Annotated in this window: 91 protein-coding genes (1 of these 91 only partly in view); 29 read left to right on the top strand and 62 right to left on the bottom strand. The window is 70.9% G+C overall.

Features of this window, described 5'->3' with window-relative positions; translation table 11 throughout:
• Positions 1-72: 72 nt before the first annotated feature.
• Positions 73-1,320, bottom strand: coding sequence for an IS256 family transposase (locus AWQ70_RS05760; RefSeq protein WP_067171406.1), 1,248 nt, complete (start codon positions 1,318-1,320; stop codon positions 73-75).
• A 324-nt stretch (positions 1,321-1,644) separates the two neighbouring features.
• Between AWQ70_RS05760 and AWQ70_RS05755 the strand changes: the two genes are divergently transcribed.
• Positions 1,645-2,352, top strand: coding sequence for a DUF8094 domain-containing protein (locus AWQ70_RS05755; RefSeq protein WP_067171404.1), 708 nt, complete (start codon positions 1,645-1,647; stop codon positions 2,350-2,352).
• 64 nt (positions 2,353-2,416) lie between these two features.
• Here AWQ70_RS05755 and AWQ70_RS38625 read toward each other — a convergent pair whose 3' ends face one another.
• Positions 2,417-2,710: a hypothetical protein gene (locus AWQ70_RS38625; RefSeq protein ID WP_157529908.1), complete on the bottom strand. Its 294-nt coding sequence runs from the start codon at positions 2,708-2,710 to the stop codon at positions 2,417-2,419.
• A gap of 71 nt (positions 2,711-2,781) precedes the next feature.
• Between AWQ70_RS38625 and AWQ70_RS05750 the strand changes: the two genes are divergently transcribed.
• Positions 2,782-5,112 carry a hypothetical protein gene (locus AWQ70_RS05750; protein ID WP_067171402.1) on the top strand — a complete coding sequence of 777 codons (2,331 nt, stop codon included), beginning with the start codon at positions 2,782-2,784 and terminating at the stop codon, positions 5,110-5,112.
• A 354-nt stretch (positions 5,113-5,466) separates the two neighbouring features.
• Here the strand turns inward: AWQ70_RS05750 and AWQ70_RS05745 are convergent, their stop codons facing one another.
• Complete coding sequence (locus AWQ70_RS05745) at positions 5,467-7,002, bottom strand: S8 family peptidase (protein WP_067171400.1); 1,536 nt, start codon at positions 7,000-7,002, stop codon at positions 5,467-5,469.
• A gap of 626 nt (positions 7,003-7,628) precedes the next feature.
• Here AWQ70_RS05745 and AWQ70_RS05740 point away from each other — a divergent pair.
• A complete protein-coding gene (locus AWQ70_RS05740; protein WP_157529907.1) occupies positions 7,629-13,883 on the top strand; it encodes a metallophosphoesterase in 6,255 nt (2,084 codons plus the stop codon).
• A 153-nt stretch (positions 13,884-14,036) separates the two neighbouring features.
• Here AWQ70_RS05740 and AWQ70_RS05735 read toward each other — a convergent pair whose 3' ends face one another.
• Positions 14,037-14,873 carry a hypothetical protein gene (locus AWQ70_RS05735; RefSeq protein WP_157529906.1) on the bottom strand — a complete coding sequence of 279 codons (837 nt, stop codon included), beginning with the start codon at positions 14,871-14,873 and terminating at the stop codon, positions 14,037-14,039.
• 362 nt (positions 14,874-15,235) lie between these two features.
• Here AWQ70_RS05735 and AWQ70_RS05730 point away from each other — a divergent pair, with 362 nt between their 5' ends.
• Both AWQ70_RS05730 and AWQ70_RS05725 read left to right on the top strand, forming a co-directional pair.
• Entirely contained in the window at positions 15,236-16,330 is a 1,095-nt protein-coding gene (locus AWQ70_RS05730; RefSeq protein ID WP_067171394.1) for a sensor histidine kinase, read from the top strand.
• 2 nt (positions 16,331-16,332) lie between these two features.
• A complete protein-coding gene (locus tag AWQ70_RS05725; protein WP_067171470.1) occupies positions 16,333-17,001 on the top strand; it encodes a response regulator in 669 nt (222 codons plus the stop codon).
• Positions 17,002-17,104: 103 nt separating this feature from the next.
• Here AWQ70_RS05725 and AWQ70_RS05720 read toward each other — a convergent pair whose 3' ends face one another.
• From AWQ70_RS05720 to AWQ70_RS39765, 8 genes are all read right to left on the bottom strand, one after another.
• Entirely contained in the window at positions 17,105-18,049 is a 945-nt protein-coding gene (locus AWQ70_RS05720; RefSeq protein WP_067171392.1) for an acyl-ACP desaturase, read from the bottom strand.
• 351 nt (positions 18,050-18,400) lie between these two features.
• The gene (locus AWQ70_RS05715) at positions 18,401-18,604 is read right to left on the bottom strand and encodes a cold-shock protein (protein WP_066939726.1); all 204 of its coding nucleotides are present in this window, start codon (positions 18,602-18,604) and stop codon (positions 18,401-18,403) included.
• A gap of 316 nt (positions 18,605-18,920) precedes the next feature.
• Positions 18,921-19,853 (bottom strand): alpha/beta fold hydrolase, encoded by a 933-nt coding sequence (locus AWQ70_RS05710; protein WP_067171391.1) that lies wholly within the window; start codon positions 19,851-19,853, stop codon positions 18,921-18,923.
• Positions 19,850-20,842, bottom strand: coding sequence for an NAD-dependent epimerase/dehydratase family protein (locus AWQ70_RS05705; protein WP_067171468.1), 993 nt, complete (start codon positions 20,840-20,842; stop codon positions 19,850-19,852). The genes AWQ70_RS05710 and AWQ70_RS05705 overlap by 4 nt, the downstream gene beginning before the upstream one ends.
• Positions 20,839-22,539, bottom strand: coding sequence for a fatty acid CoA ligase family protein (locus AWQ70_RS05700; RefSeq protein ID WP_218004428.1), 1,701 nt, complete (start codon positions 22,537-22,539; stop codon positions 20,839-20,841). The genes AWQ70_RS05705 and AWQ70_RS05700 overlap by 4 nt, the downstream gene beginning before the upstream one ends.
• 4 nt (positions 22,540-22,543) lie before the next feature.
• Positions 22,544-23,563, bottom strand: a complete 1,020-nt coding sequence (locus AWQ70_RS05695; RefSeq protein WP_084516549.1) for a 3-oxoacyl-ACP synthase III family protein — start codon at positions 23,561-23,563, stop codon at positions 22,544-22,546.
• 228 nt (positions 23,564-23,791) lie between these two features.
• Positions 23,792-31,423 carry a type I polyketide synthase gene (locus AWQ70_RS05690; protein ID WP_084516548.1) on the bottom strand — a complete coding sequence of 2,544 codons (7,632 nt, stop codon included), beginning with the start codon at positions 31,421-31,423 and terminating at the stop codon, positions 23,792-23,794.
• A 201-nt stretch (positions 31,424-31,624) separates the two neighbouring features.
• Positions 31,625-31,864, bottom strand: coding sequence for a GNAT family N-acetyltransferase (locus AWQ70_RS39765; protein ID WP_067171386.1), 240 nt, complete (start codon positions 31,862-31,864; stop codon positions 31,625-31,627).
• Positions 31,865-31,994: 130 nt separating this feature from the next.
• Here AWQ70_RS39765 and AWQ70_RS05680 point away from each other — a divergent pair, with 130 nt between their 5' ends.
• On the top strand, positions 31,995-32,201 hold the full coding sequence (locus tag AWQ70_RS05680) for a hypothetical protein (protein WP_084516546.1): 207 nt from the start codon (positions 31,995-31,997) through the stop codon (positions 32,199-32,201).
• A 67-nt stretch (positions 32,202-32,268) separates the two neighbouring features.
• Here the strand turns inward: AWQ70_RS05680 and AWQ70_RS05675 are convergent, their stop codons facing one another.
• On the bottom strand, positions 32,269-33,072 hold the full coding sequence (locus AWQ70_RS05675; protein WP_067171382.1) for a helix-turn-helix domain-containing protein: 804 nt from the start codon (positions 33,070-33,072) through the stop codon (positions 32,269-32,271).
• A gap of 119 nt (positions 33,073-33,191) precedes the next feature.
• Between AWQ70_RS05675 and AWQ70_RS05670 the strand changes: the two genes are divergently transcribed.
• Positions 33,192-33,557, top strand: coding sequence for a nuclear transport factor 2 family protein (locus AWQ70_RS05670; protein WP_067171380.1), 366 nt, complete (start codon positions 33,192-33,194; stop codon positions 33,555-33,557).
• Positions 33,558-33,583: 26 nt separating this feature from the next.
• Here the strand turns inward: AWQ70_RS05670 and AWQ70_RS05665 are convergent, their stop codons facing one another.
• Positions 33,584-34,735 (bottom strand): methyltransferase, encoded by a 1,152-nt coding sequence (locus tag AWQ70_RS05665; protein WP_067171378.1) that lies wholly within the window; start codon positions 34,733-34,735, stop codon positions 33,584-33,586.
• Positions 34,736-34,996: 261 nt separating this feature from the next.
• On the opposite strand from AWQ70_RS05665, the gene AWQ70_RS05660 reads away from it, so the two are divergent.
• Together AWQ70_RS05660 and AWQ70_RS05655 are read left to right on the top strand one after the other, a co-directional pair.
• Complete coding sequence (locus AWQ70_RS05660; protein WP_067171376.1) at positions 34,997-35,863, top strand: hypothetical protein; 867 nt, start codon at positions 34,997-34,999, stop codon at positions 35,861-35,863.
• Positions 35,863-37,194, top strand: a complete 1,332-nt coding sequence (locus AWQ70_RS05655; protein WP_067171373.1) for a TolB-like translocation protein — start codon at positions 35,863-35,865, stop codon at positions 37,192-37,194. The genes AWQ70_RS05660 and AWQ70_RS05655 overlap by 1 nt, the downstream gene beginning before the upstream one ends.
• A 166-nt stretch (positions 37,195-37,360) precedes the next feature.
• Here AWQ70_RS05655 and AWQ70_RS05650 read toward each other — a convergent pair whose 3' ends face one another.
• Entirely contained in the window at positions 37,361-38,602 is a 1,242-nt protein-coding gene (locus AWQ70_RS05650) for an acyltransferase family protein (protein WP_067171372.1), read from the bottom strand.
• A gap of 354 nt (positions 38,603-38,956) precedes the next feature.
• Positions 38,957-39,901, bottom strand: coding sequence for an alpha/beta fold hydrolase (locus tag AWQ70_RS05645; RefSeq protein ID WP_067171462.1), 945 nt, complete (start codon positions 39,899-39,901; stop codon positions 38,957-38,959).
• Between the two features lie 92 nt (positions 39,902-39,993).
• On the opposite strand from AWQ70_RS05645, the gene AWQ70_RS38620 reads away from it, so the two are divergent.
• Positions 39,994-40,605 (top strand): TetR/AcrR family transcriptional regulator, encoded by a 612-nt coding sequence (locus AWQ70_RS38620; protein WP_067171370.1) that lies wholly within the window; start codon positions 39,994-39,996, stop codon positions 40,603-40,605.
• Between the two features lie 98 nt (positions 40,606-40,703).
• On the opposite strand, the gene AWQ70_RS05635 is transcribed toward AWQ70_RS38620, so the two are convergent.
• The 3 genes from AWQ70_RS05635 to AWQ70_RS05625 all read right to left on the bottom strand — a co-directional run bounded on the left by AWQ70_RS05635 (position 40,704) and on the right by AWQ70_RS05625 (position 43,403).
• A complete protein-coding gene (locus tag AWQ70_RS05635) occupies positions 40,704-41,621 on the bottom strand; it encodes a GNAT family N-acetyltransferase (RefSeq protein WP_157529904.1) in 918 nt (305 codons plus the stop codon).
• 80 nt (positions 41,622-41,701) lie between these two features.
• Positions 41,702-42,529, bottom strand: a complete 828-nt coding sequence (locus AWQ70_RS05630) for an alpha/beta hydrolase (RefSeq protein WP_218004426.1) — start codon at positions 42,527-42,529, stop codon at positions 41,702-41,704.
• 70 nt (positions 42,530-42,599) lie between these two features.
• A complete protein-coding gene (locus tag AWQ70_RS05625) occupies positions 42,600-43,403 on the bottom strand; it encodes an inositol monophosphatase family protein (protein WP_067171458.1) in 804 nt (267 codons plus the stop codon).
• A gap of 174 nt (positions 43,404-43,577) precedes the next feature.
• On the opposite strand from AWQ70_RS05625, the gene AWQ70_RS05620 reads away from it, so the two are divergent.
• From AWQ70_RS05620 to AWQ70_RS05605, 4 genes are all read left to right on the top strand, one after another.
• The gene (locus tag AWQ70_RS05620; protein WP_067171366.1) at positions 43,578-44,210 is read left to right on the top strand and encodes a hypothetical protein; all 633 of its coding nucleotides are present in this window, start codon (positions 43,578-43,580) and stop codon (positions 44,208-44,210) included.
• 108 nt (positions 44,211-44,318) lie between these two features.
• Entirely contained in the window at positions 44,319-46,061 is a 1,743-nt protein-coding gene (locus AWQ70_RS05615) for a pyruvate dehydrogenase (protein WP_067171364.1), read from the top strand.
• Positions 46,062-46,208: 147 nt separating this feature from the next.
• Positions 46,209-46,823 (top strand): ArsR/SmtB family transcription factor, encoded by a 615-nt coding sequence (locus AWQ70_RS05610; protein ID WP_084516545.1) that lies wholly within the window; start codon positions 46,209-46,211, stop codon positions 46,821-46,823.
• Position 46,824: 1 nt separating this feature from the next.
• Complete coding sequence (locus tag AWQ70_RS05605; protein WP_067171361.1) at positions 46,825-47,577, top strand: SRPBCC family protein; 753 nt, start codon at positions 46,825-46,827, stop codon at positions 47,575-47,577.
• A gap of 56 nt (positions 47,578-47,633) precedes the next feature.
• Here the strand turns inward: AWQ70_RS05605 and AWQ70_RS05600 are convergent, their stop codons facing one another.
• A complete protein-coding gene (locus tag AWQ70_RS05600; RefSeq protein ID WP_067171360.1) occupies positions 47,634-47,963 on the bottom strand; it encodes a DUF427 domain-containing protein in 330 nt (109 codons plus the stop codon).
• A 321-nt stretch (positions 47,964-48,284) separates the two neighbouring features.
• Here AWQ70_RS05600 and AWQ70_RS05595 point away from each other — a divergent pair, with 321 nt between their 5' ends.
• From AWQ70_RS05595 to AWQ70_RS38615, 5 genes are all read left to right on the top strand, one after another.
• Positions 48,285-48,599 carry a hypothetical protein gene (locus tag AWQ70_RS05595; protein WP_067171357.1) on the top strand — a complete coding sequence of 105 codons (315 nt, stop codon included), beginning with the start codon at positions 48,285-48,287 and terminating at the stop codon, positions 48,597-48,599.
• 2 nt (positions 48,600-48,601) lie between these two features.
• Positions 48,602-49,765 carry a bifunctional WXG100 family type VII secretion target/C40 family peptidase gene (locus AWQ70_RS05590; RefSeq protein WP_067171354.1) on the top strand — a complete coding sequence of 388 codons (1,164 nt, stop codon included), beginning with the start codon at positions 48,602-48,604 and terminating at the stop codon, positions 49,763-49,765.
• Positions 49,766-50,096: 331 nt separating this feature from the next.
• On the top strand, positions 50,097-50,339 hold the full coding sequence (locus tag AWQ70_RS05585) for a hypothetical protein (RefSeq protein WP_067171351.1): 243 nt from the start codon (positions 50,097-50,099) through the stop codon (positions 50,337-50,339).
• Positions 50,336-52,534, top strand: a complete 2,199-nt coding sequence (locus tag AWQ70_RS05580; protein WP_067171348.1) for a hypothetical protein — start codon at positions 50,336-50,338, stop codon at positions 52,532-52,534. Before AWQ70_RS05585 ends, AWQ70_RS05580 begins: the two co-directional genes overlap by 4 nt.
• Positions 52,531-53,124, top strand: a complete 594-nt coding sequence (locus tag AWQ70_RS38615; protein ID WP_157529903.1) for a hypothetical protein — start codon at positions 52,531-52,533, stop codon at positions 53,122-53,124. The genes AWQ70_RS05580 and AWQ70_RS38615 overlap by 4 nt, the downstream gene beginning before the upstream one ends.
• Positions 53,125-53,168: 44 nt before the next feature.
• Here the strand turns inward: AWQ70_RS38615 and murJ are convergent, their stop codons facing one another.
• From murJ to AWQ70_RS05565, 3 genes are all read right to left on the bottom strand, one after another.
• Positions 53,169-54,947, bottom strand: coding sequence for a murein biosynthesis integral membrane protein MurJ (gene murJ / locus AWQ70_RS05570; protein WP_245646757.1), 1,779 nt, complete (start codon positions 54,945-54,947; stop codon positions 53,169-53,171).
• 378 nt (positions 54,948-55,325) lie between these two features.
• Positions 55,326-55,511 (bottom strand): hypothetical protein, encoded by a 186-nt coding sequence (locus AWQ70_RS38610; protein ID WP_157529902.1) that lies wholly within the window; start codon positions 55,509-55,511, stop codon positions 55,326-55,328.
• 719 nt (positions 55,512-56,230) lie between these two features.
• Complete coding sequence (locus AWQ70_RS05565; RefSeq protein ID WP_067171342.1) at positions 56,231-57,061, bottom strand: bestrophin-like domain; 831 nt, start codon at positions 57,059-57,061, stop codon at positions 56,231-56,233.
• 487 nt (positions 57,062-57,548) lie between these two features.
• Here AWQ70_RS05565 and AWQ70_RS05560 point away from each other — a divergent pair, with 487 nt between their 5' ends.
• Positions 57,549-59,513, top strand: a complete 1,965-nt coding sequence (locus AWQ70_RS05560) for an ABC1 kinase family protein (protein ID WP_067171339.1) — start codon at positions 57,549-57,551, stop codon at positions 59,511-59,513.
• A gap of 28 nt (positions 59,514-59,541) precedes the next feature.
• On the opposite strand, the gene AWQ70_RS38605 is transcribed toward AWQ70_RS05560, so the two are convergent.
• From AWQ70_RS38605 to AWQ70_RS05510, 11 genes are all read right to left on the bottom strand, one after another.
• Positions 59,542-59,706 (bottom strand): hypothetical protein, encoded by a 165-nt coding sequence (locus AWQ70_RS38605; RefSeq protein WP_157529901.1) that lies wholly within the window; start codon positions 59,704-59,706, stop codon positions 59,542-59,544.
• A gap of 186 nt (positions 59,707-59,892) precedes the next feature.
• The gene (locus AWQ70_RS05555; RefSeq protein WP_067171336.1) at positions 59,893-61,122 is read right to left on the bottom strand and encodes an MFS transporter; all 1,230 of its coding nucleotides are present in this window, start codon (positions 61,120-61,122) and stop codon (positions 59,893-59,895) included.
• Complete coding sequence (locus AWQ70_RS05550; protein ID WP_067171333.1) at positions 61,119-62,387, bottom strand: ATP-grasp domain-containing protein; 1,269 nt, start codon at positions 62,385-62,387, stop codon at positions 61,119-61,121. The genes AWQ70_RS05555 and AWQ70_RS05550 overlap by 4 nt, the downstream gene beginning before the upstream one ends.
• A gap of 13 nt (positions 62,388-62,400) precedes the next feature.
• A complete protein-coding gene (locus AWQ70_RS05545; protein WP_067171330.1) occupies positions 62,401-63,885 on the bottom strand; it encodes an amino acid adenylation domain-containing protein in 1,485 nt (494 codons plus the stop codon).
• A complete protein-coding gene (locus tag AWQ70_RS05540) occupies positions 63,882-64,070 on the bottom strand; it encodes an MbtH family protein (protein ID WP_067171328.1) in 189 nt (62 codons plus the stop codon). Before AWQ70_RS05540 ends, AWQ70_RS05545 begins: the two co-directional genes overlap by 4 nt.
• Complete coding sequence (locus tag AWQ70_RS05535) at positions 64,060-67,899, bottom strand: non-ribosomal peptide synthetase (protein WP_067171326.1); 3,840 nt, start codon at positions 67,897-67,899, stop codon at positions 64,060-64,062. Before AWQ70_RS05535 ends, AWQ70_RS05540 begins: the two co-directional genes overlap by 11 nt.
• 6 nt (positions 67,900-67,905) lie before the next feature.
• Positions 67,906-68,181 (bottom strand): phosphopantetheine-binding protein, encoded by a 276-nt coding sequence (locus tag AWQ70_RS05530; protein ID WP_067171323.1) that lies wholly within the window; start codon positions 68,179-68,181, stop codon positions 67,906-67,908.
• On the bottom strand, positions 68,178-69,689 hold the full coding sequence (locus AWQ70_RS05525) for an NAD(P)/FAD-dependent oxidoreductase (protein ID WP_067171320.1): 1,512 nt from the start codon (positions 69,687-69,689) through the stop codon (positions 68,178-68,180). Before AWQ70_RS05525 ends, AWQ70_RS05530 begins: the two co-directional genes overlap by 4 nt.
• A 554-nt stretch (positions 69,690-70,243) precedes the next feature.
• Positions 70,244-71,902 (bottom strand): DUF885 domain-containing protein, encoded by a 1,659-nt coding sequence (locus AWQ70_RS05520; protein WP_067171318.1) that lies wholly within the window; start codon positions 71,900-71,902, stop codon positions 70,244-70,246.
• 208 nt (positions 71,903-72,110) lie between these two features.
• The gene (locus AWQ70_RS05515) at positions 72,111-72,437 is read right to left on the bottom strand and encodes a sulfurtransferase TusA family protein (protein ID WP_245646756.1); all 327 of its coding nucleotides are present in this window, start codon (positions 72,435-72,437) and stop codon (positions 72,111-72,113) included.
• 149 nt (positions 72,438-72,586) lie between these two features.
• Positions 72,587-73,135, bottom strand: coding sequence for a DoxX family protein (locus AWQ70_RS05510; protein WP_067171312.1), 549 nt, complete (start codon positions 73,133-73,135; stop codon positions 72,587-72,589).
• 273 nt (positions 73,136-73,408) lie between these two features.
• Here AWQ70_RS05510 and AWQ70_RS05505 point away from each other — a divergent pair, with 273 nt between their 5' ends.
• Together AWQ70_RS05505 and AWQ70_RS05500 are read left to right on the top strand one after the other, a co-directional pair.
• A complete protein-coding gene (locus AWQ70_RS05505; RefSeq protein ID WP_067171308.1) occupies positions 73,409-73,852 on the top strand; it encodes an SgcJ/EcaC family oxidoreductase in 444 nt (147 codons plus the stop codon).
• A gap of 164 nt (positions 73,853-74,016) precedes the next feature.
• Positions 74,017-75,102 carry an epoxide hydrolase family protein gene (locus tag AWQ70_RS05500; protein WP_067171452.1) on the top strand — a complete coding sequence of 362 codons (1,086 nt, stop codon included), beginning with the start codon at positions 74,017-74,019 and terminating at the stop codon, positions 75,100-75,102.
• An 11-nt stretch (positions 75,103-75,113) separates the two neighbouring features.
• On the opposite strand, the gene AWQ70_RS05495 is transcribed toward AWQ70_RS05500, so the two are convergent.
• Positions 75,114-76,925 carry a sensor histidine kinase gene (locus AWQ70_RS05495; protein WP_067171305.1) on the bottom strand — a complete coding sequence of 604 codons (1,812 nt, stop codon included), beginning with the start codon at positions 76,923-76,925 and terminating at the stop codon, positions 75,114-75,116.
• A 31-nt stretch (positions 76,926-76,956) separates the two neighbouring features.
• On the opposite strand from AWQ70_RS05495, the gene AWQ70_RS05490 reads away from it, so the two are divergent.
• Complete coding sequence (locus tag AWQ70_RS05490; RefSeq protein WP_067171302.1) at positions 76,957-77,562, top strand: response regulator transcription factor; 606 nt, start codon at positions 76,957-76,959, stop codon at positions 77,560-77,562.
• A 70-nt stretch (positions 77,563-77,632) separates the two neighbouring features.
• Here AWQ70_RS05490 and AWQ70_RS05485 read toward each other — a convergent pair whose 3' ends face one another.
• The 4 genes from AWQ70_RS05485 to AWQ70_RS05470 all read right to left on the bottom strand — a co-directional run bounded on the left by AWQ70_RS05485 (position 77,633) and on the right by AWQ70_RS05470 (position 83,522).
• Positions 77,633-79,750 (bottom strand): ABC transporter ATP-binding protein, encoded by a 2,118-nt coding sequence (locus tag AWQ70_RS05485; protein WP_067171300.1) that lies wholly within the window; start codon positions 79,748-79,750, stop codon positions 77,633-77,635.
• A 14-nt stretch (positions 79,751-79,764) separates the two neighbouring features.
• The gene (locus tag AWQ70_RS05480; protein ID WP_218004425.1) at positions 79,765-80,691 is read right to left on the bottom strand and encodes an ABC transporter permease; all 927 of its coding nucleotides are present in this window, start codon (positions 80,689-80,691) and stop codon (positions 79,765-79,767) included.
• Complete coding sequence (locus AWQ70_RS05475; RefSeq protein ID WP_067171297.1) at positions 80,688-81,647, bottom strand: ABC transporter permease; 960 nt, start codon at positions 81,645-81,647, stop codon at positions 80,688-80,690. The genes AWQ70_RS05480 and AWQ70_RS05475 overlap by 4 nt, the downstream gene beginning before the upstream one ends.
• Before the next feature lie 69 nt (positions 81,648-81,716).
• Entirely contained in the window at positions 81,717-83,522 is a 1,806-nt protein-coding gene (locus AWQ70_RS05470) for a peptide ABC transporter substrate-binding protein (protein ID WP_067171294.1), read from the bottom strand.
• Positions 83,523-83,826: 304 nt separating this feature from the next.
• On the opposite strand from AWQ70_RS05470, the gene AWQ70_RS05465 reads away from it, so the two are divergent.
• The 4 genes from AWQ70_RS05465 to AWQ70_RS37365 are packed head-to-tail and all read left to right on the top strand — an operon-like array spanning position 83,827 to position 87,680.
• Positions 83,827-84,975: an ROK family transcriptional regulator gene (locus AWQ70_RS05465; RefSeq protein ID WP_067171291.1), complete on the top strand. Its 1,149-nt coding sequence runs from the start codon at positions 83,827-83,829 to the stop codon at positions 84,973-84,975.
• Positions 84,976-84,988: 13 nt separating this feature from the next.
• A complete protein-coding gene (locus AWQ70_RS05460) occupies positions 84,989-86,458 on the top strand; it encodes a M81 family metallopeptidase (protein WP_067171289.1) in 1,470 nt (489 codons plus the stop codon).
• A complete protein-coding gene (locus AWQ70_RS41055) occupies positions 86,458-87,432 on the top strand; it encodes an ROK family protein (RefSeq protein WP_067171286.1) in 975 nt (324 codons plus the stop codon). The genes AWQ70_RS05460 and AWQ70_RS41055 overlap by 1 nt, the downstream gene beginning before the upstream one ends.
• Positions 87,390-87,680: an aldo/keto reductase gene (locus tag AWQ70_RS37365; protein WP_084516555.1), complete on the top strand. Its 291-nt coding sequence runs from the start codon at positions 87,390-87,392 to the stop codon at positions 87,678-87,680. Before AWQ70_RS41055 ends, AWQ70_RS37365 begins: the two co-directional genes overlap by 43 nt.
• A gap of 62 nt (positions 87,681-87,742) precedes the next feature.
• Here the strand turns inward: AWQ70_RS37365 and AWQ70_RS05450 are convergent, their stop codons facing one another.
• Both AWQ70_RS05450 and AWQ70_RS05445 read right to left on the bottom strand, forming a co-directional pair.
• Complete coding sequence (locus AWQ70_RS05450) at positions 87,743-88,774, bottom strand: medium chain dehydrogenase/reductase family protein (protein ID WP_067171283.1); 1,032 nt, start codon at positions 88,772-88,774, stop codon at positions 87,743-87,745.
• Between the two features lie 56 nt (positions 88,775-88,830).
• On the bottom strand, positions 88,831-89,178 hold the full coding sequence (locus AWQ70_RS05445; protein ID WP_067171280.1) for a hypothetical protein: 348 nt from the start codon (positions 89,176-89,178) through the stop codon (positions 88,831-88,833).
• 177 nt (positions 89,179-89,355) lie between these two features.
• Here AWQ70_RS05445 and AWQ70_RS05440 point away from each other — a divergent pair, with 177 nt between their 5' ends.
• Positions 89,356-90,012 (top strand): TetR/AcrR family transcriptional regulator, encoded by a 657-nt coding sequence (locus AWQ70_RS05440; RefSeq protein WP_067171448.1) that lies wholly within the window; start codon positions 89,356-89,358, stop codon positions 90,010-90,012.
• A gap of 12 nt (positions 90,013-90,024) precedes the next feature.
• Here AWQ70_RS05440 and AWQ70_RS05435 read toward each other — a convergent pair whose 3' ends face one another.
• From AWQ70_RS05435 to AWQ70_RS05360, 19 genes are all read right to left on the bottom strand, one after another.
• A complete protein-coding gene (locus tag AWQ70_RS05435) occupies positions 90,025-91,269 on the bottom strand; it encodes an ABC transporter permease (protein WP_067171276.1) in 1,245 nt (414 codons plus the stop codon).
• Positions 91,266-91,955, bottom strand: a complete 690-nt coding sequence (locus AWQ70_RS05430) for an ABC transporter ATP-binding protein (RefSeq protein WP_067171273.1) — start codon at positions 91,953-91,955, stop codon at positions 91,266-91,268. The genes AWQ70_RS05435 and AWQ70_RS05430 overlap by 4 nt, the downstream gene beginning before the upstream one ends.
• Positions 91,952-92,983 (bottom strand): peptidoglycan-binding domain-containing protein, encoded by a 1,032-nt coding sequence (locus tag AWQ70_RS05425; RefSeq protein ID WP_067171270.1) that lies wholly within the window; start codon positions 92,981-92,983, stop codon positions 91,952-91,954. Before AWQ70_RS05425 ends, AWQ70_RS05430 begins: the two co-directional genes overlap by 4 nt.
• Positions 92,980-93,468, bottom strand: coding sequence for a hypothetical protein (locus AWQ70_RS05420; RefSeq protein ID WP_067171267.1), 489 nt, complete (start codon positions 93,466-93,468; stop codon positions 92,980-92,982). Before AWQ70_RS05420 ends, AWQ70_RS05425 begins: the two co-directional genes overlap by 4 nt.
• A 10-nt stretch (positions 93,469-93,478) precedes the next feature.
• The gene (locus AWQ70_RS05415; RefSeq protein WP_067171264.1) at positions 93,479-93,988 is read right to left on the bottom strand and encodes a MauE/DoxX family redox-associated membrane protein; all 510 of its coding nucleotides are present in this window, start codon (positions 93,986-93,988) and stop codon (positions 93,479-93,481) included.
• A gap of 28 nt (positions 93,989-94,016) precedes the next feature.
• Positions 94,017-94,496: a S26 family signal peptidase gene (locus tag AWQ70_RS05410; protein ID WP_157529900.1), complete on the bottom strand. Its 480-nt coding sequence runs from the start codon at positions 94,494-94,496 to the stop codon at positions 94,017-94,019.
• A complete protein-coding gene (locus AWQ70_RS05405) occupies positions 94,493-96,271 on the bottom strand; it encodes an ABC transporter ATP-binding protein (RefSeq protein ID WP_067171262.1) in 1,779 nt (592 codons plus the stop codon). The genes AWQ70_RS05410 and AWQ70_RS05405 overlap by 4 nt, the downstream gene beginning before the upstream one ends.
• Positions 96,271-96,822 carry a TlpA disulfide reductase family protein gene (locus AWQ70_RS05400; protein ID WP_067171259.1) on the bottom strand — a complete coding sequence of 184 codons (552 nt, stop codon included), beginning with the start codon at positions 96,820-96,822 and terminating at the stop codon, positions 96,271-96,273. The genes AWQ70_RS05405 and AWQ70_RS05400 overlap by 1 nt, the downstream gene beginning before the upstream one ends.
• Positions 96,823-96,899: 77 nt before the next feature.
• Positions 96,900-97,103: a hypothetical protein gene (locus AWQ70_RS39760; RefSeq protein ID WP_169808619.1), complete on the bottom strand. Its 204-nt coding sequence runs from the start codon at positions 97,101-97,103 to the stop codon at positions 96,900-96,902.
• A gap of 12 nt (positions 97,104-97,115) precedes the next feature.
• The gene (locus tag AWQ70_RS38600) at positions 97,116-97,322 is read right to left on the bottom strand and encodes a hypothetical protein (protein WP_157529899.1); all 207 of its coding nucleotides are present in this window, start codon (positions 97,320-97,322) and stop codon (positions 97,116-97,118) included.
• Positions 97,323-97,361: 39 nt separating this feature from the next.
• Positions 97,362-97,676, bottom strand: coding sequence for a response regulator transcription factor (locus AWQ70_RS37360; protein ID WP_084516541.1), 315 nt, complete (start codon positions 97,674-97,676; stop codon positions 97,362-97,364).
• 1,132 nt (positions 97,677-98,808) lie between these two features.
• A complete protein-coding gene (gene tgmC, locus AWQ70_RS05395; RefSeq protein WP_067171255.1) occupies positions 98,809-99,981 on the bottom strand; it encodes an ATP-grasp peptide maturase system methyltransferase in 1,173 nt (390 codons plus the stop codon).
• The gene (tgmB, locus tag AWQ70_RS05390; protein WP_245646754.1) at positions 99,968-100,912 is read right to left on the bottom strand and encodes an ATP-grasp ribosomal peptide maturase; all 945 of its coding nucleotides are present in this window, start codon (positions 100,910-100,912) and stop codon (positions 99,968-99,970) included. The genes tgmC and tgmB overlap by 14 nt, the downstream gene beginning before the upstream one ends.
• Positions 100,913-100,914: 2 nt before the next feature.
• Positions 100,915-101,166: a putative ATP-grasp-modified RiPP gene (gene tgmA / locus AWQ70_RS05385; RefSeq protein ID WP_067171252.1), complete on the bottom strand. Its 252-nt coding sequence runs from the start codon at positions 101,164-101,166 to the stop codon at positions 100,915-100,917.
• A gap of 409 nt (positions 101,167-101,575) precedes the next feature.
• Positions 101,576-102,010: a hypothetical protein gene (locus AWQ70_RS05380; RefSeq protein WP_067171250.1), complete on the bottom strand. Its 435-nt coding sequence runs from the start codon at positions 102,008-102,010 to the stop codon at positions 101,576-101,578.
• Positions 102,011-102,078: 68 nt separating this feature from the next.
• The gene (locus tag AWQ70_RS05375; RefSeq protein ID WP_084516539.1) at positions 102,079-102,936 is read right to left on the bottom strand and encodes a helix-turn-helix domain-containing protein; all 858 of its coding nucleotides are present in this window, start codon (positions 102,934-102,936) and stop codon (positions 102,079-102,081) included.
• A 12-nt stretch (positions 102,937-102,948) separates the two neighbouring features.
• On the bottom strand, positions 102,949-103,485 hold the full coding sequence (locus tag AWQ70_RS05370) for a DUF6879 family protein (RefSeq protein WP_067171244.1): 537 nt from the start codon (positions 103,483-103,485) through the stop codon (positions 102,949-102,951).
• Complete coding sequence (locus AWQ70_RS05365) at positions 103,482-103,688, bottom strand: hypothetical protein (RefSeq protein ID WP_067171241.1); 207 nt, start codon at positions 103,686-103,688, stop codon at positions 103,482-103,484. The genes AWQ70_RS05370 and AWQ70_RS05365 overlap by 4 nt, the downstream gene beginning before the upstream one ends.
• 115 nt (positions 103,689-103,803) lie before the next feature.
• Positions 103,804-104,067: a hypothetical protein gene (locus AWQ70_RS05360; protein ID WP_067171238.1), complete on the bottom strand. Its 264-nt coding sequence runs from the start codon at positions 104,065-104,067 to the stop codon at positions 103,804-103,806.
• Positions 104,068-104,459: 392 nt separating this feature from the next.
• On the opposite strand from AWQ70_RS05360, the gene AWQ70_RS05355 reads away from it, so the two are divergent.
• Entirely contained in the window at positions 104,460-105,047 is a 588-nt protein-coding gene (locus AWQ70_RS05355) for a hypothetical protein (RefSeq protein ID WP_157529898.1), read from the top strand.
• A 309-nt stretch (positions 105,048-105,356) separates the two neighbouring features.
• On the opposite strand, the gene AWQ70_RS05350 is transcribed toward AWQ70_RS05355, so the two are convergent.
• Both AWQ70_RS05350 and AWQ70_RS05345 read right to left on the bottom strand, forming a co-directional pair.
• Complete coding sequence (locus AWQ70_RS05350) at positions 105,357-105,623, bottom strand: hypothetical protein (protein WP_067171232.1); 267 nt, start codon at positions 105,621-105,623, stop codon at positions 105,357-105,359.
• 10 nt (positions 105,624-105,633) lie between these two features.
• On the bottom strand, positions 105,634-105,935 hold the 3' end of the coding sequence (locus AWQ70_RS05345; protein ID WP_067171228.1) for a peptidoglycan recognition protein family protein. The gene runs 499 nt beyond the window's last position; 302 of the gene's 801 nt are visible here — the last part of the coding sequence; its start codon lies beyond the right edge, outside the window; its stop codon occupies positions 105,634-105,636.

Here is a 105,935-nt window from a genome sequence, read left to right as displayed (position 1 = left end):
GGTCACGTCCCGCTGAATGGTGTAACTCCAGCCGATCATGTGAGGTCGGCGAGTTGTATCGGAACGTTGTGACTATGACGCGGCCAGCGCGGTCGGCGCCAGCGGTTCGCTCATATCTCCGCTCGGCTCGCTGGTCGGTGCGGCGAGTTGGGCCATCGATCCCTCCGAGAGGTAGCGGCGGTCGCTGACCTGCCATTCATCGTGATGTTCGGCCAGCACCGCGCCTGCTAGGCGGGCGAGGGCTGCGGGGTTGGGGAAGACCCCGACGACGTCGGATCGGCGTTTGATCTCCCGGTTGAGCCGTTCCAGGGGATTGGTCGACCAGATCTTCTTCCAGTGCTGGGAGGGGAAGTCGGCGAAGGCGGTGATGTCGTCGGCGGCCTCGAGCAGCATCTGCTCCACGGGCGGGAACTGGCGGCCGAGCATGGTGGCGATGGTGGCCAGCTGGGCGCGCACGGTTTGGGCGGTGGGCTGGGCGAAGATGGTGCGGATCGCGGCGGCGACCATCTCGGCCGACCCCTTCTGGACACGGGCCAAAACGTTGCGCACGAAATGAACGCGACACCTCTGCCAGGCAGCGCCGAGGAAGACGGCCCGCAGCGCGGCGACCAGGCCGGCGTGCGCGTCGGAGATCACCAGCTGGACACCGCCCAGGCCGCGGGCCCTCAGCGAGCGCAGGAACGCGGTCCAGAACGCGCCGTCTTCGCTGTCGCCGACACAGAAGCCGAGGATCTCCCGGCGGCCGTCGGCGGAGACGCCGGTGGCGATGACGACGGCCTGGGAGACGACCCGGTGGTTCACCCTGGCCTTGCAGTAGGTGGCGTCCAGGAACACGTACGGGAAGGCCGTGTGAGCGAGCGGCCGGTCCCGGAAGGCGGCGACCTCGTTGTCGAGGTCGGCGCAGATGCGGGAGACCTGGCTTTTGGAGATCCCGCTGTCGGCGCCGAGGGCTTTGACCAGGTCGTCGACGCTTCGGGTGGACACGCCTTGGAGGTAGGCCTCCATCACCACCGCGAAGAGGGCTTGGTCGATGCGGCGGCGGCGTTCCAGCAGGGAGGGGAAGAACGACCCGGACCGCAGTTTGGGGATCTTCAGTTCCAGGTCTCCGGCTGCGGTAGTGAGTAGCCGGTCGCGGTAGCCGTTGCGGTGGGTGGTGCGCTGCTCGGTGCGCTGGTGGGGTGCGGCGCCGATCACCGCGGTCGCCTCTGCTTCGATGAGTGCCTGAAGCATGGCTTGGAGCGCTTGGCGGATGACGTCGTCGGCGTCGGCGGCTTTCAAAGACTCCAGCAGGTCGAGCAGGGCAGACTGGTCCAGAGCCATCGTGTGGTGTCCTCCGCGAGAACCTTTGGTCGGGAACTCGCTGACGGTCACACGATGGCTCGTCCCATGTCCGGGGCTTGCTTTGTCAGCTTGGAGTTACACCACCCGAGGGGACGTCACCCAGGTTGATGACCAGCAACAGCGTGTCGGTGGCCACCATGTAGCGGAAGAGCTGAGCCGCTACTGGATCCGGCCCGACATCGCCTACCTGCCTGTCCGGGATATCGATCCCTTGAAGTTCGCGCTGGTGTGGTAGGCCGAGGCGGAGAACGACATGATCCGCGCCTTCGCCCAGACCGTCCGCGACCTCGGTCCCGGAAGTGGGTGGGCAAGTACAACGCGGTGCTCAAGAAGCGCAAGTGGTGGCGATCGAACGCCCGGCTTGACGCGTTGTTCGTCGAGGGGGCACTGCACGAGGGCGTGCTCGAACGTAACCATGAGAACTTCGGATGGAAGCCGGAGCACAAGCCGATCAACCTGACCGGCGCCCCGACGGTCTACCTGCCCAGGCCGGAGCGCCAGCCACCGACCGGTGACTGGTTCATCGCGCAGGCGACCTACGAGGACACCAAGGGCCATGAGCGCCCGCACGTGCTCGCGTTCTTCCGCTCCCCTGGGCAGTCCTTCAGGCTGGCCGTCGCGACCCCGATTCACTGGGGCCAGCGGATGCCCAAGCCGCTGCTCGACGCCGACGGCTACGTCACTGACATGGACAACGATGTGGCGCGGGCCGTGACCGAGGAGTACCGGAACTTCTGGAACGGAGAGAGGAAGAAGGAGGGCGACTCCGGCTATCGCCTGGCCAAGAACAGTTACAGCCGCAAGGCGTTCCCCGCGGTCAACAAGGGGTTGTATGTCGGGTTCGCCGGCCACGGTTCCGTCTTCGGCTTCCGTACGGCGGGTGGTGGCTCGTTCTTCCTGTTCGCCCTGCTCAACGACTCCAAGAGCGTCAACAATGTGCTGAGCGAGGCGCTGCTCGTGCCCAAGAGCAGCAAGACCATCCAGGAACTCGGCGCGAACTGGTTCTCCTGAAGTCGTCAGCGCAGTCCGCCTCGGGCGTTGCGCTTGTCGTCGAGGGAGACGTGAGCGTAGATCATCATCGTGGCCTCGATGTCTGCGCGTGCGTGGTGAAGCGATGCCGGTCGAGCAACCCGGTCTCCAAGGTCGCGAAGAAGCTCTCGGTCACCGCGTCGTCGAAGCAGCCGGCGACAGTCCCCGTGGACGTCCGGACGCCTGCTGGGCCTGCACCGCCGGCTGAACGGCAGCGACGTATGCTGCGCCCCTTGATCGCCTGCAAGTCACGGCGGGTCAGCTCACGCCTGCGGCGCCGACGCACTTCTTCGAGCGGGCGGCGCATCAGCCGGGCCACTCGCTTGCGCCCGATGCGCACGGTTTGATCATCTTCCCGGTGACTCGCTACGGTTAGACGCTTTGACCGCTTCACCCCCCAATGAGATGGCCATGCGTCGCTACCGTTTCGGCAGGATCGCCACCCTGATCGCGCTCGGCTACCTCACCGTGGTCGCAGTGCTGGGCGCCTTGGCACTGACCACCGCCCAAGGTGACCTCCTCTGGAAGATCGTCACCCACGACTCCGGCATGGACTGGTTTCTCGGCCCCCGCGAAGAAGCCCTCACCGTCCCGTGGGGGCTGACGGTCGTCCTGATCCTCATCGGAGCGCTTCAGGCGTGGGCCCTGTGGCAGGTGCTGCGCGGGCGCGTCAAGGGCGAGCTGGCACACCGGGGCAGGAAGGTCGGCCTGCTGCGGCTCGCCCTGTATCTCGGCATCGGCTATGGCCTGATCAGCATCGCCGGCGCGCCGCTGGTCCACGCATGGAAGATCTACTGGGTCTGGTCGGTGTGGATCGCCTCCGGCTGCGTGCAACTGGCCATCGTCTGGCTGTTCTTCCTGGTGCTCCGGGACACCGTCTCCCGCAGGCTACGGTTGTTCTCCCTCATCGTCGGAACCATCGCCGTCGTGAGCAACCTCGGCCGGGAAATCACCGACCTCTTCGACCTGTACTCCGCCGGGCAGATCTTGACCCTGGCCGGAGGGTACGGCTACGCCTGGCAGGCGTGGTCGGTGTCGATCCTCATCGCCCAGGCCAAGGATCCCCGCTGGAGCACGGCGACCGTCCGGATAGGCGTCATCGCGCAGGTGGTATCGGCCCTCCAGCCCTCCGGGATGGTCTCGTTCGGCGACAGCGGGTTCCCCAGCATCCTCACGGTCTACACCCTCCTCGGTGCTGTCAGTGTCTTCGGGCTGGTGTGGAATGCCAGGACCGCCCACGAGCTGACGGCCCCCCTTCCCCAACCGGGCGCGGGACACGTGCCGGTACGGCCGGCGGCCAGGTGGTGGCCGTTGGCCACCGTGCCCATCGCGCTGCCGCTGATCCCCGCCGCCGTCAACTTCGCACACGGCAAGTATCACTGGATCGGCCCCAGAGGCGTGATCGAGCAGTTCGTCCGCGTGGACGGAGGCAGCGGGAACGCTCTGACCTGGCTCATCCTGGACGTCTTCGTCGGCGTAGGCGGCCCCACGCTGCTCATCCTGGCCGCTGTCCTGCGCCGGACCCGCCGCACCCTGCGGTTCACAGCGCTGACGCTGATCATCGCCGCGGCCCTGGGCTTCGCCAGCGCGCTCACGGCAACGCCCCTGCCGGAGAACTTCGACGGCTTCTACGAAGGCGCACAGATCTACCCGGAGAGCCTGTTCACCGAGAAGCACGCCGGTGAGATCTTCCTCGGCATCTCGCCGGCGTGGTACAGCGCCGCCCTGCTCGCCTCCGCCCTGCTCCTGACGTTCCTGTACCCGACCCCGCTGGCCCAGCGCGCACACCGCCGTATGCTCCTCCTGGCCCAAGTCGTCACGCTGGTCGCGCTCGCGTTCGCGCCCGTGGCGGACCTGGCCCGCGGCCCGGTCACCGCGGCCGAAGACTGCACCTCACGCGAGGCATGGACGGGTGAGCCCGAGGAGCCCAAGCTCACCCGGGACCAGCGACTCGTGTGCTCCCTCCGGCGGGGAAACGTGATCAAACTCGCTGCCGCCACGCCTGACGCCATGGTCCTCGCCCACGCCCGCTGGCTGTGCGGCATCTACACCCGCAACGATCCCCAGGAGGTCGCCCGCCTCCAGACGACGCAGGGACTGACGCGCGACGCTCTGACCTACCCGCTCGCAGAGATCTGCCCCAGCGCGGACGCCGTGGTCAAGGCCGCGGCCGCCGAACAGGACCGGGAGATGCAGGAGTGGGAGGCCGACGCGCAACGCATGTGCGACTCGAGCCCGCCCCACCGCCCGCTCATCAGACCGGCCAAGGCGATCCGCATGAAGGAACCCCAGTGGACGGACTATGGGGTCGTGGAGGCGTACGAGCCGACCGAGGACGACGGGGACCCGTACGAGGACGGCCTGCTCGACAAAGCTCAGGACGACGGCCTGGTAGCCGCCCTCCCCGGCCACCTGATGATCCTGACCCACTCCGACTACGACCTCTGCGTCACCTTGGAGACCTACACCCGCCGCCCGCCGGTGGAGACCAAGGGCTGGGACCACGTCGCCGAGGTCGGCTACGAAAGCCCCACTGGCGAGATCGTGCTCAGCGACGATCTGAGCGGAACCGGATTTCCCGACCTGTCACTCAACGGCCGGGCGGGTCACTACCGGATCCGCGTGCACTACGACTGGTTCAAGTGGAAGGGACCGCAAGGGGGCGGCCAACGTCTGCTGATCATGGCGTTCCCCGGGAAGGGCGACAAAACGGTCACGTACCGCAAGCCGCCTCGGCGGTGACACGCCTCAGTCCTGTCCTGGCGTGACCACCCGCTTGCCGATCAGCATCTTCAGGGGCGGGCCGAGCCACACGCCTGGTGGCCGCGTCATGGTCACAACGTTCCGCTACAACTCGCCGACGCCACATGATCGGCCGGAGTCGCACCACTCGACGGGACGTGACCCGCACCCAGCTCATGGGGCCCATTCCGATCACCGGGACGGGCCTTTCTGATCTCCATACAGCAGTCCTGTACACCCTCATGGGCGTGGGGAGGACACCGGTCTCCTGGTCGCCGTATGGCACTGGGCCCGCACCCTCATGACGGTGCAGGCCCAGCGCGGTGGTGTCACTTAGGTGACACCGGGGTCAGTTCACTTGATGACTGCGAGGGCGTCGACGACACCAGCGCCGAAGAAGCTGTTGTCGCCGTCGGAGCCGGTGCAGGCCGCGGTGTTCTGCGGGCACGGCTTGGATACGGCCCGAGCCTTGAGCTCGCTGATCATCTCGGCCGGCGTCCAGGACGGGTGCGCCGACTTCATCTGCGCCATGACGCCGGCGACGTGCGGGCTCGCCATCGACGTACCGCTCTTGGTGCCGTAGCCGTCGGCCCCCGTCCGGGTGTTCCACGTCGTCGAGTAAATCGACGAGCCGGGAGCCGCGACGTCGATCTTGCCGAGGCCGTAGTTGGAGAAGGACGACCGGACGCTGTCCAGCGTGGTGCCCACCCGCTGCAGGGATGCGACCGTCACGACACCGTCGAACTCGGCCGGGATGTCGCTGCAGCCGCTGTTGATCGTGCGCACGGTCGGCGTCGGCGCGTCGTTGGGGCTGCCCTTGTCCACGGTCTTGTTGGCCATGTCGTAGTTGGAGTTGCCCGCCGCGGCGACGTGGACGACGCCCTGCTTGGTGGCCCACTCCACGGCGCGCCGGACGGCCTCCTTGCTGGCGGCCTGGTCGGGCTGGTCGTCACACCAGAACTCGAACGGGTCGACGTAGTAGGAGTTGTTCGTGACGTCCATGTGCTTCAGGCCCGACCACATGAAGCCGCAGATCGCGTACTCCGGGTAGATGAACCCGTCGTTGTTGACGACCTTGACGGCCGCCATGCGCACGTTCGGCGCGACACCCACGATGCCGATGTTGTTGCGGGCGGCGGCGATGGTGCCGGCGACGTGCGTACCGTGGTCGCTCGTCGTCGGGCGCCAGGCCAGCGGCGTCTGATCCGGACGGCCGACGTTAGTGCAGTTGACCGAGTTCGCGACGTCGATGTTGTCCTTGAGGTCCGGGTGCGTCGGCGAGATGCCGCTGTCGAGCACCCCGACGAGGACGTTGGGGTTGCCGTCGGAGATCGCCTGCGCCAGCGGGGCCTTGATCATTTGCATGTCCCACTGGACGCCCTCGTTGGGGTCGAGGCCCTCACCAGGCTGCGGGTCGGACGGGATGTCGCCGTTGTCCGGCTTCTTGGCACCCTTCTTGTACCCGTTGGCACCGGGGCCCCACGGCGGGGCCAGGTCGGTCGGCGTCCCCTCGGAGACCCCGGCCGTGCGGGTGGCGCCGACGGAGGCGACCGCGTTGCCCCCCTTGGCGGTGACGTTCGCGCGGAAGGCCGCGCGGTCGGAGTGGGCGATGACCACGCCGATCTGGGGCCAGGACTGGACGACGACGCCTCCGGCGGCCTCGACCGCGCGTTCAACGAGACGAGTTTGGCCGGGGTTGGCGATCCGGGCGTTGACGACGTAGCTCATGAGCATCCCGTCGGGGATGTCCACGTTGACCGGTGTCGACGTCGGCTCGTCGGTGGTGGCCGCGCTGGCCGAGTCGGTCACGCCTCCAAGGAAGGCGGCACCTACCATGGCGAACGCCGCAGCGGTGGCCGCGAGGCGTCGCTTGGGCAGGGCAAGTTGCATGCGTTGCTCCTTGAACGGTGGGGCCGCGGCACCCGTCGCCGCGGTCTGGCTGGCCCCGATTCCGAAGGCCCGAAATCGCCCTGAATCCAGCCTTTAGGGTTGGTTGGTGACCGTAACAGCTTGTTCATGAATTGTTCAAGAGTTCACCAAGTGGAAGGGCCGGCCGGATCGACCCGCCGGCCGACGATCAAGCGCACGAGATGGTCATCTTCCGAGCGGCGCTTCGGGCTTCGTGTGCGCCGGTGGGAGTGATCGGGCGCCAGGGGCGCAGGATCGGGGTATGCGGGCACCCTCGACCCCGAGTTGTGCTTGGCATCCGAAATGTGAGACTTGTCAGGTTTCTTTCCTGGTTCACCTTCGCTCCACGCGAGCGAAGCAGACCGTTTCACCTGCTGTGGTTTCTGGGATGCGGCAATCGCCACTCTAGAACCACCTGAAACGGCAGAAACATGACGCGCATCAGCGCACCACGAACACCTACCTGGCCCGGTGCGATCACGGCGATCGCACTCGCCGCCGGCGCACTGATCTGTGCGCCGGCTTCGCCTGCCTCTGCGGCCGGCGAGGATCGGCCGACGTACCTCAGCAGGTCCCTGTACACCGGCGAGTTCCACGCGCACACCTCCGTGAGTGACGGCGCGGAACTGCCGCCGGACGCCTACAAGCACGTCCGGCACGAGACCGACGCCGACTTCTTCACGGTGTCCGAGCACGACGTCATGTGGGACATCCGCAACGGCGACGACTTCGTCGAGAACTGGCGGGACGCCGACTCCGCCGAGTGGCGCTACCTGCACGAGAGCGCCGCGAAGTTCAATGCCGACCAGGACGACCTGGTCGCGGTCCCGGCGATCGAGAACACCTGGTACGACGGCACCGGCCACATCAACGTGTTCAACAGCGACTGGCACGTGACGGCGCGGGCGACCGAGAAGGGCAGCGTCGACGGGTACGGCAACGCGTTCGGCACCGGGGACATGAAGTACGACTACTTCACGTTCCTGGCCCGCCTCAAGCAGGACCCGGACGCGATCGGCCAGTTCAACCATCCGTCCACCACGAGCAAGGGCGACTTCTTCGGCTTCAAGGGCCTTGACCCGGCCGCCGACGACCGGATGGAGCTCATCGAGGTCAAGTCCACCGATGCGGTGAACGAGTTCCAGAAGGCGCTGGACGCCGGCTGGCACCTGGCCCCGGTGTGGAACGGCGACGAGCACTCCGCGAACTGGGTGTCCGGGAACCCGTCGATCACCGGCGTGTGGGCCGAGGGCCACTCCCTGGACGCTCTGTACACGGCGATGCGGGACCGCAGCCTCTACTCGACGGCCGACGTCAACGCGGTCCTCGCGTTCGGCGGCAACGGCGAGATCATGGGCACGGTCCTGCCGGGCGACACCACCGGCCTGGACGTCGAGCTCCGTCTCGCCGACCCGGACGCCAAGGACTCCTTCACCTCCGCGCGCCTCATCACCAACGGCGGCGCCGTCGCCCACGACTTCGGCAAGATCAGCGGCAACGGCCTGACGCTGAAGACCACGCTGGACGTCCGGGACGGCGACTTCTACTACGTCCGCGCCGACCAGGCCGACGGCAACTTCCTGGTCTCCGCCCCGATCTGGATCGGGAAGACCACTCGCGGCGCGAACTACGCCCCGCGGATCACCGTGTCAGGCGACTTCCCCGCCACCGCGCGGTACGGCGACACGGTCACCCTGCCGCAGGTGACGGCCACCGACGACTCCGGCACCCAGCCCACGATCACGGTCGAGGTGTTCGACTCCGCGGGCGAGGTCCCGGTCTCCGGCGGCGCCTTCCGGATCCGCTCGTACGACGACGCGTTCGTGGTCGTGAAGGCGACCGACAACCTCGGCAACACCAACGCCGAGCTGCTCCGGATCCAGGTCTCCCAGAAGGCGCCGGACCCGGCGGGCGTGTTCCGCTTCGGCAGCAACACCTCTGTGGGCGAGGTGCCCGGTGCCGCCGGCATCGCGGTCACCACGGATCGCGACGTCGAGCAGGTCTACGCGCAGGTCATGCCCGAGGGCTCGGACGACTGGTCCAAGGCCGAGGTGCTGACCTCGACGAACGACCGCCCGTACGAGGTCGACACGGTCGGCAACGACGAGCCCGTCCACCAGCACTCCATCACGGGCCAGACGCTGCGCTCCCACGAGTTCCGGCTGACCGGGCTGAAGGTCGGCACGACGTACCGGTTCCGGTTCGGCGTGGCGCGCGACGGCCGCGCCCCCGCCCCCGCCGACGAGTCGGCCTGGACCGGCGTGCGGGGCAGGTTCCTCGCCGGCGGCGCCAAGGGGGAGCCGGTCTACATCCTGGGCGACATCCAGGTGCCCGACGGGAACGCCGACGACCTCTCCCTGCCGGGACGGGTGCTCGACCGGCTGAAGAGCCGGACGCCGGGCGGCGGTACCGTGATCCAGATCGGCGACCTCGTCGACCGCGGCGGCCGGGGCGAGAAGTGGGCCGAGATCCACGACTCCCTCCTGTCCGAACTCGACCTGCAGTACGCGGGCCTGGTCGGCAACCACGAGACCTACGAGGACCTCGACTACGACGCGGTCGGCAAGCAGCCGAGTGCGATCTTCACCAACATGTTCGCGCTGCCGGACAACGGTGTGATCGGCGAGAGCAACTACTCCTTCGACCGCGGTGACATCCACTTCTCCGTGCTGAACTCCAACGTGCGCCTCGACGAGCAGCTCAAGTGGCTGGCCGACGACGTGCGCGCCTCGCACGCGACGTGGAACGTCGTCGTCGGGCACTTCTCCTACTACGGCGGCCAGCACGCCGACGACGGCGGCATGGACATCGGCCGGGAGAAGGTCACGCGCGTGCTCGACCAGCTCGGCGTCGACCTGTACGTCGGCGGGCACGACCACGTCTACAAGCGGTCCACGATCTACGACGGGCGCTTGGCCGCGACCCCCGAGGAGGAGGCCGCGGGCACCGCGTTCGTGACCATGGGGTCGTCCGGCCCGAAGTTCTACGACAACCAGCGGTTCTGGTGGGACGACAAGGTCTTCGACGAGAACGTCCAGATGGGCGGTGTCCTGAAGGTGACCGACGTCGGCCTGCGGCTGTCGACGTACACCGTCGACGGGCGCCTGGTCGACGAGGTGACCGTCGCCAAACCGCACGGTTCCTGGAAGGTCTCCTCCGCCGAGATCGAGAACCGTGAGCTGAAGGGTGTGGGTCTCCTGTCCTCCCCGGGCAGCCTGGACAAGGTCACCGTCATGGCCGCGACGTACGACAACTCGCGGCAGCGGATGATCGACGTGCGCACCCTCGACGTCACGCTCGACCACCGCGGTCGCGAGCAGTACGTCCGCTTCGACACGCCGTTGCCGGTGGCGCCGAGCTCGACGGTCAAGCTGTTCACGTGGGACTCGCTGGCGACCGGAAAGCCGCTGCGGCCGGCCGTGACGCTGCGCGAGGGCCTGACCGGTGAGGGCAGCGAGAAGTCCCCGTACCTGATCGACTCGCCCGACGACCTGGCCAAGGTCGACAACGACCCGGCCGGTCACTACAAGCTGACCGCCGACCTGAACCTGACCGGGCTCGACCGTGCTCAGATCGGCCGTACGACCACCTTCACCGGCGTCTTCGACGGCGACGGGCACACCGTCTCCGGGTTGGCCGCCCTGGCCGACCAGGGGCCGGGCCTGTTCGCCGACAACCACGGCACGATCGAGGACCTGGTGGTCCAGGGCGACGTCACCACCGACCGTTCCACCGCCGGCCTGGTCGCCGACCAGAACCACGGCACGATCCAGCGGGTCCGCGTCGGCGGGTCGCTGACCGCGAACAGCTACGTCGGCGGCATCACCGGCCACCACTTCGGCACCGTCCGCGACAGCGTCTCCACCGTGAACGTACGCGCCACGACCCAGTACGCCGGCGGTGTCGTCGGCGTCTCCGTCGGCGGGTCGGTCACCGAGAACGTGCTGGCCACCGGTGCGGTCCTCGCGAGCGGCTCGTCCGCGGGCGGTGTGGCCGCCTACGGCTACACCGACACCCAGGTGCGCCACACGGTCGCGTTGAACGCGAACGTCTCGGCGTCGAGCTACGCGCACGCCATCGTCGGTCGCGTCTACACCGGACAGACCGCCACGCTCGAGGACAATCACGTCAGCCGGTCCGTGCCGATCAGCGGGCAGTCGCTGACCGACCCGCCCGCGGCCGACAACCAGAAGGGCAACGTGGTCGCTCCCTCGGAGATCCAGCGGCAGGCCTTCTACGAGGAGCGCGGCTGGGACTTCGCGACCGTCTGGCAGTGGGACGACGTCGCCAGGCGCCCGACCCTGCGGACGGCGCCGGAGACGCTCGAGCCGGTCGCGGCGCCCGAGCTGCCGAGGGACGAGCGCGGCTTCTACGTCATCGACAGCGTCGAGGACCTGACCCTGATGGGTGAGCACCCGTCCTACGACTACGTGCTCGCCGCCGACCTCGACCTGGCCGGCACGCCGTTCACCAGTCTGCCGCGGCCGTTCATCGGCGAACTGGACGGCGCCGGCCACACCATCACGGGCCTGACCTCCACCACCGGTGGCCTGTTCGCCCAGATCTCCGGGCACGTCCACGACCTCGCGGTCCTCGACGCCAAGGTGGACACCACCACCGCTCGCGCCGGCATTCTCGCCGACAGCAGCAGCGGCACCATCGAGCGCGTGCGGGTCTCCGGGTCCGTGACCGCGGGCTCGCGTGCGGGCGGCCTCGTCGGCGACTCGCAGGGCATCGTGCGTGACGCCTACTCCACGGCGACCGTGCGTGCGCTGGCCACCGAGGCGGGCGGCGTGATCGGCGTGGCCCTGGCCGGCTCCACCACGGAGCGGGTCTTCTCCACGGGCGCCGTCACCGCGGACGCCCGCAACGACGGCGGTGTGGTCGGCTACGCCTACACCGGCACCACCATCCGCGACTCGATCGCGCTCAACCCGACCGTCACCGCACCGTCCTGGGCGCACCGCTTCCTGGGCCGTGTGCTGGCGAACAACATCGCCACGCTCGGCAACAACTGGGCGGCCGAGACCGTCGAGGCGAACTCACAGGCCGAGACCGCGATCGGCCCGGCCACGCTCAACGGCGCCACCGCGACCCGAGACCAGGCCGCCGACCAGGCCTTCTGGGCCGGCAAGCTCGGCTTCGACTTCGAGTCGGCCTGGCAGTGGGACGCCGACGGCCGGCGGCCCGTTCTGCGCGCGGTTCCCGAGGACGTCCCGGCCGTCGAGGAGCCGGCCCCCGCGGGCCCGGCCCTGAAACGCGACACCGACGGCTTCCACCTCGTGCAGAAGCCGGGTGACCTCAAGGAGCTGGCCGCGTACCCGTCGGAGCGGTTCCGCCTCACCGCGGACCTCGACCTGACCGGCATCGCCCGCATCACCCCTGCCTTCACGGGTGAACTCGACGGCGCCGGACACAACCTGACCGGGTACGCCTCCGCCGATGGCGGTCTGTTCGCCTCCGTCACCGGCCACGTCCGCGACCTGACCCTCGCTGACGCCTCCGTGCGGACGACCGCGGGAAACGTGGGCCTGCTCGCCGACCGCCTCGACGGCACCCTCGAACGCGTCGCCACCACCGGCGCGATCGTCGGCAACACCACCGTCGGCGGCATCGTCGGGTACAGCTGCGGCATCCTGCGCGACGCGTGGTCCGCGGCCGGAGTCTCGACGAGCGGCGGCCGGTACGCCGGCGGCCTCATCGGCATCGCCGGCGGCGCCGCTCAGTGCGCCGCGACCACCGGCGGCAGCCTCACCGAGCGCACGTACGCGGCCGGCCCGGTCACAGCCGCCGGCAACCAGAGTGCCGGCGGCATCAGCGGCTACGCCTACACCGGCACCACCATCCGGGACGACGTCGCCCTCAACCCGACGGTGACCGCGACCGGATGGGCGCACCGAATCGTCGGCCGCACCCTCAGCGGCGGCGCCCCGACCGTCGAGAACAACCTCGCCTCCGAGACCGTGGCCGCGTCGGTGCAGAACATCGGCGACACCGCGCCGGAGAGCTTCAACGGCACCACCGTCACCGCCGCGCAGGCCGCCGACCCGGCCACGTACACGTCGCTCGGGTGGGACCTGGAGAAGGTCTGGCAGTGGGACACCGGCCTCGCCCGACCGGTTCTGCGCGGCCCGGCGACACCCGCCGCCAAGGCGGCAGCGGCCGAACCCGCGGCCGCGGGGGAGACCGTCGCCGAGGCCGGGCGGGTACGGACCGTCGCGTTCACCACCGCGGTCCCGCCGGCGGCCGGGGCCGCCGAGACGGGCGGCATCCACCATGAGGCGGTCGTGAACGACAACGGCACCGTCACCGTGACGGTGTCCGCCGGGACCGCCGTGGCGGCGAAGCAGTTGTCGTTCCTCCTGCTGAAGGCCGGCGCCTCGACGTCGGCTCCGGCTGAGGGCGACGTCGCCCACCTCGGGGAGGTCCGTCTCGACGAGCAGGGCAACGCCACGCTGACCGTGCTCCTGAACCAGCCGGACGGGACGACCCTCGCGCTCAACACCTCCGGTGACACGGGGCGTTACGTCGCCTCGCTCCTGCCGCAGAAGCCCGGGACCCCGCGGATGAGGGTGCTCCACGACACGGTCACCGCCACGGTCAAGGCGAAGGGGAACGCTCCTGCTCAGGCGACGATCACCCTGGTCTGCGCCGGTGCGGAGAAGTGCGATGAGCAGGTCGCCGTCCGCCACGACGGCCACCCTCTCGATACCAAGAAGGTCACGCTCCAGCCCGGCAAGACCCGGGACCTGAAGCTCAACCTCCGCGACGAGGCCCGCGCCGCCCTCCTCGCCGGCGAGTCGATCACTCTGGACGTCCAGATCGGCACGGCCCCGGCGGTCCAGGTGACCGTCACCCCGTGACGTATCCACCGGAGAGGCCCCCGGCCTCTGCGGTGACTCCAGAACCTGTGGCGCCCGCAGCCTCGGCGGCGGGCGCCACAGGTCACTCCCCGAGTCGGCTCGACGGCGATGCGCGCCCGGGGCCTGGGTGCGCGAATGCCGCGCACATCCCTGTCACGGGTTGGAGAGTCGGTTGCGAGTGGCCATCGTTCGGGCCGCGGGGATGCAGCCGATCACGAGCAGGGTCAGCGCGACGTCACCCAGGACAAGGGGGCGACCCGGCAACACGAAGACGGCGACCGTGAGGGGGCTGCTGGCCGCCATCGACCAGGCCGCCCATCCCGGGATGACTCCGGCTCGGCGCAGCGCGACAGCGAGCAACACGTAGGCCACCAGATGCCCGACGATGTAGACGAGCAGGTAGCCGCCCATCACCGCATCGTTCGCGAACCGGTCCAACAGTGTGGCGTACGACCCGCTGTCGGGCAGAGCGGCCATGGCCATGGTGAGGTCGTCCAGGGCGGTCAGGGCCGAGAACGGCAGCCAGCCCACCACCGCGAGCAACCCGCCGATCGTGGCCAGCCACGGTGCCCGGGCATAGGCGAGATACGCGAGGCCGGCCGCTCCGAGAGGGAGCAGGAACGAGGCGAGGACGTACGCGACCAGGTGCACGGTGTTGGTGATCGGGTTCGCGGCGGCGTTCGCCGCGATGCTCGTCGCTCCGTCCTCATGGACGGCCGGGATGAGGATGCTGCCGACGTCGTAGCCGAGCGGTCCGCCGACGATCGCCACTGCCAGGACAAGCCGCCATAGCCGCTCATATCCCGGCATTTTCTCGGACGAATTCTCGTCGGGGGTGGACGAATCCGATGTGTGCTCATTCAGGGTCACCGGGCGGGATGAGCGCCCGGACGCGGAAGGAATCATTTCCGGTACCTCCTGGGAAACCGCCGACGTCACGATGGGAGAGCTCGCCGCCGCGCTGCTGCCGACAGCTTCCTGCTCGACCATGGGTCGCGTCGTCGGCCGCCCGGCGGCACTTCGGCTACGTGCGCCCGGGTATCCAGGGATCCCGCCGTACGTTGCCGAACGTATCCGGGGGCGAAACGCGCAGGTCAACTGGTGCTGCCGGGGTGGACCAGACCGGATTCGTCGGCGTAGGCGACCGGTCGCGCGCGATCACGGGCGGCGAGTCCGGCGATTCACCGGAAGCCGCGGATACGGGGAGCCGCGGATACGGGGAGCCGCGGATACGGGAGGTCGCGGGCTGACAGCCCAGGTCGGGTCCTACTGGGCGGGCGCGGCGTTCGCCCGAGCCGCGCGGACGGCGGCGAGGGCGTCTCCCGGCGGAACGGACGATCTATTCTTCTGCTATGCGTGCTGCGCCCGCCTGGGATGTGGCTGCGGCGGTGATGCTGTCCGCATTCATGGTCGCGGTGTCGGCCGTGGCTCGTGTGGTCCAGCCCGAGGCCCGGCCGGTAACCGTCCTCGGGGTGGCGCTGCTCGTGCTCTCCGGGGCCGCGCTCGCCGTACGGCGGGTGGCGCCGTTGTGGTCCTTCACGCTCGCGGTGGGCGCCGCGGCGGCCTACCTGGGGATGCGGTTCGCCGGCTGGCCGGTGTACCTGGGCGCGTTCGCCGGCCTGCTGGTACTGGTCTCGGAGGTCAGCAGGCCGAGGTTGTGGGTTCCGCTCGCCGCGGCCGGCGGTGTGGCGACAGCGGTCGCCACGGGGCCGCCGGAGGGCTGGGACCCGGTCAGGATGCTCACTGTGGCGGTGGTGTGGGCGGTTGTGGCGGTGGTCGCCGCACGGTTCGCACACACCCGCCGACGGCTCATGGAGCGGGAGGCCGCAGCCCGGGTTGTGCAGGAACGGCTGCGGATCGCCCGGGAGCTGCATGACGTGCTCTCCCACAGCCTGGCCACGATCAGCCTGCAGGCCGGCGTCGGGCTGCACCTGGTGGACCGGCGGCCGGAGCAGGCGCGGGAAGCGTTGCGAGGGATCCGGCAGATCAGCACCGACGCCCTGGCACAGGCCCGGGCCGCGCTGGCCGTGGTCCGGACGCCCGGCGAGGAGGCGGCACCGGGTCCGGCCGACATGGAGGAGCTGATCGCGACCGCGCGAGGGAGCGGCTTGAGCGTTGAGGCGGACATCGATCTCGACGACCGGGCCATTCCCGAGGTGATCGGCTCCACCGCCTACCGGGTGGTGCAGGAGGCGCTGACCAATGTGATGCGCCATGCGGGGGACGGTGCTCACGCTCGGGCCCGTCTCAGGTGTGTCGACGGCTGGCTGGAGATCGAGGTGACGGACGACGGCGTGAGCGCGGCGGGGCCGGTCGGCCCTCCTGGTCACGGGTTGCGGGGAATGGCCGAGCGCGTCAGCGCGGTGGGCGGTGAGATGCGTGCGGGAGCGGCGCCTGGCATCGGGTTCACCCTCCACGCCCGTCTGCCGCTGAGGGGGACGGGGTGAGCGTGCTGCGGGTCGTGCTCGCCGACGACCAGGTCATGATCCGTGCCGGGCTGCGCGCGCTGCTGACGGCCGAGCCGGATCTGGAGGTGGTCGCCGAGGCCGGGGACGGGTGGCAGGCGGTCGCCGCCGCTCGTGCCCAGCGTCCCGACGTGATCGTGATGGACATCCAGATGCCGGTGATGGACGGACTGGAGGCCACTCGAGCGATCGCGGCGGACCCGAACATGTCGGGCGTGCGGGTGCTCGTGCTCACCACGTACGACGAGGACGAGCTGGTCTTCGAGGCGATCAAGGCGGGCGCGGCCGGATTCCTGCTCAAGGACGCGGAACCCGCCGAGTTGCTGCGCGGGATCCGGGTGGCCGCGGCCGGTGACAGCCTTCTCGCCCCGCAAGCCGCGCGTAGGTTGGTCGCCGCGTTCGCGTCCGGCCCGTCGCCGAAGGGGCCTGCCGCGCGCGCCTTGGGCCTGCTCACCGGCAGAGAGCGGGAGATCGTCGCGTTGGTCGGCCGAGGACTGTCCAACGATGAGATCGCCGAGCGGCTGGTGATCAGTCCGGCGACCGCCCGCACGCACGTCTCCCGGGCCATGGTGAAGCTCACCGCGCGCGACCGCGCGCAGTTGGTCGTCTTCGCCTACGAGTCCGGTTTGGTTCGCCCCGGGCGCGCCGGCTGACGCCCCGCTCGGCGCCTTCACGATCATCATCTGTGCGCTGGTGATCGCAGACGCGGCGGGGCGAAATTCCCGGTGCGGTCGTGCCGACAGGCGCGCCCGTTCGCTACGACACGTGTTCGGCCCTCGCCCGCCGGGCGTCCCGTCGCTCCTCGAAGCGGGTCGCGGCCACGTCGAGCTTGGCGAGGAAGGCCGCCAACTCCTCGCGGGCCTGCTCCCCCTCCGCGTCGAGACCTTCGATGTCGAAGGTCTTCCACTGTCGCAGCACCGGCGTCAGAACCTCGTCACAATGCTGGCGCAGGTCGTAGATGCCCGCCATGGCGATCGTCACCGAATTGCGGGCGAAGCCCTCCATGCCCTGGCCCGGCATCTGGAACGAGGTCACGACATCGGTGACGGCTCGCATGGTCTGCGACGGGGCCAGCTCGAACGCGGCGGCGAGGAGGTTCCGGTAGAAGAGCATATGGAGGTTCTCGTCAGCGGCGACCCTCGAGAGCAACCTCTCGCAGACAGGGTCTCCCGACACCTTCCCGGTGTTCCGGTGGGCGACGCGGGTGGCCAGCTCCTGGAACGAGACGTATGCCAACTGCCGGAGCATGCCGTCGTACTCCGTGGCGAAGCCGTTCTGCATGTGGGTCATCCTGGCCCGCTCCAGAGCGACCGGGTCGACGGCCCGGGAGACGGTGAGGTAGTCGCGGATGGCGATCCCGTGCCGGCCCTCCTCCGCTGTCCACCGGTGCACCCAGGTGCCCCAGGCGCCGTCCCTGCCGAATGTCGTGGCGATCTCGTGGTGGTAGCTCGGCAGGTTGTCCTCGGTCAGGAGGTTGACGATGAGCGAAACACGGGCGGGTTCGGGAATCGAGGAGTCCTCCGGCGACCAGGCCTCGCCCCCCAGGAGCCCGTCGAATGTACGGCCCTCGCTCCACGGGACGAACTCGTGAGGGAACCACTCCTTGGCCACTGCGAGGTGGCGGTCCAGCTCTCGCCCGACCACGGGTTCGAGCTCCACGAGAAGCTCCGTCTGGGTGAGCGGGCGAGAGGTGATCGGCATGTGGGGCCTCCGGGTCTGCAACCTGCTGCAACGCAACCTACGCTAGCGTAGGTAAGCGGGCCGACACGCCATCGTGATCGTCCGGAAGGCGAACGGCTGTCCCGCGGGAGTTCGCCGATCCCCGATGAGGTCGAGGTGGGTATGCCCGCGACGTCCGCGCATCGCGGGATCTCGGCGCTGCAAAAGATCGGAGCGGCGACCTTGAACCTGCGGGCCGCTGAAGGACCTCGGCCGATGAAGACCGTGCGTCCGCATGACGAGGCCCCGGACTCCATGAGAAGCCCGGGGCCGGATGCCGTCGGATGCCGGCCCACTCTCGGTGGGCCCGGCATCAGCCGTGCTGAGCGCTGCTTAGAGCGGCCGGACGTGCTCGGCCTGCGGGCCCTTGGCGCCCTGGCCCGCGGTGTACTCGACCCGCTGGTTCTCCTCCAGCGAACGGTAGCCGCCGGCGTCGATGGCCGAGTAGTGGACGAAGACGTCCGGAGTGCCGTCGTCGGGGGCGATGAAGCCGAAGCCCTTCTCGGCGTTGAACCACTTGACGGTTCCCTGAGCCATGATGCTTTCTCCTTGTGAAACGATCTTGAGAGCCACGAATGTGATCCTCGGGCTGCTGCGACCGACCGCCTTGGGAAAGCCTCGGCTTCGTACGGTAACGCCCGCTGTCATAGCTCCGCAGGCGCTTTACGCATACCGGGACTTCGACACAACCTGTGCTTGTGACACTACACGCCACACGCCGTTCCCGCGCCACTCTCGCGAAACCTCGTACGCGCCCGGGAGGCTCGTGCCCCGTCCACCGGCCGGAGGCCCGCTCCTCGCTCAGGAGGGGCGGGGCCTTGTCGCGTGGGGTGACGTCGCGAGACGGAACGTGTCAGCCATCGGTGCGAGGCGGGGTGCGCAGGAACGAGCGGATGGCGGGGACGAGGTCGGCGTGGGCGTCTTCCAGCAGGTAGTGGCCTGCGCCGTGATACAGGCGAGTCCGGGCGGCGGGAAAACGCCGTCGCCATTCGCCCAGAACGGCACGGTCGAAGACCGGGTCGCCCAGTCCCCAGGCGATCAGCGTGGGCCGGTCGGCGAACTGCGCCAGCGACGTGCCGGTGCCCTCCAGAACAGGCCAGGAAGGGTCGCCGGGACGCAACGGAATGTCCTGGACGAAGCGTTGGATGGCCACGCGGTGTTCGGGCCGGTCGTACGGGGCCAGGAACGCCGAGCGCACCGGAGCGGACATCCGGCGCCGGACTCCCAGCGGACGCCAGGTGGCGCCGCGGGCGAAGATGTTGTGGCGCAGGAACAGGCGGGTCCCCAGCCGGGTGTCGCGCAGCACCCGGAACGGCAGCCGCAGCAGAGGACGTACGCGTTCGCCGTGCGGGTTGGGAAAGGCCGCGGTGTTCAGCAGGACCAGGCGGGCGACCCGGCCGGGGTGACGGCAGGCCCAGGCCATGCCGATCGGCCCGCCCCAGTCGTGCAGGACGAGTGTCCACCCGTGTTCGGGGGCACCGCCGCCGGTGATGAGGTGTTCGACCAAGGCGTCCAGGTCGTCCACGCGGGCGGCCAGGTCGTAGGGGTAACGGCCGGATCCCGGCTTGTCCGACAGGCCCATGCCGATGTGGTCGGGGGCGATGCAACGGAACTCCTCGCGCAGCGCGAGGATCGGCCGCCGCCACAGGTAACTCCAGGAAGGGTTCCCGTGCAGGAACAGCACCGGCTGTCCCGCCCCTTCGTCCAGGTAGTGCTGGCGCAGGCCGTCACGGCGCGGGTGGGCGAACCACCGGGAGGTGAACGGGTAGTCCGGGAATGCGGTCACCGGGTGTTCTCCGCGGACAGGTGGGCGGTGAGCCGGGCCAGTCCTTCCGCCATGCTCACCCGGGGCCGGTAGCCGAGATCGCGGCGGGCCGCGGAGATGTCGAACCAGTGCGCCGTCGAGGCCTGCTCCACCAGGAACATCAGCGGTGGCAGGCGCCGCGCCAACGGTAGCCGGCGACCCTGCTCCAGCAGCCGGGCCGCCCGCAGGACCGGTCCGACCGGCGCCCGGCGTGTCACCGGAGGCAGCCCGGCGGCGCGCAGCAGCAGGTTGAGCCATTCCCCGAAACCGCAGGGCTGGCCCTGGGTGATGAAGTAGGCCCGCCCGGCCGGCGGTGAGCCGGGACGTAACCGGTCGAGAGCGAGCAGGTGGGCGTCGGCAGCGTTGTCGATGTAGACGGTGTCGACGGTCTTGTCGGTCTCGCCCAGCAGCCACAGCAGGCGGCGGTGGGCCACCAGCCTGGGCAGGAAGTGCGGATCTCCCGGCCCCCAGATGAGATGCGGACGCAACGCGACCGCCGTCACCCGCCCGGCCGCGGCGCCGGCGAGTACGAGCCGTTCCGCTTCGGCCTTGGTCCGCGGATAGGCGGCGGGAAAACGGCGGCCGTAGGGCACGGACTCGTCCACTCCCTCCAGGTCCCGTCCGTCGTGGACGACGCTCGGCGAGGACGTGTGGACCAGGCGTGCCCCGTGGTACGCGCAGGCGTCCAGCACGTTCCGCGTTCCTGACACGTTGATCTCCTCGTAGTCCCGGTCCCGTCCGTGTACGCCGGCCTTCGCGGCGCAGTGCACGACCGCCCCGCATCCGGCGACGGCGGCCAGCACCGCCGCGCGGTCGCGGACGTCGGCGAGGTGCTGGGTGACCCCGAGAGCCGCCAGCGCGGGGCTGTGGCGGCGCTGAAGAGCGTGCACGGTGTCACCGCGGGCGGCCAGCCGCCGGCAGACGGCCTCTCCCAGGAAGCCGCCGCCCCCGGTCACCAGGACCCTCGTCATCGGCCCGCCCGGACGCGCCGCGAGGCCCACAGGGCGAGCTCGTGCCGGCGGATCTTGCTGTTGTGCCGGGCGTCGACCGGGAACCCGGGGTGGAACAGCACCTCCCGAAGCTCGGCGGTGTGTGGATGGCGGGCCGCCACGTCCAGGATGTCGGCCTTCACGCGAGCGTTGTCCCGGGATCCCGATTCGCACTCCACGACCAGGACCGCACGCTGCGCGCCGGCGGGACCGACACCGACCAGTGCGGTGCGGCGGACCCCCGGCACGGTGGCGAAGACGGGTTCGACCTGGTCGGTGTACAGGTCACCGCCGACGGTGCGGACCCGTTCTGATTTGCGTCCGGCGAACCAGAGCCTTCCCTGCTCGTCGAACCGGCCGACGTCACCCATCCGGTGCCAGACGCGGTCCCCGTCGCCGATCCGGGCCAGCGCGGTGGCCTCCGGATCGTCCAGGTAGGGGTCGCTGACGGTGGGGGCGGCCACGGTGATCTCCCCGATGGTGCCGGCCGGCACGACCAGGTCCTCGCTCCACCGCTCGATGGGGTCGTCGCTGAGGGCGATGACGCGCACCTCGGCGCCCGGGAGCGGAGGACCCAGGCAGGTGCCCGCCCCGGCGGCGGTGGCCGCGGCGTGCTCGGCGAGCAGGCGGCTCTCGATCGCGGCCACCGGCATGCATTCGGTGGCTCCGTACACCGACAGCACCCGCGCGTCGTCGCGCAGGCAGCCGCGCAGGCGGTCCATCACCGGCATCGGCAGCGGCGCCCCGGCGGACACCACGTCGCCCAGCGTGTCCAGTACCAGGTCATGGGCGGCGCAGTGACGCGCGAGCCGGTCCAGCAGCGCGGGAGCGGCGAACATCCCGGCCACGCGATACCGCTGGATGTCGGCGACCAGGGCGGCCGGGTCGGTCCGCACCGGATGCCGCGGGTCCATGTCCGGGATCACCACGGTCGCCCCGAACGCCGCCGCTCCCAGGGCGAACGGCGCGAACGTCGACAACACCGGCGTTCCCGGTTCCACCGTGCCCAGCGCGCCCAGCAGGTTGAGCTGCGCGGCCAGGTGCCGGTGACGCAGCGGCACGCCCTTGGGCGGGCCGGTGGATCCCGAGGTGTAGGCGATCAGCGCCACGTCGTCGGGGCCGGCGGAGGGCCACCGTCCCGGCTCGCCGGGATCGAAGCCGCGGCCCGGCTCGCCGGGCGGAAGGCCGCGTCCGGGTCCGCCTGACGGCCATGTCGGGCCGAGGGGTCGCCGCGAGGGGACGGTGATGGACACACGGACGTCAGGGGTCCAGCCCAGCAGCCTCCTGGCCACCTGCACGGCGGGAATCGCGATGAAGGCCTCGGGCGCCGCCTGGCGCAGACAGCGCTTGATCGCGCCGAGCGGCAGCCCGGGATCGACCAGCACCGGCACCGCGCGGAGCCGTACCAGGGCGACGGCCAGCGCGCCCAGTTCCGGACCCGGCGGTACCAGCAGGCCGGTACGCATGCCCGGGCGGATCCCGGCCCTGGCGAGGGCCGCGACGGTACGGTCCACCGCCCGCGACATCTGCCCGTAGGTGGTGGCCGACGGGGTGCGGCCACCGACCTGGCAGGCGATCACGTCGGGCTGCTCGCGAAACCAGCGCTCGGCGCGGAGGATCAGCTCGGCGGCCGGCTCGGCCGGGCCGGAGTCGCTCGGAGGGGTCTCCTGTGTGGTCACCGGATCACCACCGCACGACGACGATTCCGGCACTGGCCCCGCTGGCCAGGCCGACCAGGGCGATCAGGTCGCCGCGCCGCACCCGTCCCGAGCCGACCACCCGCGCCAGTTGCACGAGCAGCGTCGCCGCGACGAGGTTGCCGTGCTGGGCGATGGTGACGACGACCTTGCCCTGCGGTATGCGCACCTGGTCGCAGAACCACCACAACGTCGCCAGCGATGCCTGGTGTACGCAGACGGCCGCGAAGTCGTCCCAGGTCAGCCCGAGATCGGCGAGGGGTTTGTGGAAGACGGCGTAGTCGATGTTCTCGATGCCGCGCACCAACTGTGCGGAGTCGACGATGAGCGGCCCGATGGTGGGCCGGCCCGCCCACGGGTCGGTGGTGAGGTTGTCCACCGCGGAGACCGCCGCCGGCCATCCCGCGGAGTACGCGGAGAACCGGTGGGCGAGCACCCCCGGTTCGGTGCCGGCCTCCAGCAGCAACGCGGCGCCGGCGTCGGAGACCGTGTAGGACGCGGCGACGGTGATGTACTCCTCCGCGCTGGCCACGGTCCACGGTGTGCCCGCGGTCGGCAACTCTCCGCAGCAGATGAGGACCCGCCGATGACGGCCGCCGGAGATCAGCGCGTCGGCCACCTGGATGGCGTTCAGCACGCTGTTGCAGGCGTTGCGTACGTCGAACACCGGACAGCAGGCCCCGATCTTGGCGGCGACGACGTGTCCGGTGGCCGGCTCCACGGTGTCGGACGACACTCCCGCGTAGATGAGCAGATCGAGGTCGGCGGCCTGTAGGCCGTTGTCCTCCAGGACCCGGCGGGCGGCGTGCGCCGCCAGGTCGGACGGTTTCTCGTGGGGGAGGGCGATGTGCCGTCGCCGGACTCCGCTGTGGTCGTGGATCAGCCCTCGGGGCAGGTCCAGGGCGGGGTTGCGGTCGGCGAGCCGGTCTTCCAGCTCAGCCGTACTCAGCGTGGTCTCCGGCAGGTGGGCGGCCACCCCGGTCATCCGCGCGTGCAGCTGGGTCAACGCAGACCTCTCTTCTGTGCCGGTCTTCTGGGCCGGTCTTCTGGGCCGGTCTTCTGGGCCGGTCTTCTGGGCCGGTCTTCTGGGCCGGTCTTCTGGGCCGGTCTTCTGGGCCGGTCTTCTGGGCCGGTCTTCTGCGCCGGGCCTGGACGGCCGGCGGTCGGGAGGGCGGACGGAAGGGGCCCGTGACCGCGGACGGTGCCGCGGACGCGGGCCGCGTCCGTCGCTGGTTCAGGCCGGCTCTCCGGTACGGGGGCTCGCACCGGCGGGTTGCGGTTCGCGCAGCCCGAGGCGGATGAGCACGCTGTGCGCGATGTCGGCGACGGTGCCGCCGCCGCGCATCAGCTCCATGGGCGGGATGTCGATGCCGAACTGGCTGCGGATGGAGGTCAGCAGTTCGGTGGCCATCAGGGAGTCCAGTCCGTACTCGTCCAGCCGCCGGTCGTCGGCGATCTGGTCGGCCGGGATGAGCAGGACGGTGGACAACAACCGGGTGATCTGCTCGGTGATGTACGCGTACTTCTGCTCCTGGTTCATCTCCGCCAGCAGCGACAGCTGGTCGAGCCCCTGCTGCTCCGTGCCGGGCGGCAGCACCAGGGACAACCACGGACGCTGCAGGCTGGGCAGGACCTGCCGCAACCGGCCCCAGTCGCAGCGGCCCACCATGGCGACGTCGGCGTGCTCGCCGAGCATGGCCTCCACGGCGTCCAGCGCCCGGGCGGGAGACATCGGCGGGATCCCGGCCTTGGCCAGCGCCTCTCCCTGCCTGCCTCGGGTCAGTACCCCGGTCTCCGCGAGCGCGCCCAGGCAGGCCGTCAGTCCGGGCAGGCCCTGCCGGCTCCGCCGCCGGGCCAGCGCCTCCAGGAACAGGTTCGCGGCGACGTACGACGTCTGACCGATGTTGCCGACGGTGGTGAGGGAGGAGTACATGACGAACAGGTCGAGGGGGCGATCCCGGGTCAGTTCGTCCAGCACCATCGCGCCGGCGACCTTGGGGTGCAGGACGGCTCGGATCCGGTCGTCGCCGAGGTCGGCGAGCGGGCCGTCGTCGAGGTGCATGGCCGCGTGTACGACGCCGCGCAGCGGGTGGCCGCAGGCGTCCAGGTCGTGCAGGATCCCCCGCATGGCGTCGGGGTCGGCCACGTCGGCCGCGTACGCGCGGACCTCCACCCCCGATCTCTCCAGTTCCTCCAGCAGAGCGGGAGCTTCGGGCGCCTCGGCGCCCCGGCGGCCGACCAGGGCCAGGTGGCGGGCACCCCGACGGGCGAGGCGGCGAGCCGTCGCCGCACCGAACCCGCCCAGGCCGCCCGTGACCAGGTAGGTCCCCTCCGGGTCCAGACGCGGCGCCATCTGCTGGGGCCGGACGGTGACCGGTTCGTCGCGCGGGTCGAAGGACACCACGAGTTTTCCGATGTGCCGGGAATGGCGCATCGTGGCGAAGGCGTCGGCGACGCGGGCGGCCGGATACACCGTGTGCGGCAGCGGCCGGAACCGCCCGGAGCGGTAGAGGGGCGCGGCCTGCGACGTGCTGTCGGCCATCAGCTCGGGCGCCTTCCACATGAGAGTGCCCACGTCCACGCCGTAGAACGCGATGTTGTCGGAGAACGGGCGCAGCAGCAGGGACCTGTTCTGGTAGATGTCCCGTTTGCCGAGCTCGACGAACCGGCCGCCGTGCCGCAGACATTCCACACCGCGGTTGACGGCCTCACCGGCCAGCGAGTTGAGCACGACGTCCACTCCCTGGCCGCCGGTCAGTTCCTTGACCTGCTCGGCGAAGTGCAGGCTGCGCGAGTCCAGGACGTGGTCGGCTCCCATCGCGAGCAGCAGGTCGCGTTTGGCGGCGGTGCCGGCGGTCGCGATCACGCGGGCTCCGTGGAGCCGTGCGTACTGCAGCGCGGCCAGGCCGACCCCGCCGGCGCCGCCGTGGACCAGGATCGTCTCACCCGCCTTGACACGCGCGCAGTACCCCAGCGAATGGTGCGCGGTGGAGAACGCCATCGGCATGGTGGCGGCTTCGGTGAAGGTCATCCCCTCGGGGAGGGGGACGGCCGCCCACGCCTTGATCCTCGCGTGACTGGCGAATCCGACGGGTCCCGCGGCCATGATCCGGTCACCGGGCCGCGTCCCGGTGACGGCGGCGCCGACGGCGGTGACGATCCCGGCGCATTCCAGGCCCAGTTCGTGCCCGCCGAAGACCGCTTCGACGGCCTCGGTGGGCAGCAGGTTCAGCGCGCGCATCACGTCGCGGTAGTTCAGCCCGATCGCCCGTACCTCGACCACGACCTCGTCGGGCTCTGGCCGCGGCATCGGGAACTCCTCCCAGGCCAGCGTGTACGACAGCCCGGGGTCGCACACCTTGAGCCGGTAGGCGCCGCCCGAGCCGACGGGCAGGCCCAGGGCGTGCTCGCCTGACTCCAGCAGCCGCGGCACGAAACGTCCTCGGCGGGTGAGCAGGATCTCGTCCTCCTCTCCCGGGGCGAGCAGTTCCGCCGCCAGGCGGCCGGCGTCCTGTGCGGCGTCGCCGGTGGGGTGCAGGCAGAGCCGGCGTATCGCCAGCCCCGGCTGCTCGTTGCTCAGCGAGCGCGTCGTCCCCCAGGTCGCCGCGTCCTCGGGGTGGAGCCGTACGTCGGTGAGGCGGGGTTCGGGCAGCGCGGCGCAGGGGCGGGCCACCAGCCACACCGCGGTCGCGACGTGCTCGGGCAGTTGCTCGCAGGCCAGCGCGATGGCCCGCAGCGCCGCGGCCCGCCGGGTGATCCGCTCGACGGTCGCCTTCGGGTCCGTGTCCTCCGCTCCGCCCAGGATGACCGCGATGGTGACCGTCTGGGCGGTGGGCGGGACGTGCGCGGTCCAGTGGTCGGGATCGTCGCTGAGCGGCGAGTGGATCACGTCGCCGCCACGGGTCCGGAGCAGCGCCCGCAGCTCGGCGGTCAGCGCGTCGGTGCCGTCCTCACCGGCGAGGATCCACGTGCCGGTGGCGTCCGGTACGGGCTCCGGTACGGGGTGCGCGGTGGCCGGAGCGCCCCCGGCGGTGGCCAGCATCACCGAGAAGTCGCCGGCCGTGAGCTCGTCGTCGTCGCCGGTCTGGACGACCTCGGTGTACCCGGCCTCCGCCAGCACCTCCGGCCATCTTTCCCGGGGCAGCAGCGGCGAGCGCGGGCGCAGGTGCCGGTCGGTGAAGTCCCAGAACTCCTCCTGCATGCCGAGGATCGGCAGCAGGGTCCCCACCCGGTGCGGTTCGGTGATGAGCAACTGGCCGCCGGGAACGAGGAGGGTGGACAGGTGGCGCAGCGCGGCGGGCAGGTCACGGGCCAGGTGCAGGCTGTTCGCCGCGACCACGAGATCGAATCCGCCCGCGGCGAGTCCCTGCTCGACCGGGTCGGCGTCCATGTCGAGGACGGCGTAATCGAGGAAGTCGAATCCGCCCGCGTTCGGTCCCCGCTCGGCCGGACCGGCGTCCATGTCGAGGACGGCGTAATCGACGAAGTCGAAGCCGGCGAAGCGATGCCGCAGCCGGGTCAGCGCCGCCTCGGCGCCGTCGGTGACCAGGTAGCGGGTGCGGTCGGCGGGAAGGACGGGCAGCAGCATGGCGGTGGTGCCGCCCGCCCCCGCACCGACTTCCAGGACGCGCAGCGGCCGGTCGGACGGCCATCGCCGGACGATCTGCTCGACGAGCGCCCGGGCGATCCGGTTGGTGAACAGGTTGACCGGCCCTATGTCGTGGAACTGCCGCAACAGCTCATGACCGCCACCGGAGCCAAGGACGTCGGAGCCGGCACGCCGGCCCGCGAGCAGTTCGGGCAGCCACCGGCCGACCCGTACGGTCAGGGCGCTCTGGGCGGTGAAGGCGGCTCCCCGGATGAGGAGCTCACGGTGCAGCTCGCGCGGGTCCGCATCCATCGGCGTCAGGCGGGGGCCGCCCCCGACCGGCCGCTCCAGCAGTCCGTGCCGTTCCAGCAGCGGCAGGGCCGCATGGATCATCCGCCGGTGGTGCGCCCCCGGGCACGCCTCGATCAGTTCCTCGACGCCGATCGACCGCTCGGCGGCCAGCTCGCCGAGCGCGCCGGCCAGCGTGTGGGCGAAGACCTCTTCGAGCCGTGCCGCGTACCGCGGATAGTCCAGCTCGTGCCAGGCCGAGCGCAGCCGGTCGATCTGCTCGACCGCGCCGGACAGGATCTGCCCGGGGCGGGGGGCCGGCCACGGCTCGGCGGGCGTGCCGGCCCGGGGCGCGGCCCGCAGCGCCATCTCGTAACGGGTGACCGGGGTGATGTGGACGCCGGGCATCCGGCGCAGCCGGCAGCCCTCCACTTCGGCGGCGATCCGGCCGTCGTCGTCGGCGACCACGATGTCCCAGCAGACCTCCTCGGCACTGCTGGAACGTTCCCGTACGTGCACCAGTCCCTGTGCCGCGGGCGTTCCCCACAGGCGGACGGAGCCGATCGCGGCGGGCATGTAGCCGCGGCCCGATCGCAGCGACTCCACCAGCCACAGCACGCCGGCCTGCAGCGCGCTGTCCAGCACCACCGGATGCATCTGGTAGCGCCCCTGCGCCTGCTCCGGACACGAGTAGGCGCCGAGCACCTCCCGATCGCCCGTCCACAGCTCGGTCAGGACCTGGAACTCCGGCCCCCACACCATGTGTCCTTCGGCGGCCCGTGCGTAGTAGCCGGGCACGTCCACGCGCGTGCCGATGCGAGCGCGCAGCGCGACCACGTCCAGCGGCGGCGGGGTCCGGCGCAGCAGCGGCCGTACCCGGGCCCGGAAGTGCTCGCGGGGCTGCTCCGCCTGCCGGCCGGCACTGGCCACGGTGACCACCCCGGTCTCGGCGCAGAGCGACGTCTGCACGTACACCGGATCGGCGGCGGTCTGTGACGGCACCACCATGGCCCGGCTGATGTCGACCCTGTCCACCTCCACCGCCTCGACGGCGTCCGGTACGGTCAGCCGGGCGGCGGCGATGGCCATCTCCACGTATCCGGTGGCCGGCATGACGGCGGCGCCGCCGGCCCGGTGGTCGGCCACCCAGGGCACCCGTACGCGGTCGATCTCGCCCTGCCAGGTGGGGTCCAGCACCGGCATCCGCTGTCCCAGCAGCGGATGCCGGATCGTCGTGTCGATGTCGGTCTGCACCCAGGTGTGCGGGCCCCCGATCCAGTGCCGTTCGCGCTGCCAGGGGTAGGCCGGCAGCGATCGCACCGCGCCGGGGCGGGGGAAGTACCGATCCCAGTCGAGCCGCGCACCGGCGGCGACGAGCTCGGCGACCGCGGAGCGGACGCGCGCCGGGCCCGGCTCGTCCCGGCGCAAGGTGGTCACGACGGCCGCGCGTACCCTCGCGGTGCCGCTCACGCGGCGCAGGTACGAGCGCAGCACCGGATGCGGGCCGATCTCCAGCAGCACGTCGAAGCCGTCGCCGAGCACCCGCTCGACCGCCGCGGCGAACCGCACCGGCTCTCGGACGTTCCGCCACCAGTACGACGCGTCCAGCTCCGGTCCCCGGACCAGGTCGCCCGTCACCGTGGACAGCAGGGGGATGTGCGCCGGGCGGGGCCGCAGCCCGGCGAGTCCCTCGGCCAGGGGTTGCCGCACCGGATCCATGGCGCCGCTGTGGAAGGCGTAGTCCAGGTCCAGCTCGCGGAAGAAGATCTCGCGCGAGGAGAGGTCCTCACCCAGTGACTTCAACGATTCGGCCGGTCCGGCGATCGTGACGTCGCGGTCGGAATTGACCGCCGCGACCTCCAGCCCCGGGTAGTCGGCCAGGATCTGCCTGGCCGCGGTCTCGGCCAGCCCGAGCGCGGCCATCCGGCCCCGCCCCCGGGTGACCGACTGCGCCGTGCCGCGCTCGGAGATCACCTGCGCCGCCTGGGCCAGTGACAGAGCGCCGGCGGTGTACGCGGCGGCGACCTCGCCCACGCTGTGGCCGAGCACCGCTCCCGGCCGTACGCCCGCCGCCTTCAACATCTCCACCAGGCCGACCTGGACGGCGAACAACAACGGCTGCGCCACTTCGGTCGCCGAGAGCCGCGACTGGTCGGCGGGCAGGGACAGTTCCTTGAGGACCGACCAGCCGAGCCGGTCGGACAGTTCGGCGTCGACCGCTTCCACGGCCGAGCGGAAGGTCTCGTCGGACAGCAGATCGGCGCCCATCCCGGCCCACTGCGAACCGTTTCCGGAGAACACGAACGCCACCCGCCCGTGCTCCACCGTCTCCGACTCCGCCACCGCCGCGTCCCCGGCTCCGAGCCGTCCGCCCGCATCGGACTCGCCGGCGGGGCCGGTCGGCTCCGGCGTGTCCGCGAGACTCGCCAGCGCCCGCGCCGCCGCGGCGGCGGTATCGGCCAGCACCACGGCTCGATGCCGGTGGCCGCCGCGCCGCCGGGTCGCGGTGTAGGCCACGTCGTAGAAATCCCGTTCGTCGAGTGACGCCAGGTGCGCGGCGGTCCGTTCCACGGCTTCCCGCAGCGCGGACCTGTTGCGCGCGGACACGACGACGGGCAGCGCTCCTGCGGGGGGTGCCGCCGCCTCGTTCCCGGCCGCCCTGGGGGCGGGCGGTGGGGTCAGCGCCACATGGGCGTTGGCACCCCCGAACCCGAAGGAGTTGACTCCGGCCACGGGCCGCTCTCCCGCGTCGTCGAGCGGTCGCGGCTCGCTGGTGACGCTCAGCCCCAGGGCGTCGAAGTCGATCCGGGGGTTGAGCGTGGCGGCGTGCAACGAGGGCGGGATCATCCGGTGCCGGAGTACCAGCAGGGCCTTGAACAGTCCCGGCATGCCGGAGGCCGGCTCCAGGTGCCCCACGTTGGACTTCACCGAGCCGATGGGCAGGACTCCGCGCGTGCGCCGGCTGCCCAGCGCCCGCCCCAGCGCCTGGCATTCGGCCGGATCCCCGGCCTGGGTGCCGGTGCCGTGCGCCTCCACGTACACGATCTCGTCGGGGCTGATGCCCGCCGTGGTGTACACCTGCCGTAACAGGGCTTCCTGCGCTTCGGCGTTCGGCAACGCCAGCCCCATGGTGTGGCCGTCGTTGTTGGCGGCGGCGCCGACGATGACGCCGTGGATGCGGTCCCCGTCGGCGATCGCGTCGGCCAGGCGCTTGAGCACCACCACACCGCCGCCCTCCGCGCGTACGAACCCGTCGGCGTCGGCGGAGAACGCCCGGCACCGGCCGGTCGGCGACAACATCGACGCCTGGCTGAAACCGATGAAGGGGCCCGGGCTGATCAGCAGGTTGACCCCGCCGGCCAGCACCACCCGGCTGGATCCCTCCGCGAGGGACCGCCAGGCCCGCTCCACGGCCGTCAACGACGAGGAGCACGCGGTGTCGATGCTCATGCTCGGCCCGCGCAGGTCGAAGAAGTGCGACAGCCGGTTGGCCGCGATGGACAGGGTCCCCCCCGACATCGAGTACGGGCCCATGCCGCCCGGCTCCAACGCCTGCATCGTGCCGTACGCGGGATCCGAGATGCCGACGAACACTCCGGTGTCCGTGCCTGCCAGCGCCGCCGGATCGATGCCCGCGTCGTCCAGGGCCTCGACCGCCATCTCCAGGAGCAACCGCTGCTGCGGGTCCATCGAGGCGGCCTCTTTGGGGGAGATGCCGAAGTAGGCGGCGTCGAAGGCGGTGATGTCCTCGTCGAGGAAGCCTCCGGCCCGGGTGTAACTCCTGTTCAGCCTCGGCATGGTGTCGTCCACGAACCGATCGGCCTCGAACCTGGTCGGCGGGATCTCGCCGACGAGATCGGCGCCCTGCCGCAACGCCTGCCAGAGCCCGTCCAGGTTCACGATCCCACCGGGCAGGCGGCATCCCACGCCCACCACCGCCGCCGCGTGCTCCGGCCATGCCTGCTCTGCTGTCGGGTCGTCCGCGCTCAATGTCGCCCTTCCTGCTCAGGTCCACCACGACTCGGCACTTCGCCGGTCGGCTTGCTGTCTCGGCCAGGGTCCACCTAGCGCGCCTGGCGCAGGGCTAGGCGGAGCGACCACCATGTCATCACAACTCTTGGTATATGCCTAGATACTGTCTGTATTTGCCCAAGAGAAGGATGTTATGTGAAGTAATGGGGAAAAGCGCGACTATGTACGGTCGAGGAAATACATGGCGGATATCACGCTCTCTGCGAAGGAGTTCCTCAAAAACAGGGCATGCGCCGCTTTGTTCTCGTAGCCGGTGCTGATGTAGACCCAGCGGCGGCCGTGACGGCGCGCGTCAGTGAGGGCGTGCTGGACGAGTGCGCTCCCCACGGCTCGTCGCCGGAAGGGCTCGGCGACGGAGATGTACTCCAACCTGGTGCCTTGATCTACCGGGTCGTCCACGCCGAGCCGGACCTGTCCGGGGTGCCCGCGCCGCTGGTGGACCTGGTGGGACGTTGCCTGGCCAAGGATCGACCGTCTGCGTCGCGTCGGAGTGATCGCCGAGCCGTCCGGCAAGTCCCACCTCGTCGTTGTGAGGTTCAACGACGGTGCGGAACCCGAGAAGGACTGGGCCGCGAAGCACGCGGTCGCCGGCGAGAAGTACGGCTACGTCCTGGCGAAGATCTCGGTGCGCGACGCCGAGCGCACCGCGATGATCCAGCGGCTACGGACGGCGCTGGCGCACTTCGGCGGCGACAGCTACAGCGCGGAGATGACCCTCGACGACCGCGACGGGTAGCCGGAGCAAGCCCGAACGAGCGCAGGGCCGGCAGAGGCGGCCGCCTCCTGCGCCTCCAGCCGGGAGTTCAGCTCAGGGCGGGCTTCTCACTGTCGCGCAGGAAGGCGGCGGTCGCGGGGTCGGCGGGGTAGAACGATTCGATGGCCAGCTCCGAGACCGTGATGTCGAGCGGGGTGCCGAAGGTCGCCACGATGCTGAAGAACGACAACTCCCGCCCCGCCCGCAGGACCCGCAGCGGGACGAAGATGTCGCCGGGGCCGGGCATGTCCACCTCGGGCTCCGGCTGGTCACAGGGGTAGTCGCGCAGCTCCGCGTACAGTTCGCCGAGCTGAGGGTCGGCCGTGACCGAAATCTGCCGCTTGAGCCGGCCGAGCAGGTGCGCGCGCCACTCCCCGAGATTGACGATGTGCGGGGCGAGCCCCTCGGGGTGGAGGCTCGCCCGCAGCACGTTGGTCAGCAGATCGGGATCGATGCCCTCGCTGAGCACCCCGATCCCGGCGTTGGCGTCGACCAGGTCCCAGTTCCGGTCCACCACCACGGCCGGGAAGGGGGCGTGGGCCGTCAGCAGCCGGCGGATCGCGTCGCACACGGCCGCCATCTGCGGTGAGTCGAGGGGTGACGCGGTGTAGATCGGGGCGTACCCGCCGGCCAGCAGCAGGTGGTTGCGTTCCCGAAGGGGGAGATCGAGGTGCTCGGCGAGGTGGAGCACCATGTCCCGGCTCGGCTTGGACCGGCCGGTCTCCAGGAAGCTGAGATGCCGGGTCGAGATCTCCGCCTGGAGCGAGAGATCGAGCTGGCTCATCCGCCGGTGCTCGCGCCATTGCCTGAGCAACTCGCCGAAGGGCCGCTGGTAGAGCTGGGCTGCCGTCACCCCCCGACGCTATCCGGCGTCCGGGACGCCAGGCGATTACCCGGCACGTAATCGCCTGGGTTCCGGGTCCCGTGACACCGTTCGGACATCGCTGAACGAGACGGACCGAAGGAGTCGAGATGAGTGATTTCGCCGCAACGGCCGAGAGGTACATCGCCGCGTGGAACGAGACGGACGCCGACGCGAGGGCGAAAGCGGTCGCCGAGCTGTGGACCGAGGACGGCGGCTACACCGACCCGTTGGCCGCGGTCACCGGCCACGAGGGCATCGCCGCGGTGATCGCCGGGGCTCAGCAGATGTTCCCCGGCTTGGTGTTCACGCTGGGGGGCGCCGTGGACGGCCACCATGACACGATGCGGTTCACCTGGCACCTCGGACCCGAAGGGGCGACGGAGCCGGTCGTGGTCGGCTTCGACGTCGCCGTGCTGTCCGAAGACGGCCGGATCCGGAACGTGTACGGCTTCCTCGACAAGGTCCCGGCCTGACACCGGGGCCCCGAGCCGCCGCGCGGTCAGCGTTTGACGGCCCGCAACACGACGAACTTCGGGTCGCTGGCGACGACCTCGCAGTTGCCGAAGAGCCGGCGCAGTTTCACGTGGTAACCGAGGTGCCGGTTGCCGACGATCCACAACTCCCCGCCCCGGCGGAGCGCGGCCCGTGAACCGTGGAACATGCGCCAGGCCGTCGCGTCGGTCGTCGCCCGGTGCGTGTGGAACGGCGGATTGTTCAGTACGAGGTCGACCGTCCCGGCCGGCACGCCCGACATGCCGTCGGCCGCCAGGAACTCCACCGGGGAATCGACGTTGGCCGAACATGTCGCCTCGGCCGAAGCCAGCGCCTGGTAGGACTCGTCGATGAAGAGCACCTCGGCTTCGTTGTCGGCCACCGCCATGGCCATTCCGAGCACACCGTTGCCGCAGCCCAGGTCGACGATCCGCGTACGGCCGGGGCGGCGAGGAAGGTTTCGCAGGAAGAGGCGGGTGCCGATGTCGAGGCGATCGGCGCAGAAGATGCCCGCGTGGTTGGTGACGGTCCGGCCCGAGGCCGCTCCCACACCATCCGGCAGGGCGTAGCGCCGCGGCCACGGGCTGGGGCCCGGGGAGAGCCGAGGGTCCGGGGAGCAGAAGATGAGCCGGGCTTTCTTCGCCGCCAGCGACGTCCTGGTCGGCCCGAGGATCCGCTCGAAGAGCCTGAGGGTCGAGGTGTGGATCTCGGTGACCATGCCCGCGCCGACGACGACGGTGTCGGCGTGCACGTGGGGGGCGAGGCGGTGAAGCTGGTCCTCCAGGAGCGCGAGGCTCTTGGGGACCCGGATCAGCAGCACGTCGATCCGGTCCGGGGGAGTGTCCCGGGTGGTCAGGAGTCGCGACGTGTCCACGTCGGCACCGTTGCGCGTCAGATTCGCCCGGGTCGCCTCCCTGCTGAGGAAGGAGTCGGTGATCTGTACGGGCCGATGATCGGCCATCGCGGTGACCAGCGCGCCCCACCGGTCGCCGAGGACGACCACGCGGCCGGACAGGTCGATCGGCCGCTCGCCGTCGATCCCGTCGAGGTGCCGCAGCAGGTACTCGTCCGCCGCGTCCCAGGCGCGAAACGGGTCGCGAGGATCCTCGGGGAAGCGGGCGAGGTCGAAGTCACCCCTCGACGTCGTCAAACGGTTCATTGCGCTGCCAGGCTAGCGAGTCACGCGACGTGCCGGGTAATCCGCCTCGGGGCGAGCCGACGGCCGTCAGGAGAGAAGGACAGGTCAGGCGTACCGTCGTTCAGACGCCTCGACGGCGCGAAGGAGTGCCAGAACAGGGCGGACGGACATTGACTCGTTTGTGATCGATGTTCTGTAGCACTGTCCTTCGTGACACATCCGTGGGCGAGACTCGCGCGTCGGCGACGCATCCGCAGGTGGACGGGCATCGCCGCGTTGTGCGTGGGGCTGGTCGCCTGTCAGGGGGCGTTCGGGCGCAATATGCAGGCGGTCACGTACGGCGAGCCCGCACCGTGCCCCAGCGACTTCTTCGAGCCCACGCCCGCGGGCGGAATCGTGATTGATTGCGTCGGGTGGACGCTGCACGTGCCATTTGGCATGGACGTCCGGCTCAGGACGGCCGTCAGCCATGTCCGCTCGTCGTCGATGTACGACACCGGCCGCATTCCCATCGAGATCACCCCGGACGGGCACCGCGTCGCCTACTTCGACGTGCGGGAGCTCCGCTACCTCGCCGAGGATCTCCGTTCCGGTTCCATCCGCCCGCTCACCCCGCGCCTGACGGCTGAGGAGATCATCGGAATCACCTCGGTGGCCAGCTCCGCCGACAGCCGCCACTTCGCCGTGTCCACCAGTGAGGACCGCCGGACGTTCGTCACCGACTTCGAGACGGGGCGGACGAGGACGCTCGACAACGTGTGCTGGGCCTACGGGCTGACCGCCGACGCGCTGATGGGCAGTGCGGGCTGTGACGGTGTCGACGTCTCGATCGACGCCATTCGCTTCGACGGAACGGCGACTCGCTTCCGGTCGGAGGAGGAGCTTCCCCGCGATATGTCCGCGGACCTTCGGTGGTACATCGACTTCGGGGAGCCGGCTTCGATCTACGACACCGCCACGGGACAGCCGGTGCGGTCCCTGCCCTCGGGGCTCACCGAATTGCAGTGGGCGGGTGCCGACACCGTGGTCGCGCGAAACGAGGCTTTCCGGGACAAGGACGAATACATCGCCATCGACGCCGGAACAGGCGAGCGCGTCTCGACAGGCATCCCGTACACCGGCTCGATCGTCTTCGGAAAGGTCCGCTGATGTCGGAGTGGCACGAGCCGGTCCGCCGGACGGCGTCGCTGTTGGGCGGGCGCACGCCGTATGCCGAGCGCATGGCGGAGAAGGCGCTGCGTGACCGGAACGGAACGAAGGACGCCTTCTTCACGCTCTATCGGTCCTATCTCAGCCGCTTCCGCTTCTGGCCCGATCCGGGCTGGGGGAAGGGGCTGTCCAATTTGCAGCGTGCCGTCCTGGTCGCCGTACACCATGACGGCTGGACCGAGGAGGAAACCGCTTGGTTGTGCGGGCGAAGTAGGGGAGCTGTGCGACGGGCGGGCGAGAGGGCGGTCCGCGTTCTGGGCGCCGACGGCGTCGCTGCCGTTTCTCCCGCCGTTCTCGTCGCCGAGCTGCGGGCCATGACGGAGCACCTTCCCGCGCCCGCCGAGCGCAAGCCCGGGCGGCCCGGAACCGGATGGGGTCTCTTCATCGCCTGCCTCGCGGCCTTCGTCCTCGTCATGGGTTATTGCTCGGCCTCAGGTGCTTCGCTCGAAGGGCGCACGAGCCGCCCCGTCGTCCCCCTCGCCTTTTCGGGGCGGGAGTCGTTGCGCGGTCCCACGCAGGCCGTGATCCGGTACGCCTACCGCGTTGATGCGCCGGGAACGGTGCTCATCGACGGGAGCTACTGGGTCGTGGTCACATGGGGGAACCAGCGACTGTCGGTCGAGGACGCCACGCCGAACGACCTCGAGATCAGCCCGGACGGCCGCAGGGTGGCCTATCACAGCCGGAGAGAGAACGAGGTCGTCGTGTATGACCTTCCGTCGGGGAAGGTCCGTAAGGTGTCGAAAGCCAATGGCTCGGACTACTCGCTGTACTTCTCGCCTGACGGCCGCCGCCTGGCGTTCACTTTCAGGGGCAAGCTGTATGTCTGGGACGGCAAGCGGCGGCGTGTTCCCGGGTTCGATTCGGAGTCGATACTGAGGGGCTGGCTGGCGAGCGGGCATGCCCTGTTGGTCGATGACTTAGAGGGGGTCCTGGCGGTCGATTTCCGGGGCAGGGTTGTATTCCGTACGGAGGACCAGAATTTTCGTGCCCTGTCCCCCGATGGGAAGACGTGGATCGCGCTCGACGAGGACGAGAACCACTTCATCCGATATGGCCTGCGCACCGGTCGGCGTAGCATGCGCGTGCCCGCGACGGCGAGGCCCCGGAGGGTCCAGTGCTGGGCCGGTGCGGACACCTTCGTGATCGAAGCCGACGGCTACGGGCCCAGTCACTACTACCGCGTCGATGTCGAGACCGGGGAGGCCGAGCCCCTGCCCGTTCAGGTCCCGGAAGACCTGCGGGAGGTGCGGTTTCCCGGGTGTGCATGACAGGCCCCACGACCGCTGCCCCTGGGCGGAAGGGATGTTTCGCGCGGGACATCGGTCCGTGGATGGAAGATCCTTGTGAAAGAGCGGACGGTGACCCGTACCGGGTCCTCTTCGGCGGAGATCCGAGTGCCGCGAGGCACGCGTACGGGAGGCGCGGCGGGAACGGTCAGCGGCGCATCCCGAACAGGAAGCGGGTCGGCGGTGTGCGACGCACCAGCAGCTCGTACGCCGCGAGCGTCAGGGCGAGCGAGGCCGCCACGATCGCGACGTACTTGACCGGCATCGGGGCGTCCCAGCGGACCACGCCGTACGCGACCGCGACGAGGACCGGCTGGTGGAGGATGTACAGCGGCAGGACGGCGGCGGCCAGGTAGCCGTACAGCCGCCTGCCGGGGCCCTCGCGCCGGGACCGGTCCGAGGCGGCCGCGTCCCGCGCCGCTGTCAGGGCGGAGCGGCGGCGGTCGAGCAGGCCGAGGATGGCGACGAGGCAGCACCACCCCGCCGCGCCGTACAAGGTGCGGACCCCGATCGCGAGCGCGGTCATGTCCGTGAAGGGGTTCGCGCCCGGGGCGTCGCCCGCGATCAGGAACCCCGGCATGCCGATCGCCAGCAGAAGCAGGGCGACGGCGACGGCGAGGAGGGCGTCGCGCCGCATCGCGGTGCGGAACCGCTCGTCGGAGGCGAGCACGAAGCCGTACAGGAAGAACAGCAGGTACGCCCAGCGGCTCCACCCGGCGAACGACTCCTCCATCCCGGCGAGGGCGGTGATCGGCGCGACCGGGACCGCGGGCAGTGCGAGGATCGCGCCGCGCCACCGTACGGCCGCGGCGGCCGGTTCGCGCATCCGGCGGCCGCGCTCGCGCGGCAACCAGCGGGCGAGCGGGGCGAGCAGGAGCGCGTACGCGAGCAGCATCACCACGAACCACAGGTGTCCGGACTCGAAGTGCTCCCCTCGCACGATGAAGGGGAACTCGGTCAGGTCCAGGTGTACGTCGAAGAAGCGCGGCAGGAACCGCAGGTACGACTCGTGGTAGCCGGGGTCGGCCCGCAGCCGGAGCCACTGCGGCACCGGAAGGATCGTGAGCGTCGCGAAGAGCAGCGGCACGCCCAGCCGCAGCAGCCGCTCGACGGCGAAGCCGCCGGGTCCGCGACGGCGGAGGGAGTGCCACGAGCCGAGGCCGGCGATGAGGAAGAGCATCGGCATCGCCCACACCACGGCGAAGCCCGCCACGACGGTGGTCGCCTCGGTGGTCTCGGCGTTCTTGACGTAGAAGTCGTCACGCGTTTCGAACACCAGCGCCGCGTGGAAGAACACCAGCCCGACCACCACCAGCGCGCGGATGGCGTCCAGCTCGGGGCGCCGCTCCGGCCGGATCGCGGGAGGTGGATCGAGGTGGGCCGCCGTCATCCTGCCTCCACAGCCGGGACATCGCCGAATGCCGCTAACACGGTCAGACACGGTCAGAAACGGTCAGACGCGCTCGAACGCCACCCGAACCGCTCGCAGATCGCCTGGACCGCTCAAAAGCGCATGAGCTGCTCGTACGCCGCCCGAGCCCGCTCGAATATGCACGGACCTGCTCGAATGCCGTACGCGCCGATAGCCGATCACCGTCCCCGCGCGGCAGGCCCAGTTTCCGGCAAAACATGGCAGAAGGCCATACCGGGATCGGTGACTTCCTCGGTCGGTGGGCGGCCCAAGGCTCGGGTGAGCGGACGGGGACGGCATGTCTCCGTTGATGGCCCGACCGCGCCGTCCCGGCTAGCGGGGCGGTGCGGCGCGCTCGTCCGCGGCGTCGACCTGGTCGATGAAGGCGAGGACCCGGGCGTTGACGCGGTCGGGGAACTCGCCGTTGATGGCGTGGGAGGCGTCCGGCCACAACTCGACGACGCCGTGGGCGAGCAGCCGGCGGGCGCGCCGGGCGGCCTTGTCCGGATCGTGGATGATGCTGCGCCCGGCGATCAGCGCGAGCACCGGCACGTCGACCGCGGCCACCTGGTCGTCCGCGGGGTACGCCGGCGGGGGCAGGAAGGCGGTGAAGTCCCGCATCCCGGCCGAGATCAGGTCCGCGACGGGCTCGTCGCCGGAGAGGTCGGCTCCGCCGGAGATCCAGCTCAGCAATGCCTGTCGCCACCGCTCAGGGAAGAACGGCACGACCGAGCCGAGGGAGACGACGACCGCCTTCCCGGTGATCCGGCCGAAGAGGGAGGCCGGGTCGAGCAGGCTCGCGGAGGCGACCTTCTCCGGGGCGTCCATGGCGAGCCGGAAGGCGGTCCAGCCGCCGATCGACACTCCGAGGAGGTGCGTCCGGTCGAGGCCGAGCCCGGTCAGGAGCTCCGCGAGCCAGACGGCCTGGTCGGCCGCGCTCGTGAACGGCCTGGTCTGCACCGACAGGCCGGGCTCGCCCAGCAGGTCGATGGTGTAGACGGGGCGGCCGGCCCCGATGAGGCCGCTGAGGTTCGCCGCCCACATCGGGGTGGCGGCGGCCCGTCCCGGCAGCAGGAGCAGCGGCGTGCCGTCGCCGCCACCGAACCGGTAGGCGCGTATGGTCCCGAATCCGGTCGGTGCGTCCCGGATCTCGTCGGGCGCCGGAAGGTCGGCCATGGCCCGGTCGTAGGCGCGCCGGTAGCGCGCGTGGGCCGACGGGTCGGGGAAGTGGCCGAGGCGCCTCCGGCGGTACGCGGCACCGATGTTGGGCCGCACCATGTCGTCCACGTGCGAGATCCTCCGTTTTTGGCGATACGATCGTATTGTTTAGATATCACGATACATTCGTATTGCGAAAGGCGGGGCGGGCCGTGCCCAAGCAGGTGGACCACGCGGCGCGACGGGCCGAGATCGCCCGCGCGGCGCTCAGGCTGTGCGCGCGAGACGGCCTGGCCGGGGTGAGCATCGGGCAGGTCGCCCAGGAGGCCGGCGTGTCCAAGGGGCTCGTGCAGCACTATTTCGCCGGGAAGGCCGACCTGCTGCGCGCCAGCGCCCACGTCCTCCGGGAGGAGATCGCCCGGCACGTAAGCGAGGCCGTCCGGGACGCCGACGGCCCGCGGGAAACGCTGCGGCTCGTGTTGCTCGCCATCGTCGAGCTGGGCGCGCACGCCCCCGTGCTCCTGCTCGCCGGGCACGCGTTCCTGGCCAGGACGGTCGCCGACCCCGAGGTGCGCGACCTGTACCGCACGGGCGGTGACGCGGTCCATCGTGACATCGCCGCGCTCGTGGCGGCCGCCGGTCCGGCTCCCGGCGTCGACCCCGGCGCGGAGGCCCACGCGCTGCTCGGCCTCGCCCGCGGCCTCGCCGACGGCGTGCTGGTCGGGGAGCTGGCCGTCGAGGAGGCGGCCGCGGTCCTCGACCACCACCTCGGCCGGATCCACGCGGAGCCCGGCCGGGCGCCTTCGCCGGACGTCCCCGCCTGACGGTTCCGCTACCGGGCACGTCGGCGGTGCCCCGGCCTTCGGCCCGGCGGGCCCGCCCGCGAAGCGGGTCACGGAGGGCGTCGAGGCCGAGGGGGCCGCTACGGCCGGGCGCGGCGGAAGCCGTACGTCTCGTGCCGCCGGACGAACCCCAGGGACGCGTACAGCCGCGCGGCGGCCAGGTTCTCCGCGTTGTGGTTCACGGTGACGGCGGTCATGCCGTCGTCCGCCATGCGCCGCATCGCGTACAGCATGGCGGCGCGGGCGAGGCCGCGGCGCTGGAAGTCGCGGTGGGTTCCGACCGGCTCGAAGTGGCCGATCCTGTTGCGCTCGTCCGTCCAGTAGACGGTGAACGCGGCGATCCGTCCCTCGGGTGACTCGACGACGATCTCGCGCGCGGGGTCGTAGCCGGGCTTCTCCATGACCGCCGAGCGGTACAGATCTCCCGTCCAGCTCTCCTCGAAGGAGTGGTTGCGCGCCTCGGCCAGTTGCCCGGCGTCGTCGAGGCGGGCGCCGCGCAGGACGAAACCGGGGGGAAGCGAGGGCTCGGGGAGGCCGCCGTCCAGCTCGCGCTCGTTGACGTGGTCCCAGACGCGGAAACGGGCGAACCCGAGCCGGGTGAGCAGGTCGGCTCTCGTGGTGTCGCAGTCGAAGAGGTCGGTCAGCACGAACGGCTCGTCCGCGCCCATGAGGCGGCCCGTGGTCTCGTACGCGGTGCGGAGCATCCGCAGCTCGGCCGCCGTGCCGCGCAGCGACGGCGCGGTGAACACGTCGAACGCCGCGCCGAAGCGCAGGTTGACGGCGACGCCGGCGACCGCGCCCCGGTCCTCCCAGACGTGGACCAGTTCGCCGACCGGGCGGCGGCCGCGGAGGTTCTCGTAGATGCGGTGCGGCAGCTCGCCGATGTGGTCGTACGCGCAGCGGCCGGCTTCGGTGATCCATTCCGCGACGGTCCGTCGGAGGAGCGGCAGGTCCCGGTCGGCGTACGGGCGCATGGTCAGGTCGGCTGTGACGGTCACGCGCTCATCCTTCCGTGGCGGTGTGCCGCCGTTCATCCGCTTTTCCGGCAGTGGCTGGGCTGCGCGTGGGCCGCCGACCGTCAACGGGCGGAGTGGACCAGCGCCGCGATGTCGTCGAACAACCGGTCGTGGGCGGCGGCCGCCTCCGGGGAGACCAGGTCCATGTTCTGGATGAACCCGTGCGTCAGTCCGGCCTCCCGCCTGTGCACCACGCGCGCACCCGCCTCGGCCAGTCGCGCGGCGTAGGCGTCGCCTTCGTCCCGTAGCGCGTCGTGCTCGGCCGTCACGATGAGGGCGTCCGGCATGCCGCGCAGGTCCGGTTCCAGCAGCGGGCTCGCCCGCACGCGTACGGAGGGATCGGGTGTCCAATGCGCGACGGCCCAGGCGAGGAAGTCGGCGTCCAGCCCGTGGCCGGACCCCTTCTCGACGATGCTGGGCTGTGCCAGGGTCAGGTCCGTGTTGGGGCAGATGAGGATCTGCGCGGCGGGCAGCGGCTCGCCCGAGTCCCGCAGCCGCAGGCAGGCCATGGTCGCCAGGTAGCCGCCCGCGCTGTCGCCCGCCACGGCCGTCGGCCGGGCCCAGCGCACCACGGCCGCCACGTCGTCGATGGCGGTGGGACAGGGATGCTCCGGCGCCAGCCGGTAGTCCACGGCCAGGACCTCCACGTCACAGGCGTCGGCGATGCGCCGGCAGGTCCGGTCGTGAGTGTCCAGATCGCCCATCACGAAAGCGCCGCCGTGCGCGAACACCATCAGGGGCCGTTCCTCGTCGGAGGGACGATAGCGGCGCAACGGCAACCCGCCCGGCCCGCGGAGATCTTCCACCCGGGCCAGCTCGGGGCCTCGGGGACGGGTCTCCATTCGCCGCCGTGCTCCCTCGCGCAGCTCGGACAGATCGGGAACGGTCACGCGGGTGACGCTCCTTCCGGCTCGGGCGGCCGGCCCTCGCGTCGGCCGTACGGACTCGCGGGCGGCGGGGTCACCGGCCGGACGGCGACCGGTCGCCGATGACGTCCAGCAAGGCGGCGTGGGTCTCCCGGTCGGCCGCCACGACCAGCCCGCCCGCCCCGGTGTACGGCGGTTGACCGTGGATGCCGGTCACCACGCAGCCGGCGGCCCGGCACAACGCGATCCCGGCGGCGAAGTGCACGCTGTCCCGCAGGTGTCCGTCGGTGACGTACGCGGCGCGCCGGCCGGCGGCGACCCAGGCCACCGCCAGGGTGGTGGAGACGACGCGCGGGCGGAACCGCTCGGCGAAACGTTCGTCGGCGAGCAGCCGGACGGCCCGGAAGCCCGGTGCGTTCGGGAACGGCGGATCGAGGTTGACGTCCACCAACCGCGAGTCGGGCGACGGGGTGAGCTTCTCGTCCACGTCGTCGCGGCGGACGTACGCGTGGTCGCCGTCCGTCCAGAACACCTCGTCGGCGAACGGGTCGGCTGACACCGCCGCCGTGATGTCCGAGCCCGCGCGCAGGGCGACGTTCACCGCGACCAGCATCGTCCGCGCGGCGTAGTTGAGCGTGCCGCACAGGGGATCGACCAGCCACATGCGCTCCGCGTCGCCCGAGCCCGTGCGTCCGCTCTCCTCGCCCGTCACGGCGTCGTCCGGGCGCGCGGCACGGATGACGTCCAGGATGGCGCGCTCGGCCTCGATGTCGGCGGCGGTGGCGAAGTCACCCGCCGACTTCTGGACGCGCGTCAAGGATGCGCCGTACATGCGGCGGACGACGGCGGCGCCCGCTCGCGCCGCGGTGAGGGCCAGCTCTTGGTCGGTGATCGGCATGTGCGCAGGATAGGCGCCGCCGCGGGCGAAGGGGATCACGGTCTGCCGGTGTCTCGACGGCCGGCCCGCGTCGTCCCGCCGACGCCAGAGCATAGAACTCACTTGACACCGCCGTTCTTAATAGAGAGCATTGCTCTCGAAATAGAGCGACGTGCTTTCCGATTGGAGAGGTCCATGACCACCCTCGGCTCTTCCCGTGCCCGCCTGGGAGCCGGTTCCCTGGCCGCCGCCGCCGTGCTGTTCCTCCTGTATCCGCTGGTCCGGCCGTACTCGGACGAGACGACCCTGGCCGGGGCGAGCGCGATGGCCTCCTCGGCCTGGATGGCGGCGCACCTGTTCGCGGCGGTCGGATTCGTGCTCCTCACGCTGGGAGTGCTGGCGCTGCACCTCGTCCTCGACCGGCGGCCGACCCTGCCCGCCGTCGTGCTGACGTGGATCGGGGTGGGGTTGACGCTCCCGTACTACGGGGCCGAGGTCTTCGGGCTCAACGTCATCGCCGGGCGTGCGCTCCAGGATCAGGACGCGTCGCTGCTGGTGCTCGCCGACGAGTTCCGGTACGGCCCGGCGGCGGTCACGATGTTCGGGACCGGGCTCGTGCTGCTCGGCGTCGGCGTGGTCCTCGCCGCCGTCGCCGTCTGGCGCTCCGGTGTGCTCGCGCGGTGGAGCGGCGTGCCGCTGGCCGCCGGGTTCGTCCTCTTCCTCCCGCAGTTCTTCACCCCGCCCGCGTTCCGGATGGCCCACGGCGCGCTGATCGCGATCGGCGGCCTGTGGGCGGCCGTGGAGCTGTGGCGCGCCCGCCGCGCCTGAGCGGCACCCCGTCCTGCCATGAGTAATGCGACGGGCGACGCGGGGCAGAGGGGCGGTCAGGAGCAGCGCGGAGGCGAGCCGGCCGGCGGGCCGGCGAGAGGGGACCCCATGGCCAGGCAGACCATCGCCGAGCAGTTCGTCGACATCCTCGGCCAGGCCGGCGTCCGGCGGATCTACGGCGTCGTCGGGGACAGCCTCAACCCGATCATCGACGCCATCCGCCGCGCCCCCGGGATGGAGTGGGTGCAGGTCCGGCACGAGGAGAGCGCCGCCTTCGCGGCGGGCGCGGAGGCGCAGCTCACCGGCACCCTGGCCGCGTGCGCCGGCAGTTGCGGGCCGGGGAACCTGCACCTGATCAACGGCCTGTACGACGCGCACCGCAGCATGGCGCCGGTGGTGGCACTGGCCGCGCAGATCCCGAGCAGCGAGATCGGCACCGGCTACTTCCAGGAGACGCATCCCGACCGGCTGTTCGCCGAGTGCAGCCACTATTCGGAGTTGATCTCCCATCCCTCCCAGATGCCCAGGGTGCTGCAGACCGCGATCCAGCACGCGGTGGGCCGGTCGGGGGTCTCGGTGGTCAGCCTGCCCGGTGACATCGCCGCCCGCGAGGCGCCCCAGCGGGCCGCCGAGCTGGCGCTGGTCACCCGCCGCCCCACCATCCGCCCGGCCGACGAGGAGATCGACGCGCTCGCCCGGATGGTGGACGACGCCCGCCGCGTGACGCTCTTCTGCGGCAGCGGGACCGCGGGGGCACACGACGAGGTCATGGCCTTCGCGGAACGGGTGAAGGCGCCGGTCGGCCACGCGCTCCGCGGCAAGGAGTGGATCCAGTACGACAACCCGTACGACGTGGGCATGTCGGGGCTGCTCGGCTACGGCGCGGCATATGAGGCGATGCACGAGGCGGACCTGCTGATGCTCCTCGGCACGGATTTTCCGTACAACGCCTTTCTGCCGGACGACGTGCGGATCGTGCAGGTGGACGTGCGGCCCGAGCACCTGGGCCGCCGGTCCAAGCTGGACCTGGCGGTGTGGGGCGACGCCCGCGAGACGCTGCGGGCGCTGACCCCGCGGGTCGCGGAGAAGGCCGACCGCAGGTTCCTGGACCGGATGCTCCGCAAGCACGCGGACGCCCTGACCGGCGTCGTGGACGCGTACACGCGCGACGTGGAGGGGCATGTGCCGATCCATCCGGAGTACGTCGCGTCGGTCCTCGACGAGGAGGCCGACGACGACGCCGTCTTCACCGTGGACACCGGCATGTGCAACGTCTGGGCGGCGCGCTATCTCACGCCGAACGGCCGCCGCCGGGTGATCGGGTCGTTCAGCCACGGTTCGATGGCCAACGCGCTGCCCCAGGCGTTCGGCGCCCAGCTCGCGTGCCGGGGCCGCCAGGTCGTCTCGCTGTCGGGTGACGGCGGGTTCTCCATGCTGATGGGCGACTTCCTGTCGCTGGTCCAGTACGGGCTGCCGGTGAAGGTGGTGCTGTTCGACAACTCCTCGCTCGGCATGGTCGACCTGGAGATGATGGTCGCCGGCCTGCGGCCGCACGGCACGACGTACCCGCACACCGACTACGCCGCCATCGCCCGCGCCGCCGGGGCGTACGGCCTGCGCGTGGAGGACCCGAGACGGGTCAGGGACGCGCTGCGCGAGGCGTTCGCGCACGACGGCCCCGCGCTCGTCGATCTGGTCACCGATCCGAACGCGCTCTCCCTGCCGCCGCGCATCACCGGGGAGCAGATCGCGGGGTTCGCGCTCTCCGCCGGGAAGATGGTGCTGAACGGCGGCGTCGGGCGGATGGTCCAGATGGCCCGCGCCAACCTCCGCAACATCCCCCGGCCGTAGGAGCCGTTGCGCGTCTTTCCTCGGGCTCGCCGAGGAAGGCGCCGACCGCGGCGCACCCTCTTCCCCCGGGCGCGGTTCCGTGCGATTCGAGTCCCGACAACTCTGATGTTCTTGACAAAAAAAGTTGTCGGTGGGACGGTGGGTCGCATGTTGGAAGTGGCGGTGATCGAGGACCCGGCCGCGGCCGAGGTCTCACTGGATCCGGTGCGCGCCCGGCTGCTGGCGGAGCTGGCCGAGCCCCGCTCGGCCACGATGCTGGCCGCCCGGGTCGGCCTGCCGCGCCAGAAGGTGAACTACCACCTCAAGGCCCTGGAGAGGCACGGACTCGTCGAGCTCGTGGAGGAGCGCAGGAAGGGCAACGTCACCGAGCGGGTGCTGCGCGCCACCGCGGCGTCGTACGTGATCTCGCCGGTGGCGCTCGCGACCGTGCAGCCCGACCCGGCGCGCTCTCCCGACCGGTTGTCGGCGCGCTGGCTGCTCGCCCTGGCCGCCCGGCTGGTCGGCGACATCGGGGCCCTCATCACGGGCGCGACACGGGCGCGCAAGCGGGTCGCGACGTACGCGCTCGACGGCGAGGTGCGGTTCGCCTCGGCGGCCGACCGGGCCGCGTTCGCGGAGGAGCTGACGGCCGCGGTCACCGCGCTGGTCTCGAAATACCACGACGAGACGGCCGAGGGCGGGCGCGATCACCGGTTGATCGTCGCCGTGCATCCGAGCGTGAAAGCCGTACCCCAGAACACGACACAGACTGAGGAGTCCTGATATGCCGCACGAGTTCGAGGTACGCGAGGAGATCGTCCTGGACGCCACGCCCGAGCAGGTGTGGGAGGCGATCGCCACCGGCCCGGGAGTCGACTCCTGGTTCATGGGCCGCAACGAGATCGAGCCCCGCGAAGGCGGCCGGACCAGCCAGGAGATGATGGGCTTCACCTCCTACGCCACCGTCACCGCCTGGGAACCCGGGAAGAAGTACGCGATCCGGTCCGACGACAACCCCGACGGCACGTTCATGGCCTTCGAGTACCTCATCGAGGGCCGCGACGGAGGCAGCACCGTGCTGCGCTTCGTCCACAACGGCTTCCTCGGCGACGACTGGGAGGCCGAGTACGACGCCCTCAAGGTGGGCGACCGTATGTACCTGCGGAAGCTCGCCCTCTACCTTCGCCACTTCGCCGGCCGCCACTCGGCGCACAACGTGTTCGCCGTCGGGCCGCGGGTGCCGGACGCGGACCGGGTCTGGGAGGTGTTCGGGGACGCCCTCGGCCTGAGCGGCAAGAAGATCGACGAGGGCGACCCGGTGCGGCTTTCCATCGAGGGCCTGCCGCCGGTCGAGGGGGTCGTCGAGTTCGCCCGGTATCCCAGCTTCCTCGGGTTCCGGAGCGGCGACGGCATCTACATGCTGATCCACGGCCACGAGGGCAGCGTCGTCGCCGAACAGCACGACTTCTCCGGAAGCGTGGCCGGGGAGCGGCTCGACGAGGCCTGGCAGTCCTGGCTCAGCCGCTCCTTCGCCTGACCTCGCCGCACGCCTCGGGCCCGGCTTCCCGGCCGGGCCCGACGCCGTGCCGGTGCTCAGTCGTCGAGGACCTCGACGTCGTAGAAGCAGAAGTGGCCCTTGATCTGGGCGACCTCGGGCTTGGGGTCCGGATATGCCCACACCAGGTCCTTCGCGTCCGGACGCGACCAATAGGACGCCGTGCCCTTGAAGGGGCACTGCGTGTGGGTCTCGGACGGCGTCAGCAGGTCGGTGCGCACGTCCTCCGGCGGAAGGTAGTAGCGGACGGGCAGACCCGTCTCGTGAAGGAGGAGCGGGCGGCGGCTCTCGGCGAGGAGCACGCCGTCGCGCTCGACGCGTACGTGCCGGCCGCCCTGCTCGATGGTGATGCGGTGGCCCTCGGACATGGTGCCTCCTCGCTGTTCGGCGACGGTCTCTCCCGGTCAGCATCCCCGCGGGCGGAAATAGTCCCCGCCGAGCGCATCCGCGAGGGTATGCGCGGATTCCTCGCGTCCCCCCAGCCGCCGGTCGGTCCTCTGGCAGCTCTACGACCTGCTGGTCGCCGCCCTGATCGTCGCGGCGGCGCGGGTGCGGCGCTCCCCGGCGCTCGATGCCGCCGTCCGCGCGTGACGAATCCGAGGCGTCTTCCCATGACTTTCGGCGATCAGGAAAATCGATCACCAAAAGTGGTAAAACCGGAGAAGCGACCGACGTCTGGGGCGAGGTTCATGGCGGGGTTCGAGATCTACGTCAACACGCTGCGAGACTGCGCGGGCACGGCCCTGGCCGTCTCCCACCAGTTCAAGAGCGAGGCCGACGAGGGGCTGCCGTACGTGGGCAACGCCTATTTCGGGGTGATCGATGACGCGTCCGCCAACCTCGCCAAGGCCGTCGGCGAGCTTCTGAAGCATCTCGGCGCCGAGATCGGATACGCCGAGAACAGCCTGGTCAACGTCGAGTCGGCCCTGCACCAAGTGGCCGACAACGTCGCGAATGCCAACAAGGTCGAAACCGGCGACTCTCGCGACTCCCGGGAGGTGTAGCCGTGGCCGACCAATGGGACATCTATCTCCAGCCCATCCAGCGGGTCATCGACACGCTGATCGTGGACGAGGCCGGGATCTCCGCGATCACCGCGCGCCTCAGGAACGCGGCCGACGACGTCGTCACGTACACCGACACGCTGAACCGCGCCGTGGGCACGGTGAACAACGCATGGAACGGAGAAGCCGCCGACCGTTTCGCGGAATTCATGGCGAAATATCCCAATGCGGCGGCCAACCTGAGCGCCGCGCTGACGAGCTGCGCCACCCAGCTCGAGAGCGCCCGGACCGCGCTGAACACGAGCAGGGCGGAAGCGAAGGTGATCTACGACGAGAAACGCGCGTGGATCGACGAGCAGCGCCAGAACTCGAGCACGATCTCGATGACGTACCTCAGGATCCAGGTGGACGACGGCGTGACCCGCGCCGAGGCCTCGAAGCAGCAGGCCGTCAACACGCTCAAGCAGGTGACCGCCAAGCTCAACGAGACCGCGGGGGTCGCGTTCTTCTCGGCCATCGGCCTGCCGACAGACCAAGATTTCGTCCCCGGCAACAAACCCAACATGCGCTGGCTGCCCGACCCGGCCTTCCAGCCCGTGGGAGCCACCCAGGTCGCGAGCTACGACGGCGCGCCGCCAGGGGCGGACCCCGGTTCCCAGCCCGGCGGGCAGGGCGCGGGGAACGGCTCCGGCGGCGGGAGCGGCTCGGGGGGCTCGGGCGGATCCGGCGGGTACAGCGGGTACGGGTCGGTCACGCCGCCCCCCAACGCCCGCAGCCTGGCCAAGAACCCCCGGGCCCAGTCCGTGATCGACTACGCCCTCAAGCAGCTCGGCGACCGGTACGTCTGGGGGGCGACCGGGCCGGACTCCTTCGACTGCTCGGGCCTGACCCTGCGCGCGTACCAGGCGGCGGGGATCACCGTCCCCAGGGTGGCCGCCGCCCAGTGGTCCCAGGGTCCGCGCATCCCGGACGGCAGCGAGCAGGCGGGCGACCTCATCTTCTTCGACAACAACGGGGACGGCAGCCCGGACCACGTGGGCATCGTGCTCGACCCGGAGAAGCACACGATGATCCACGCGCCGAACTCGCGCTCGGTGGTCCGGATCGAGAGCTACGCCGCCTATTCGACTCCCCGGGTCGGTTTCACCCGCCCCGGCATGCCCTGACCGTCGCGAATCCGACCGGCGATTCCCGGCGAGGGGGCGGCCGGGACGCTGTGCTCGCCGGGGACCGGTGCTCTCTCTTCCGCCGCCCGGTCATCTCGGCGACGTACTCCCACCGAGAGCCCGGTCATCGTGACCGGCGGAATTCCGTGTCATGCGGCCGGAACGACCCGATTTGGTTTGGTAATTAGCTAAATAGAGGGTTGTTGAAAACCGAAAATCGGATATGACGCGCGGCGTTGTTCGACAGGTCATTATTGATTAGCGTGATCGGCGTGAAGGACGCCGCCCCTTCACCCCTGTTGTGCGCAGCGATTCATGCGAGGAGATCGTCTTGGCCAACCTCGATCGTGAGGCCATGCGGGCGGCGGCCGCGCGGATCCAGCGGCTGTCGGACGAGCACTGGTCGGCGCTCACCCCCTCCTGCAGGTCGATGGAGAACGGCGCATGGGTGGGGCCCGCGGGTGAGAAGTTCTGCGCCGAGGTGCGCGCCGCGCAGCGCGAACTGCAGGACCTGCTCACCGCCGCGTCGCGCAGCGCCCGCGAGAAGCTGGCCGCGCCGCCGGACCCGGCATGACGAGCCAGAGCCAGGGGTTCACCGGCGTCAAACAGCCTGATTTCGACACGATGACGGCCGGGCACACCCGCGCCGCCGGGCAGCTCGACCGGCTGGCGCAGGCGCTGTACGGCGAGCTCCAAGGGGCCGGGCTGGACACCGGACCGGCGCTGCGCCTGCGCGACCTGGCCAGGCGCGTCGGCACGCAGGCCGAGGACCTGCGACGACGCCAGGCGATGGTCCACGAGATGGAGCGGCAGCAGGTCGCGTTCGGCGTGTGCACGCCCGATGGCACGCTCTTCGGGATGCCCGACGCCCTCGACTCCGCGCGGGGTTTCATGGACGGCACTCTGGCGGGCCGCGCGGCGGCGAGCGTCGCGAGCGGCGACACCGCCGCCCTCGCCGAGCTGGAGAAATACACGTCGAAGGCCGGGAACGGCGACTTCGTCACCGCGTTTCTGCGGCAGCTCGGTGCGAAGGGCGTCACCGAGCTGCCCGGCTCCCTCGCCGCCGCGTTGCGCGCCGCCCGCCTGAACGGCGAAACCGAGGCGCTGGCCGGGCTGTCCGCCCAGGGGAGGAAGACGCTGCGTATGCTGAGCGACATCCTGGCCCGGGCGACGGATCCGAAGAATCCGGCGTACATGGGCGACCGGTTCCTCAAGGATCTCGCCGAACAGGGCCGTGCGCGGCACACGTCGGGCGACGTCGAAAGCTACGCGGGCTACCAGGCGCAGGCGTTGATCTGGGCCGCCCACGAGGGCAAGCCGCCGTTCTCGCGGAGATTCATGGAGGTCGTGGGACGCGACGCCGTCGTCTACGAGCAGGAGCAGTACAAGGAAAGGTGGTCGTTCGGCGAGGGCGTCGGGCTCGGCAAGGTCCCGCTGTACGACCTGTCCGCCGCGCTCGGCCTGGGCGGGCTGCTGAAACCGGGCGCGCGAGTGGTCGCCAAGGACAAGGCGTCCGTCATGGACGGCCTGCTGCGCGTGGCGGGATCGGACAAGGACGCGGCGCACGCCCTGCTCGACCACACCCCGCCCGGATGGAAGCAGTCGGTGCTCGCGCACCTGCTGACGACGCGGCTGGACGCCTTCCACTTCAGCGGCGAGTTCGCCGCCCTCGAACGTGTGCTGCTGGCCGGGACCACCGGTCAGGATCCGACCTCGCGGAAGCTGGCCGCCGAGATGACCGGGATCCTCGCCGACGAGGTGCGCGGAGCGTTCGGCAAGGCGGGAGACGGCAACCTGGAGATCGCCGACAAGGAGGCGCTCGACCGCCTCGCACCTCTGCGCTACCCCCTCGCCCGCGCCGTCGCGGCCAACATCGACCAGTTGTCCCGGCTGCTGCTCCATCACGACACGTTCGGAAAGGTCGCCGCCCAGGACATGTCGTACGCGCTGGCGCTGGCGACCACGGACGAGGTGGGGTTCGAGGCGCTGATCCGCGCGCAGACCGAGCACATGAGGGCGGCGCTCGACACCGTGCCCCCGGTCGGCCTCGACCGATCGAACCTCAAGCGCTTCGGCTTCACCGAGGCCGATCTCAAGCTGTACGACTTCGACGAGGACGGCCGGGTCGGCAAGGCCGACGTCCACCAGTTCCTGGTGGACCGTACGGTGGCGGAGGCGCGGCCCTTCGGCCACCTCGTGGAGATCCGCCGCCAGGCGCTGATCGCCGAGGGGCAGTATGACCAGAAGGCGGACGAGGCGCTGCGCGCGATGGTCCGCGACGCCATCGGACTGTTCCCCGTCCCGGGCGCCAAACAGGTCGGTGAGCTGGCAAGCGGAGCGTTCGGGAAGCTGCTCACCAGCCAGTACGACAAGCTCACCGGATCGGCGTACGACGAGGTCTCCAAGCAGGTCGCCCAGGTCATGGCGACGGAGGGACGCAGCCTCGACGCGACCCACGCGGCCCTGGCCGACAACCGCCTCGCCGTCGAACGCCTGACCGAGCAGATGATCGCCACCACCATGCTCAAAAAAGGCATGCTCGATCGGGTGGCCTTGAAGGATCGGACTTTCACCACAGGGAGTCCGCCGCGAATCAAACCATTCGCCGAGATGAGTCCGGAACAGTACATCTCTTTTCTGAATTGGACCCGTTGGAACGGCGGAAGCAACGATCTGCTGGACCGATTTCAGCGTACGTTTCGTGACACCACGGAAGTGGACGACTATCTCAGCCTTCAGATTCCGGCGTCGCCAGGAGGTGGCAAGTGAGGACGACACACCTGCTCGTCGCGCTGTCGTCCGCCGTTTGTCTTCTCGCGGCTTGTACATCCGATCACGCCGTTCCGCCGCCTGGCGCGGCCAGCGATCGGCCTGTCGCGGACTCGGCACCCTATCTGTGCGATCTCGTTCCTCAGAGAGCCTTTCTTCTGGTCAGTGGGATCACCGGAAGCTTCACCGAAAAACGGGACGGTAGCAAGAGCAACAGCAGCTGCTCGGCGCAGAGCGCGCCCCCTTACCCATTGGCGGTTGACTGGATAAGTGAACAGGGGGGAACGGCGCGAGAGGATATCGACTACCTTCTTCGTGATCGGCTGGGGGTGTACGCCAGGCATGGCGGGGTCAAGCTGCCGGAGGAGCTCGGAACGGGCATGGCCGCGTATGTGCCGGACTATGGCTCCGTGACGCAGCAGCCGTATCAGGTGACCGCGAAGTTCCGTTGTGACGGCAAGGAGCAGCTGCTCACGCTTCGTTTGGACCAGGTCGCGAAGGGGCGGGACGCGATCAAGGATTTGATCGCGCTGATGCGGATCGCGCAGAAGCGTTACGGCGAGGTGCACGAATGCGTCCCCGGCCGATAGCGCCGGAGACGCCGGCGGGCAGTCGCTCCCGGTAAATGCGGAGGTCAGGCGGGGCGGAGGGCGGAGAAGAGGACGCGGAGCTCGGTGATCCGCAGGAGCCGGCCGGCGACGGGGTAGAGGACGGCCGCGACGGCCCCGGCGGCGAGCAGGACGACGAGGGACCCGCTCCAGCCGGCCCCGATGGCAGGGGAGACGGTGCGGGTGACGGCCAGCGCGGCGACACCGGTGCCCACCGCGGCGATCGCCGTCCGGGTGTGGGTGGAGAGGAGCCGGTGGCCGTCGACCCGTCCGAGGCGCGCCCGCAGGACGAGCGCCGCGACGACGAGGCCGACGGTACTGGCCATGGCGTACCCGGCGGCGAGGCCGACGAGCACGGCGGGGCCGGGGACGAGGGCCGAGGCCGCCCAGGCGGCCACCGCGGTGACGGCGGACACGAGGACGCCGATCAGCGCCGGGGTGCGGGTGTCCCCCAGGGCGTAGAAGCCGCGGATCAGGATCTGGTAGCCGCAGAAGGGCACGAGCGCGAGCCCGTACGCCGACAGGACGGATCCGGTCAGCGCGACGGCCGACGGCGACGCGTTCCCGTGCGCGAACAGCACGGCGGTGATGTGCGGGCCGAGAGCGATCAGCAGCGCCGCGACCGGGAGCAGCGCGACACCGGACAGACGCAGGCTCTGGGACAGCTCGGCGGTGACCTGGGCGAGGTCGCGCCGCGCCGCGGCTCGGCTCATCCTGGGCAGCACACCGGTGATGAGGGAGACCGTGATGATCGCGTACGGCAGTTGGAACAGCGTGTACGCGTTGGCGTAGACGCCGACCGCTCCGGCGCCGGCGGTCGAGGCGAGCCGGTTGGCGACCAGCAGAGCCGCCTGGCTCGCGACGACGGCGACGACCGCCCAGCCGGCCATGCCGACGAGACGGCGCAGTCCGACGCCGCGCAGGTCGCCGCGCAGCCGGGGCCGGAACCCGGCCCGCCGTCCGGCGGACATGAGCAGGAGCATCTGTACGGCGACGCCCGCGGTGGTGCCGACGGACAGTAGCAACGTCTGCGCCCGGGTCAGCTCCTCCATGCGGTGGCCGCCTCCGATCGCGAGGTACGCGACGGCGGTGGCGATGACCACGAGGTTGTTGGCCACCGGCGCCCACATCGGGGCGGCCATGCGGCCCCGGGTGTTGAGGACGGCGGCCAGGGCCGTGCCCACGCCGTAGAAGAGCACCTGGGGCAGGAAGAACCGGGTGAAGGTGATCGTCAGCCGCCGCTGCTCGGGGGTGAAGCCGGGCGCGCACAGGTCCACGATCTGCGGGGCGAACACCATCGTGACCACGACGGCGGCGGCCAGGGCATAGACGATCAGCGAGAGCAGCCGCTGGGCGAAGGCCTCGTCGTCGTGCCGTACGAGGAGGGGGACCAGGACGCCGGCCAGCGCCCCGCCCAGCACCAGGTCGTAGATGGAGTTGGGCAGCGTGTTGGCCGCGGTGTGCGCGTCGAGCAGGCGCGACCCGAGCCCGAGCGCCGCGACCAGGGCGAGAGTACGGCCGAACCCGGTCACCCGGGAGACGAGCGTGGCCAGGGCCATCGCCCGGCCGGCCTTCGCCAGTCGCGGCTGCGGGTGCTGGTGCGGGTCCTGCGGTCCGTCCATCGGCTCCCCTTCGTACGCGGTCCCGCCGTCCGGGTCGGCGCGGCGTCGGGGCGAGGAGGTGGATCGTGCGGTGTCAGACACGCCGAGGTTCTCGACGCCGACCTCGGCCTCTGCCCGGTGGGACGGATCCGCCAGGAACCCGCCGTCCCTCGGATGGGCCCGCATCGACTGCTTTCGACCCATATTCCGCTGCCCGGTGACGTGGTCCGAGTGTAGGCGATCACCGCTGACGGCCGCTTGCCTGATCGACCCGCCCTTCGAGCCGGTGCGGGGAGAGCCGCCGACCTGCGGGCACGCTTTCGGCCCCGTCACATGCGGTGACTGACCGGCAGGTGGGGACGCTTTCGGCCCCGTCACGCGACCCTGACTGACCGGTCGGCAGGGAATGTCTGCGGTCCCGTCATGCGGGCTGACTGACCGGTCGGCGGGAATGCATGCGGCCCTGTCATGCGCTGACTGACCGGTCGGAGGGAACGCATGCGGCCCCCTCACACGAGCGTGACCGGGTCATTCACGACGCGGGCTCGCGGCCCAGGGAAGGACCCCGGTCACGTCCGGTGGCTAGCGGGCCCTCGCGAAGGCCAGCCCCGCCGCGGAGGCGATCACCGTGGTGAGCACGACCATGACGAGGACCGTGGCGAGCGGGTTCCGGCGGCGGACCGGACGATCGGCCGGGCGGCGGACCCGTCCCCGGCCGACCGTCGCGGACGGCGAGGGTGAGGGGAGGTGCTCCACAACTCGCCGCACCGGTCGTGCCGGCTCCGCCGGACGCGGTGTGGTGCGAACGCGGGGCGAGGGATTCGGAGCGGGGGGCGGCGAGAGCTGTACGACCGGCGGCTCGGGCGGCGGGGACGGCAAGCATCGGGGGGCGCAGCCACAGGGCCGCGTCCCGATCCCGATGCCCAGGCCCAGATCGACCACCGTGTGCAGTTCGACGCAGATGCCCAGCTCCACATCGACCAGCGGCGCCCGTCCGGCGGGGTCCTCCGCGTCGGCGGGTGCCGCCAGAGGTGCAGGTGCTGGCAGAGGTGCAGGTGCTGGCAGAGGTGCAGGTGCTGGCAGAGGTGCAGGTGCTGGCAGAGGTGCAGGTGCTGGCAGAGGTGCAGGTGCCGCCAGAGGTGCAGGTGCTGGCAGAGGTGCAGGTGCCGCCAAAGGTGCAGGTGCCGCCAGAGGTGCAAGTGCCGGTGCAGGTGCCAGAGGTGCGGGGGCCCGCAAAGGTTCGTGGATCGCCAGAGGTTCGGAGGGCGCCGGGACGGGTCCACCCGTCACCGGGTCCGTGCCGGGCGCGGCCAGTGGGTCGGTCGGCGTCGGGATCATGACGTGCGCGACCGCCGTACCGCGCGCTCGCGCCGCGTCCGCCGGTGCAGCGAACACGCCGCCGATCAGCACGCAGCCCGCGAGCACGGAAGCCGTCACGATCGAGGCCGTCAGCGCGTGCGGGGCGGCCGGGTGCGGCGTGGCCGGCTTCATCGGCCCAGAGGGGTCTGAGAAGCCCGGGGAGCGGACGGGATCTCCGTCATCCGCACGCTCGGCGGTGTCTGGGGGATCCGTTGGAGCTCCTGGGCGGCCGCCCTGAGCGCGTCCGGCTTCACCGCCAGACCGCCGCTGAAGACGTGCGAGATGTCCCAGGCCTGGTACGTGCCGAGCCCGAGCAGCGCGGCCATGGTCACCAGCGGCACGATCGCCATGCCCCGGGGCCGCGCCCCTGCCATGAAGGGGAAGAGGATGATCACCAACCCGGTCAGGATCGTCAGGACCATGACTCCCGAGGGCGGCGTGGCCCTGGCGTCGGCCGCCCTCTGGTAGCGGGCCGTGGACAGGTCGGAGAGGCCGTCCAGGACAGCGCTTCTGGCGTCCTGAGCCTCGTCCCCCGTCACGCTGAGGCCGGTGGCGTACGCGCGCAGCCCGTTGAGCAGCGCCGAGCCGTCGGGGCTGAGCCGCCCCTCGGCCATGAGCGGCCACTCGTCGTCCACGACGAACCCGACGTAGTCGCGCAGCCGCGCCTGCACCTCGGCGGCGGCCGGGGCGGGCAGCGCCGTCGACGCCCAGTAGGTCTCCACCGCCGCCTGGCCCTCGGCGTAGGTGTTCTCCCTGGCGGCGTCGGCGGTCGTCCACGGCACGATGATCGCGATGGCGAACACCAGCAGGAACAGCGCGGACAACATCGCGCCCGCGTGGCCGGTGGAGGGGCCGCCGGGATCACGGTCGTCGGCGCCCCGGCCGAGCTTCCGGAAGAGGACGGCGGCCAGGGCCACCACGCCGATCGCCGACGCCACGGCGAGTACGCAGACCAGCATGAGCATCCCCCATTGCCGACGGACGAAGAGAAGGCGCCGACGCATTGCCGATCGCACGCCGTGACATGACTATCACAACAAGTAAGGGTCTGGAGGCCTGCCGGTAACGCGGAGGCAGGCAGGGATTCCAGCAAATGTCCGGACCCGTGCCGCCGGTCGCACGGCTCTGTCGCGGGGTCCCGGCCGCGCGCCGGTTGGGCCCAGGGCTTCACCGGGCGTCAGCCGTACAGGCCGGGCGTCCGCCGTGCACGGCGGGTGGGCCCGGGGCTTCGCCGGGCGTCAGCCGTGCACGCCCCGCGTGCGCCGTACCGGCCGGGCGTCAGCCGTACAGGCCGGGGGCGGGTGAAGGGGGCGGCGGGGAGCCGGGGGGGCAGGCGGTCGGTGCGGGGCGGAAACCGCAGGGCGGAAACCGCAGGGCGGAAACCGCAGGGCGTGGCGGAAGCGTGGGAGGATCACAACCGCTGCTTCCCCTTCCTCCGAGATCGGCATGGATTTCCCCACCACACTGAGCCTCTCGTTCGCCATCGTCGTGATGATCGTCGTGCTGGCCGTCGCGGCTCGGCGGCTCCTGGGCGTCACGTTCGGCGTCTTCCGCACGACCCTGGCCGCCGTGCTGGCGTTCGCGCTCACGGGGCCGATGTTGTCGCCGGTCATGGCGCAGTTCACGAGCACCGACGCGCGAAGCGAGCCCGGCCTCGGGCCGCTGTGGCTGATCGTGCTCCTGGTCATGTGCGTCGTGCTCATCCCCATGGTCATCCTGGTGATCGCCGAGGCGCTCGTGCCACCGGGATCCGTTCCCGGGCCGATCGAGGTCGCCCGGTCGCTGCGCGGCCGGATCTCCCGGGCCCGCCGCTATTCGCAGATCACCCGCATCGCGTTCCGGCACGGCCTCGGGCCGTACCTGCGGGGGCGCGGCGACCGCCTGGACGACCGGGGCGGCAGGGTACGGCTGGCGCGAGCGTTGCGGGCCGCCCTCGACGACGGCGGCGTCACGTTCGTGAAGCTCGGCCAGGTCCTGTCCACCCGCCGCGACCTGCTTCCCGGCGAGTTCGTGGACGAGCTGGGCAGGCTGCAGGACGGCGCGGCCCCCGCGCCGTGGGAGCAGATCGAGCCCGTCCTCGTGGCCGAGCTCGGCGGCCCGGTCGACGAGGTCTTCGCCGAGTTCGCGCGCCGCCCGCTGGCCTCCGCCTCCATCGCCCAGGCGTACGCCGCGCGGCTGCACAGCGGCGAGGACGTGGTGGTCAAGGTGCAGCGTCCCGCGATCCGGGCCGTCGTCGCCCGCGACCTCGACATCGTCGCCAGGCTCGCCGACACCCTGGAGACGGGGACGCGGTGGGGGCGCGCCCTCGGGCTGCGCACCCTGGCCGACGGGTTCGCGGCCGCGATGCGGGAGGAGCTCGACTTCAGGATCGAGGCCGGGAACATGGCCGCGGTCGCGGCGTCGGGCGGCGGCGCCGTCACCTACCCGTCCCCGCACACGGGGCTGTGCACGGAACGTGTCCTCGTCATGCAGCGCCTGACCGGCGACCCGTTGTCGGGCGCCATCCGTGACGGCGGCCACGAGCGGGGCCACGAGCTGGCCCGGACGTTGCTCGACTGCCTCCTGCGGCAGATCCTGGTCGAGGGCGTCTTCCATGCCGACCCGCATCCCGGGAACATCATGCTGCTTGGCGACGGCGGGCTCGGCCTGCTCGACTTCGGCTCGGTCGGACGCCTGGACGGCTCCGTACGCGCCGCCCTGCGCCGGTTCCTGATCGCGATGAACCGTCAGGACCCGCTCGGCGTCACGGACGCGCTCCTGGAGGTCGTCCCCAGACCGGAGGAGATCGACGAAGCGGCTCTGGAACGGGCGATGGGCCAGTTCATGGCCAGGCACCTCGCGCCCGGCACGGCGAGCGTGCAGATGTTCACCGACCTTTTCAAGATCGTGACGGCGTACGGCCTGGCCGTCCCGCCCGAGGTCGCGGCCGTCTTCAGGGCGCTCGCCACGCTCGAAGGCACCCTCGTCACCCTCGCGCCCGGGTTCGACCTCATCGACGAGGCCCGCGCCTTCGCCGCGCGCCACCTGGTGGAACAGCTCGACACGAGGTCGCTGAAGGACGAGGTCTCCCACGAGATCGCCACGTTGCTGCCGATGTTGCGGCGGCTGCCCCGGCGGGTCGAGCGCATCGCCAGCGCCGTCGAACACGGGCGGTTCACGATGAACGTACGGCTGCTGGCCGACGAGCGGGACCGGCGGTTCGTCACCGGGCTGCTGCACCAGGTGCTCCTGACGGTGCTGGGAGCCACGGCGGGGATCATGGGCGTCGTCCTGCTCGGCACGGACGGCGGCCCCCAGGTGATGCCCGGGGTCGTCAGCCTGTACGAGCTGATCGGGTTCAACCTGCTCGTCATCAGCGCCATCCTGGTGCTGCGGGTCCTCGTCGGCGTCTTCCGGCGCGACCGGACCTGACCGGCTCCCGCCCCGCCGAGGCCGCCGGTTACCCGCCGGGACCGGCCGAGAGGAGTCCCGACCACACCGCGTTCCACGTCATGGCGAGCAGCCACCACACGCCCACTCCCAGCACGGCGCCGAGCACGAGCGTCATCACGACCAGTGCCACCAGGGCGCGCCCGGTGGGGCGCCGGACCGTCATCACGGTCACCAGCGAAGCACCCCGGCGGTCCCCGTACCAGCCCCGTTCCCACGGGCGGCCGGGGACCCGGCGGCAGGCCGGTCGGCACCGCCGGGGAAGGCGGGCGGTCAGCACCGCCGGGGAAGGCGGTGTGGCCGGCACCGCCGGGGGAAGCCGGTGTGGTCGGCGTACATCTCGGGAGCGACTTCCCGGACTTCACGTCAGATCATGCGCGGCTTTCCTGCTCGGCAGGCAGAGCCAGGCGGAGACCAGGCCGCCGATCGCGCAGACGGCCCACAGGGCCCACTCGCCGAGGGCGTAGACCGCGCCGCCCACCACGGGGCCGACGCCGGTGCCCGCCGTGATCGCCGCGCCGTACAGACCCTGGTAGCGGCCGCCCATGGAGGGCGGGGCCAGGCCGCCCAGGTAGGCGCTGGCCATCGAGGCGTACAGCATCTCGCCGAGGGTCCACAGCAGGACGGTGGCGGCCAGCCACCGCATGTCGCCGAAGAGGCCGGTCATGGCCAGGCCGGCGCCGGTCAGGACGTTGCCCAGGGCGAGGACGGGCCCGGGGGAGCGGCGGGAGACCATGCCGGTGATCGGCAGTTCGAGCAGCAGGACCAGCACCCCGTTGAGGCCCATCAGGAGGCCGAAGTCGGCCGGGGACAGCTGGTGGGCGTCTACGTGCAGCGGCAGGCCGACGGTGGACTGGATGTACACGAACTCCGCGATCAACGTCATGATCAGGAAGCGCCGCAGGCGGCGGTCGGCGAGCGCCTGACGATAGCTCGGCTGCGGCCCGTCGGCGGCCGGGCCCGAATCCCTGCCGCCGCGGGCGAGGGTCACGTTCCGCAGCATGACGGCCGCGATCGCGGCGAACAGCAGGCAGGCGACGGCGTTGCCGAGGAACAGCGCCATGTAGGAGACCGTGGCCAGGAAGCCGCCGAGCACCCCGCCGACCGCGGCGCCGATGTTCATCGCGAACCGGTGCACGGCGAAGGCGGCCAGCCGCTGCTGGTCGGTCGTCGTGCTGTCCACCAGCAGCGCGGCCGACGCGGGGCGGTAGATCTGGGCGGCCGTCCCCGTCAGGAAGGCCAGCGGGACGAGCACGGGCAGCGAGTCGAACAGCGGGATGACGGCGGTCGGCCCCGCCGTCGCCACCATGGACAGCGTGATGGTCCAGCGGCGTCCGATCCGGTCGGCGAGGTAGCCGCCGATCGTGTTGCCGAGGACGTTGCCCAGCCCCGCCGCGCCGAGCACCAGCCCGGCGGCCGCGGGCGGGATGTGGCGGCTGGTCAGGTAGAGGACCATGAAGATCGGCAGGAAGTTGCCGATCCGGACGACCAGGATGCCGAAGCTGACGATCCACACCGTCGCGGGCAGTCGCCGTACGGTATCGCGGAAACGTGGCCGGCTCTCGTCCTCCGGCGGCGCGTCGACGCTCACGAAGCGGCCTCGGTGCGGATGCGTACCGCGGCCGCCAGCCGCTCGCAGTTGGCGACGGCCTCCTCCACCGTCTCCCCCCGCGCGAGGACGTGCCCGACCCGTTCCTCACTCCAGGTGAGCCGGGGCACCTCGTCCCCGGGCTCGACCGAGATCTCCAGCTCGACCAGCGCGGGATCGGCCCGGACCGCGTCGGCGCCGGTCACCTCGACCACCTTTCCCGGGGGAGGGGTGAGGAAGCGGATCGCGGCCCCGGCCTGAGGCAGGGGCGGGCGGGCCAGCGGCTCGACCATCCCGAGCCGCGCGCCGAGCGCGTACCGGTCCATGTCGACTCCGTACGCGATCTCGGTCAGCTCGTTGATGCGGTCGCCGCCGATGCGGGTGTGCGACTCGACGATCCGGGGGCCGCGGCCGGTCAGCTTGACCTCGGTGTGCCCGGGGCCGTGCCGCAGGCCGACCGCGTCGAGGAAGGTCACGACCAGCCGCTCGACCTCGCGCAGCAGCGCCGCCGGGTGACGGCTCGGAGAGGAGTGGCCGACCTCCACGAAGCCCGGCCCGCCGAGCACCTTGTCCGTCACCCCGACGAGGACGTGGCGTCCGTCGAAGCTCAACGTCTCCACGCTGATCTCGGGCCCGTCCAGGAACTCCTCCATGAGGAAGCGGTCGAGGGGGCCGACCAGGTCCGCCGGGTCGAACCGCGCTTCGAGCTCGCGGAAGCGCCCCGGGATCGCGACCAGGTCCGCCTCGTCGCGTACGGCGAACACGCCGATGCTGCCCGCCTCGCAGATCGGTTTCACGAAGAACGGCAGCCCGTGGGCGGCGGCGAAGTCCCGCAGGTCCCGCTCGGTCGCGCCGACGGCGGCGGCGACCGGGCTGATGCCGAGCGCGTTGAGCCGCTGTCTCATCCGCCACTTGTCCAGCAGCAGGTCCACCGTCTCCACCGAGTAGCCGCCCAGCCCGAGCATCCGGTCGATCAGCGCCGCCGGCTGGACGCCGAGCTCGTACAGCGACACCACGCCGTCGAACGGATGAACCTGGTGGAGCGCCCGCACCAGCGGCAGCAGCCGTTCCGTGTCGGTGTAGTCGACGAGCAGCGCCCGGTCGACGTACGGCCAGTGCGCCCGGTCGTACTGGTCGGGGTGCTGGATGTAGACAACGCCCATGCCCAGCTCGTGGGCCTTGCGCACGAGCTTGGGCTTGCCGCCGACCACGGCTATCGTGGGCCGCCCCGTCGGCCGGGGTGCGGCGTGCGTGGATTCACGCGACATCGTCGATCCTCCCTCAGGTGGCCGGCGCGTTCACGAACGGGATCGTCGCGAGCGCCGCGCGGTCGATCTTCCCCGGACGGTTGAGGGGAAGGCGGTCCAGCCAGACGTAGAAACGCGGCACCATGTGGTGCGGCAGCCGGTCGCGCAGGTGGCCGGCGATCTCGTCGTCGGAGCACGGCGTGCCGGCCAGGAAGGCGACGATGGCGGCGCCGCCCGGCGCGTCCTGGCGCGGCAGCACCGCGGCGTCGACCACTCCCGGGCACTCGCGCAGGGCGTGCTCGACCTCCCCGATCTCGACGCGGAACCCGCTGATCTTGATCTGGTCGTCGACGCGGCCGAGGAAGACGTACTCGCCGTCGGCCCCCCGCCGTACGCGGTCTCCCGTGGCGTACATGCGCCCGCCGGGGGCGCCGCCGAACGGATCGGGCAGGAACACCGCCGCCGTACGGCCCGGCAATCCGAGGTAGCCCCTGGCCAGGCCGGCCCCGGCGATGTAGAGCTGGCCGTCCGCGCCGTCGGGGACGGGGTTCAGCTCCTCGTCGAGGACGTAGGCCCGGGTGCCGCGGATCGGCCGGCCGATCGGCGCCCAGCGGGGCGTGGACTTGTCGCACCTGTGCCACAGGGGCGCGACCGAGGTCTCGGTGGGGCCGTACCCGTTGTAGACCACCAGCGGGTCCGCGTCGGCGAGACCGGGGCCGTCGAGCTGGGAACCGCCGGTGATCACGAGCCGCACCCCGGCCTCGGCCAGCCGCGGCAGCAGGGACCGGCCGTACGGCCCGAGCACGGCCGCCGGGATCTCCAGCGCGGTCGCGCCCAGGGCCCGTACGGCGTGCAACATCCGGGTGGCGGGCAGCTCGCCGCCGTCGGGAACGGCGACGCAGCCGCCGCAGCAGAGCGGCATCAGCACGTCGTGCATCGTGCTGTCCACGGTGACCGGGAGCGTCCACAACATGACGTCGTCCGGCCTGATCAGGTCGAGGTCCTCGATCGAGGCCCTCATCAGGTTGGCGATGCCCTCGTGCGGCACGCCCACGACCTTGGGACGTCCGGTCGAGCCCGAGGTGGTGATCGCGTAGGCCAGGTCGAGCGGGCTCGGCGCGCCCAGCGGCCCCGTCTCCTCGTCCGCCAGCGTGGGGTCGTCGATGAGCTGGGCGCCGGGCAGCCACTCGGCGGGGGAGGCGACGAGCACCTGGTCGCATCCGGTGTCGTCGAGGATCTCCCGGTTGCGCAGCGGCGGGTCGGCGGGATCCAGCGGCAGGCAGGCGGCGCCGGAGCGCAGGACGGCCACGATGCCGGTCAGCGCCTGCGGCCCGCGGGGCGCGATCAGCCCGACGACGCTCCCGGGACCGGCGCCGCCGCGCCTCAACCGGACCGCCAGCCGGGCCGTGAGGTCGCCGAACTCCGCGTACGTCCACGACCGGTCGGCGGTCCTGACCGCCACCGCGTCCGGCCGGTCCCGCACCTGCCGCTCGAACAGCTCGCATACGGTCGGCGTCACGCCTCCTCCCGCAGGCTCCGCGGCCGCATGTCGGTCCAGGCCGCGTCGATGTGGGCCAGGCACTCCGACTTCGGCCCGGTGGGGCCGGCGACCCGCCAGCCCAACGGAATGTCCCGGCCGACCGGCCAGATCGAGTACTGCTCCTCGTCGTTCATCACGACGTGGAACTCGCCGTCATCGAACATCTCGCGCTCGGTCCTCTCTCAACACCCATGAGATGGCGTGCGGGAGCATCGACTCCCAGGCGGCGTAGGTGTGGCCGCCGTCGCCGTACGCGCACCGCACCTCGTGGCCCCGGCCGGCCAGCTCCTCCCCGGTGCGCTTGACCGCCTCGACCAGGTTGAGGCCGTCGTCGAGCACGATGTCGGCCTCCTCCCGGCTCGCGGACAGGAACAGCCGGGCCGGGGAGACGGGGGAGGCGTCCGCCGGGCCGAGCCGGTGCTCGCTCAGCGGGCCGGACAGCGCGACCGCCCCCTCGAAGGAGTCCGGACGGCGCAACGCGGCGCGCAGGGCCGCGACCGCGCCGAGGCTCGCGCCGACGGCGGTCGCCCTGCCCGACCGGCACCGTTCTCCCAGCCAGGTCCGCGCCTGGGGGATCAGCTCGTGGGCGAGTACGTCCGCGTACGCCTCGTCGAGCAGCTCCCGCCTGCGGGACGACCAGTCGGCGGGGCTGATGAACACGGCCGCGGTCGGGGGGACGCCGCGATCGCGGACGAGCCGGTCCACGATGGCGGGCAGGCGCATGACGTCCACGAACTCCGAGCCGTCGAGTACCACCAGGAGCCGCGTCCCGCCGGACGCTCCGGCCGGGACGAACAGGTCCACCCGCCGCTCGCCACCCAGCGTCCGGCTGTGCCAGGTCAGCCGTTCCAGGCGGGAGTCCGCGCCGAGGCCGGGCAGGCTCCCCGCCAGCAGGGCGGCGGCGTAGGCGGCGGGTGTGCGGTGCCGCATCATGAGCCGGAGCGGCACCTCCCGGCCGAGCAGCCGCCTGACCGCCGCGGTCGCCCGCGGCACCAGCAGGGAGTGGCCGCCGTGGTCGAAGAAGTCCTCGCCGGCCGCAAGGACCCGGCCCAGCACCTCCGACCACGCCTCCGCGACGCGCGCCTCCAGTCCGCTCTCCGCCGGCGCGGCCGCGGCGGACCGCGCCGGCGTGACCGGCGGCAGCGCCGTACGGTCCACCTTGTTGTTGGCGGTCAGCGGGACGCGCGGGATCCGGACGAGATGGTCGGGGATCATGTACGCGGGCAGCGTGGCGCGCAACCGGCCGCGCAGCGCCGGGACGTCCACGGACTCGTCGGCGACGACGTAGGCGACCAGCGCGGGGCCGGTGTCCAGCTCGGCGCGGAGCACGACGGCCGAGGTGGCGCCGTGCCGCAGCAGGGCGTGCTCGATCTCGCTCGTCTCGATACGGTAGCCGCGGACCTTCACCTGGCGGTCGGCCCGGCCGAGGAAGTCGATCGCGCCGCCGGGCAGGAGGCGGCCCACGTCGCCGGTGCGGTACATGCGCGACCCCGGCGGGCCGTACGGGTCGGGGACGAACGCCTGCGCGGTCAACCCCGGACGGCCGTGGTAGCCGCGCGCCAGGCCGTCGCCGGCGAGGTGGATCTCGCCCCGCATGCCGACCGGGGCCGGGTTGAGGTCGCGGTCCAGGACGTACGCGCGGGTGTGCGGGATGGCGTGGCCGATGGGCACACGCCCGCTCCACGAGTCCCCGTCGAAGACGGTGGCGAGCACGGTGCACTCGGTGGGCCCGTACGAGGCCGTGACCCGGCAGCCGGGGAGCAGCTCCCGCGCGGTCCGGAAGCTCCTCGGGTTGACCACGTCGCCGCCGACGACGAGCTGACGCAGGCCGGACAGCGCCGACAGGCCCCGCTCGACGAGGAGGTCGAGCTGCGGGGAGACCAGCTTGAGCGTGGTCACGCCGTGGTCGCGCACGACGGCTTCCAGGTCCTCAAGGAGGGCGCCGGTGCCGGTCACCACCACGCGCCCACCGTGCGCGAGCGGGGTCCACTCCAGCACCGACACGTCGAAGGTGAGCGGTCCCGCCTGCAGGAACGTCGCGCCGGGGCCGATGTCGAGGTACCGCGGGGCGCCGGCGACGAGCCTGCTGAGCGCCTGGTGCGGGACGGCGACCGACTTGGGGGCGCCGGTCGAGCCCGAGGTGGAGATCAGGTAGGCCAGGTCGCCGGGCCGCGCGGCCAGGGGCGGGTTCCCGGCGTCGTAGCCGGTCAGGTCGGGCTCGCCGAGCACCAGCAGCGGCGTGGCGTCCGCGGGGAGCCGGTGAGCGAGCGACGGGCTGACGATCGTGAGCACCGCCCCGGCGTCCGACAGCATGAATCGGAGCCTGTCGGGCGGAAAATCCGGATCCAGCGGGAAGTAGGCGGCGCCGCACTTGACGATGGCGAGCAGGACGACGAACCGCTCGACGGTCTGGTCCAGGCAGACGCCCACCACCCGCCCGCGTCCCACGCCGCGCTCCATCAGGTGCCGGGCCAGCCGGTTCGCCCGCCGGTTCAGCTCGCCGTACGAGAGCTCGCCTCCCGCGCCGGTGACCGCGACGTCGTCCGGGTGGAGGGCCGCCCGTGCCTCGACCAGCTCGACGACGGTGGCCCGCGGCGCCGGATCCTCGCCGCCGAGCGGCATTCCGGACTCCCCGGCCGGGCCCAGCTCGTGCAGCGGCCGATCGGGCGCCGCGGCCCCGTGTGCCAGCAAACGGATGTAGCGGTCCGCCAGCGCGGCGATCGTCGTCTCGTCGAACAGGGCGGGCCGGTAGACGAACGTGGCGCGCAACCGGCCGTCCACGAGCTGCGTGGTGAGCGACAGGTCGAACCGGGCGGTCACCGGCAGCTCCGGATACCACCACGTCGGCGCGCCGGGAGCCTCCGCCAGCGCGGTGCGGTCCCCCGCGTGGTTGACCACGACGTCGAAGATCGGGTTCCGCTGCTGTTCCGCCCCCGCCCCCACCGCCCCCACGATCCGCTCGAAGGGCACGTCCTGGTGCGCGTCGGCCGCCATCCACACGTCACGGGTACGGGCCACCACGTCGCGGAAGGTCAGTTCCCGGCCGGACGCGTCCACGCGCAGAACCACGGTGTTGACGAAGAAGCCGATCAGATCCTGCAGCTCAGGGCGGGGACGATCGGAGACGATCGCCCCGATGACGACGTCGTCCTGACCGGTGAAGGCGCTCAGCGCCGCGACCAGCGCGGCCGTCACCACCACGCCGGGACTCGCCCTGGCCCGCCAGGCGACCGCCGTCATCGCCGCCGTGGCCTCCTCCGGCAGCTCGACCACCACGCTCGCGCCCGCCCCGTCGGCCGCCGCCGTACGCGGCCGGTCGGTCGGCAGCTCCAGCCGCTCGCAGCCCGCCAGCGTCCGCCGCCAGTGCTCCAGGCCCGGCCGGAGCAGGTCGGAGTCCAGCAGGCGCTGCTGCCAGCGGGCGTAGTCGCCGTACTGCACCGCCAGCTCGGGCAGACGCGGCGCCCGCCCGGCCGTCGCCGCGTCGTACAGCTCGAACAGGTCGCGGGCCAGGACGTCCATCGACCACCGGTCGGTGACGATGTGGTGGAGCGCCACGAACAGGCCGGGCCCGTCCTCCGTCTCCGCCGCGACCACCCGCAGCAGGGGCGGCCGCGACAGGTCGAAGGGCTCGGACGCGGCCCGCTCGACGGCCGCCCGCCACTCGCGCCCCGCCCGGACGACGGGGATCTCCACTTCCGCCGCGACCTCCTGCGCGGTCGTCCCGTCGGGCCGCAGGACGAACCGGGTGCGCAGGATGTCGTGGCGACGTGCCAGACCGGCGAGCGCCGTGGCGATCGCCGAGGGATCGAGCCCCGCGGGGAACCGCCAGCCCCCGGTGATGTGGTACTGGTCGTGCGACGAATCCAGTTGGCGCAGCCACCACAGGCGCTCCTGCCCCGCCGACAGCGGGAAGTCGCGCGCCGCCCGCTCGCCGTCCGCGCGGTCGGTGAGCAACGGGAACGGATTCGTCGGGCGCGGCTCGAACCTCGGCATCTCCCTTTACACCTTCGTCCCGGACGCGGGCCGCGCCGCCTCGACGGCCGCGGTGATCGTGCCGACGGTGCGGAAGGTGCCCTCCTTCAGCGCCTCCTCCGGCAGCTCGATGCGGAAGGTGTCCTCGACGGCGAGCATGAGCCCCATGCAGGTCAGCGACGTCATGCCCAGCGCCCACAGGTCGTCGTCCGCGCCGAACTCGTATCCGTGGGCGGACAGGTTGAGCTGCTTGTCCACGATCAGCCGGACGGTCTCCGCCACCGGCTCCTGGGAGACGGTCATCGCCGCGCCTCCCTCGACGCCGTGCCCGCCGGCTGCGAGCCGTTCCCTCCGGCCAGCCGGTGGAAGTAGCGCGCGACCCGCCGCGCCCCGAGCAGGCTGCCCTGGGCGTACCAGAGGATGTCGGGGCCGAGCGCGTAGTCGATGCCCATCGTGTCGTAGAACTTCGTGGCCATGACCCGGTAGTAGTCGGCGATCTGCGCCGTGGTCATCTGCGGCGCGGCCTCCGCGCCGGTCTCGAACCAGGCGGCGAGGTTGTGCTCGACGTACTCGTTGATCGACCACTCGATCGTGCGGGTCTCGATCGGCCGCCGGGTCGGCTTGAACATCGGGTCGATGGTCCCCGGCTTGCCCTGCAGCTCGTTGGCGACGTGCTCGGCCAGCAGCGGAGCGCAGTGGAAACCGTCACGGTAGGTCCCGGTCAGCAGGTACAGGCCGGCCAGCGGCAGCCACCCGATCAGCGGGAAGCCGTCGAGCGTCACCGGGCGGTTCCCGGCCAGCCATCGGGTGACCTCGTGCGAGGCGACCCGCTCGTCGAGCTGCTGCATCGAGTACTGCGCGAGGAAGCGGACGTCGGCCATCCAGGTCACGCTGGAGACGTGGTCCACCAGGCGGTTCGTGGCGCCGTAGTACTCCAGGTCGCCGGGGCCCGGCACGACGTGCAGCCCGCAGGCGAAGCCGCGGTTGGGCGTGCGGACCACGCTGCGGAACGGCTCCCCTCCCGTACGGCGGGCCAACATGGCGAAGCCCAGCCCGGGGAAGGTCGGCACCATGTCGATGTCGTCCAGCGCGGTCCGCACGAGCGCATCGCTGCGCGCGCCCACCGCGACGACCACGGTGCCGGCCGCGATGACGTGGCCGTCGTCCAGCTCGACGCCGGTTATCTCCCCGTCGTTCCTGAGCAGCGTGCGCACGGTCTGGTCGACCATGATCGCGCCGGTGGCGCGCAGCCGGGCGTCCAGCGCGGCCAGCACGCCGCGCGCGTCCACGGCGCCTTCGGCGGGCAGGTGGACGGCGCGCAGCGCGCGGGTGTCCAGCCGGGGCCGGAAGCCGGGGATCTCCCGGGGGTCGATCTCCTCCCACGGCTTGCCGTACTCGTCGAGAGCCTCGATCATCGCGGCGAAGTTGACCGTGTCCAGGTCGGCGCCGATCGAGTTGAGCACCACGTGGGTCTCGGGGGTGACCATCAGCGGGGAGCCGGTCGGGGAGTACGCCTCCAGCCGGTCGAGCACGTCGGGCCAGCGGTCGTGGGCCGCGACGCCGAGTTCGAACCGGGTGCGGGAGGCGTCGGTGCGCAGCGACTCCGTGGTGGTCTCGCCGAAGCAGCCGAGCATGGCGCCGGCGGCCTGGCTCGCACCGGCCTCGCGGTCGCTCGGGCCGACCACGACGACGGAGCCGATCCGGCGCTCGACCAGTTCGTCGGCCAGGAACAGGCCGAGAGCGCCGTTGCCGACGATGACGACGTCGGCCTGAGTCGGTCGTTCTGTCTTGCTTACACCTTCTTTTCGCACAGTGAACCCCTTCACGGGAATGGGCGTGACTGAATCGCGAACCGCCGCGCGAATCCTGGAGAGCCGTTCTTGAATTCAACCGCCTGAATTCGGCGGTGCGGCAGGAAGCGCGCACGACGGTTCGCCGCGATTTCATGAATCGCGGTGTGACGTTTTCCGGTGTGCCCGCCGACGTGGAGACGAGGTCGATGACCTGGAGAAGAACGGACGACGGGAAGTCTCGATGTGAGCAGGTCGATGTCCGCTACAAGTCGATTGTCATTCCCCCGATCGGTTGCCGAGCCGTTCTCCCCACCCCGGAGACTCGACAATTGACATTGACTGACTTCCTGAACCAGTTGACAACTGTAACGACGGGTTCGGCCCCCCGCAAGGGAGGAAATCGCTTATCGGATTCGGCTCGCACCATTATCCGGGGGCGAATAGAACTCGCGTATATTCACGACCGAAACCGGATCCGCTGGTCACGCGGGGCCCGCCGCCGTCTCGGATCATGAGACGGCGGGGCGGCGAGGGATATTCGGATGAGCCCCGAAAAGGTGCGGTTCCCGATATCAGAGATCGACGAGAAGCTCCCGCATGGTGTCAAGCCCGGCCGGGCCGCTGCGCAGCGCCCGGGTGTGGAAGTCCTTCAGGTCGAACGCCGCGCCCCGTCCGGCCCTGACCTCCTCGCGCAGGTCGAGCCAGAGCCGCTCGCCGAGCTTGTACGCGGACGCCTGCCCCGGCCAGCCGAGATAGCGGTCGATCTCGTCCGCCGCCCGCGCCCGATCCGTCAGCGTCCTGGTGGTCAGGAACTCCACCCCCAGCTCGGGCGTCCACCGCTCCTCTTCGTGGAAGCCGGCGCCCGCCGGGATCGCCAGCTTCAGATGCAGGCCGATGTCGAGCACCACGCGGGCGGCCCGGAACAGGCTCTTGTTCAGCATGCCGAGCAGCGGAGCGTCGTCGAGATGGCCGAGCTCGCGCATCAGCCGCTCGGCGTAGAGCGCCCATCCCTCGCCGTGGCCGTCGATGAAGCACAGCAGCCGTTGGAACCGGTTGAGCCCGGGTGTCGCCACCGCCGTGCCGATCTGCAGGTGGTGCCCGGGCACGCCCTCGTGGTAGACGGTGCTGGCCTCGCGCCAGACCGGGAACTCCTCCTCGCCCTCCGGCAGCGACCACCACATCGTGCCGGGCCGGCTGAAGTCCTCGGCGGGATTGGTGTAGTAGGCGCCCGTCCCGCCGCCCGGCGGCGCGATCCGGCAGTCCAGCCGCATCAGCTCGTCCGGGATGTCGAAATGCCTGCCGCGAAGGTCGTCCAGCGCCCGGCCGGACAACTCCCGCATCCACGCCTGGAACGCGTCCTGACCGACCACACGATGGCGGGGATCGGCGTCCAGCGCCGCCGCGGCCTCGGCGGGACCGGCCCCGGGCCGGATCCGGTCGGCGAGCCGGGCCATCTCCGCCTCGATGCGGTGGAACTCCTCCCAGCCCCACGCGTACGCCTCGCGCGGGTCCAGCGTCGCGCCGAGGGCCGACCGCGACGACAGTCCGTACAGCTCCGCGCCGACCGCGTCCTCGCTCCGGGACCTGGGCCCGAGCTCGTCGCGGAGGAAGGCGGCCAGCTCGGCGTAGGCCCCGGCCGCCGCCCGCGCCGCCGTGTCCAACTCGGCGCGCAGGGCGTCCCCCACCTCGGCCGATCGGCTGAAGGCGGCGAAGAAGCCGTCGGGGGCGGACCAGGTCTCGCACTGCCTGACGGCCCGCCGTACCTGCCGGGCCGCCGCCACCCGGCCCTCGCCGGCCGCCGCCGACAACGACGCGCGGTATCCGGTCAGCGCGTCCGGCACCGCGCCGAGCCGCCTGGCGATGACCGCCCAGTCCTCGGCCGTCGCCGTGGGCATCAGGTCGAACACCCACCGGATGCTCTGGACGGGACTCGTGATCACGTTGAGCTCGGCCTGCGGCGATCCGGCCTCGTGTTCCTCCACTCGCAGGCCGATCCGCTCGGCGAACACCGCCCGCGCGACGCGCTCGGCCTCGTCGGTCGCGCGGGCGGCGGAGACGCGGGCCAGCGCGCTCCTGGCCAGCTCCGCACGGGCGCGGTGGCCGTCGGGGGACAGGTCGGGGAGCCGGTCGTCGTGCCCGCCGATGCCGGACTCGGTGGCGGCGATCGGGTTCAACCGCGCGTAGTCGTCGACGTAGCTGTCGCAGATGTGGTGCACAGTTGGGGGGATCATTCTCTGGACGATACCCAAGCGCCCCTCGCCCGGCCGTCGGGAAAACCGCGCCGGACACCACGATCGGGCTCGTGAAAACAGGTCCGAAAACGTGATTCCCCGGCGTCCCTCCAGCCGGATGTCAGGTGCCCGAGGGGGCCTGCGGATGCCGCCGTAAAGAGCGGACGCCACGTAAAGAACGGGGACGGCGGGCGGACCCGGCGGGCGACTATTCCGGCCGCGCCGGCCCGTCGGCCGTCCCGGTGAGCCGCCAGGGGGCGTCCTCATGTGTCAGGCGGGTGTGGGCCTGCACGCGCAGGGCGTAGATGGGGCGTGAAGGGGGCGATCCGGCTCCGCCCGGGACGGGGCCGAGGTAGTCGTGCCCCGTCAGATGACACCAGGCGGGCAGGTCGATCGCGGCCGCCGGGTCGGATGCGATCAGATGCACCACGCGGCCCGGTTCGAGACCTTCCACCAGCCGGCGTAGTTCGATCAGCAACCGCACGCAGCGGCGATCGCCGCCATCGAGCACGACCGGGTCGTCTCCTGCCCTCACTCCGCCTTCCCCGTCTCCCTTTTTCATTTATCCCTGAAAACAGCTTAATAGCGGGTATATCCGGCGGATCTGATCGACACGCGGCGGCGCCCGTGACGCCCGGGCCAGAGGCGGCCGGGCGCCTTCCCGTACCACTACCGGCACCGCCGTCAGTGAGACCCGCCATCGGGCGCGGTCGTGTTCGGGCCCGCGGGAAGCGCGCTGCCCGCGCGGGCCGTACGGGCTGAACGCGCCGCGAGGACGCCCGCCGCCCAGAGTGATACGCCGATGTAGAGGATCTGTTCGGGGATGCGCTGCCACAGCGGTGTCGCCGCCTCTCCGGCGAGCGTCACGTCGGCCAGCGCGGCGTGGACGTTGGCCGGAAGCATGAGCGCGAACAGCAGCGCCAGGCAGATCCCGGCCGCCTTCCGGGTGGCCGGGAGCGCGAGGCCGACCGCTCCGGCCAGTTCCAGGACGCCGGTCAGGTAGACAACGAAGGCGGGGAACGGGACGAACGGCGGAACCATGGCCACCATGTCGGCGTGGTTCGGCATGAAGGTCACGTCTGACGGGACGAAGTGGGCGCTGGCCGTCATCACGAGCATGACGGCCAAGCCGTGCGCGGCGCTCACCCGCAAGGTGGCGAAACGGACCAGGCCGAGCAGTGAGCCCGACAGGCGGAAGCACAGCGTGGCCACGACAAGAACGATCACGGTCATAGGACTGACTCTCCTTTCGATAGCTACGCTATCCAATCTCAGATAGTGGCGCTATCCAATTCAGTCGGATCTTCGGTGCGACGCCCTCGATGCCCCCTTGGCGCCCCTCTCTGTGTCGCGGCGCCGTGGGGCCTCGTGGCGTCGAGGTGGCGCGGCGACGCGGTCTCGGGGGTGTTGACACGTCCCGCGCCCATCCCTAATCTCTTCCTTAGAGAAGAGAAATCTTCGACGAAGTAACTGCTTCAGTGCAGCTAAATCGAGAGGGCATGAGCCATGAACACCACCACCGACACCGCCGCTGTCATCGCCGTCCTGGACCGCCTCACCGCCGCCTGGAACGCGGGCGACGGGGCGGCCTACGGGGCCGAGTTCACCGCCGACGCCACCTACATCACCTACGTCGGCACCCTCTACGTCGGCGGCGTCGAGATCGGCACCGCCCACCAGGCCCTGTTCGACAGCTTCCTCAAGGGCACCCGGCTCGCCGGTGAGATCGTCGACATCCGCTTCACCGGCCCAGACACCGCCCTGGTCATCACCCGCGGCGATGTCCACAAGGGCAGGCCCGGCAAGCTCCACAAGATCCAGACCTACACCCTGGTCCGCCAGGCGGACGGCGGCTGGAAGGTCGCCGCCTTCCAGAACACCAAGCACAGGGCCCTCATGGAGGCCATCTCCTTCAAGGCTCAGCCCGCCACCAGGCCCGCCGCCGCCTGACCGGAGGGCTTCCCATGGCCTCTCCCGCCGGACCCGCCTGATCCGCCGCGCCACCGGCGCACTCCGTGCTCGGTACGGCGACCGTACGGGGCCGTGCATTCTGCATGACCGGCCGGTGCACGGTGAACTACCTGCGGAGACGGCGTTTCTCCAGGATGAAGGTCATGAGTTCAGACATCACTCCCTTCCGTATCGAGATCCCCCAGGCGGCCTTGGACGACCTCCAGACGCGGCTGGACCTCGCCCGCTTCACCGACGACGTCCCCGACGCGTACGGCGTGAGCGTCGGCCGGGTGCGGAGGTTGGCCGAGTACTGGCGGAACGGGTACGACTGGCGCGCCTGGGAGGCGCGGCTCAACGCCCATCCGCAGTTCACCACCGACATCGACGGGCAGCGGATCCACTTCCTCCACGTGCGCTCCGCCCAGCAGGACGCGTTGCCGCTGATCCTCACCCACGGCTGGCCAGGATCGATCGTGGAGTTCCTCGACGTCATCGAGCCGCTGTCGAAGGACTTCCACCTGGTGATCCCGTCGCTCCCCGGGTTCGGCTTCTCCGGGCCCACCACGGAGAGCGGCTGGGGCACCGTACGCACCGCCCGGGCCTGGGCGGAGCTGATGGAACGCCTCGGATACGACCGCTACGGCGCGGTCGGCAACGACGCCGGCTCGATGGTCTCGCCGGAGATCGGCCGTCTCGCCCCTTCCAACGTCGTAGGCGTGCACGTCACGCAGATCTTCTCCTTCCCCTCCGGGGACCCCGCCGAGTTCGTGGACATGACCGAGGAGGAGCAGGCCGCGATGGGGGTGCTGCAGTGGTTCTGGGAGGAGATAGGCGCCTTCAACACCCTGCACTCGCAACAACCGCAGACGCTGGCCCACGCGCTCGCCGACTCGCCGATCGGGTTGCTGGGCTGGAACGCCCAGCTCTTCGAGCACGACCTCGACGACGACTTCGTGCTCACCAACGTCGCGCTCTACTGGCTCACGGGCACCGCCGGCTCCTCGATCCGCATGTACTACGAGAACGCCAAGGCCGCGCCGCCGCCGGCCGAACCCACCACGACGCCGATCGGGCTCGCCTCGGCCAAGGGCGACTTCCAGTCCATCCGGCGCTTCGCCGAGCGCGACCACAAGAACATCGCGCAGTGGCACTCGTACGACACCGGCGGGCACTACGCGGCCCACCTCGCATCCGGCGTCTACGCGGACGACGTGCGCGCGTTCTTCGCGGGTCTCCTCCAGGGGTAGCGGCGGCCCGGTCAGCGGGGCAGCGACGCGACCAGGGCGAACGTGCCGTCGCCCTGGTCGCCGGCCGTGAACGTGCCGCCCGCGGACTCGACCCTGGCCGCCAGGCTCGCCAGCCCGCGGCCGGGTCCCCGCGCGGCCCGCGCCACACCGTCATTGGTGACGCGCAGCCGTACCGCCTTCGGGTCGGTCTCCACCGCGATCGTGCACTGCCGGGCGGCCGAGTGCCGGACGACGTTGGTGACGGCTTCGCGCACGACCGCGGCCAGCACCGGAGAGTTCGCCAGGCCGGCGGCGTCCACCCGGATCTCGACGCCGGCGGAGTCGAGCAGCGAGCGGGCGGACTCGATCTCCTCGGGCAGGCTCAGCACCGCGCCGCCGGTGGTGACGGAGCGTACGTCCGCGAGGCCGCGCACCGCCAGCGGCCCCACCTCCTCCAGCAGGAGCGCCGCCTTGCCGGGGTCATGGCCGATCACACGGAGGGCCAGCTCGGCCTTGAGAGTGATCGCCGACAGGGTGATGCCGAGCAGGTCGTGCACGTCCCTCGCCATCCGGAGCCGCTCGGCGACCACGGCGCTCCTGGCGACCTGCGCGCGCAATCCGCGCAGGCGCGCGGCCGCCTCCGGGAACCGGTTGAACCCGAACACCCCGATGGCCATCGTGATCATCGACGCGACCTGGTAGAGCTCATATCCGCCCACCTCCGGATAGAGCCGCAGCAGAAAGCCGATGGCGACGGCGGCGACCGCGACGATCGGCACCGACCAGCGCGCGGGCAGCCACAGCAGGGTGTTGGCCACGGCCATGCCGACCAGCGCCGACATGCTGCCGTTCCCCACGTAGAGGGCGGCGGCGCCGACGATGAGGATGTGCAGCGGGAGCGTCAGCCGCCAGGCGGAGGGAGCCGAAGCCCGGGGGACACCGTGGTAGAGCTGGAACGCGACGGCCAGGAGCGCGACCACGGCGGCGACGGCCCAGTGGCGCGGATCCGCGGTGCCTTCCTGGGCGACGTTGTTGAGCACGACGACGGACACGTTGACGGTCATCGCGGTGAGGGCCCATCGCGAGAGCCGCGACGATTCGTCCGGCGGGTCGATCCGGGCCGTGGACGGCGATTCGCCGGGGGTGGCGGCGACCGTTCTGGCCTCCGCGGCGGCCTCGCGTGAGATGTCCGCGATGCGGGCGAGCGTGTCGGGAGTGGGAGGAGTCCGGCGGGACGCGCCCAGGATGTGGGCGAGCCGGACGCCGATGGCCCTGTGCAGGTCACCGGTGGCGCGCAGGCGCTCGTTCGCCGCCTCCAGCTCGGCGAGCCGCCGGTTGGCCGCCTGGGTCTCGCTGAGCAACACGGCCAGCCGTACCAGGGCGAACAGCGTGAGCCCCATGTTCATGTCGATGATCGTGAAGCCGAGGATCGTGGCGAGGTCGGGGCCGTGCAGCACGGCCGCCACCGAGGTGTCGGCCAGCAGCACCGCCCCGAACAGCAGCCACCCCGCCGGACCCGCGACGCTCAGCGGCATCGCGGCGGCCAGCGGCCCCGCGATGGGCCCCCACAACATGGGAAAGGGCAGGTAGGGGCCGAAGGTCGCTACCCCGAGCACGGGAACGGCGCGGCGCCGATCCCGTGCGACGAGCGTGAAGAGGCCGACGACGGCGAGGACGAGGCCCAGGCAGATCGCGAGGGTGGCGGGAGAGGACTGTCCTCGGGCCTTCGCCATGATGACGATGATCGAGAATCGAGCCGGGACGAGCAGGGCGATGTGGCCGAGCACCAAGGCCCAGCCGATGGACGGGCTGAGCCGTGGCCATCCGTCCCCTTCTTCCGTCACCCGCGTTGTTTATCACGCTTAATATGCGCAAGTGATTCGTGTGCTCATAGCGGAGGATGTCCGGATACTCCGTGAGGCGCTGGTCGCCCTGCTCGGATACGAGGAGGGCATCGACGTCGTGGCCGAGGTGGAGGCGGGCGACGCGATCGTGCCCGCGGCGCTGGTCCACCGGCCGGACGTCGCCGTCATCGACATCGACCTGCCCGTGCTCGACGGTCTGGCCGCCGCCGCGGACCTGCGCGTACGGCTGCCGGAATGCCGCGTGCTGATCCTCACCGCGCTGGGCAGGCCGGGCAACCTGCGGCGCGGGGTCGAGGCGCACGTGTCCGGCTTCATGCTCAAGGACTCCCGGCCGGAGGACCTGGTGAACGCCATCCGCGACATCGCGGCCGGCGGCCGGGTCATCGACCAGAAGCTCGCCTACGCCGCGCTCGCCCTTCCCGTGAACCCGTTGACCGATCGTGAGGCCGACGTCCTGCGCCTGACCGGCGCCGGCGCCGCGCCCCGGGAGATCGCCAGGGACCTGCACCTCAGCTACGGCACCGTACGCAACTACCTCGCCTCCGCCGTGACCAAGCTGAACGCCCGCACCCGGCTGGACGCGGTCCGTATCGCCGCCGAGGCGGGCTGGCTCTGACATCCCCTGTCGCGAAATTCCGGGCACAGGCGATCTGCGCCGGGGCGACCTGGGAGACGGGCTCAGCCGATCACCCTGTCGGAGCGGCCGCCGTCCTCGACTCCGGACGCAGCGGGAAGTGACAGGCGACCTGGTGCAGGTCGCCCGCCAGCGGCGGCTCCGTCTCGCAGATCCCCTCGGCGATGGGACACCGCGTCCGGAACCGGCACCCGGTGGGCGGGTTCAGCGCGCTGGGCAGTTCGCCGCGGATGGTGACGCTCTCGCGCGACGCCGCGAGTCCGGGGTCGGCGGAGGGCACGGCGTCGATGAGCGCCTGGGTGTAGGGGTGCCGGGCGGCCCTGACCACGTCGTGGGCCGGGCCGACCTCGACGAGCTTGCCGAGGTACATGACGCCGATCCGGTCCGACATGTAGTCCACGACGGACAGGTCGTGGCTGATGAAGACGTACGCCAGGCCGAGTTCCCGCTGCAGGTCGCGCATGAGGTTGAGCACCTGCGCCTGGATCGACACGTCGAGCGCGCTCACCGGCTCGTCGCCGACGATCAGCCGGGGCCGCAGGGCCAGCGCCCGGGCCAGCCCGAGCCGTTGCAACTGGCCGCCGGAGAACTCGTGGGGATAGCGCTCCAGAACCCGTCGCGACAGGCCCACCTGGTCGAGCAGCGCCGTGACGCGGGCCCGGCGCGCGGACGCGTCACCCACCTGCTGGATCTCCAGCGGTTCGGCGAGGATGGCGTCGACCCGCATCCGCGGGTTCATGGCCGCGTAGCTGTCCTGGAACATCAGCTGGACCTGCCGGCGCATCCGCCGGCGTTCGCGCCGGTCCAGGGTGGCGATGTCGGTCCCGTCGAGGACGATCCGCCCGCCGGTCGGGCTCTCCAGGCCGACCGCCAGGCGACCCACGGTGGACTTGCCGCAGCCGGACTCGCCCACGAGCCCGAAGGTCTCGCCCGGGCGGACCTCGAACGAGACCCCCGCGACGGCGCTCACCCGCCCGGACGTCCGCCGGAGCAGCCCGCCGGTCGTCGCCCCGTAGTCCTTGACCAGATCACGGACCGACAGGATCGCCTCCGAGTCCGTCTCCGAGCCCGTCTCCGAGGCCGCCTCGGGTGCGGACGGGCGCGCCGCGACGGTCCGGACGGACGCGGCGGCGGTCGTCGCGGTGACCGGGTGCAGGCACGCGTACCCGTGCTCGCCGGCCGACAGGGTCACCTCGGTGGTACGGCACTCCGGTGCGGCGAACCGGCAGCGGGGGGCGAACCGGCACCCGTTCAGGGGCCGGGACAGGTCCGGCGGCAGGCCGGGAATGCTGTAGAGGCGCTCGCGCGCGCCACTCTCGCGGGTCGCCGACTCGGGAAGCGACTCCATGAGCGCCTCGGTGTAGCGGTGCCGGGGGGAGCGGAAGAGCCGCGCGGTCGGGGCGGTCTCCACCACGCGGCCGGCGTACATGACCGCGACACGCTCGGCGCGACCGGCGATCACTCCGAGATCGTGGGTGACGAGGATGACGGCCATCCCGAACTCTTCACGCAGGTCGTCGATGAGCTCGAGGATCTGGCGCTGCGTGGTCACGTCGAGCGCGGTCGTCGGCTCGTCGGCGATGAGCAGGCGCGGGGAGCAGATGAGCGCCATGGCGATGACCGCCCGCTGGCGCATCCCACCGGAAAGCCGGTGCGGATAGTCGTCGACGATCTTGTCCGCGCGCGGCATCCCGACCCGGCGCAGCATCTCGATGGCCCGTTCACGGGCCTCCGCCTTACCGACGCCCTCGTGTACGCGCAGCGGCTCGGCGACCTGGGTCCCGATCCGCATCGTCGGATTGAGCGAGGTGAGCGGGTCCTGGAACACCATGCCCATGCGGACGCCGCGGATCCGGCGCACCTCGTCCGGCGGCAGTGACCGCAGGTCGCGGCCCTCGAAGAGGATCTGCCCGCCGACCACGCTGCCGCCGGAGGGCAGCAGGCCCATGACCGACAGCGCGGTCATCGTCTTGCCGCTGCCGGACTCGCCCACGATGCCGAGGGTCTCTCCCGGCCGGACCTCCAGGTTGACGTCGTCGAGGGCGTGGACGGTGCCGCGACGCAGCGCGATGTCGGTGCTGAGGTGACGCAGCCGCAGCAGCGGCCGGCCCTCTCCGCCGTCGCCGGACACGTCGTCGTCGTGCGGGGCCGTATCGATCGGTGCGCTCATTAATCCTGCTCCTGCTAGCGTCGCCGGAGGCGGACCTCGAAGGCGTCCCTCAGCCCGTCGCCGATGAAATTGAAGGCGAGGACGATGAGGATGATGGCGATTCCGGGGGGATAGAGCAGCCACCAGTGGCCGCTGAACGTGTCGGCGAGACCGTCGGAGAGCATCCCGCCCCAGTTGGCCGCCGGCGGGGGGACGCCGAGGCCGAGGAACGACAGGTACGCGACGTAGAGGATCGCGTCGGCGACCTGGAAGGTCGCGTTGACGATCACCGTCCCGATGGCGTTGGGGATGATGTGCCGTCGCACCGCGCGTCCACCGGTCCCGCCCATCGAACGCATGGCCTGGATGTACTCGCGGGAGCGCAGCGACAGCGCCTCGCCCCGGACCAGCCGGGCCGGCCCGAGCCAGGCGAAGGCTCCGATGATGAGGATGAGCATCGACACGCTCGGCGTGACGATGGCGGCCAGGAGCATGAAAAGGAACAGCGACGGGATCGACATCATCGCGTCGACGAGCCGCATCATCGCCGCGTCCACCCATCCGCCGGCGAAACCGGCGACAGCGCCCCACACCGTTCCCACGACGGTGGCGAGGATGCCCGCCGCGAGCCCGACGATGATGGACGTCTGCCCGCCGAGCATGAGACGGCCCAACTGGTCGTAGCCGACCCCGTCCGTCCCCAGCGGGTGTCCGTCCGTGCCGGGGGGAAGGTGCACGGCGGCGAGATCGGTGTGCACCTGGTCGGTGTGGTAGAAGAGCGGCCCGAGGAAGCAGACCGCGGCGAGGAGCACGAACATGGCCAGGCCCACCAGGGCCAGCCGGTTCTCGCAGAAGACCTCCACACCTTGGCGCCACAGGCCCCGGACGGGGGTGTCGTCCGCGTCGCCCGGCCCCGGCGACGTTCCTTCGGACATGCCGGTCGTCTCGGCCGGTGTGGTCACGACGCGCTCCCTCGGAGGCGGACCCTGGGGTCGACGGCGGCGTAGAGGATGTCGGCCAGGAGCGCGCCGAGCACGGTCGCGACCGAGATGATCAGGGTGACCCCGAGCAGGATCGGGAAGTCGCGCTTCAGTGCGGCCTGCCAGAACAACTGGCCCATGCCGGGGAAGTTGAACAACGACTCCACGACCAGGGCGCCGCTGAACAGCGCGGGCAGGTACATCCCGAGCAGCGTGATGACGGGGAACAAGCCGTTGCGCAGGGTGTGCAGGACGACGACGCGTCGCTCCGACAGACCCTTGCTGCGCGCGGTTCGCACGTAGTTCTCGTTGAGGTTGTCGACCATGGACGAGCGTACGTACCGCGAGTAGACGGCGACGGTCACGACGGCGAGCGTGACGGTGGGCAGGACGAGGCCGGCCGGGTCGGCGAGCACCTCCCCGAGGGTGAACCCCTGCGGCGCCTCCGGCGGCAGGATCGGCCAGACCTGCGAGAAAAGGATGATCATCATCAGGCCAAGGAAGAAGATCGGCGTGGCGTAGGCCAGCAGCGACAGGGAGGTGATGGTGTAGTCGGGCCACCGGTTGCGACGCGTCGCCTGGACGACCCCGAGCGGGACGGCCGCGACGACGGCCAGCAGCGTCGACAGCAGCGACAGCGCCATGGTCTTGGGCAGCCGCTGGCCGATGGCTTCGGTGACGGACTGGTTGAGCTGGAACGAGTAGCCGAGGTCGCCGTGCAGCAGGCGCCGCACATACATCACGTACTGCTGGATCCAGGGGCGGTCGTAGCCCATCTCGTGGTCGAAGGCCGCCAGTTGCTCAAGCGTCGCCTCCTTGCCCAGGGTGGCCCGGGCCGCGCCCCCCGGCAGCAGGTGCAGGATGACGAACGTGATGATCGTGACGAGCACCACGATGACCAGGGCTTGGCCCAGGCGGACGATGAGGTACCGGGCCACGTGGCCCCTCCTTTTCGAGGGGCTCCGGCGGAGTCGTCAGGGGGCCGCCGGAGCCCGCCGGTCGGTGTCTCAGCTCTTCCAGGACCAGTCCTGGAAGAACATGTTGTTCAGCGGGTCCTGCACGACCCCCTGCAGGTCCGACCTGTACGCCGAGATCTGGTAGACGGGGTTCGGCATCCACAGCACCGGAAGGTCCTCGGCCAGGTAGTCGTTGTAGGCCTTGAGCGTGCTCTCGTCGCCGGAGAACTGCGTCGCCTCGATGAGCTTGTCGGCCTCGGGGTCGCTGTAGTTGCCGAGGTTGACCGGCGCGTCGGTGGCGAAGAGCCGCTCGCCGCTGGCGAAGGCCGGGTAGTACCAGCTGCCCTGGGAGCCGAAGAAGGACATGTCCCACGTGCAGCTCGCCTCCGACGGCTTGCACGCCGGAGTCACCGCGACCGAGTCGGGCACCTCCTTGATGGTCAGCCGGATGCCGACCTTGGCCATCTGCGACTTGATCTCGGCGAACATCTTCGTCGTCGCGGTGAAGCCGGTCTGGCTGGTGACCGTCAGGCGCAGCGGAGTGCCGGCGGCGATGCCCTCCCCGCACTGGTCGGCGCCGGTGCCGGGCTTCTGGCACGTGGTCTCCCCGTCCGGGACCACCTTCCAGCCGTGGCTCTCCAGCAGTTGCTCGGCCTTCGCCGGGTCGAACGCGTAGACACATCCCTCGCCGGCCCCGCCGGCGCCCGGCTTGGGCGGCACGGGACCGCACGTCGGCGCCGCCATGCCGGACCAGATGACCTTGCTGATCGTCGGCTGGTCGATGAGCATCTGCATCGCCTGGCGCAGGTACGGCTGCTTGAACAGCGGCCCCGACTCGGGGTTGTTGTAGTTCAGCTGCAGATAGGTGATGGACCACCCGTACCAGGGCGAGATCGTGTAGCCCTTGGACTCGAGGTACTTCTGCTGCGACAGGTTGCCCGGGGGGACGTACCCGTAGTCGATCTCGCCGGCGCGCAGCACGTTGAACTCCGAGTCGTCACTCGTGAAGGGCCGCAGCACCACCTTGGACAGCTTCGGCTTGTCGACGCCGGAGTAGTTCTTCTGCGCGCTGAGGACGACCTCGCCGTTCGGCACGTACTTCTCGAGCTTCCACGCGCCGCTGTTCACCTTCCACAGCTCGTTGGACGCGTAGGTCTTCGGATCCTTGGACGCCGCGGTGAGGAAGTCGAAGACCTTGCGCGCGCCGGCCTCGGTACCGGCGAGTTCGCCCACGCTCGCCGTCGCGGAGTCCTTGTCCCAGGCGTGCTGCGGAAGGGGCACGATGCGGTTGAGCTGGTTCCCCACGAACCAGGCGGTGTTGTAGACCTTCGTCGTCGTCAGCGAGAAGGTCTTCTCGTCCTTGACCGTGAACTCGGCGATGTTGTCGGGGAAGCCGCCGGCCCGGTAGGACGCCCACTTGTCCTTGTTCGCGCTGACGAGGTCGTACCAGAAGCGCACGTCACGGGTGGTGATCGGCTTGCCGTCCGACCACGTGTTGTCCTTCAGCGTGATCGTCAGAGTCTTGCCGCCGTCGCTCACCTCGGGCGGCTCGGCCATCGAGCGCTCGTTGTCGATGTTGTACTTCGCCGAGCCGTCCAGCCGGTACTCGTACAGGTGGCGGTACTGCGCCATGCTGAAGATGGCGTTCTCACCCTGGGTGAAGCCGGGCGCCGAGATGGGCAGGATCCAGTTGGGAGTGCGAAAGGCGACGGTCACCGCGTCCTTGCCCTGGCCCCCACTCTGAGCGCCCTTCGGTGAACCTGCGCCGCCGCAGGCGGCCAGGCCGAGCCCGACGGCGATCGCGCCGGCGGTGACCGCGGTGCCGCGGAGCGCGCGCCAGTGGAATCTACTCCTCATGGGTCTCCTCGAATGATGTGCACGTGACCGGGCACGCCGGGGGATGCCTCGCTCGGCTGTCGCGAGCGTCGGGGGGCTGGGAAGTGATGTCCCGCCGCTGGGCGCTTGGAGCGATGGTTCGCAGAATGTATTACGTAGAATGTGGGCAGTCAACGAAAATAAGTGGACTTGTTTCGCTTGTTTGTTTCGGTCACGATGGAAGTTGCCGAAGTTCTTTCGATGCCCGTACGCCTGGTCCATGATTGGGGACCGCGGCGGCCCTGCGGTGGGCAGCGCCGGAAGACCGGCCACGAGAAGGAGAGGTATGTCGGACCCGTCGATCTCCGCCAGCTTGCGTGAGCAGACCCTCAGCCTGCTGGCCAGCGGCGAGGCCACCTCCCGCGCCGACCTCGTCGAGGCGTTGCGGGTCGCCCCCTCGACGGTCTCCGGGCTGGTGCGGCGCCTGCTGGACGAGGGCGTCATCCTGGAGGAGGGCGCGGGCCGCTCCACCGGGGGACGACGGCCGCGGATCCTGCGGCTGCGCGAGACCGACGGCGTCTTCGCCGTCTCCGAGCTGGGCGGCCGGCATGCCCGCATCGGACTTTCCTCACTCGACGGGCGGCTGCTCGCGGCCGAGGAGATCGCCATCGACATCGCCGCCGGGCCCAAGGAGGTCTTCGGCGTGATCGCCCAGGCGTTCACGCGGATGCGCGCGGAGGCGGCCCCCGGTCAGGTGTTGCTCGGGGTCGGCGTGGCCCTCCCGGGTCCGGTCGGGTTCCCGAGCGGCCGGCTGGTCGGCCCCGCGCGGATGCCCGGCTGGAGCGGCGTCGACGCGCAGGCCGACCTCAAGGAACGCTTCGACGTGCCCGTGGTCGTCGAGAACGACGCCAAAGCCGCGGCGATCGGCGAACACATCGTCCGCGGCCGGGACACCGGCGACATGATCTACGTCAAGGCCGGCACCGGCATCGGCGGCTCCCTGGTCAGCGGCGGCCATGTCCACCGCGGCGGCCGAGGGCTCAGCGGCGACCTCACCCACGTACGGGTGGCCGACAGCGGCGAGCGCCACTGCTCCTGCGGCAGACGCGGCTGCCTGGAAACCGTCGCGAGCGGCGCCGCCCTGGTCCAGCAGTTGAAGGAGCAGGGCCTCCCGGTGACCACGACCCGTGACGTCATCGCCGCCGCCGTGGACGCCGACCCGACCGTGGTGACGATGGTGCGCCGCGCCGGCGGACTGCTCGGTGTGGCCCTGTCCGGCCTGGTCAACTTCCTCAACCCCGACGCGGTCGTCATCGGTGGAGCGCTCTCCAGCCTCGACGTCTACATGGCGGCGGCCCGAGGAGTGCTCTACGAGTGCTGCCTGCCGTCCATGACCCAGTCTCTGTCCATCGAGGCCAGTGTCGCGGGCCCGGATGCGGCCCTCGTCGGCCTCGGGCATCTGGCGCGCACGGTGGCCGATGTCCGGCTTTCCTGAGGAGACCCCACCGGTGCCCCGTTCCCTCCGCATCGCCATCGGCGGCATACACATCGAGTCCAGCACCTTCTCGCCCCACCTGAGCACCGCCGACGACTTCCACGTCACCCGCGGCGACGCGCTGCTGGCGCGCTACGACTGGCTCTCGCCCGCCCGGCCGTGGGCCGCGGATGTCGAGTGGGTGCCTCTCCTGCACGCACGGGCTCTCCCCGGCGGCGTGGTCGACCCCGCCGCCTACGACGCCTGGTCGGCGGAGATCCTGGACAGGCTGGCCGAAGCCGGCCCCGTGGACGGCGTCCTGCTCGACATCCACGGGGCGATGAGCGTCGTCGGGCACGAGGACGCCGAGGGCGACCTCGTCACCGCCATCCGATCGCTGATCGGGCCGAAGCCGTTCGTCTCCGCCGCCATGGACCTGCACGGCAACGTCTCACACGTCCTGTTCGAGGGCTGCGACCTGCTCACCTGCTACCGCACCGCTCCCCATGTCGACGTCTGGGAGACCCGCGAGCGCGCGGCGCGCAACCTCGTCGACGCGCTGCGCCGCGGACGGCGCCCGCACAAGGCCCTCGTCCACGTGCCGATCCTGCTGCCCGGCGAGATGACCAGCACCCGGCTCGAACCCGCCCGGGGACTGTACGCGCGCATCCCCGAGGTCGAAGTCCGGGAAGGAGTGATCGACGCGGCGGTCTGGATCGGGTTCGCCTGGGCCGACCAGCCCCGCTGCCGCGGAGCGGTGGTCGTGACGGGCACCGACGCCGCGGCCGCGGAGAAGGCGGCATGCCAGCTCGCCGAGCACTTCTGGTCGGCGCGCGAGGAGTTCTCGTTCGTCGCCCCGACCGGCTCGATGGACGAGTGCCTCGACGTCGCGCTCGCCGCGGTCGCGGACCCCTCCCGCCGCCCGTTCTTCATCAGCGACTCCGGAGACAACCCGGGAGCCGGCGGGGCCGACGACGTCACCTTCGCCCTCGAACGGATGCTGGCCCGCCCGCCGATCCGCGACGGCTCCCTCCGGGCGGTGTACGCCTCGCTGGTCGACCCGGAGGCGGTGGCGCGGATCGCCGGCCGGCCGCTCGGTTCACCGGTCCGGGTACGCGTCGGCGGCCGCATCGACCCGCGCGACCCGGGCCCGCTCCAGCTCGACGGCGTTCTGGAGGCGGTCGCCGAGGACCCCGCCGGCGGGCGGTGCGCGAGCGTGCGGGTCGGCGGGCTCAGCGTGTTCGTCACATCCCGTCGCATGCAGTACAGCGAGCTCGCCTCCTACGCCCGTCTCGGCATCACGGTCCGCGACGTGGATCTCGTCGTCGTGAAGATCGGCTATCTCGAACCCGAGTTGTTCGACGCGGCGGGAGACTGGCTGCTCGCGCTGACGCCGGGCGGCGTCGACCAGGACCTCGGGCGCCTGCCGTACCGGCGTCTGGTGCGACCGGTGTTCCCCCTGGACCGCGACTTCGCCGCGGACCTCACCGCGGTGACCCGGTGATGCCGTCCGCGGGTGCCTGCGTGCTCGCCGTGGATGTCGGAGGAACGACGATGAAAGGGGTGGTGGTCGGCGAGGAGGGCCGGATCCGGCACTCCGCGGTCGTGCCGTCCCCCGCGGAGTCCGACACGAACCCGGTCGAGGAGTTACGGCGCCTGTGCCGGCTGCTGCACGGTGAAGCACTGGCCCTCGGGGTCGCCCCCGCCGGGATCGGGGTGGTCGCGCCGGGGATCGTCGACGAGACCGCCGGGGTGGTGCGGTACGCGTCGAACATCAGGTTCCGCGACGTGCCGCTGCGGACGCTCATCCGCGACGACCTCGGACTGCCGGTCGCGGTCGGCCACGACGCGCGCGCCGCGGGCATCGCCGAGGCGGTCTCCGGGGCGGCCCGCGGCCTGGACAACTTCCTGCTGTTGCCGCTGGGAACGGGCATCGCCGCCACTGTGGTGCTGAACGGCGAACCGGTGGCGGGCGCGGACTGGTCGGCGGGGGAGGTCGGCCACATGCCGGTCCATCCCGGCGGCGAGCCGTGCGCGTGCGGGCAGCGCGGATGTCTGGAGGTGTACGCCTCCGCCGGCGGTGTGGCCCGGCGCTACATCCGGCTCGGCGGCACGCCGGGGCTGGACAGCAGGGCCATCGCCGAGGCCACGGGCACGGACCCGCTCGCCCGCTCGGTGTGGGACACCGCGACTCACGCGCTGGGGACCGCCCTGGCCACCCTCACCCTCGCCCTCGACCCGGCTCGCATCGTTCTCGGGGGCGGACTCGCCGAGGCCGGCGCGCGGTTGTTCGACCCGGTACGCGACACGCTGCGGTCGGCCCTCGCCTGGCGTACGGCGCCGGAGGTGCTTCCTTCCGCCTTCGGGGCCCGGGCCGCGCAGGTGGGTGCCGCCATCCTGGCCCGCCGCGCGGCGGGCCTGGCCGTACCGGAGGGCTGGGGCGCGCAGAATGGCCCGGCGCCGGCTCCGACGTACTGATCGCCACCAAGGGCGGACGCGCCCGCCTCGGCGACGCCAGTTGGACGGTCGACGGCAGCTTCGGCCACTTCAGAAGCGCCTGCGAGGGCTCCCTGCGCCGCCTGGGTGTCGAGGCGATCGGCCTCTACCAGCTCCACAAGCCCGACCCGGCCGTCCCCTGGTCGGACTCAGTGGGCGCCCTGCGCGACCTCGTCGGCGCGGGCCGCGGCCCTGACGCTGACGGAGGAGGAACTGCGGCGGCTGGATGACGCCCGGTAGGGCGGCGTCCCCGGCCCGTGGATCGTCCGGCCCAGGCTGTGGGCGCCGTGCCCTATGGGGTCAGCACGACCTTCCCGGCGACGGTGCCGGATTCGGCCAGCCGCAGGGCGTCGGCGACGCGGGTGAGGGGCAGCCGGGCGGCGATCCGGACGGTGATGTCACCGCGCTGGAGGGCGGCGAAGACCTGGCCGAGGTCGGCGCGCAGCCGGGCCCGGAACCGGTTCTTGGCCAGGGCTCGTCCGGCCCAGACGTTGAAGAAGTAGGCGCGGCGCCGGTTGGGCAGGGCGTGCCACAGCCAGACCCGGCCGAGCAGTTTGATGACGGGCCACTGCCTGGACCCCTCGTCGTCCCGGGTGGAGGCGCTGCCGTAGGAGACGAGCGTGCCGCCGGGGGCCAGGAGGCGCCAGGAGTCGACGATGCCGCGGCCTCCGACGTGGTCGAAGACGGCGTCCACCCCGCCGGGGGCGAGTCGGTGGACCCGTGCGGCGACGTGCCCGGTGCGGTAGTCGACGGGGGTGACGCCCTGGTCCCGCAGGGTGTCGTGGTGGCGGGCGGAGGCCGTGCCGATGACCTTCACGCCCGCGGCGTGGGCGAGCTGGACCAGGACCGAGCCGACGCCGCCGTTGGCTCCGTGCACGAGGATGGTCTGCCCGGCGCGTACGCGTGCCTTGCGGTGCAGCATCTGCCAGGCGGTGATGCCGTTGACGACGAGGGCCTCCGCCTCCGCCGCGCCGATCCCGTCGGGGACCGGCACCACGTCGGCGGCGTCGACGAGCACGTGGCTGGCCCAGCCGCCGACCTTGACCAGCGCGGCGACCCGGGTGCCCGCCAGGCCGGGCTCGACGCCCTCGCCGGTCGCCAGCACGGTGCCGACGAGGTCGTAGCCGGGCACGAACGGGAACGCCGGCTGGTCGTAGTAGCGGCCGCGGCGCATCTGCTGCTCGGCGAAGGAGACGCCCGTCGCCTCCATTCGGATGAGGACCTGGCCCGGGCCCGCGGCCGGGACCTCTCCGTGCCGGATCTGCAGCCCTTCCGGCTCGACCTCGCCCGGCAGGACGACCTCCACGAGTTCTTCGGCGTTCATATCGACCTCCACTGTGCTCCGGTGACGGTTGCTTGGGGACACGGCGGCACGCTCCTTCAGCGCTGACGGGCTCGGAGGATTGCCACGATGAGCGCGGCGGACGCGGCGCCGATCAATCCGACCGAAGCGGGGTGAATGTCCTTGGACAGGCTCGGCGCACCGTCGGGTCGCGTCAGCCATATGGCGAGCGGGATCGCGTACGTGACGGCGAGAAGCGCGGCCACCCGGCGAACCGTCCGGTCGCGGGCGTGGCGGAGAGCGCCGACCAGCGCGATCGCGACCGGGACGATCGCCAGCAGGGCGAACTGGCCGAGCACCATGACGGGGACCGCCCAGGAGGAGACGGTCACCGCCAGGGGAGTGCGCCGGTCGGTGCGGGCGAGTGACGTGGACGTGGTTGTCATGGGATTTCCCTTCGTCCGCCGGGTGCGCGGCCGCGAAGCCGCGCACCCGGTCGCCGACGACGAGCTAGAGCATCATGCGTACGTTAGAGGTTATAACTGCCCAAGAAAGGGAGTGTCAATACGGTTCGTGATACCCTCTAACGGAATCTTCATGGTGTAGCTCCGCGGGTGGGGGAGGTGGCGGGGACGGACGCGAAGACCCCTCGCGAGCGCTACCGGACTCAGGTGCGCGCGGAGATCAAGGAACTGGCGTGGGAGCAGATCGCCACGACGGGCGCGTCCGCGCTCTCCCTCAACGCGATCGCCAAGCGGATGGGCATGAGCGGGCCCGCGCTCTACCGCTACTACGCCGGCCGCGACGAGCTGATCACCGAGCTCGTCAGGGACGCCTACCGAAGCCTCGCCGACACGCTCCGCTCGGCCTCCGCCGCCGGTGCCGACCTGGCCGTGCTGGCGCACACCCTGCGTGCCTGGGCGCTGGAGGACCCCCAGCGGTACCTCCTCATCTACGGCACCCCCGTCCCCGGCTACCACGCGCCCGACGACATCACGCTCATCTCGTCCGAGACCATGGCGATCCTGCTCGACGCCTGCGCAGCGCTGCCCTCGGACGGTCCCGCGACGCCGTTCGACGCACACCTGGCCGACCACCGCGACTGGGCGGACGGCCACCCCGCCCCGCCCGCGGTCCTGCACCGGGCCCTGAGCTTCTGGACCCGGCTGCACGGCGTCCTGTCCCTGGAACTCGCCGGCCACTTCACCGGGATGGGATTCGACCCCGCCCTGCTCTTCGCGGCCGAGCTGGACGACCTGCTGACCGTCATGGACAGGTGAGGCGGGCCGGCGTCAAAGACTGGCCAGTGCCTGAGTGGGCGGCGTGCGGGCCGCTCTGATGGCCGGGTAGAGGCCGGCGATTCCGCCGATGATCAGGGTCGCCGCCAGTGCTCCTCCTGTGGCCCAGACGGGCAGCACGGCGGGCCAGCCCTGGGCCAGGGCGTAGACGGCGGTGACCGCGGTGCCCAGCAGTATGCCGCCCAGCCCGCCGAGCCCGGCCAGGAGTTGCGACTCCACCAGGAACTGCACCCGGATGTGGCCACGGGTGGCGCCGAGCGAGCGGCGCAGTCCGATCTCACCCCGCCGCTCCAGCACGGAGATGATCATCGTGTTGGCGACGCCGACCCCGCCCACCAGCAGCGCGACCCCGCCCAGGCCGAGCAGGAGCCCGGTGAACGCCATGTCGGCCGCTCGCTGGGCGGCGAGCGCCTCCGACGGGCGGCTGACCTTGACCTCGTGCGGGTCCTCGGGATTGGCGGTCGCCGCCAGCAGGTCACGGACATCGAGGACCTGATCGGATGAGCCCACCTGAACGTAGATCGTCGTGGGGTGGCCCTCGAAGCCCAGGGTGGTCGCGATCTGTTCCCCGATGAGAGCGCTGACATCCAGTTCGGGGGCGAGCGGCGCCGATTCGAGTATCCCGGCCACGGCGAACCAGCGTCCGCCCAGCCAAACCCGCATCCCGGGGCTCGGCACGCCGAGCAGCTCGGCCGCGTGCGCGCCCAGCACGGTGACCGGATAGCGGGCGGTGGCCGGGTTCAGCCAGGTGCCCTGCGCCAGCCGGGCCTTCGTGACCTCCAGCAAGTTCAGGCGGGCGGCGCGGACGCTGAGCCCCTTGCTCTCGCCTGCCGGGATCCGGTCGTTGCGGTAGACGTTGACATCGGCCAGCCGGGCGGCGGCGGAGACCTGTGCCACCGCGGTCAGTCTGCCGATCATGCCGACCGAGCCGGTCGGCAGCTCCGCCTGACCTCCGGCCAACTTGTCGCCGGGGCTGACGGTGAGCATGCCGGTGCCGAGCCGGTCCAGCGTGCGCTCCAACTCGGCGCGGCTGGAGGCGGAGATCCCCACCACGGCGACCATGGCCGCGATCCCGATCGCGATGCCCAGCACGGACAGCGCCACCCGCAGCGCACGGGCCCGCAGCCCGTGCAGCCCCACCCGCACGACATCCCGCCCGCGCAACCGGGAGACCGGCAGGCCCGCCCCGCCCGTGCGGGCCGCATCCTCCTCGCGCGACCACGAGACGTGCACGCTCATACGATCTTCCCGTCCCGCAGCTCGATCCGGCGTGGCAGGGCAGCGGCCAGCTCACGGTCGTGGGTGATCACCACGACCGTGGTGCCGTCGGCGTGCAGCTCGTTGAGCAGCTCGACCACGGCCTGACCGGCGACGGAGTCCAGGTTCCCGGTGGGTTCGTCGGCCAGCAGCAGCAGGGGTTCACCGACCACCGCGCGCGCCACCGCGACCCGCTGGCGCTCTCCTCCCGACAGCTCGTTCGGCCGGTGGGTCAGCCGGTGTCCCAGACCGACCCGTTCCAGCGCCCGCTCGGCGCGCCTCCTGCGCTCCGACGGCGCGATGCCCCGATACAGCAGCCCGTCGGCCACGCTGTCCACTGCGCTGACGCCGGGCGTCAGGTGGAACTGCTGGAACACGAAGCCGATCAGCCCGCCGCGCAGCCCGGACACCTGCCGGTCGCTCAGCGCGGCCACATCGTGCCCGTCGATGCGCACCGTGCCCGAGCTGGGCTGGTCCAGCGTCCCCATCAGATGCAGCATCGTGGACTTGCCGGATCCCGACGGCCCCACGACGGCCACCAGTTCGCCACGCCCGATCCGCAGGCTCACCTCGCCGAGGCCCACCGTGCCGTCGGGATAGACCCGGGACACCCGGTCGAACTCCACCGCCGGAACGCCCGCCGTACCACTGCTTGCGACGGGTGTCATGCCGCGGGTACCCCGACTCGCGTTCCCTCCGTCACCTCGGCGCCGCTGATCTCCACCTTGCCCTGCGCGAACATGCCGACCTGTACGACGACCAGCTTGACCTGCGTGCCTGCGACGACCTGCACGCCGTACCCGTCGCCCGCCGTCGCGACCAGGGCCTCCACGGGTACGGCGAGCACATCCTTCTTGCCACCGGCCGCGAGTTCGACCCGGACGGGCCCCTCGTCCAAGCCGCGAACGGGCTTCTTCAGCCGTACGGTGACCGGAATCCGCGCATCCCCCTTCTGGGGATCGGCCACGGCTACTCTGCCCACCTGGCTCACGACGCCCTGGACCGTTTTCCCGTCGGGCAGTTCCACCTGGACCCCGCCGCCGACCTTCGCCATCCTCCGCTGATCGGCGGGGAGGTCGAAGCTGACCACCTTGCCGGTGCCGGTGTACTCCAGGATCGCCCCGGACGCGGGTCCACCCAGCTCACCCACCTGCCGGGCGATCCGCACCGGCCCCGCCACGACGACCGCCTGGTCCGCGGTGACGACGCCGGTCTGCGGGAGTCGCAGCGACCTCTGCCAGCGCTTGACGGCCCGCGCCGTCTCCCAGGTGTAGGAATCGTCCCTGGTGAAGCCGTCGTAGCCGAGCGCGGCCAGATTGCGTTCGAGCAGCGCGACGTCCTTGCCCTTGACGCCCGTCGTGAGGGGCCGCCACAGCGGCGTTCGGCCCCAGAGCGCGACGACCGCGTGGTCGTCCACCCGGTACAGCGGTCTCCCCCGCTTCACCACCGCGCCGTCGCCCGCCACCCACGTCAACGTGCCGGTCGCGCGCCCGCGCACGACCGTGGCCGGTCCGTAGCCGAGCCGGCCGTCGACCGTGGTCGTCTCGGTCAGAGTCGTCCGCTCGACGGCCACCGTGGACAGCGGCGGCCGCACCGTTGTGGGCTTTTCCGCGGCGGTGGTGGGCACCATCGCCCAGACGGTGACGGCCACGCAGCCCAGCGCCAGGAAGCCCCCGCCCGCCCAGGCCCATCTCATGAATTGTTCGCCTTCACGCCACCGCTGTCGCAGACCCGCCTGGCGGCCTCTACCTTGGCGCGGAACTCGTCGTCGGACAGCTTCTTCCCGTCCAAGGTCAGCCCGGTGACCTCATACTTTCCCGTCTCATCGGGATCCCCGACCCGCAGCCCGGTCTTCTCGCGTAGGCAGCGGACCAGCGCTCGGACCTTGTCCAGCTCATCGGGCGTGAGTTCCTTGCCGCTCTCCGTGAAGCCGGTGAGCTTGCCGCACTTCTCCATCGCCGCGTTGATCTTCGGCTGATCCTCTTTCTTGGCGTTTTCCGGCCCCAGCTTGACAGGCTCTCCGAGAACCGGATCCTTCATGTCGATCCCGTTCTCCCGCATGCATTTGGCGAACTTCAGCGGACCGTCTTCGAACGCTTTCCGCGCAGCGGCGTCATCGGGCCCGCCCGCCGCACAGCCTGCCACCAGGAGGAGCGCCAGACCGCCCAACCAGAACCTCATCGTTCCTGCCTCACCGAATAGGGACCAACAGGTCCACAAGGTCATCCCAGAAGTAGACAATAGTTGTCAATGCCGCCACCGCGACCGCGACAATCACAATTCCTTCGAATTTCAGCGAGCCGGACGAGAACGCCTCCCCGACGGCTCCCAGCAGCGCGGCGCCCATCAGCAGGACATTGCGTACGACTTGACGCCCACCGAGGTTCGCGCCCTGCTTGCCGAAGCAGTTACAGGAAGCCCGCTGCCCGCGCGACATCGCCCGCACGATGACCACGGTGAACGCCAGGAGCAGGGCGGCGGCCGACGCCAGGCCCAACCGGGGAGCCAGGGCCAGCAGAGACACCACGGCGGCCTCGGCGGCGACCACGGACGCCGCCATATGCCCGGCCAGCCGTGCCGGCGCCAACTTCAGTGAAACCAACGACCTCGCGAAGGATCCGAGGTCGCGCAGCTTTCCGACGGAGGAAAGCACGAAGACCGCCATCAGTAACAACCGTGAGGCCAGGGTCAGATAGCTCATCTGGTCATCAGCCCTGTCATTGGCCCTGTCATTGGCCCTGCCATCGGCTCTGGGATAGTCGGCCCACTACGGTGCCTACAACCGGCCTTACAGGAATGTAACCCATACACCGAGAATCAAGGCTTCCATCAGAGTTATCACCCAAAATGATGAGATGACCGGCAGGGACCTGAGCGCCTGAGGGGAGATTCGCCCGCTCTGCGAGTTCTGCGGAGATCGTGTCGCCCGCCACCCCTGCGACCCGTTTGACGATCAGCGGCGCGGTCGCCGGCGCATCGGGCGGCGCTCCGGCTCCCCAGCGGCCGAGCCGCCTGCGGTCGAGCACCACCACCCGCCCCGTACGCGCGACACCCGGCGTACGGACGACGAGCAGCCGGTCCCCGTCGCGGTACGTCGGCTCCATGCTGCCGCCCTCCACTTCGATGATCAGCAACCGCCGCCGCGCGATCAGACCGGCGACCAGACCGGCGACCGCGCACACCACGACGACCCACAGGAAGACGATCACCTGACCGGCTCCCGGTAGCCGGATGCCTGCAAGGTGAAGAGGTCCGCGTAGCGGCCGCCGGCCGACATCAGCTCCTCGTGCGTGCCCTGCTCCACCACCTGCCCGGCGTCCAGCACGATCAGGTGGTCGGCGTCGCGGACCGCGTTGAGCCGATGGGAGATCAACACGCTGGTACGGCCCTGCCGGAGCGTTCTGAGCCTGGTGTGGATGGCGTGTTCGGACTCGGCGTCCAGACCGGAGCTGGGCTCGTCCAGGATCAGCAGGTCGCGGTCGCCGCGCAGCAGCGCTCTGGCCAGGGCCACCCGCTGCCACTGGCCACCGGAGAGCATCACGCCGGTCCCCTCCTCCGCGGGCAGGAAGACACGCGTCAGCGGGGTGCCGTAACCGCCCGGCAGCGCGGCCAGGTCGTCGTGCACGCCCGCGTCCCGCGCCGCCTGCTCCAGCCGGCGCCGATCGTCCATCAGCGCGAGGTCGCCCAGGCCGATGTTCTCCCCGGCGGTCAGGTCGTACTCCATGAAGTCCTGGAACAGCACGCCCAGCCGCCGGCGCAACGCCGTGGGATCCATGTCACGCAGGTCGACGCCGTCCCACAGGATCGTGCCGCGTGTGGGGTCGTAGAACCGGCAGAGCAGCTTGACCAGGGTGCTCTTGCCCGCACCGTTCCGGCCGACCAACGCGACGGCGGCGCCGTACGGGATGGTGAGGTCGACCCCGCGGAGGGCCCAGGGGTGGTCGGGCGAGTAGCGGAACCAGACGTCCTTCAGCTCGATGCCGTGCCGGAGCGGGGGGACAGGTGTGGGCCGCTCGGGGACCGGGAGATCCTGTGGCGCGTCCACCACCGCCCGGAAGTGCGCGAACAACAGCAGTTGCTGGTGGGCGGCGGCCACGTCACCCGCCATCTGGGCCAGACCGGTCTGCACCCCGCCGACCGCCGCGACGAACATGGCGACGTCGCCCGGGGTCAGCCGGCCGCTCCCGGCCTCCGCGATCGCCCACAGCAGGCCGGCGCCCGCGACCACGGCGGACAGCGGCGCCAGGCAGGTCTCCACGGCGAGCCCGCGCCGGTCCATCCGCTGCTGCGCCGCGTTGACAAGCCGCCGCTCGCGCAACATCCGGGTCTGCAGCCAGGCGCCCAGGCCGAAGAGCCGGACCTCCTTGGCCGCCCGGTCGTCGCTCAGCAGCATGCCGTAGAAGATCTCCCAGCGCTGCATGGGCGCGACCTGCCACATCATCGCGGCCCTGCGCCGGGACAGCCAGACCTCGGAGACCAGCACGGGGACCGCGGAGAGCACGACGATCCCGGCGATCAGCGGGCTCATGACGAACAAACCGGTCAGGAAGCCGCCGACGACCAGCGTGCCGCGGACCACCTGCAGGCCCGTGTCGACCACCTGTCCCGGGGTCAGCCCTCCGGACTGGCGGGCGAGTTGCAGCCGGTCCAGGAACGCCGGGTCTTCGAAGCGTGCCAGCCCCGACAGCCGGTTGACCGCGCCGAACAACCGCTCCTGGGCCACCAGGCCGGTCGCCCGGTCCAAAGCGGTCCGGACATACTTCAGCACGCCGGGCATGAGGCTGGAGATCACGCCGACGACGGCCAGGCCGATCGCCAACGGAGCGAGCCGCTGCCAGACCGTACCCGCCGCCACCTCGTCGATCGTCAGCTTGGTCAGCCAGGCGACGCTCAACGGCACGGTGGCGGAACACAGGGTGGCCAGCAGATAGACCAGCACCCGCAGTGGTCCGGACCGCCACGCCAGCGCGACGGCAAGGACCATCACACGCCCGCGGGCTTGAAGTCCGGCAGCATGTCCACCCTGCCCTCGGTCCCCCGGACGACGCCGTCACCCGCCACGACGAACGCGGGCACGACCGTGTTGACCCCGAAGGCCCTGGCCACCGGACCGCCCGGCGGCTCCAGGATCACGTTCACATTGCCGTCCAGCGCCGCGACCTTCTCCCGGACGGCCTCGGGATCGGCGCCGGTGTCGAACACGACGGCCCAGAATCGGGGTCCGTCCGCCGGATACCTGGCAGCGTAGGCCGTGAGCTGCGGAATCTGCTCCTCACATGGCTGGCAGCCGGGCGCGAAGAACGCCGCGACGACCAGGGGAGGCAGCTCACTCGATGAGAGGGTCTCACCCGCCGTGGTGACCGCTGTGAACTCGCCGACGGGATCGCCGGCCGATTTGGAGAACATCTCGGGCCTCGCCCGCTCGCTCAACAGCTCCGTGTGCTCCTTGAGTCGCCGGATGACGGCGACCGTCAAGAGCAGATTCACCAGGCAGAGCGCTCCGAGCAGGACCAGGGCAGCCACGTTCCATGTCATCGGCAAACCATCCTCAATAAAATGATGACGGCGTGTCGGCTTGATGAGAGCAGGCCGACACGCCTCGACATGCTCAGCTACGCACAGGTGGTGCAGGTCATCGTTCCCGAGCGGTAGCAGCAGGTCTGATGACCGGGACGAGAGCAGGACCAGCACCAACCGCCCGAGCAGCAGGTCGCGTACACCGTGCAGGTCACGTAGTCGCATTCAGCGGCCGCGGCTCTGGCCTTCGGGACCAGCGCCGCCAGGACCCGGTCAGCCAGGTTCAGCATCGTTGTCATCGCAATGCCTCCCTAGTTGCAACTCCCGCAGGAGTACTGTCCGTTGGGGTACGAGCAGCAGTACTGCTGGCCGGTGCGCCAGCAGGACCAGCAGTAGCCACCCGAGCAGCAGGTCGCGTACACCGTGCAGGTCAGGTAGTCGCATTCCGTCGCCGCGGCTCGAGCTCTCGGCACGAGGGCGGACAGGACACGGTCCCCCAACGCCAACGCCGTCTTCATCGAAACACCCCCTTTCTCCGTCAGTGACGTTGGGAGTCATCATGAGCTACCGGCGATTCCCTGACCATTGGCCGTTCCGCCATGGCGGGTCAGCCAATTGACGATTTCCGATCCGCGATGCACAGTGAATCCGACCATTGCGGCCTGTATGCGCCCTGTCACCTGTAGTTTGCAGAGGATGCTGGCCGTGTGGGCGCGCGCGGTGCGATGAGTAATGGAAAGATGCTCGGCTATCTGCTGATCTGTGAGCCCGTGGGCAAGCAGCATCAGCACTTCTTGCTCGCGCTCGGAAAGAGCGGTGATCCGCGACAGCGCCGACTCGACATCGAAACCCAACGGCAAATCAACGGACATTCCCTCCGCCTTCACTGTCTTGCGCCGTCATCTGGCCCGAAAAACCTTGTTCTCCGATCGCCTTTGTAGTGACAACGCCGGCATCGAGGCCGGCCCGATGGCCAGCGGACAGCCGCCCTGACTCCAGCCTTTAAAGCCTCACGGCGCGAAGGTGATGGTGGCGCCTGCCGCAAATGTCAAGTAGGTCTTCCTGCGGTCCTTTCCGTCGGCGCCGGGACAGCACGAACTCGCCCACTCCAAATGAAGGCGGAAATGCCCACCGGTCCATTCCGGTCCGGGGTGGCCGCCCCTCTGCCGACGGCCCCGTTCAGTGCCTCGTTAGCTGACTGAGCTCATGTTCAATGGACCGAGAGTTCGTGTCAAGATCGAGCCTTCAGCCTCGAAGCGAACACACCCGGTCACCGATACCGCTTCGAAAACTCGCGACAGGGGCCTTAAGGACACCAGGAGGGGACCGTAAGGGACGCCCGGCAGTGTGTGGGTCTCGTCGGAAGCGATCCACGAAACCCTGTGAGGGAAGCCATGACGAAGACCGCCGAGTTCGGAGGCCTTCCGTGAATCCGCCGCGCGGCGCGAGCAGGTGCAGGCTGCATGGACCCGGCCGGAGCGCTTCGCCCGCTGGTTCGGCCCCCGCTTCTTCGCCACCGCGGCCCCTCTGCGGAAGGACCGGGTTCGGGTTCAAACCACTGACGCCACGCCAACAAACGACCAAGGGCCTGACCGCTGTCTCCAGCGATCAGGCCCTTGAACCTATCGGGTCGGGGTGGCGGGATTTGAACCCACGGCCTCTTCGTCCCGAACGGGGCCAGCCGATCTTGGTGACCAGGGCGATCAAGGATTGCCCTGGTCAGGTGGTGAATCTCCGTGAGCCTCGGTGAATCTCAGTGATTTTGGGAGAGCCTCGCTCAAGATCGTCTCTCCCAGATTTCTCCCAAGCTCTCCCAGCAGCTCAGCGCCCCGGCAGCCTCTTTGCCCGCATCAAAGGGGCCGCGCGCGCACGACGCCCTCGCGCATGCCAAGACCGAACCGGCCGCACGCCTGAACGGCTGACCGGTCCGCATCTCCCGCCGCAACACAAGGGACGGGGTTGGGGGAAACTCCCCCAACCCCGCCCCTGTCGCGGCGTCGCCGGTCAGCCTGGAAGGACCCACCGCAGGGTCCGCGCGCCGGGCAAGAACACGACCTGTTCGCCGCTGGTGATGCGGATGCGGAACGCCTGCTGAGGCGGCGATGAGGCCCTACGCCATCCGCCGATCGCGGACTCGATGTCGTCCCACAGCCGACGCGGCCCGCCTTGCCGCACCGTCCACCCGTCACCGGCCGGGGCCAGCCACGCCCATGACCCGGCGGCCTGGTCGATCAGCCAGTGCGTCATCGGGCCGTCCTCGTACCGCATGCTGAACTGCTGCGCGCCAGGTGCGGCGAGCTGCGCGATCCACCGCGACGTCCACTCCTCCAGCACCTCGCCCCCGTACACCGCCGCCCGCTCCTCGCCGTCCTCCCGATCCGGAAGCTCGCCGAGCGGCGGCCCGGCATGCGGCCGAGCGGACATGAACGAGACCGTGCCCGGTAGGAACTCCCCCTCGGCCGAGGAGGGGCCGGTCACAGTCAGCCGGGCAAGCCCCGACCCGAACAGCCACCCAGACAAAGTGGCGAGGACGATCCCGCCCCGCCGGGCCTGGACCAGCCACGCGGCCGGGATGTACCGGACGGAGCAGGTCGCGATGACCCTGTCGTACGGCCCGCCCTCCTCGTGGCCAACCAGACCATCCCCGACCACGAGGCGCGGCCGGTATCCCGCCCGGTGCAGCGCCTCGCGGGCGCGATCCGCGACGTGCGGGTCCACCTCAATGGAGGTGACCCGGTCCGCGCCGAGACGTTCGGCGAGCAGCGCGGTCGAGTAGCCGGTGCCGGTGCCGATCTCCAACACGCGCGAGTCGTCGTCCACCTGGAGGTCTTCCAGCATCCGCACGACCAGTCCCGGAAGGGTCGAGGACGACGTCGGCGCGCCGGCGACCGGCCCGGACGGTGCCGACGTGTTCTGGCCGTCGAGCTGCGTCACCCACGTGACGTTCTCGTAGGCCAAGCTGAGCCACTGCTTCCCATCGGATGGGGTGATCGGCTCCCACATCGTGCCGGAGGCGCCGTCGATCCGCCGGAAGAAGTGGTCGCCGAGGAACACCTCCCGGGGCACCATCTCGACGGACTGCCTCCACTCGGCGGTGCGAAGGTCGCCTTCGCGGGTGAGTTCGGCGCCCAGGTGGCGGCGGAGCTGGGCGGCGATGTCGTCATTACGGACGTTCATGATCCTCCAGTAGCAGGTCGGCGATGGCCGCCGCGATCGGGGCGCCGGTGGCTTCCTCCAGCCAACCCCACTGACCATTCGGGTTGCACTCCAGGAACAGCGGCACGCCGTTGCGGGCGACGGCGAAGTCGAACGCGCCGAACGACAGGTCGAGCATGCCGAGGAAGGCGCGGGCGGCGTCGGCGAGCCCCGGCGGCGGATCCACCAGCGTGTAGGTGATGCGGCCGTAGTCCTGCCGCCAGTCGAGCAGAGGCGACCCGATCCGGATGCAGAACACGCGCTCTCCCGCCACGGTCACGCGCAGGTCGGCGACCTTGTCCACGCGGGCCTGGAACAGGTGCGCCGTGTGGCTGACGGTCTCGTCCAGCGTGGCCGGGTCCACCGGGGTCGCCCAGATGGTGGACGGCTCTCCAGACGGGCTGGTGTACGGGGTGAGCCTGAGCGGCTTGTAGATGACGGGTTCGTGCGCGGCCGCGAACTCTCGCGCGTCGTCGGGCCGGTTCGTGATCAGCGTCGGGGGGATCGCGAACCCGACCCGGCGGGCGATGGCGAACTGGACCGGCTTGTGCTCGGCCGCCATCACCTTCCACGGATGGTTCACGTACCGGCACGGCAGCGACGCCAGCACCCCGCCGAGCCCGTACCGGGCCTGGACACCTGCAAAGTGCTCTGCCTGCGACGGGTCGTCGGGAAGGTAGGGCGTGGGCCGCCTGTAGTAGACGGCCCGCACCCCTTCCAGATCGACGTGCCGCGAGGCAGTGGTGAGTGACCCGCCTGGCCGCCCACCAAAGTGGGCGGAGAACGACGCGGCGGCCGGGAAGTCGGCCCCGGGGTCGAGCCGGGCAACCTGCGCCCCTCGCCGGTTCAGGTGGCCGATGACCATGTCAGCGGTCGGGTCGTCCAGGCAGGTGAGGACCAGCACCTCGCCCACGGTCAGTCCTTGTCGTAGTCCGTGCTGGCGGTGTCGTCAGCGGGCGCCGGCGCGTTGCCGTCGCTGCCGCCGGTGGCCAGGCAGCCCGCGGTCTGCCTGTTGGTGCCATGCTTGCCGGCCTCGATGGGCGTGCCACCGGGGCCGACGTAGACGCCCTGCTGCGTGTCAGGGTCCAGGTGGACGCTGGTGTGGGGGAGGAAGCTCGTCGCCTGGGGAACCATGCGGCCGAGCGCCCAGGGAGTTCCGGTGTTCATCGCGTCGTTCCTTCCTGGTGAAGGGGGTTCCCGGGTGGCCAGGTGGCGGCCCGGGTGGTGCCCGCGGCCCCGGGGAGGCATGTCGGCCCGTCGTGGCTGGAACTCTGGTGATGAACCTGCTGGACGGGGGCCGAGATCCAGCCCGGGGTCGCGGGGGCTTGCATCTGGCAGACCCCGGCACCAGGCACGGGGGTGTGGGCCTGACGCGGGAGAACGCTGCGGGGCCTGCCAGAAGTCTCGGTGGTTAGGTGGCGGGGGTGTCCCCGCCCGGTGCGGCCTCTGGCGCGTCAGCGGCGCCGGGGCGGTCGTTCGGGGCGGTGGGCGACGGCTGATGCGCGCTATCGCGCTGCGCCCCCACCCGGTGCATCAGGAGCATGAGCGAGTCCATCCGGGTGGTCCTCGTCTCTCGTCAGATCGGGTTGATGAGTTCGCGCGGCACCCGATCGAGCGGGTGCGGGGGCCGGTCCTTCATGATCTGGTCGTAGCGAGCGGCGATCCGCAGCCCGGCGGTGATCGGGTCGCTCGCGGGGCCGTACGCCATCAGAGGGCCGCGCGCGTCGCGCTCGCCGCTCAGCCACTGGAATGTCAGGCCGTTGCTGAGGACGAGCAGGCCCGGTGCGACGGAGACGAACGCGAGCCGCTCGTCCTGGTTGACGTCCGCGAGGATCTGGTGGCGTTCGGCGAGCACCGCCTGGAGCTGCCTTGCGGCGGCCGCCGCCGGCGATTGCACCTTCGGCTGCTGCGGGACGCTGGCCAGTTCGTTGTGGATGGCCCGGTACACGTCGGCCGAGCTGACGTTGACGCGGCCCGCCGTACGCGCCGCATGGGGTCTGGGGGGTTGCACGTCCGGTCCCCTTCTCCGTCACTGATTCGGGGGTCGTTCGTGACGGTACGGAGTGGACGGCTAGAGGCTCAAGGAGATTGCTCGGTATTGCTCGAAATCATCCCAGCGAGATCTTCCATGACCCGCATCATGAGCGCGTGGGCCTCACGTCCGTACACGGCCACCTCATGCATGATCCCGAAGATTCGCCCGTACAGCTCGATCTCCTGTGGCTGTGTGAGTGACAGCTCCGCGCCGAACGACTCGACGAGGACGAGCCGTTCGTCGTAGATGGCGAATCCGTGCGCGAGATGCTTGGGCAGTCGGGCGGTGAACGGGATCACCCCGAGCGCGACGTTGGGCAGCGTCGCCGTGGCGACCAGCCGCTCGATCTGACCCATCGACACCTCCGGTGGCCCGAACAGGTACCGCAGCGTCGCCTCCGAGATGATGAAGTGGAAGCGCTTGCCCGCCTCGTAGAGGACTTGCTGGCGGGCAAGGCGCGCCGCTACGCCGGCATCCAGATCGTTGGGGATCCGATGCACCGCGACGGACAGCCGCATCATGGCTCGTGCGTACTCCCCGGTCTGGAGCAGGCCGGGCACCACGGCGGGCTCGAACATGCGGAACAGTCCGGTTTCGGTCTCGATGGCTCCGATCTGCATCTGCCGGGCGCGCAGCCCGTCGCGAAGCTGCCGCCGCCACTCGGAGTAGGCAAGTTCGAGGCTGAGGAGCTGGGCAAGGAGCGAGCCCAGCTCGCGCTCCGCGCCGGTCGCGGCGACCCAGGCGCGGATGTCATCCTCGGTCGGGGTCTGCTTGCCGTGCTCGAGTTTGGAGACCTTCGTGGCCAGCCAGCCCACTCGCTCGGCGAGCTGCTTGCCGTTCAGGCGCGCGTCCACCCGTAGCTCCTTGAGGCGCGCTCCAAGCGCCTCCCGGGACTGCCGCACGCCTGCCACGAATTAGCTCGCGACGTAGGAGGCGTACGGCACAGCGTGCGGCCAGACAGCGTCCCGCCACGTGCAGTGCTGCCGCACCACATCCGGGTCGTCGACCAGCTCGGTGGAGATGATCGCATCATCGGGACCGAACCGCATCACAGCGAGCAGCGTCGAGTCGAACAACCAGTAGTCCCACGACGGCAGGTCGGCTGCGGCGGGGTGCGTGCGGGGCAGGTAGCGGATGTCCTCCCCAGCCTCGGCGTTGCCCGCGTTGAGGTGCAGTTCAAACCGCACGTAATCGCTGGGCGGCTCGGTGAAGACGCGGACCCGCTCGACCCGCTTCCCCGCTGTTGTGGCGGCGCTGATCCGCGACAGCCACGGTGCCCGCTCGACCTTGTTGCGACGGTCCAGCTCGTCCAGGTCGTCGGCGAGGAACAGCGCAAGCCGTTCCTGCTCCTCGAGCACGTTGTAGCGGTCGCGGACTTCCAGCCGGAACGCGACGTCCTGGAAGCGGGTGAACAGGTCGAGGAACTCATCCCCAGTGACGAGCTTGGTCACCGTGCGCTCCGCGCGAGGTCGAGCACGTCGGCCGGGACCTCGACGACAGCCTCGCCGGGGGCGAGGTCGCGTACGTCGGCGAGAGCTTGAGGGTCAGTCACTTGCCATCCCTGCACGACGTAGGTGTTGCGGTCGGTCCTGTAGAGAGCCGGGCAGTTGCCATCGGCGGATCCGCCGGTCTTGCCGAGATAGGTTAGCCGCATCACGGGCTCCTCGGGGTAGTGGATTGCTCGACATTGCTCTCGATGGTCAAGCTGAGCTGAGGAGCCGTCAAGCGGCTTCGTTAGATTCAAGGGCTTGGCGACTTAATGCCGCCGCCTACGACGCGGCACCGGTCGGAGACTGAGGCGCAGACGCGGTCGCCCCGTCAACGCGTTCAGTTCTGACGATGACGGCGTCACCGGCATGGCGGGCCCGAACGGCGGCGAGCATCTGGCCGATGCTCGGCCCGTAGCCGATCCGCTGGCCGTTCTTCAGCTCGAAGCCCTCACCGGTGTCCGGGAAAGAGAACAAGTGCCGCTGCTGCTCGCCAGCATCGCCGCCGGTGTCGTCGAGCAGGCGGTAGGTGATCCATACGTCCACGCTGTGCCTCCGGTCGCCCGGGTCGGATGGCGTACGACGTCGAGGCTATGACGTAGACCACACGCGCGTCAGCGGTTCAGCCGATCTTGGCTTCGCCGCTTGCAATACGCCGGTCCGGAGCCGAGGCCCACACCGCGGCATACCTGATACGCCGTACTTGGCGACGCACGCCGTGTACCCTTCCCCTCGCAGCGCCTCCCGCCCGGGTACGCCCAGCGGTACGGCGCCCCCGTCCGGCACGCGGCCGGACCCTCCCGTGACCTCGCCCGGGAGCCCGACAGGTACACGCACAGCCGCGCGTACCTCGCCCAGAACGACGCAGCCCCGCCGACGCTGTCACGCCTGCGGGGCCCGCCACCCGATCGCCCATTGCCGCTGGGAGACCGAACAACATGGCTGACCCTACAACCGCCCGCGCCGACGTGTCCGCCGCCGAGACCGCCCGGGACGCTCGATACGAGTTCCTCAACAGCCTGTCCGGAGACGAAGCGCTGATGATGGCCACCTACATTGCAGGGCTTTCACCGGAGACCTTCGACCGCGCCACCGTACTCATCGAACGGGACCGCGCCGCGCTCGGCTCCGCGCCCAACGTAGGAGCCGTGCGCGAGGCGCGCGACGTGCCCGAGCCCACGCCGGCCGCCGCCGTCATGCCCGTTCAGGGTCCGGGAAACCTGGACGCTGGCGGGGCGCACGAGCAGACGGCCGCGCCGCGCGTACCCGAGGATGACCCTGCCCCCGTACCCGCGCCCGTGGCTGTAACGCCCGAGTTGCCTGAGCCACAGGAGGTGTACCTCAAAGCGCTGGAGGAGTTCGTCACCCCCGAGGGCAGTCTCAAGCAGGAGCCCACCTTCCGCGCGATCAAGCGGCTCCTCGGCTGCGGCCAGGACCGCGCCGGCGAGGTACGCGCGTACCTCAAGAAGTACGCCGGGAGCCGAGCGCACCATCCCGAGCGATACGCCGGATACGCCCGACTGTGAACGCATGTGGCAGCTGATGCGTCCTTTGGTCAGGGAGGCCCGATGAATGTTCTGGACCGTCTCGCCGAGGAGCTACGCCTCGAGCTCCTCCTGATCACGGCGCTGCACGAGGAAGCCGAGCGGCTGACCGCCTCCGCCTCGTAACACACGAAAAGCGCCGCCCATCCCTTGCGCGGGATGGGCGGCGCTTCCGGTCTCCAACAGACCCAGGCCACGGTAGACGAGGACACCGACAGAAACGCGAAATCGCCCCCGCTCACCCCTCCGAGGAGGAATGAGCGGGGGCGTCTCGAAGTACCTGGTGGATTCCTACAGCTCGCGCGGGTGTGGCGCGGGGATGAGCTGGCGGCCGAGATCGTCCCGCGGGGCCGCGACCGGCGTGACGCGGCGGTGCGCCGACCAGAACGCCCACAAGGCGAGCAAGCCGTCCAGGCCGTCCTGCACCGCGTCGTCGCTGACGACCCAGTCCGGCGGCAGCCAGCCGACGAGGACCAGGAGCCGACCGACCGCGGCGAGCACCGCGGCGATCGCGATCCGGATCAGGAGCGGCTGGCGAGCTGCGAAGGACGTGAGCAAAGCGATCTCCTTACGGGGTGGTGGGGGTGGACTGCTCGGCGGCCGCGGGCTCCTCCGCCGGCGGCCGCCAAGACCAGGTCATGTCCCAGGTCGCCCGATCGACGATGCCGGTATCGGGCAGGCCAGTGGCGCGCTGGTAACCACGGCACACCGTGCGCGACTTGGGGCCGTACCAGGAGTCGACGTCGATCCGCCAGCCACGCCTGGCCAGCCGTTCTTGCCAGAGCCGAATATCCTCGCCGGTCATCATCGGCTCGGCCACCTTCAGCGCCCGGCCCGGCCACGTCGGCACATCGCTACGCCACACGATCT

This window comes from Microtetraspora niveoalba (assembly GCF_001570405.1).
GTDB classification, from domain to species: domain Bacteria; phylum Actinomycetota; class Actinomycetes; order Streptosporangiales; family Streptosporangiaceae; genus Microtetraspora; species Microtetraspora niveoalba.
Note: the sequence above shows the minus strand (reverse complement) of the source record. Positions and strands in the feature narration are given on the sequence as shown.

Coding starts and splice junctions, on each gene's coding strand:
- AWQ70_RS05715 (WP_066939726.1), bottom strand. CDS start 18,604: ATGGCTCAGGGAACCGTCAAGTGGTTCAACGCCGAGAAGGGCTTCGGC.
- tgmA (WP_067171252.1), bottom strand. CDS start 101,166: ATGAACACCGGAACTCCCTGGGCGCTCGGCCGCATGGTTCCCCAGGCG.
- AWQ70_RS05560 (WP_067171339.1), top strand. CDS start 57,549: ATGGATTTCCCCACCACACTGAGCCTCTCGTTCGCCATCGTCGTGATG.
- AWQ70_RS37360 (WP_084516541.1), bottom strand. CDS start 97,676: ATGTCCGTTGATTTGCCGTTGGGTTTCGATGTCGAGTCGGCGCTGTCG.
- AWQ70_RS05670 (WP_067171380.1), top strand. CDS start 33,192: ATGAGTGATTTCGCCGCAACGGCCGAGAGGTACATCGCCGCGTGGAAC.
- AWQ70_RS05610 (WP_084516545.1), top strand. CDS start 46,209: ATGTTGGAAGTGGCGGTGATCGAGGACCCGGCCGCGGCCGAGGTCTCA.
- AWQ70_RS05425 (WP_067171270.1), bottom strand. CDS start 92,983: ATGAGATGGGCCTGGGCGGGCGGGGGCTTCCTGGCGCTGGGCTGCGTG.
- AWQ70_RS05735 (WP_157529906.1), bottom strand. CDS start 14,873: ATGGTCGAGCAGGAAGCTGTCGGCAGCAGCGCGGCGGCGAGCTCTCCC.
- AWQ70_RS05365 (WP_067171241.1), bottom strand. CDS start 103,688: ATGCGGCTAACCTATCTCGGCAAGACCGGCGGATCCGCCGATGGCAAC.
- AWQ70_RS05605 (WP_067171361.1), top strand. CDS start 46,825: ATGCCGCACGAGTTCGAGGTACGCGAGGAGATCGTCCTGGACGCCACG.
- AWQ70_RS05540 (WP_067171328.1), bottom strand. CDS start 64,070: ATGTTCGATGACGGCGAGTTCCACGTCGTGATGAACGACGAGGAGCAG.
- AWQ70_RS05415 (WP_067171264.1), bottom strand. CDS start 93,988: ATGAGCTATCTGACCCTGGCCTCACGGTTGTTACTGATGGCGGTCTTC.
- AWQ70_RS05730 (WP_067171394.1), top strand. CDS start 15,236: ATGCGTGCTGCGCCCGCCTGGGATGTGGCTGCGGCGGTGATGCTGTCC.
- AWQ70_RS05580 (WP_067171348.1), top strand. CDS start 50,336: ATGACGAGCCAGAGCCAGGGGTTCACCGGCGTCAAACAGCCTGATTTC.
- AWQ70_RS05620 (WP_067171366.1), top strand. CDS start 43,578: ATGACCACCCTCGGCTCTTCCCGTGCCCGCCTGGGAGCCGGTTCCCTG.
- AWQ70_RS05485 (WP_067171300.1), bottom strand. CDS start 79,750: ATGAGCGCACCGATCGATACGGCCCCGCACGACGACGACGTGTCCGGC.
- AWQ70_RS05720 (WP_067171392.1), bottom strand. CDS start 18,049: ATGCCGATCACCTCTCGCCCGCTCACCCAGACGGAGCTTCTCGTGGAG.
- AWQ70_RS05450 (WP_067171283.1), bottom strand. CDS start 88,774: ATGAACGCCGAAGAACTCGTGGAGGTCGTCCTGCCGGGCGAGGTCGAG.
- AWQ70_RS05430 (WP_067171273.1), bottom strand. CDS start 91,955: ATGACACCCGTCGCAAGCAGTGGTACGGCGGGCGTTCCGGCGGTGGAG.
- AWQ70_RS05750 (WP_067171402.1), top strand. CDS start 2,782: ATGCGTCGCTACCGTTTCGGCAGGATCGCCACCCTGATCGCGCTCGGC.
- AWQ70_RS39760 (WP_169808619.1), bottom strand. CDS start 97,103: ATGACAACGATGCTGAACCTGGCTGACCGGGTCCTGGCGGCGCTGGTC.
- AWQ70_RS05705 (WP_067171468.1), bottom strand. CDS start 20,842: ATGACGAGGGTCCTGGTGACCGGGGGCGGCGGCTTCCTGGGAGAGGCC.
- AWQ70_RS05505 (WP_067171308.1), top strand. CDS start 73,409: ATGAACACCACCACCGACACCGCCGCTGTCATCGCCGTCCTGGACCGC.
- AWQ70_RS05600 (WP_067171360.1), bottom strand. CDS start 47,963: ATGTCCGAGGGCCACCGCATCACCATCGAGCAGGGCGGCCGGCACGTA.
- AWQ70_RS38600 (WP_157529899.1), bottom strand. CDS start 97,322: ATGAAGACGGCGTTGGCGTTGGGGGACCGTGTCCTGTCCGCCCTCGTG.
- AWQ70_RS05745 (WP_067171400.1), bottom strand. CDS start 7,002: ATGCAACTTGCCCTGCCCAAGCGACGCCTCGCGGCCACCGCTGCGGCG.
- AWQ70_RS05550 (WP_067171333.1), bottom strand. CDS start 62,387: ATGTCGCGTGAATCCACGCACGCCGCACCCCGGCCGACGGGGCGGCCC.
- AWQ70_RS05465 (WP_067171291.1), top strand. CDS start 83,827: ATGTCGGACCCGTCGATCTCCGCCAGCTTGCGTGAGCAGACCCTCAGC.
- AWQ70_RS05510 (WP_067171312.1), bottom strand. CDS start 73,135: ATGACCGTGATCGTTCTTGTCGTGGCCACGCTGTGCTTCCGCCTGTCG.
- AWQ70_RS05655 (WP_067171373.1), top strand. CDS start 35,863: ATGTCGGAGTGGCACGAGCCGGTCCGCCGGACGGCGTCGCTGTTGGGC.
- AWQ70_RS05530 (WP_067171323.1), bottom strand. CDS start 68,181: ATGACCGTCTCCCAGGAGCCGGTGGCGGAGACCGTCCGGCTGATCGTG.
- AWQ70_RS05445 (WP_067171280.1), bottom strand. CDS start 89,178: ATGACAACCACGTCCACGTCACTCGCCCGCACCGACCGGCGCACTCCC.
- AWQ70_RS05760 (WP_067171406.1), bottom strand. CDS start 1,320: ATGGCTCTGGACCAGTCTGCCCTGCTCGACCTGCTGGAGTCTTTGAAA.
- AWQ70_RS05435 (WP_067171276.1), bottom strand. CDS start 91,269: ATGAGCGTGCACGTCTCGTGGTCGCGCGAGGAGGATGCGGCCCGCACG.
- AWQ70_RS05595 (WP_067171357.1), top strand. CDS start 48,285: ATGGCGGGGTTCGAGATCTACGTCAACACGCTGCGAGACTGCGCGGGC.
- AWQ70_RS05500 (WP_067171452.1), top strand. CDS start 74,017: ATGAGTTCAGACATCACTCCCTTCCGTATCGAGATCCCCCAGGCGGCC.
- AWQ70_RS05650 (WP_067171372.1), bottom strand. CDS start 38,602: ATGACGGCGGCCCACCTCGATCCACCTCCCGCGATCCGGCCGGAGCGG.
- AWQ70_RS05470 (WP_067171294.1), bottom strand. CDS start 83,522: ATGAGGAGTAGATTCCACTGGCGCGCGCTCCGCGGCACCGCGGTCACC.
- murJ (WP_245646757.1), bottom strand. CDS start 54,947: ATGGGTCGAAAGCAGTCGATGCGGGCCCATCCGAGGGACGGCGGGTTC.
- AWQ70_RS05625 (WP_067171458.1), bottom strand. CDS start 43,403: ATGCCGATCACCGACCAAGAGCTGGCCCTCACCGCGGCGCGAGCGGGC.
- AWQ70_RS05615 (WP_067171364.1), top strand. CDS start 44,319: ATGGCCAGGCAGACCATCGCCGAGCAGTTCGTCGACATCCTCGGCCAG.
- AWQ70_RS05520 (WP_067171318.1), bottom strand. CDS start 71,902: ATGATCCCCCCAACTGTGCACCACATCTGCGACAGCTACGTCGACGAC.
- AWQ70_RS05420 (WP_067171267.1), bottom strand. CDS start 93,468: ATGAGGTTCTGGTTGGGCGGTCTGGCGCTCCTCCTGGTGGCAGGCTGT.
- AWQ70_RS05405 (WP_067171262.1), bottom strand. CDS start 96,271: ATGGTCCTTGCCGTCGCGCTGGCGTGGCGGTCCGGACCACTGCGGGTG.
- AWQ70_RS05665 (WP_067171378.1), bottom strand. CDS start 34,735: ATGAACCGTTTGACGACGTCGAGGGGTGACTTCGACCTCGCCCGCTTC.
- AWQ70_RS05355 (WP_157529898.1), top strand. CDS start 104,460: ATGGCTGACCCTACAACCGCCCGCGCCGACGTGTCCGCCGCCGAGACC.
- AWQ70_RS05400 (WP_067171259.1), bottom strand. CDS start 96,822: ATGACATGGAACGTGGCTGCCCTGGTCCTGCTCGGAGCGCTCTGCCTG.
- AWQ70_RS05565 (WP_067171342.1), bottom strand. CDS start 57,061: ATGCTGGTCTGCGTACTCGCCGTGGCGTCGGCGATCGGCGTGGTGGCC.
- AWQ70_RS05535 (WP_067171326.1), bottom strand. CDS start 67,899: ATGCCGAGGTTCGAGCCGCGCCCGACGAATCCGTTCCCGTTGCTCACC.
- tgmC (WP_067171255.1), bottom strand. CDS start 99,981: ATGAACGTCCGTAATGACGACATCGCCGCCCAGCTCCGCCGCCACCTG.
- AWQ70_RS05645 (WP_067171462.1), bottom strand. CDS start 39,901: ATGGTGCGGCCCAACATCGGTGCCGCGTACCGCCGGAGGCGCCTCGGC.
- AWQ70_RS41055 (WP_067171286.1), top strand. CDS start 86,458: ATGCCGTCCGCGGGTGCCTGCGTGCTCGCCGTGGATGTCGGAGGAACG.